We start from the raw sequence: 111,302 nt of genomic DNA on the forward strand, positions 1-111,302 counted from the left end.
TTGCCAATGATCAGGTCGTTACCCGAACCGCCGAACGCGTTCTCGATGGTGACGCCCTTGGCGATGGACACGTTGCCCACCAGGCCGCCTACATCAGAGAACGAAGTGGCAGTGAGGTTGATCTTCTGGTTCTGGGTGAAACCGGAGAAGTCCAGGGTGTCGTTGCCGCCACCGTCCCATACCGAGAACACCAGCTTGTCGGCATTGGACGTGGCGCTGAGGAAATCACGCCCGGTGTTGGAGTTGAACCCATAGGTGGTGTCAGTGGCACGGGTGTTGAGGTTGGCACCGTAGAGCTTCTGGATCGCGGCGATGTCGTCGATCAGCGGGCCGGAAGCGTAAGCCTCGACGCCGCCTTTGCTGAAGTTCTGGTTGGTGTTGCTCTCGCTCCAGTAACTCATGAGGCTATAGCCACGCGTGTCCTGTCCATAGGTTGCGTCGTTATAGGTCGGGTTGCCGTTCCCGGCGTTGTAGTCGCCAGGGTGAGCCAGGCCCAGGGTGTGGCCGATTTCGTGGGTCAGGGTCTGCCGGCCATAGTTGTTCAGGTCCGGGGTCTTGTTCGGCGTGTAGCTGCTGTTGGTCAGGTACCACGAAGTGCCGTCGTAGCCTGCACCGGTACCGGGCAGGTAGGCGAAGGCCGCGGCGCCGTCCTGGCCGCTGCTGTAGTTGCCGAAGGTCATGTGGCCGTCACCGCCGGAAGCCTTTTCGGTAAAGGTCACGTTGGCAACATCCGCCCAGGATTGCATGGCCAGTGCGGCCTGTGCTTTCTGCTGGGTGTTGAATTGGCTGAACCCCGAGATGCCATGTTTGTTCATGGTGCTCTGGGTAGCCGAGGTGAGGAAGGTGTAGGTCAGATCGATCTTGCCGTTGCCATCAAAGTCCCGGTACGCAGCACCATCCCGCAGCAGCTGGGTCGCTGCCTGGTCCACGGTGTAGGACGGTTTGCCATTGACCGTGAGGTTACCGCCACGGTCATACAAATGGCTGAAGCTATCGATTTGCGAGTAAGCAGTGCTGGCTTGCGCGGCAGATACAATAGCCTTGTCTTTTACTTTTGACATAAACGTACTTCCTTGTTTGCAAGTGCATCAGTCTTTGTTCGATAGGAACCTCGCGGGCGAGGATAGTCCTATCACTCACCTCTTTTGAAGGCGTAAGAAAACTGACACAACTTGAAATCTTTCGTCTACATCTATTTCCATCGCACAATTGTGACGCAGGTTCAAGTTGCAGAAGTCGAGCGCAGTGTTTATTGGGGGCCGTTGCGTTTGTGTGGCCGAATCGGCACAGAGCACTATTTAAATATTAAATACAAGTAAAGCCGCTCTAAGCGAACGGCCCACTTAATTAATGGATCCAATATATTGTCACGGTGTCATTAGCAACATTAAAGAGCCACTATTCGCACTAATAAAGTGCGCTGTCCCCCATTACCGGGACATACTCCAGCCACACTGTTGCAGGGCTGCCAAGAGGGTTTCGCCAGCCAGGCCCGGCACCTTGACGCCGTCTTGGGTGGTCATGTCTTCACCTGCCAGAATGGCGTTGATGATCGCCTCCTCCACCGCCTCTGCCGCCGCGCTGAACAGCGGCGAAATATGATCGTTGTTGACCATCTGCAACCCGGTGCTGAGCGGCAGGTCCTTGCGCCCATAGTCCGCTGGTGGCAAATCACGGTTACCGGTGGCAAACGCCAGGAACAGGTCGCCGCTGGAATCCTCGGTGCCGCCACCGGTGCGCGCGATGCCGATGGACGCGCGTTGTGCCAGGCGCTGGCATTGGTGGGGCAGCAAGGGTGCGTCCGTGGCGATGATCACCACGATGGAGCCCATGCCGGGCGTGCCACGCTCGGCAAAGGGCGAAGCAATGTCCATCAAGTGACGGCCCACAGGGTAGCCATCGACCCGCAGCTCCTGGCGCTTGCCATGGTTGGCCTGCACCAATACCCCGACAGTCCAGCCGCCCTGCTCTGCTGGCAACCGCCGTGACGCGGTGCCGATGCCGCCCTTGAACTCGTGGCAAATCATGCCGGTGCCACCGCCTACCGCGCCTTCCTGCACCGGGCCGCTTTCAGCCTGGTCCAGGGCCTGGCGCACATGCTCTGGGCGCACATGTTGGCCCCAGATATCGTTGAGCAGGCCATCGTAGGTTTCCATGACCACCGGCATGCACCAGTACACCGCAGGGTCCGCCAGGCGCTCGCGCTCCAGGGCGATCAGGCTGTCGCGCACCACCCCGATACTGTGGGTGTTGGTGATGGCCATCGGCGTGGTCAACAGCCCCGCCTCGCTGATCCATTCAAGGCCCGTGGCGTCGCCGTTACCGTTGAGCACGTGGTAGCCAGCAAAACACGGTTGCTGGCGCGCTTCCCCGGCTCGCGGCTGGATCAGCGTGACGCCGGTGCGCACCTGCTTGCCGTCGACATGCGCCTTGAGCGTGGCATGGCCGACGCGAACCCCGGGAACATCGGTGATGGCATTGAGTTCGCCGGGCATGCCCAGCCCCAACGTAATGCCCAATTGACGTGCACGCATACCCACTCCTTACAATTTCTGAAACGCCGGACTCAACCGGCCACTGATGCAATACAAAATCACCGACAGGGCCAGCAAGCCGATGATGATCATGATGTCGCGTACCGAGGCCTCCAGGATCAAGGTGACCAGCAGGTAACCGGCACCCAGTACCGCCAGCAATGCCGGCAGCGGCCATAACGGCATGCGATAGGGATGTTCGCGATCACGCAGCAGCACCCGGCTCATCAGCGCGCTCAGCGCCACCACCAGGTACACCAGCATGATCAGCAATACGCTGAACGACGTCAGGTCGGCCAGGTTCGAGCTGAAACTCAACAACGCCGAGGGTATCGCCAGGAACAGCGTCGCCAGCCACGGCGAGTCCCAGCGCGGGTGAATACGCGTGAACAGCTTGTTGATACTCGGCGTCCACAGCGCATCGCGACCGCTGCTGAACACCACCCGGCCAATCTGGATCACGATGGCAACGATGGCGTTGAACACCGACAGGAAAATCCCGGCACTCACCAGCCGCGACAAGGTTTCGTTGCCATGACTGGTCAACAGATAGCCGATCGGGTCGGGGCTGCTGATCATTGCGCTCAGGGAAGGCGCGCCGATCAACAGCGCGGTGATTGGCACCAACTCGATGACCACCACCAACCCCAACGACCACAGCACCGCCTTGTGCACGCCCTTGCCGCCGCACTTCATGTCTTCGGCCAGCAACACCGCCGGGCCGTAGCCATTGAACGAGAACAGGCCGATGCCGACGGCGCCGATCACCAAGGCCCAGGGCGCCAGGTGCAACGCACCGTTTTCGACGATCTGCGGGTACAACAACACACTGGCCGGCTGCACCGGGTTACCGAAGCCGATCACCACAATCACCAGCAACGCCGCCACTTCCAATAGCAGACAGGTGCCGGTAATCCAGGCGTTGAGCTTGATATTGAGGATGCCCAGGGCGTAGCTGCACACCACGATCACCAGGGCGACCGTTTGAGCATCGAATGTCGTGCCCAGGGCGTTATTCAGATAAGTCGCTGCACCGGTCGCCAATACCGGCGGGATAAACAACAACATCACCAGCACTGTCAGGAAGGTGGCATAACCGGCCATGCCACCAAACACACGCTTGGCATACACATACTCGCCGCCGGCGCTGTTATGGGCGCGGCCGAGTTCGGCGTAACAGAAGGCGAACATCAACGCGAGCAACGCCGCCATCACAAACGCCAGGAACACGCCACTGCCCGCCTGCTGGATGGCAAACGGGGCGATCACGAAGACGGAACTGGCCGGCGTTACCGCTGAAACGGTAATCGCCACGACATCAAAGACGCTCAGGGTGGGCTTGAGCACGCCATCGGGCGCGGGGGTGGCACTCATATCGTTATCCTCTGTCGTTGTTTTTGGTGTGAGGCAGAAACGAAAAATGATTGTTCCTCGGGATATGCTTCCCGTTGGACAGTGTCGACGTTATCGGCTGGCGGGGCTGCCGGCCAATTCCCCTATTGGCGTACTCCCCTTGACGGTGCCCGGCAGAAGCCTAACCCTTGGCCGATCATTTGAGGGTGGGGATGTTGAGATGAGCCTGTTCCGGGAAATCGGTATGCACGCGGGGTTGGGCCGCACCCTGTCACAGATCGGCACCGAGCGGTTCTGGAAGCAACTGGTGTTGTTATTGCACCAGTGCCTGCCCTTCGATAATGCCCTGGCGATTTTCTACCCGCTGGATGGCCCGCCCCAGGCCCTGGAGGAGTACGACGCCCAACCCAGCAGCAAGCCGGCGTCGATGCTGGTGTACCTCAACGGCCTGTACCTGCTCGACCCGTTTTACCAGGCGTGCCGCGAAAACTATGCCAGCGGCGTATACCGCCTGGAGGAAGTGGCGCCGGACCATTTTCGCCAGAGTGAGTACTTCCTCAATTACTTCCACGACAATGTGCTGGAAGACGAAGTGCAATTGATCCTGCAACTGCCCGGCGTGGGCACGCTGTCGCTGTCGTTGGGCATGCAGCGGCGCTTCAGTTTCGAAGAAACCGGGCTGTTGACCACGCTATCGGCGTGGGTGTTGCCGCTCATGCACCAGCATTGGCAGCAAAGCACCCAGCGGGCACCGGCCATGGACAGCCAGATTCGCGATGCCCTGAGTCATTTCGGCAGCGGTGTGCTGTCGGACCGCGAGCTGGAAGTCGCCCGGCTGGTGTTGCGTGGGTTCTCCTCCAAGGCCATGGCCGAACGCTTGAAGATCTCGCCGGACACCGTAAAAGTGCACCGCAGGCATTTGTACGCCAAGCTGGACATTTCGTCGCAGCCCGAGTTGTTTTCACTATTCATCCAGTCATTGGGGCATGACCTGGAGAACCCATAAACCTCATTCGAGCCAAAAGCGGGGTTGGCGCCTGTCAACGCCCCGTGCGTATGGTATTCCACACCCGAGTACGCACCCGGTCGATATTCAACGGCATGGCTTGCAGTGCAAAGAGCTTGTCCATCATTTCCGGGCTCGGATACACCTTGGTGTCGGCCTTGATCGCCGGGTCTACCAGGCTGTCGGCCGCCGCGTTGCCGTTAGCGTAGTGCACGTAGTTGGTGACACTCGCCATCACGTCGGGGCGCAGCAGATAGTTCATGAACGCATAGCCGGCTTTTTCATCCGGCGCGTCGGCGGGCATGGCGACCATGTCGAACCAGATCGCCGCGCCTTCCTTGGGAATGTTGTAGCCGATATTCACGCCGTTCCTGGCTTCCTTGGCGCGGCTTTCGGCCTGCAGGATGTCGCCGGAGAAACCGACGGCCACGCAGATATCACCATTGGCCAGGTCAGCGGTGTATTTGGATGAGTGGAAATACGCCACGTAAGGCCGCACTTGCATCAGCAGGGCTTCGGCCTTCTTGTAGTCCTCGGCTTTTTTGCTGTGGTGCGGCAAACCCAGGTAATTCAGCGCGGCTGGCAGCAGTTCGGGGCCGTTGTCGAGGATGGCAACCCCGCATTTCTGCAGCTTGGCCATGTTTTCCGGCTTGAAGATCAAGTCCCATGAATCCACCGGGGCGTTGTCTCCGAGCACCGCCTTGACCTTGTCGATGTTGTAGCCAATGCCGGTGCTGCCCCACAGGTACGGAAAGCCGTGGGCATTTCCAGGGTCATTGTTTTCCACGGCCTTGAGCAGCACCGGGTTGAGGTTTTTCCAGTTGGGCAACTGGCTCTTGTCGAGCTTTTTAAGGGCGCCGCCCTGGATCTGCCGAGCCATGAAATGGTTGGAGGGAAACACCACGTCGTAACCCGATTTACCGGTCATCAGCTTGCCATCGAGGGTTTCGTTGCTGTCGTACAGGTCATAGGTGAAACCGATGCCGGTGTCTTTCTGGAAATTCCTGGTGGTATCCGGTGCGATGTAGTCCGACCAGTTATAGATCTTCACGGTCTCGGCGGCCTGGCTGGTAGTGGCCAGCAACATCATGGGCAACAGGGCAATGGCTTTCATGGTTCGATTTCCTGGCGGTTTTAGGGCTGTTTTTATGGCAGGCGATCAAGGATCAAAGCGTTACAGAATCAGGACGTAGGTCTTGCGCACGGTTTCCTGGATATCCCAGATACCGGTGCTATTGGCTGGCAACATCAGTGCGTCACCGGCTTGTATGTGCAGGGTTTCCCCGTTGTCGGGCGTGAAGGTGCAGCGCCCTTGGATGAAATGGCAAAACTCCTGGGACTTGATCTGCCGACGCCAGCGCCCCGGGGTGCAGGCCCAGATGCCGGTCTCGACCCCGTCGTTGCGCTCCACGCTCAGGGTCGAGGCCACGGCGATGGGCTCGCCCAGGGGCGCCGCCACCGGTGATGAATCTGGCAGAGCGGTGTTCAGCGTGTCTTTGAACTGGGTGATGCTCATGGGTTTTCCCCTGTGGGTGGAACGAGTCAGTGCATGAAGCCTTCCATGAAACCGGCAACGCCGGTTGCCAGCTTGCGGCGCCAGGGCGGGGTGTTGGGGTTGGCCAACACCTGGTCTTCATGGACAAAGCTACGAATGATCGCGTTGTAACCCAGCCAGCGGCACGGCTCGGGCTCCCAGGCCTTGAGCGCCTGGAGGCCGCCTTCGCGAATCACCCAGGGTTGTCGGGTCAGCGGGGTGTCGCGGCCCAGGATCAAGTCCGCCAGGGTGCGGCCGCCGAGGTTGGTGGCGCCCACGCCCTCCCCGCCATAACCGCCGGACAGTGCGATGCCAGTGGCGTGGTCACAGAGCATGTGCGGACGAAAACGGCGCGACATGCCCAGGTTGCCACCCCAGGAGTGGGTAATCCTGGCCTTTTTCAGTTGTGGGAAAAGCTCGCCAAACAGGTAGCGACGCAACTCCACTTCGCTGTCCGTCAGGTCGAAGTTGTGCCGTAACTTGCCGGCAAATTGATAGCCACCACGGGCGCCGAACACCAGGCGATTGTCGGCCGTACGCTGGCCGTAGGTGACTTGTCGGCTGCTCTCGCCAAAAGCCTGGCCCTGGCTGAGCCCGATTTCCTCCCAGGTGCTGGCAGGCAGCGGTTCGGTGGCGACGATCAAACTCTGCACCGGTAACTGGTAGCGGCCCAACGGCGGCAAGGTATTGGCATAACCCTCGACAGCTGGCACTACCCAGGCGGCGCGCACGCAGGCCTTGGCAGTACGCAGGCTGCCGGACTGCCAATGGGTCACTGGGCTGTTTTCGTAAATGGTCACGCCCAGGTTCTCAACCGCCCGGGCCAGGCCACGCACCAGTTTCGCCGGGTTGATGGTCGCGACATGAGGGGCATAGATGCCGCCATAAGGCTTGGCAATGCGGACCTGCTCGGCCAATTGCTGCGGGCTGAGCCAGCGGTAGTCGTCTTCGGTGAGGCCCTGGGCGTACAGCTTGTCCAGATAGCGGCGCAGGCTGCCTTCCTGCTCGGGGTAGCGTGCGGCGCAATACAAGGCGCCGCCTTTGCGGTAATCGCAGTCAATGCCTTCGCGCGCCAGCACCTGGGCTACTTCATCGGGAATGCCATGCAAGAGGTCAAACGAAGCGCGACGCTGCTGGGAGGCAAGTCCAGCCAGCAGACGGTCCTCTCCCAAGAGGTTGCCCATCAACCAGCCACCATTGCGCCCGGATGCGCCGAAACCGGCTGTTTGCGCCTCGATGATTGCAATTTTCAGCTCGGGAGCCTGGCGCTTCAGGTAATAGGCGGTCCACAGGCCGGTGTAGCCCGCGCCAATAATCGCCACATTGACGTCCAGGTCGTGTTCCAGCGACGGGCGCGCTACCAGCGGGTCGTCCAACTGGTCCATCCATAAACTGATACTGCGCCATGCTGGCATGCCAGGTTCCCCCTACCTCGGTTCGATAGGGCCGATCCTAGAGCGCAGCGTCAGGGGTTGTCTTGCGCGCGTGCACGCACAGAAATTTGTTTGAGGTACGCCTTGGGCGATTGCCCGGTGTGCTGGCGAAAAGCGCTGTAGAACGCCGAGAGTGAATTGAAACCGGCGGCAAAGGCCAACTCATCGACTTTGACCGGCGCGGTGGCGTGGTCCAGCGCGGCCAGTACATGCTGGAGTCGCGCCTGATTGACGTAGCGATAGAAGCTCTGCCCCAGCACCTGGTTCAACAGATAGGACATCTGGTTGCGACTGTAGCCACAGGCCTTGGCGACCCGTTGCAGGTCCAGCTCCGGATCCAGATACGGCTGCTGACGCTCGAAATATTGTTGCAGGTCATTGGCCATATAACCCAACTGCTGGGGCGACAAACCCAGGCGGCTGACCGTGGGACGCAGCGCCTGGGTCGGTTGCTCGTGCACCAGAGATGCATATTCATTCACCCGCCAGATCAACCCGTCGCGCACCGTAATGGCCTCACTGGTACGAAACGACACCAGGCCCTGGCCGCCACGCAAGGTAATGCGGTACTGGATAAACGCGGTATCGCCATCGACGCGGATGCGATCAGTGTGTTCAATCGCCTCATCTGCCTCACGAGGCATGCTGGCCTGCAAGTACTCGCGCAACTCGGCATAGCCCACCACACGGTTCTGGAAGAAATCGTGGTACAGGATCTCGGGGTGGTAGTAAGCCATCACCCCGTCCAGATCGCGATGTCGCCAGCACAGGTGATGGCGCAGCACCAGCGCGCCGGTAGCGTGGGAATTGTGACACTCATCGTCTGGAGCGATGTCGGACATATCGGGCTCTACGGCGGGGAAAATGCTCGAGGATGCCGAAGTTTACCCTTCCCTTCAATGGTCAGATCGAGCGTCTGACTAATGGCCTTTTGCCTATTCCTCTGTAGGACATGATCCATATCAAAACTCGGCGAAAGAACCGCCGAACGGGCCGAAAAAAGTCACCTCGCAGTTGCGAACGAATGCTATTTTTAAGCCCTTAGCTGTCATGACCAACGACGGTCCTGACCCCTGCCGCGAGCTAAAGGAAGCGCTCAATGAACAAGGTGGGCAACATGAACAAAGTGACATTCCCCAACGCCTGCCAGCTGATGCGCTGGCATTTTCACCCGATGGGCTTCGAGGGCAGCATGGACGCCCCCGGCAGCATGATCGCCCGCCTGTTCGACCGGGCCAGCGGCGAGACATTGATCGCCATCGCGGGGATCCCATGTGCAACGGTGATGAACGCGGCTGATGTGGAGCGCATCATCGAGGCAGTGGAAGATGAATTGGAGAGTTTCGTGCCGCCGGTTTCGTTGCGGGCCTGAATAGTATTGAAGGGGCCAGCCCCAGCGCCTGTAGGAGCGAGCTTGCTCGCGAAAAGCGTCAACGATAACGCGTGTTTCCTGGATAAACGCGGCGCTTATGGTTTTTCGCGAGCAAGCTCGCTCCTACAGATATTGGGGCAAGCCCCCTGCCACATTCAGCTGTGTGTCAGCTGAAGGTCAGCGCTGATCATCAAAAAACGCTTTCCTGCCGTCCACCCGCTCAGACGCCCGGGGCACATTCACACCCTGGCCTTCCGGCTTTTCCACATACCAATAACAATGGCTGACCGCTCGAGTAATCCCCACATAGGCCAGTCGCAAGACTTCGTCTCTCTGCGCGTTGTCATAAGGCTCGCTGTCGCCATCCTTACCCAGGCCCGCCATGCGATACACCTGGTTCTTGTACGGCGAGCTGGTGACATGCTGACAATCGCCCAGCAAAAACACCGCATCCGCCTGCAACCCCTTGGCACTGTGATACGTGAGCTGTTTCAACCTGCGCGCCTGAGGCGGCAAGCTAGAATCCACATTAACCACTGACTGAATATGTTCTTGAATCAATAACTTATCACTGCTTTTTCGATAAAGCATCAGGATCGAATCGCCCCGCTGATAATGCTCCAGCAACCGCTGCCCCAGTGCCGCGTCGTCACGTTCCAACACCGTGACGGGCGCCAGCGCCTTGGGCTCGCCACTGGCCCTGGCCTTCTTGCCCGGGATGGCCGGCGCGCTGCGGACGATATGTTCGGCAGCGTCGATGATGTGCTGGTGGCTGCGGTAGTTCTCCCCCAGCATCACGCGGGTGGTGCTGGGCGAAACGAACTCCTTGTTGAACTCCATGAAGTACTTGGGCGAACTGCCGCGCCAGCCATAGATGGATTGCCAGTCGTCTCCCACGCACAGCAACGATGAGCGTTGCGCACCTCGTCCGACGTGCATGGCCGGCCCACGGGTGCGGATTTCCCGCAGGCTGGCGCGGATCCAGGACACGATCTGCGGCGATACGTCCTGGAATTCATCGATCATCAGGTGCGACATCGGCCGCAACAACGGATCACTCAGCAGCTTGAGGTTCTCAGGGGTGTTTTCACCAAACAGGGAAAACATCCGGTTGTAGGTCATGATCGGCGGTGATTGTTCCAGTAGGTGATCTTCCAGCGCCTTCCAGAAAATGCTCAGGGCCTCGAAGAACAGCCGGTCCGGGTCGTCCTTGGCGAAGCTCATCTGGCCAACCGCCGTAGGTACATCCAAACCGAGGTTCTCGATAAACCCGGCCGCCATGACAAAACTGTCCAACAGGGGGGCTGAAGCGAGTTCACCTTTGACCTTGTAATCAAAGCCCGGCCCGGCCGTGGCATCGCCACCCAGGCTGCTCAAAAGGCGCTTTGAAGATTCGTAATTATCCAGCCATATCAGCGGCTTATTGCAGAAAGCTTGAAACAGCGTGCGCTTCACCGCCCATTCAGCGCGCACCGAGAGTTTCGAGTTCGGCCGACTGATCTGAGGGTTTTCGCGCCCATCGAACCCCAGCACCACCCAGGCATCCAGCTCCGGGATGTAGCCGTGGCAATGAAATTGCGCGCCGTTGATTTCAAAGGTCTGACGGCTGGGTTCGATGCCCTTGATCGGCCAGGCACCGGCGCGAAACCATAGGTCTTCGATCGCATCACAGAGTTCTTCATCGCGCTTGGCCGCCAACTCAGTCACGGCCATGCGCTTTTGCACATCCGGGTGATCGCGCTCCAGCTCCTTGAGCTGAAGGCCATGGCGGGCCAAGGGCGCAATCAACTCGCGAAAACGCTGATGGCGGCCATACAAGCGGTGATAACAAGCGTTCATCTGCTGCCGCTGGGCATCGCTGATACGCAGATCGAAGGCATTACTGTCGGCGTCGTCAAGACCACCACTGAGGTTCTCAAAGGCTTGCAGCCGTTCAAAGCCCGGCAGGCTGCGCACCATGGGCAGGATGCGCGAGTGAAAGGTGCGCACCACCGCCTGGGCTTCCTTGCTGCCAAGGGGTTGGCCCCACAAGCTGAGAATTTCCATGAGCTTGTTGATGAAGTCCTTGCGCGACTCGCGGGTGAACGTCACCACCGTCATGGAACTCAGTTCAAAGCCCAGGTAATGGCTGAGCAGCAGGATGCGCAGGACCAAGGACGTCGACTTGCCGGCGCCGGCACCCGCAATCACCGAGGTCGAGGGGGTGTCGCTGAAGATCATCTTCCATTGCGCCGCGCTTGGCTGCGCATGGGCTGGCAGCAGGCGCGCTACATCGGCCTTCATGCGCTTCTTCACCTCTGCGCTGAGCGGCAATCGCCAATCGTCGAACAGGCTGTCATCTATGCCTGGTGCGCGGTGCTCATCAGGGCGAAAGTCACGAATCAGCAGGACCTGGCGGCCCTCCTCGATGCCATCGGCCTTGCCCTCGCGGTAACCGTATTCAACGCCCGCCTCATGCCCACTGCGAAAGCCGTCGGCCTGGCCATGCAACCAGGAAAACCTGTGCTGCGCGCGCAAACGGGTGAGGCCATGGCCGAACAGGCGCGCGGCGAGCCGCTTCAACAGTGGCATTTCAGCCAAGGGGCGCAGTTCAGGGGGCAATTCAGGCTGTTGTTGCGACACGCGGACTCCTGCGGTGAGCTTGTTTTGACCAGGTTGCCATGGTCGCCGGAAACGCCGCTCAGTTCCAGCCAAATGCTTTGCTGTCATGCAGTTAGGCGATGAAGTGAAAGTGAACACCAGGGTTAACCATCGAATAAATGGATAATAAACCGGCAGTTTTTACGCTTTTTCTCGATCATGCGCTGCCGGATGATGGGCCCATCAACAGGAGACGATCATGCTTGAACTTCGACCTTTCACCAGTCTGGGCGGCGCCCACCATGGCTGGCTTGACGCTCATCACCACTTTTCCTTTGCCGAATACCACGACCCCCAGCGCATGCACTGGGGCAACCTGCGGGTGTGGAACGACGACATCATCGCCCCCGGCAGCGGCTTTCCCCAGCACCCTCATCGCGATATGGAAATCATCACCTACGTGCGCGAGGGGGCGATCAGCCATGCCGACAACCTGGGCAATAAAGGCCGCACCGAAGCCGGCGATGTGCAGGTAATGAGCGCGGGCACCGGCATTGCCCACAGCGAATACAACCTGGAGGCCACGCCGACCAAGATCTTCCAGATCTGGATCATCCCCAATGAAGCCGGCTTGCCACCGTCCTGGGGCGCCAAGCCGTTTCCGCAAGGCAACCGCGAGGGCTTTGTGACGCTGGCCAGCGGCAAGGCTGGCGACACTGAAAGCTTGCGGATTCGTGCGGATGCACGTTTGGTGGCAGCTAACCTGAAAGCTGGAGAAAGCGCGGAGTACCGGCTGGACAGCGGCCGCCGGGCGTACCTGGTGCCAGCAACCGGCGTAATTGAGGTCAATGGTGTGCGGGCACAGGCGCGAGACGGTGTGGCGGTTGAGGATGAACAGGTATTGCGCGTGACCGCGATTGAGGACAGCGAGATCGTGCTGGTCGACCTGGCCTGATCTCACACTCTAACGTGCCATGTAGGAGCGAGCTTGCTCGCGAAGAACTCACCGGCGCCGCGTTCATTCAGGAAGCCCGCGTTATCGTTGACGTTTTTCGCGAGCAAGCTCGCTCCTACAGGGTCAGTTATTGGCTGATCGCGCCGTCTACCAACACCTGCGCCTCTTCCACCAGTTGCTTGAGGTGTTCTTCGCCAATAAAGCTCTCGGCGTAGATCTTGTAGATGTCTTCGGTGCCCGAGGGCCGTGCGGCAAACCAGCCGTTTTCGGTCATGACTTTCAAACCGCCAATCGCCTGGTTGTTGCCCGGCGCATGGCTGAGGATCTGTTGAATGCTCTCCCCGGCCAATTGCGTGGACGTCACCTGCTCCGGTGACAGTTTGCCCAGCAGGGCTTTTTGCGCTGGAGTGGCCTTGGCATCGACGCGAATGGCGAACGGCTCACCCAAGGCATCGGTCAAGCCGCCGTAGATCTGGCTAGGGTCCTGGCCTTTGCGCGAGGTCATTTCGGCGGCCAGCAAGGCCGGGATCAGGCCGTCCTTGTCGGTGCTCCACACGCTGCCGTCCTTGCGCAGGAACGAGGCACCGGCACTTTCTTCGCCGCCAAACCCCAGCGAACCGTCGAACAAGCCATCGGCAAACCATTTGAAGCCCACCGGCACTTCGTACAGGCGACGGCCGATGCGCGCCGCGACGCGGTCGATCAGGCCGCTGCTGACCACGGTCTTGCCCACGGCCGCATCGGCACGCCAGTCCGGGCGGTTCTGGAACAGATAGTCGATGGACACCGCCAGGTAGTTGTTGGGCGCCAGCAAACCACCGGAAGGCGTGACGATGCCGTGGCGGTCGTGGTCCGGGTCGCAGGAAAACGCAACGTCGAAACGTTCCTTGAGACCGATCAGGCTTTGCATGGCATAGCTGGAGGACGGGTCCATGCGAATCTGGCCGTCCCAGTCGACGCTCATGAAACGGAAGGTGGCGTCGACCTCGGTATTCACCACGTCCAGGTTCAAGCGGTAGTGCTCGGCAATCGCCGACCAGTAGCGCACCCCTGCTCCGCCCAGCGGATCCACGCCCAAGCGCAGGTCGGCGCTGCGGATCGCGTCCATGTCGATCACATTGATCAGGTCGGCCACATAGCTGTTGAGGTAGTCATGACGATGGGTGGTGTCTGCCTTGAGCGCCTGGCCGTGAGTGATGCGCTTGACCCCGGCCAGCTTGTTGGCGAGCAGTTCGTTGGCCTTGGCTTCGATCCACTTGGTGACGTGAGTATCGGCTGGGCCACCGTTAGGCGGGTTGTACTTGTAGCCGCCACTTTGCGGCGGGTTGTGGGACGGTGTAATCACAATACCGTCCGCCAGGCCGCTGGTACGGCCACGGTTGTAGCAGATGATGGCGTGGGAAATCGCCGGCGTCGGCGTGTACTCGTCGCCTTCGGCCAGCATCACGTGTACGCCGTTGGCCGCCAGTACTTCCAAGGCACTGGCGCCGGCTGGCGTCGACAATGCATGGGTATCCAGGCCGACAAACAATGGCCCGGTGATGCCCTGTGCTTCGCGGTACAGGCAGATCGCCTGGCTGATAGCCAGCACATGCCACTCGTTGAAACTCAGTTCGAACGAACTGCCACGATGCCCCGAGGTACCAAAAGCCACGCGCTGAGTGGAGATCGCTGCATCAGGCTGGCCGGTGTAATAGGCCGTGACCAGTCGCGGGATATCCACCAGCAACTGGGCTGGTGCCGGCTTGCCCGCAAAAGGACTGATAGTCATGCATAAACCTCGAAAAGAAGGACTCGGAAAAATGACAGTTTACTGAGACTTGGACTACTGCGCGACGGTATCGATCCGACGGCCTGAAGAGAAATTTCACGCATTAATCAGTCTGCGCCTCCAGCAGCGACTGCGCCAGCGTATCCAGGGCTATGTCCAGGTTGGGATGGCCGCTGAAGGTATGGCTCAAGCGCATATGTTGGTGATGCAAACCACTGAGGCTGAACAGTTCGCCTGGGGCAATCACCACCTGCTGGGCAAGCATGCGCTGAAACACCAGGCGCATGTCCACCGGCGCCGTCGACTGCAACCAGAAACTCGCCCCGGCCACTGGCATGCGGTAATGCACAAGCCCTTGCATACGCGCATCCAAGCGGTGACTCATGGCGTGCGCCTGCTCATAGAGGCGCTGGCGCAGCGTCTGCAGGTGCTGGTCGAACCGACCGCTTTCGTACAGCCGCGCAATGGCGCGTTGACGAATGGCGGACAGTCGAAACGAACGCAGCAAGAATTGGCGCTGCAATTCACTGCTCATCTGCCGCGCCAGCAGGTAACCAAAGGGCGCCTCCGGGCCCAAAACCTTTTCGAACGAAGAAAACACGATCAGCCGCTCTGGGTTGACCAGGCTGCGCAAGGCCGATCCGGGCGGCGCAAAGCTCAGGTCACCAAAGGTATCGTTCTCCAGCAACCAGCAGCCGTGCTGGCCGAGCAGACGCGCTACGTGCAGCCGCTCGGGGTCGGTCATGGCGTTACCCGAGGGCATGCTGACCACGGATGAGAGCAGCACGAGGTGCACCGGTTCATGGCGCAGCAAGTGCTCCAATGTGGCCAAGTCCGGGCGACCGTCGGCACGCCAGGGCCATTCAATGATCCGCACGCCAGCGGCCTGTAGCAGGCGCAAGACCAGGTAATCGCAGGGCGATTCAACTACCACCACCGTGCCTTTAAGGCCCAGAGCGTCAATGAGGATCTCCAGGACGCCCTGAAGGTCGGCACCGATATACACCTCATCAGCTTGCCAACAATGGGTAGGCGACGCGGTATAACGGGCTGCCAATGCAGCACGCAACTCCCACACGCCACAAGGTTGCGACGGTTGCAGATGATGGGGATACCGGCGTACCAGTTGGCGCTCCAGCGCCAGCAACGCGCCATCGAGCGACCCCAACAGAGCCGGTTCATCATTGCTGAGCACAACCATCGCCGGGCGCCGGGCGGCTGTATACAACCGCTCAAGCAGGTCCGTACCCGCCATGATGGGCATAGTTGCGGCCACGGGCCAGGCGAAGTAGCCGGATTTGGCCACCGAGTACACTCGCCCTTCTTTTTCCAACAGCGAGTAAGCGTACTGAATCGTCGAGATCGACACGTTCAACCGCGTCGCCAACTGGCGCAGGGACGGTAGCTTGACCGGTGCTTCCCGGCTGACTTCATTGATCAGGTTGATCATGTAGCGATACACCGCCTGATAGGCAAAGTCTGCCTGTCGCTCTCCCCTCAGGTTCATCGCTGATCACCCGCTTGCATAGGTGAATACACGCGACTAGCGTCCCGACACTTGAGTGATACGAGCCTTGGACCGCGTGAAACGAGGTTGGCATACACGCGCACTGCGTTTGCCCGGCTGCGGGCATTTGCGGTACAGGTGCTGCAACAACGGCAGCGACAACCCACTGATATCCACCAGCCACTGGTGCAGCATGTCCGCGACGGGCTTGCCCTGCAGGGCCTTATGGAGCTCGGGGAGCGCAACCAGCATGCCGGGATGGCATTGACGCAAGTAACCCTCCAGACGTTCGCCATGCTGGACGAAGGGCGCGAACACCAGGCAGGTCAATTGGCTTTCGTCCAGGCCAGAGAACTCCTGAGCACAAGCTGTAGACAATAGCTGGCCCTGCAGAGCACACGCTTCGGTGATCAACGCAACAGGCATCTGTCTTCGATGCAGGTAGTCCGCCGCCTGACGCAAGAACCCTTCGACGCCATGTTCGTAGGAGAGCTCGCGCAGGCACTGGGCCTGCAATCCCTGCAAATGCGCCATGAGCAAAGGGTTGGGGTAAGCAGGATGGCTGAAGTGGAACTCGAATGGGTCCCGCTTGTGGGCGAGAAATTGAGTGAGCAGTGGCGCTTGGGCAACGTCCACGTCGTCAAGCAAGTCGGCAATGCCGATATACGCCACATGACGGTGCCCGCCCCGGCCAGGACTCTCGGCGCCTGCGTAGTGCTCGCCATACAGGTGGCGGTAGCAACCGACACTCCATTCCTCCATGCGTGCAAACCATGCACTGAGCGACGATGGGTTACCGGGTGCAAATGTCAGGCCGGTTGCCAGGGCGCTTTTTTTCAGCCACGCGATATATTGGCTTTGCTTGCGCACCGAGTCGCCGCTGACCAGGGCATGCACACCGCCGTTCCAGGTGGCGACCCGCTGGTAGAAATCGCCGAGGGCCAAAAAAGTGTCGTTGCACAGGGTGGCGCGAATGTCGCCGGACGTCAGGTGCCCGATCATCAGCTTGTTGCGCCGGCTCACTTCACGCCCGGCACTGGCCGCAGGCCGTTGATGATTGAAGGGCAGCACTTCCTGGTTTTCCACCATCAACAGTTCCACCCGTGGGTCATCGTGGAAAAATAGCGCGCCGTAGCCGTGGTGCAGCGAATCGAGCGTGGTCTGAGTCATGCCCGCGTGCCGCAACGTGGCCACGCGCAAATGAAAAGACTTGGGTGCGCGCCCAGCGATGGTCAGTTGCGCAGCGCGCAGCATTGCCAAGGTGTAGCTGCTGACTGCGCCGCCGCCGTGCCCGATCAGTACTTTGTAATTCCCCACTTGCTCCATGCCACCGGCGGCCACCACGATTCGCTGGATCAGCAATTGAAGCACCGTACGTTCAGCACGGGTAAAGTGCCCCACTAAACGTTGCAAAACTTGCTGGTAAACATAGCTCATGGCTTGTTCGTGAATAGTGCTCATCGTTCTACTACCTGAGTTGAAATATTAGTTTCGAGCAACTACCACACAGGAGCGCTCGACCTATTACACTTGTAGGCTTGTCATCCGTTGCGCAGCACAACATGGATTCAACATTAGCACTCTGCAACAAAAGTGCAGGTACAACCAAAAGAACAGTCGATGACTATCCCAGGACAGAACCACGTAGCTGCGCGCCTTACAGCGCCAAAGACCGCCAGCCTTAGGAAGGCTCTGACAACGTCCTACACTGCTTTAACTAAGAAATTAGAGAAGCATCCGACAAATATTAATCATCCGCTCATCCTGGCCTCTTGCAAAACAACGGGGTGCACACTTTGTACTTTTCGAAAAAAAATCAGACCATCGTTAGTTCCGCAAGCGCGAGATGTTAATGCCCGGCATTCAATCATGGCTCAATCCTTGAGATGACAAAGAAGGCTCAATTATCGGCACTCAAACAATGATTAACAGATACAGAACAGCGTCGAAAAGCAGTTCAGATGGCCCGCCAACCCAACTTGAATGACGCCCACACAGCAGCGCCGCACTGGATTTCAGGGCGGCGTAGGGCAATAACGGTATTGTTTACGGGGCGCAGCGCTCCCGCGGCGGCTCAACCCCGGTGCGGGTTAAGCCCTGTCAAATGGCGCATTTGCCTCATCAGCTCAGGCGCCGGAGTATTCATTTGCGAATACTCCTACAGCTCAAACAGCTTCAACCTGCAACGCCACCCGTTCGCGGCAAGGGCATTCATCCATGTATCGGTGCGCTTCGACGAACTGACTGAACGGAAATACCGTAGTTTTCAGTGGGACAAGCACGCGGTCGGCTGTCAGCTGGTTGATATCGCGCAACGCACGCTGCAACGCCATATGGTCCTGAATAATGCCCAGCTCCGGCTTGCCGGTGAAGTTGCCGATACAGTGCACAAAGAACTGAATGTTCTTCTGGAACGCCGCACAGGCCGGAAATGGCGTCTGGTTGCCACCTTGCAGGCCATACAGCACCAGGCTGCCACGCGGCGCCAGGACGTCACCGAGCAGCGACATCTGCGGGCCACCCAGGCCATCGAACACCACGTCGACGCCACGGTTGTCCGTGAACTTGTTGATCTGCATCAGCAGGTCTTGTTCTTCGGTAACGATGACCTTTTCCGCCCCGAGGGACAGCAGGTATTCGCGCTCAGCACTGTCTTTGGTGGCGGCAATCACCCGCACACCCAGGGCCTTGCCCAGTTGCACAAACGAAGGGCCGGAACAGTGGCTGGCGTCGGTGACCAAGGCAAACTGGCCGGGTTTGACCCGCGCCAGGTCCATGTAGGCAAAGTACGCGATGAGCAACGGCGTGTAGTGCACGCTGGCTTCAATCGGGCTCAAGACATCCGGGTAGCGGGTCAGGGCCGAACGGGGCAAGACGATCTGCTCGCCATACACCGGGTAATCATTGGGGCTCTCGGCCGGGAAACTGGCGACTTTATCGCCGACCGCCAAGTCATCCACGCCATCGCCTAAGGCAACCACAACCCCGGCCATTTCATGGCCCAGGCCAGAAGGCAGCCGTGCATGGGAAGACGCCAGGTTCTGGCGCCACAGAATGTCGTACCAACTGATGCCGATCGCGTCGACACGCACCTGCACTTCGCCCGGTGCGGGCTGCGCGGCCGCATGCTCTTCGCACTTGAGCACCTCGGCCGGACCAAACTTGTGAAAACGGATCGTGCGGGACATCGCAAACCTCGTCAAAGTAACCTCTAATGCCATGAACTTTATCTGGGCTTTGGGGGTAAGACCACCGGTCACCATTAATAGTCGACATGCCTGTCATTGATTCCGCGAGTGAGGAACACACCTCAACTATCGTAGGAAAAATCAATTAGCCGGTGCAGAGTACCAGCCTTTCCCCGTAAGATTCATGCCGGTCATCCTTCTGAATCGAACCTCAGGGGGTTGCTACGTGACCGCTCACATCAAGTTTGCTGACTCTTCCAGGACACAAGATGAACCGTAACGACCTGCGTCGTGTCGACCTTAACCTCTTGATCGTATTCGAAACCTTGATGCATGAGCGCAGTGTGACCCGCGCCGCCGAGAAATTGTTCCTCGGCCAGCCGGCCATCAGCGCGGCGTTGTCGCGCCTGCGCGGGCTGTTCGATGACCCCCTGTTCGTGCGCACCGGGCGCAGCATGGAGCCCTCGGCCCGCGCTGTGGAAATCTTCGCCCTGCTCTCCCCGGCCCTGGACTCGATCTCCACCGCCGTCAGCCGCGCCGCCGAATTCGACCCGGCCACCAGCACCGCCGTGTTTCGCATTGGCCTGTCCGACGACGTGGAATTCGCCCTGCTCCCGCAGCTGCTTAAACGCCTGCGCTCCGAAGCCCCCGGCATCGTGCTGGTGGTACGCCGCGTCAATTACATCCTGATGCCCAGCCTGCTTGCCTCCGGCGAAATCTCCATCGGCGTCAGCTACACCGCCGACCTGCCCGCCAACGCCAAGCGCAAGGTATTGCGCCGCAGCCTGCCCAAACTGCTGCGCGCCGACAGCGTGCCGGGCTCGCTGAGCCTGGATGACTTTTGCTCACGGCCCCATGCGCTTGTATCCTTTGCCGGTGACTTGAGCGGGTTTATCGATGAAGAGCTGGAAAAACTCGGCCGCAAGCGCCACGTTGTGCTCGCGGTGCCGCAGTTCAACGGCCTGGGTACGTTGCTGGCCGGTACGGACATTCTGGCCACCGTGCCGGATTATGCAGCTGAGGCGTTGACCTCGGCGGGTGGGTTGCGTGCAGAAGACCCGCCGTTGCCGGTGCGCTCGTTTGAGCTGCATATGGCGTGGCGGGGTTCGCAGGATAATGACCCGGGGGAGCGGTGGTTGAGGTCGCGGATTCAGATGTTTTTTGGGGACCCTGAGAGTCTTTAGGTATCGTCGAGCAGACTGTTCATCTGATCATTTCTGCCTTCTCATAGACCATGGAGATCCATCCACTTTCAGTGGATTGGGCAGTCGTTTTACCAGGCTACTGAAGGCGAAGACGGCCGGGTGATTAACGTTGTTGAGCCGATTGCTGGGGAACGAGGCGTGCCTATGGCGCAAGTTGCATTGGCATGGGTGTTAGCCAAGCGTGGCGCCTCAGCACCTATCGTTAGCGCTTCTAAGGCGCCCCAACCTGACGACGCAATCGCTGCGCTGGAGTTGGCATTGAGCGGCAAGGAAGTCAAACGCCTTGAAGCCCCATATGCACCCCATGCGGTGACTGGATTCTCCTTACACGGCGGTAAAAATAATCCCGCGGACCGAAAACTGACCCAGTAACGGCTGTTCGGCTCCAGCGACCGGACAAAAAAAGCGCCCTGAGGGGGCGCTAAAAGTTCATCTCTTTCCAAAGGAGCTCACAAAAAAGCTTCAGAGATGAATGCTGCTCGGTGCCTATGGATCAGATAGCCTTCGTCAGCAAATTTAACCTGCGCCAGAACTGGCTCTTGAATGCGAAGCGAGCCCCTCGTACACCTCCGAAGGTCGGCACGACGACGCGCTCAGGCGAGATCACACCCAGTAGATAGTGCAGACTGTCGCCACTGATCCAGGGCATGTCATCGAGAAAGATCGCAGCTGATGCCGCCTCCGCATGCTCGATCGCCTGTATGCTGCCTGCCAAGACAGGACCTATTTCCCGTACAGAAGCGATATGACGTATCACCCTTATTCGGGGTGGTGGTTCGGTTTCAGGAATCATGACGTTTTACCCACCGATGACTTTCATGATCATGACGTCACCCGTGAAATGAGTCGTTTGTTTATCTATTAGGGCACGTCTCGACAATTCACGAATACGTGTCAACGCGAGGTCGCGCGGAAGTTCGAGGATGTCGCCCAAATAGTGGCTTTGGCTGGAGGAAAGACATCCATGCAGCCATCCGCTGGGACTCAGGCGCACGCGGTTACAGCTGCCGCAGAAGGGAGCGCTCGCGTTGGCGATCACGCCGAAGTAACCTCGTCCCGTTATATCGAATCGCATTGCCGTAGCGCTGGGTGCACTCGGTGCTGCATTGAACGAATGGTGCTGACCGATAAGCTCAAGAATCTCGGCCAAACCATAAAATTGCCGGCGAAAAGTTTCATCGTCACGCGCCAGGTGCCCCATGCGCATCAATTCGATGAAGCGCAATTCCATCCCCCGCGCCAGACAGTACTCAAGCAGGGGCAGGATCTGATCATGATTGTGCCCACGAAGCGGAACCATGTTGATCTTCACCTGCAAACCGGCCGCCAAGGCCCGGTCAATGCCTTCCAGAACCGTGGCTAGATCCCCGCCGCGGGCGATGCGCAGGAAAGCCTCAGCATCCAGGGTGTCAAGTGAGATATTGATGCGCTTAACGCCGGCTTCCAGTATTAGCGGGAGCTTGCGCGACAGCAATTGTCCGTTGCTGGTCAGCGACACATCTTCGAAGCCGAGCCGTCGTACTGCCTTCATGAAACCATCGAACAGAGGGCTGAGCAGAGGCTCGCCACCGGTAATCCTTAGACGCTCTAGTGGGTTTACCGTTTTCAGGTATTCCACTGCCAGTAGTAACTTGTCTAGCGGCAAGCTGTCGTCGCGAGCCTGCAGGCGTTTGCCATCAGCCACGCAATAGATGCAAGCGTAGTTGCATGCACTGGTCAGGCTAACGCGTAATTTGCCCAGACGACGTCCCTGCGCATCAACGATCGATTCAGAGGGCATCGCGCGACCGCCCACGCTGGACTCGGATAATATCTGCCATCACTGCCAGAGCGATCTCAGCAGGCGTCTTGCTGCCCAAAGACAGACCTATCGGCATGTGCAGTCGAGCAATTTGCTCGTCGCTTAATCCCCCGATGCGGCGCAGACGCTCCGCGCGCAGTTTAGAGGTTTGCAACGAACCCATGACGCCGATGTAAAAGGCCGAAGTGCATACAGCCTCCATCATTGCCAAGTCGTCGATACGCGGATCATGAGTAAGGGCGACAACGGCGGTGGCTGCATGACATCCGCCAGCACTGATGAACAACGACGGCAAAATAGGTTTAACCTCTATACCTGGTAGCTCAACACCCTCAAAGACTTCCTCCCTGGGGTCGCAGAGGACGACTTCGAAACCAAGTGTGCGGGCAAATTCTGCGCATGCCACCGATACCGGCGACATGCCTGCGATGATCAGGCGTGCAGCCGGACCGATTCGCAGTTGTACGATTTCACGCTCAGTCAACTCGACCACCCGAGGACCTAGGCCATCATCGACCTCGAAGCGGGCTTCACCGCTGCTCAGGTTGACGCATCGCAGTAAATGGCGCTGCCCACGCAATATCGATTGCATGATCTCCAGCTGATCCAGTGTCGTCGAGTTGGCCGGCAGACGCTCGATCAGCACTTTCAATATGCCACCGCAAGGCAGCGTGATTCGCGAATCTTGTGGCCCGTCCTGCGCATCGCCGTAACGCACGATCTGAATACGGTCCTCGAATTGGCCGTCCTGCAGGCGTTCGAGGAAGTTCTCCTCGACGCAGCCACCGGACAGCGAACCGACATGGCGTCCGTCGCTGCGGGCAGCCAGCCAGGAGCCGGGCCCCCGCGGCGATGATCCGAACGTGGCGAGCACTGTGCACAGCCAAACAGTTTCCCCATTCCGGGACCAGGTCAGTGCTTGCTCAATGACCTGCAAATCCAAGTGTTGCATGGTCAAACCGACAATTGATTGCTGATAGGCAGGCGCCGGATACGCTTGCCGGTTGCCGCTGCCAGTGCATTCACCAACGCTGGAGCGAGTGGCGCTACAGGCGGCTCACCGATACCGGTTGGAGGGTTTGCCGAAGGCACTATATGGACCTCAACCTTAGGCATGTCATAGATGCGCAATGGCTCGTTATTGTGAAAGTTGGATTGATCAATCTTGCCTTCGGTGAAGGTAATTGCTTCGTGCATGGCCGCTGAAAGAGCAAAGCCAATTGACCCCTCGACCTGTGCACGTATTACATCCGGATTGACCGCAATGCCGCACTCAACTGAGCAGACCACACGGTCCACTTTGAATTGACCATCGCTTTGCACCGTGACCTCGGCCACTTGGGCGACCACCGAACCAAAGGCTTCGTGAAGAGCGACACCGCGACCTCGGCGCTCACCCTGCTTGCCGGCTGCCAACGGCTTGTCCCAACCTGCCTTCAGTGCCACCAACTTAAGGGTTTCTATATGACGTGAATGCCCTTCAAGCATTGCAAGCCGCCAGGCCACTGGATCCTGCCCAGCCATCTGCGCGAGCTCGTCGAAGAAACACTCAGTGGAAAAGGCGTTATGGGAATGCCCTACTACCCGCCACCACTGTATGGGTACCGGGATATCGCTAGGGGTATGCAGGTCAACGCGCAGATTGGGGATTCGGTAAGGAAGCGTCGATCCTCCCTCCACTGAGGTGGAATCGATTCCATCCTTGATGAAGGCAGCAAATGGTGATCCCGTGAACACGGATTGACCAACCAATCGGTGCTGCCAGGCGACCAGTTTACCTTGGTCATCCAGCCCTGCAGTCAGGCGATGATGGTACATAGGTCTGTAGTGGCCGGCCTGCATGTCGTCTTCGCGCAACCACACCAGTTTTACCGGGGCTTTTCCACCGATAGCTTTGACGATATGCGCATTTTCAACGATGTAATCAGCATCTTTACTAGCCCGCCTGCCGAAACTGCCACCGGCGTAAAGGGTGTGGACCCGGACCTGCTCCGGCTCCAGGCCGAACACCTGCGCCAACACTGACTGGATTTGTGTCTGCATCTGCGCGCCATGCCAGGTTTCGCAACCGTACTTAGTCAGGGCGACCACGCAGTTCATCGGTTCCATGGCCGAATGGGCAAGAAAGGGAAAGTCGTACTCCGCTTCCAGCGTACGTATGGCGCTCGCAAGACCGGTATCAACATCACCGTCGTTGCGCACGACCGTGCCCTCAGTTTTGGCTAACTCGCGGTAGCGTTGGAACAACTGCTCCGAACTCTGCTTGAAGGCGCTGCTCTCATCCCACTGGATCGTTACTGCGTCCCGCCCCTTCTTTGCGCTCCAGGTGTCTTTCGCCACAACAGCCACGCCGCTGGGGATCTGCACCACATGCACCACTCCGGGGATGGCCAGCGCCGCCTTGGCATCAAACGATTTCACCTTGGCGCCAATGCGCGGCGGATGAGCAACCACAGCCGTAAGCATGCCTGGCAAGTGAATGTCCTGGGTGTAGATCGCCTTGCCATTGACCTTGTCAGCCGAATCTTTGCGAGCAAGATGCTGCCGACCAATCAATTTGAAATCACTGGGATCCTTGAGATTGACGTCTGTCGGCACCGGCTGCTCGGAGGCTAGTTTGGCCAGTTGACCAAATGTTGCCTGCTTACCTGACGCAGCATGCCGCACTACGCCCTCGTCCACTTCTATTTCCTGTGCCGGTACCTTCCACAGCCAAGCCGCGGCCGATACCAGCATGGCACGAGCAGTTGCGCCGGCCTTACGAAGCTGTTCCCAAGAGTTTGCGATAGAGCTGCTGCCACCGGTGCCTTGAATACCCAGTAGCGAATTGTTGTAGCGCGACTCAGCCGGGGCGCTTTCAACACGAACTTGCGCCCAGTCCGCATCCAACTCCTCTGCGACCAGAGTGGCCAGACCAGTGTAGGCACCTTGTCCCATCTCCAAGTGTTTGGAGATAACGGTGACGACATTGTCTTCGCCGATGCGCAGGAAGGCGTTGGGCTCGAACGTTCCCTCCTTGCCTGCGCGCGCGGTGCCCTCAGCCAGCGACCAAGGCAAATAGACGGCCAAAGTTAGGCCTGCCGTACCCTGGAGGAAACGGCGGCGACTTTCGTTCTCGATAGACCGGATCATATTTATTACCTCGGTGCTCAAGCCAGGGACTTGGCAGCATCATGGATGGCCGCGCGAATGCGTACATAGGTTGCGCAGCGACAGACGTTGCCACCCATTGTTCGATCAATGTCGGTATCTGAAGGCGAACGATTGGTTTGTAGCAACGCCACCGCACTCATGATCTGACCTGACTGGCAGTAACCACACTGCACTACGTCAAGCCGTTGCCAGGCTTCCTGGACCACCTTGCCTGTAGGCGTTTCGCCGACACCTTCGATAGTGACGATCTTGGCCTCGACTGCAGCCGAAACAGGGGTGACGCAAGAGCGCACGGGCTGGCCATTGAGGTGAACAGTGCAGGCCCCACACAGCGACATGCCGCAACCGAACTTGGTACCCGTAAGCTGCAAACTATCGCGTAGCACCCACAGCAGAGGCGTATCGGGAGCAACGTCGACACGCAGGTCCTTGTTATTGATATTAAGCGTGATCATGAAATCCTCCGACTCGTAGGCGTTCTGTTGGCTGGCGCTCTGCCAGCCTTGCGAAGCGTTTGCCCAAAGGCTGTTTAAAAGGCGAACGCTTGGCGCTCGCAAATTGCTCACCCAACACTGCGTGGCAGTACATCGATAAGTTCTTCATTCGGGACAAGGCTGACCTGCCGCGCCCCAAACGGTCATATCCTGCACGTGCGTCTCGAAGTTGCCAGGTGGTGTGGAGCGACCTGGCCCAGGGACCCAGGCCCACGGAATAAAGCCCTTTATCTTGGCGTCATGGTGCAGGTGCTCGACTAAGCCCGCGGCATCACGGCCCCCATTACGTTTGGGGTCACGCAGCTGTGTACAGATCTCGGCGCCGGTCTTTTCGAACCACTCGAACGCAACTGGGGCGAGCTGCCAGGGAAGCCCTACGTGCGGCGGCATATGGGGAGCAACGTTTGGTGTGTCCGAGCTCGCGTGACACGCCACGCAAGACACTGTTTCAGCGCCTATTCGCGAGTCCCCTGCGTGGATATTCATTCCGTGCGGGCGCGTCTTGTTCTCCCCGGAAATGGTCCACATTGGAATGTTGTTGGGGCCGACATGACAGTTGGCACAACGGGGGTGAGTCACAACAGCTTCTATGCGCTGCCAGGCCTTCAGGCCCTCAGCCTTGCTGACACTGCCTGCGGGGGGCATAGCGCTGCCCGTGCTGTCGGCCAGCACAGTGCCCGCTATGGGCAAAGACAGTAATAATGCAATCAGTCCTATTTTCATTATAAAGGTCCTTCAGGCGAACTCACGGTGTTGGACAGGCGGCTGGTGGATGTCTTTATTCAAAACATTCCAGGTTATCAGGGCGGTATCTTTGTGCCGCTCGCGTTTTGTCTGGTGAAAAGCAATAGCTAATACACAGCTCGAAATTTCTAATGGCGCAGTCACCAATGGGATGTCCAAGCAGATGCTTCAGAGTAGGTGAGCAACGAATTGACCGTTTGCACAAAAGACATGATTACTTGCCTGAATAAACAGATTCGGCAAATAGGGAAGCGGGGAATGAACTATCTTGCGATGCTGGACGTACACACGACACCAGTCGCGGCATGGCTGGCATCTTGTGGGCTGGGCTACAATTGAGAGCTTCTTGCCTGATTCTTGGATTTTCTTTCCTAAAAAGATGGAAATTTCAGGGGGCTACAACTTCCGACGGCACGTGCTGCTACCCTTTCCCTTTTAGCTAGCTCAGGAAATAACGAATGCAGGGCGAACAGGGATCTAAAAACACAAATGTCCCTCAGACAGCGGAGTTGTCCGCCGCAATTCAGCGTTTTGCCAGCACTGACGGCGATTTCAGTACTGAACTTCCCGCGCTCACGATGCATCGTCGTCATGGCGTTAGCGAGCCGATGCCTTGCATCTATAACTTAGGGATAGGCGTCATTACCCAGGGCTATAAACAAATCATGATCGGCGACAAGGTGCACAATTACGGGCCCGGCCAATTGATGCTGTCGACCTTCGACATGCCAGTGACTGCCCATGTCACGCGGGCATCTCGCAGCGAACCACTGCTGGGTATGATGCTGAAGCTGGACATTCGCCAGATCGCGCAAGTGGCCTATGAGATGGAGTTGCCATCTTCGCCCGAGACCGCCTATGAGCCGATCTCTGTCCACAAGCTGGAGCCTGCTTTGCTCGATGCATTTTTGCGATTAGTACGGCTACTGGATGAGCCGCAATTGGTAAGCCCACTTGCACCACTGCTTCAGCAAGAAATCATCGTCCGTTTGTTAGCTGGCCCCCAAGGATCCCAACTTCGCCACATCATTGCCGATGGCACTCCGCGCCAGCGAATGGCCCAAACGCTCTCCTGGCTTAGGAAAAATTTTAAACAAGCCTTGAATCTAGATGACCTTGCTGCACACGCGCACATGACGCCGTCGACGTTTCGACAGCATTTTCGCGACATCACCGGCATGAGTCCTCTACAGTTCCAAAAGCAAATGCGCTTGCAAGAGGCTCGGCAATTGATGCTGAACCAGGCTTTCGACGCAGGCGAGGCCAGTAATCTTGTCGGTTACGAAAGCGCCTCCCAATTCAGCCGTGAATATAAGCGACTGTTTGGTGCCCCCCCTTCACGTGATATTCGTCGGATGCGTCTTGAGACGGATGCGTCTGAGTAAAGAATTCCTTGTACCCACCTATACGCGGCGAACGAAAACGCCTATGTGGGTCGCTGAGAACATAACTTTTGAAACCACCTTTGATACATGGCGCTTGTCAACGAGGGATCACGCATGAGCACATCGGCGTCTGTTACCAAGGCTCTTCACCATCATCTGCGACGGATGTCTGGTCGCGATCCGCAGGAAGCGCACCGTGTTGCTTCGTCTCTCGAATTACTATTCGACCTGACCTTCGCGACCTGCTTCGCGTTCGCGGCTACCCAGCTTGCACATGCTTTAGCAGGGGGCCACTACTCCACCGCATTAATCGGATTCGGGTTCGCGAGCTTTTGTATCTGTTGGGCATGGACCAATTTCTCGTGGTTTGCATCAGCCTACGATACTGATGATTGGATTTTCCGCATTGCGACTATGGTGCAAATGGCTGGTGTGCTGGTACTTGCGATCGGTTTGCCACGTCTGTTCTCTTCGTTAGAGGAGGGCCAGTATTTGGATGCTTCAGTCATGGTACTGGGCTACGTGATCATGCGCGTTGCGATGATATTCCAGTGGTTGCGCGCAGCGAAACAGGACCCTTCAAGGCGCCGCGCCTGCATCACTTATGCTGTCTCAATCGCGGTTGCGCAACTCGGCTGGATGGCACTTTTCTTTTTTCCTCTTTCAATCGACGTCACTATCACGCTGTTTTTTTTGTGGTTTCTAGTGGAGTTTGCCGGTCCGATATTCGCGGAACGCAGGGACGGCGGTACACCTTGGCACGCAGAGCATATTTCAGAGCGCTACAGCCTGTTCGCAATTATCGCGCTGGGCGAAGGATTGGTGGGGACAGTGGCGGCCCTGTCTGCCGAGATGGAGCATGTGGGCTGGACGTGGGCAACGGCACTGGCCTGCATTGCAGGTGTCGGGATCACGTTTGGAATGTGGTGGGTATATTCCATTCTGCCGTCGGCTAACGTGTTGCATGCGTATCGCTCACGCGCTTTCGTATGGAGTTATGGGCAAATACTGATTATTGCCGCGATTGTTGCGACCGGGGCGGGACTGCACGTCGCGGCGAATTTTATCGAGAACAAAGCCCACATTGGAGTGCTACCGGCTCTGCTCGCCACAGCTATTCCGCTGGCGATGTTTCTTGGGTTGATCTACGCGCTTCATTATTTTCTGGTGCGCCGCTTCGACCTGCTGCATGTATGGCTTTTACTAGCGACCGTCGCGGTCATCGCGATTGCGATCGGCTCGGCTATGTTGGGCATGAGTATCGTAGTGTGCCTGGTCGTACTCATGTTTGCGCCGATCATTACAGTAGTGGGTTACGAGGTTCTAGGGCATCGTCATCAGGGAGAAATGCTCAGTGTCCGTTGAGCGACCAGCGCCACCATCACGAGCAAGCTCCCACTTCAGACTGCGGTGAAGGTTATTACGCCGTCAACTCAATCACGCCTCGGATCCGCTGCTGCATATTGATCAAATGCAACCGCATCGAAGCCCGCGCCGCTTCCGCATCGCGCCGCGCCAACGCCGCGTAGATCTGCTCCCGCTCACGCATCACCAACGCCCGGTTTTCACCCGTCACAGCCGGCCCGGCCCTTTGCACTACCGCGATCAACGTATTGCCCACATGGGCCATGGCGTCGATGAAGAAACTGTTGCCGGTGCACTGGGCGATCTGCAGATGGAATTCGAAATCGACCCGAGCGCGTTGGTCTTCTGTTGCGTCACGCGCATTCGCCGTGTCGAGCGCTTCACGCATCGCCAGCAACTGCTCTGGCGTGGCGCGCTGCGCGGCGATGCCGGCCGCTTCCACTTCCAGGCTCAGGCGCAGCTCGATGACGGCCAGAGCGTCGTAGGCGCCGCCCTTGACGTGCTTGCTGCCCTGGAAATCACCTGGGCGGGCGGTGTCGACCACGAAGGTGCCGATGCCGTGACGGGTTTCGACCAAGCCTTCGGCCTGGAGCCGCGACATGGCTTCGCGCACGACTGTTCGGCTGACGCCGCGTTCCTTGATGATAACTTGCTCGGTGGGTAACTTGCTGCCTGCGGGCAACTCGCCGGCCAGTATCTGCTGCGTCAGGTCGACCACCATCTGCTGCGTCATGCTCAGGCGTCGATCGGGTGTGACACGGTCCATTGCACCTATCCATTAAAGCCAGACGATCACGGCATTATAGCCGCGACCTTGCGCTAAAACTCACTATAATGCCCGTTGATCACACTAGAGCACGACGATGACGGATCAAGCGTTATCTCCACTGAACAAGCCACGCCGCCTCGCTGAAACACTGGTCGACCGCTTTGCCCAGCGCATGCGCGACGGCATCCTCAAGCGCGGCGAAAAGCTCCCCGCCGAAGTGCATATCATGGAGGCCGAAGGTGTCAGTCGTTCGGTGGTGCGTGAAGCGCTGTCGCGTTTGCAAGCGGCAGGGCTGGTGGAGACGCGCCATGGCGTCGGCACTTTTGTGCTGGACATGCCGGCGCCGGAAGGTTTTACCCTCGGGCCGGCGACCATTGCCACGTTGTCGGATGTGCTCAATCTGTTGGAGTTTCGCCTGAGCCTGGAAGTCCAGGCAGCGGGCATGGCGGCCCAACACGCAACGCCTGTAGCCCTGGCCGAGCTGGCCCAGGCGCTGGAGGCGCTGCTGCAAGGGCCGGAAAAATCCGGCACCACCATCAATGCCGATTTCCAGTTCCATCTGAAAATCGCCAAGGCCGCCGGCAATTACTACCTGATCGACATCATGAAGCACTTGGGCACGAAGCTGATCCCGCGTACCCGCATGAACTCCGCCTATTCCGGGCAAAGTGACCGCAGTGCTTACTTGCAGGGGATTAATGCCGAACACCAGCAGATCTTCGACGCCATCGCCAGCGGCAATGTCGACGCGGCGCGGGCGGCCATGTACCTGCATTTGAGCAATAGCCGCATGCGCCTGTGTGAAACGCAACAACGCCAGGCGTTCTACAACGAGTAGGGCTTAGAAGAAGCTGTATTTAACACCGATCCGCAGCCGCAACTGGCGATCACTGTCGACCGAATTGACTTTAATATCACCGACTTCAAAGAATGGCGCCCAGCGTTTATCCCACTGGTATTTGACCACGGCATTCTGTTCATAGTCGTCGGTACCGCCGTCATAGCGAATATAGTCGGCATCAAAGTAAGTCAGTTGATATTCATAGGCCCACGGTCCTTGAGGACCATAGTTGATATAAACATCGTAACGGTTGACCGCTTGGTCGTCTTGACCATTATGCGGCACGTCACGGTCGATCTTGTCGCGGTCCAGCTTGGCTGAATCATGACGGTAGCGACCGGCGATGCTCAAATCTTTGGTCACGCGGTAACCCAGGCGCAGGCCCATTTTATACGTGGTGGACTCCTCATCGCTGTCCAGGGCCAGCGAAGGCGTCAGCGTCCAGCGGTCATTGATCTTGTGCTGGTAGTTGATGGTGAATTCATGACCGCTGCCGACAGTATTGTCGAAGGCAACGTCTTGCCGGTCACCGGCGGTCTTGTATTTGAGTTCACCTTCCAGGCCCACACCGTTGTCCAGGCGAATACCAAACTTGGCACGGTCGGCGTGCATGCGAGATTTTTCCGCATATTGATGGCGTACGTTGATATAGCCCGTATCAGCCTGGGCAACAACCGATGTTAACAACCAAGCGACAGAAAGTACCACGAGTGTCTTTTTCATGTTTTTATTCTTGTTAGTTGAATGGTTAGTTGGGTTAAACGCCAAATCACAGGCGAGCGCGTGCGCGGCATTGAAACCTGTGGTTCAACGTCTCCTACGGATTAAAACAAGTGCAACGAATGAGTGATCTCAGACAGCGATAGGTATTCGTTGTATGTCCCGGCTGGCCTGCACCAGCAAACGGGTGTACGCATGGGTGGCGCCGTCGTTCGCCAAGAGATGACTGTCGAGCGTCTCCACCACCCTGCCCTGCTGCATCACCGCCAGCCGATCGCACAGATGCGCAACCACCGCCAGGTCGTGGGTGACCATCAGGTAGGTCAACCCCTCTTGACGGCGCAAGTCGGCCAGCAGGTTGAGGATTTCCGCCTGCACCGAGACGTCCAGTGCCGAGGTCGGCTCGTCCAGCAACAGCACCCGGGGGCGCAGGATCAGCGCGCGGGCAATCGCCACGCGCTGGCGTTGGCCCCCAGACAATTGATGCGGATAACGAAAGCGAAAGCTGTCGTTCAAGCCGACCTTGCGCAGGATCTCGCTGACCTTCTGCCCACGCCCGTCGATGCCGTGGATGCGCAGTGGCTCCTGCAACGCAGCGTCGATGGTGTAGCGCGGATGCAGCGAGGCATACGGGTCCTGGAAAACCATCTGCACGGTGCGGTAGTGGTCCAGCGGCAGCTTGCGCGTCACCGCCTGACCCGCGACGTGCAACCGTCCCGTCCAGTGCTGGTACTGCCCCGCCAGGCAACGCAGCACGGTGGTCTTGCCCGAGCCGGACTCCCCCACCAGGCCAAATGCCTCGCCTTCGCCGACGCTCAAGTCGACGTCGTGCAGTACCGCGTTCAGTGCCGCGCCAGTGCCAAAGCTGAGGTTCAGCCCGGCGATTTCGATCATGCTCATGACAGGCTCCTCAAGCATTCAACCAATGGGGGTCACGCTGCAACACCGGCAGCGTGGCGCGCGGATGGTCCAGGCTCGGCAATGCGGCCAGCAGCCCTTGGGTGTAAGGATGAACGGCGTTGTCCAGGTCGCCGGCGGCTATCGACTCGACCACACGGCCGGCGTACATCACCAGCACGCGGTCGCAGAAATGCCGCACCAGGTTCAGATCGTGACTGATGAAAATCAGCCCTAGATCACGCTCGCTGACCAGCTCTTCGAGCACGTTGAGCACCTGCCGGCGCACCGACACGTCCAGCGCCGAGGTAGGCTCGTCGGCGATGATCACCTGGGGATCGGTGATGACCATCATGGCGATCATGATGCGCTGGCCCATGCCGCCCGAGACTTCGTGGGGGTACAGGTCATAGACCCGCCGGGGGTCGCGAATGTGGACCTTGGCGAGCATGTCCAGCGCACGCTCGCGGGCCTCGCGATGGGGCACCTTGTGATGGGCCAGGTACGCCTCGGCAATTTGTTCACCCACGCGCACCACCGGGTTCAGCGAGTATTTCGGGTCTTGCATGATCATCGACATGCGCGCGCCGCGAATCGCCTGGATCTGCTTTTCGCTCGCCTTTAGCAAGTCGATGTCGGCGAAGCGCAGGGTCTTGGCGGTGACCGTCGCCGTCGATGGGTGCAGACGTAGCAGGCTGCGCCCGACGGTGGATTTGCCCGAGCCGGACTCGCCGACAATAGCGAGTTTTTCCCGCCCCAGGGTGAACGACACATCACGCACCGCCAGGGAAGTTTTGCCGGCATTGCGAAACGCCACGCACAGGTCCTGTACCGCAAGTTTGATATCAGTCATGGGCTGCTCCTCAGGATTGGCTGCGTGGGTCGAGGACGTCGCGCAAGCCGTCGCCCAACAGGTTGAAGGCCAGGCTGACCAGCATGATCGCCGCCCCCGGCGCTGCCACCAGCCACCAGCTTTCGAGCATGTAGCGCCGTCCGGTGGAGATCATCGCGCCCCATTCCGGCAGCGGCGCCTGGGCGCCAAGACCGAGAAAGCCCAGGGCGGCAGCAGTGAGGATGATGCTCGCCATGTTCATGGTCAGGCGGATGATCACCGACGACAGGCACATCGGGATGATGTGGCGCAGGATGATGCGGGTACTCGACGCGCCCTGGAGCTGCACCGCGACGACGAAGTCAGCGTTGCGCAGCGGTAGGGTTTCGGCGCGGGCAAGCCGGGCAATCGGCGGCCAGGCCGTCAGCGCAATGGCGATTACCGCGTGTTCCAGGCCCGGGCCGAGGGCGGCGATGAAGGCCAGCGCCAACACCAGGCTGGGGAACGAGATGAAGATGTCGGTGATGCGCATGAACAGGCTGTCGACCCAGCCGCCGAAGTAGCCGGAGACGGTCCCGACCAACAGGCCGATGGGCCCGACAATCACCGTCACCAGCAGGACGATGTACAGCGTGATCCGCGAGCCATACACCAGCCGGGCGAAGACATCGCGACCGTATTCGTCCGTGCCGAACCAATGCGCGCCGCTCGGCGCCTGCAACGCGCCAGCAAGGTTTTGCAGCAGCGGGTCGTGACCGGCGATCCACGGTGCAAAGATTGCGACCAACATCAGGGTCACGACGACGATCAAGCCGGCGAACGTCATCGGGTTGCGCAACAGGAAACGCAGCAGGCGCAGGGTGCTGGCCGTCATCGCCGCGAAACTTGAATCAGGCAGCGCAGCGGCGCCGGCCGCGTTGGAAGCCAGGGGCAGGGTCATTAGCGAGTCCTCGGGTCGAAGATCTTGTACAACGCATCGCTGATCAGGTTCAGCGTCACGAAGATAAGGCCGATCAGCAGCACGCAAGCCATCACCGCGTTCATGTCGCCAAGCAACAGACTGCTCGTCAGGTATTGGCCGAAGCCGGGCCAGGCGAACACGGTTTCAATCAGCACCGCGCCTTCCAGTAACCCGCCGTAGGCCAGCGCGACGATGGTCAGCAATTGCACGCGGATGTTGCCGAAGGCGTGGCCCCAGACAATCTTGCGTTGGGACAGGCCCTTGACCCGGGCGGTGATGATGTACTCCTGGGACAGTTGTTCGAGCATGAAGCTGCGGGTCATGCGACTGATGTAGGCGACCGAGTTGAAACTGAGGATCACCGCCGGCAGCAGGATGTGGCGCAGCGCGCTGCGAAAGGCTTGCCAATCGCCGGACCAGGCGGTATCGATCAACAGCAGGCCAGTGTGGCTCGGGATCAGCCCGTCATAGGCCAGGCCGATCCGTCCGACGCCGCCGGCCCAGCCCAGCCAGGCGTAGAACACCAGGAAGGCCATCATGCCTATCCAGAAAATCGGCGTGGAGTAACCGAACAAGGTGATCAGCCGCGCGACATGATCACCGGCACGGCCCTGATGCGTCGCCGCGTAGACACCGAGCGGCAAGCCCGCCAGCACGCCGAACAGAATGGCCAGTGTGGCCAGTTCCAAGGTAGCCGGAAAGACTCGGGCAATGTCGGTGATGACCGGGTTGCCGGTCAACAACGCCATGCCGAAATCACCGTGCAACAGGTCGCCGAGGTAGATCGCAAACTGTATCCACAGCGGTTTGTCCAGGCCCAACTCTGTGTACACCTGGGCGTAGGCCGAGGCGTCGGCGTCCGGGCCGACGATGGCCAGCACCGGGTCCAGGGGCATGACTCGCCCGATGAAAAACGTCAGCAGCAACAACCCCAGCAGCGTCACCGCCACCGAACCGCTGCGCCGGGTCGCCGAAGCGGCCCGGTTGGTCCAGATTGAAAAAGATGCAGTCGACATGTTCATTCCTGCCTTGGCCGGATGGCCGTCGATTTCAGCGCTGCTTGTAGACGTCGCGAAGACGCGTGGTAGCGGCGGTATGCCCGATGTAGTTGCGCACGTCGGCGTGGATCACTACTTCGTCCACCATCTGTGAGACCGGCATGATCGCCCCGGCCTGTTGGTCGTAGAGGGTCTGGATTTGCGCGTAGATTTCCCGCTGGCGCTCGGGGTCACGCTCGCGCTCGGCTTGCTCGATCAGCTGATTGAGCTGCGGGTTGAAGAACGAGGTGCGCCAGCCCTGGAAATTGCTCAGCTTGGCCTCGGTGCGGTTGTCCGGGTTGTACACCAGGGCGCGCAGGCTCGAATGCGGATGACGCTCCGCCCCGCCGCCGCCACGACCGACGAGGATGTCGAATTGACGGTCGCGCATCGCCCCGTAGATCTGGTTGCCGGTGCCGGTGATGATCGTTGCCTGTATCCCCGCCTGGGCCAGCGTCGCTTGCAGGCTGGTGGCGATGTTGATAAACGGCGGATCGGTCAAGGAACGGATGGTCACCTTGAAGCCTTCGGCATGTCCGGCCGCCGCCAGCAGGCGCTTGGCCTCGGCCACATCCAGGCGATAGCCCGGATCGTCCAGGCGTGCTGGCAGCCCCAGCTGCAAGGGCCGTTGGTTGATCACGCCATAGTGCGGCATCACCACGTCGTTGATGCCCTGGTAGTCGATCAGCAAACGGATGGCCTGGCGCACGCGAATGTCTTGGAACAGCGGCTGCTGCATGCTCATCGCCACGTAGTACAGCGTGCCGCGGGCGATGCTCTGGATCCGCACCTCTTCGACCTTGCCCAGCGCCTTGATGTCAGTGGCAGCCATGCCGCGAGCGACGTCCAGGTCGCCGCGCTCGACCATCAGCCGCAGTGCCTGGGACTCGGTCATGTTGCGCATGATCACCCGGCGCAACTTCGGCGCGCCGCGCCAATAGTCGTCGTTGCGACTCATAAGAATCACGTCGTTGGCGCGCCAGATGTCGAGCTTGAAGGCACCGGATCCAGCGGTATGCGTCGCCAGCCACGCCGCGCCCTGATCGTCGCCGACCTGATGCTGCAGGGCCACCGAACGATCAACGATGAAAGCACTGGGCGAGGTTGCCAGGGTGTTGAGCACCAGCAGCGGGTCGGTGCTGCGCGGCAACTCCATGACAAAGGTGTGCGGCCCTTCGGCGCGCATCAGTTTGACGACATTGTCGGCGGTAAAACCGTAGGCTTTCCAGGTGGAAGCCAGGGCGCGGTTGAGCGTGACCACGCGCTGCAACGACCAAGCGACATCTTGCGCGGTCAGTGGCGCGCCGGAATGAAAACGGACGTCGTCGCGCAATTGGAAGGTCAGGCGCATCCGGTCGGGGCTGACGTCCCAGCTTTTGGCAAGGGCGGGAACCAGCGTGTCCGGCTGCGCCGCGTCCTGCTCAAGGAGCATGTCGTAGACGTTGGCGTTGACTTCGGCAACCTCCAGCCCCGTCGCAGCGGCCGGGTCCAGGGACAACAGGTTGATCATGCTCATGCCCACCACCAATTGGTCGGCGGGCGTTTCGCCTTGAGCCAGGCTGACGGGCACCTGCACTGCGCACAGGGCCACGATGACACACAGCCGCCTGGTCAGGCGCTTGGGCCAGAAATTCATGGTTCAGTCCTTTCTTATATTTATAAAGACTTGTCGCCTGGGCAATCACCCGCCTCAGGCGTGGAACAGGATCAATGTCGCGACAGAATGTTGGCCTCGATATACGCGAAGTTGATGTCCTCGCCCAACCCCGGCCGATCGGACAGGTGCACATAACCGTCGGCGTCCATGGGGTCGACGATACTGTTGAGGTGCGCGGGCACTTCTTCATAGTCGAGGAACGGGTGCAGCAAGCCGCGCTCATACCAGCGGCAATTGCTGATCGCCCCGACCACCGCCAGGTTCGCCGCGCCATTGCCATGCACCTCGCAATCCATGCCGAACGACTCGGCCAGGTGCGCCACTTTCAGGCACGGCCCGATGCCGCCGACCCCGGCCACACCCGCGCGCAGGATGTCACAGGACTTCTGCGTCACCCAACTGGCGCGGCTATGAAACTTACCGGCGATGCTCTCCGGGCCCAGCACCGGAATGTCCAGGTTGGCGGCCAGCCAGGCATACGACTCCGCCGAATCTTCCATCATGGGTTCTTCGAACCAGGCGAAATTCAGCTTCTGCAGCGCCTTGCCAATGGTCAGCGCGTCCATGCGGCTGTACCAGTGATAACCGTCGAGCATCAGCGCGATATCCGGCCCCACCGCCTCACGCACGGCGGCGCAGGCGTGGATGTCCATTTGCGGATTTGGGGCGAAGGGGATCGGCGGCATCCAGGTGTGCAACTTGATGGCCTTGTAGCCGCGCTGCACCAGCTTTTCGGCGAACTGGCCGTACTCATCCGGCGTCGACAACCCACCCGGCAAATCATCGCCGCACATCGTCGAGCCATACGCAGGGACCTTGTCGCGATAACCGCCAATCAATTTATGCACCGGCAAGTTGAACTTGCGCCCGGCCAGGTCCCACAAGGCTTGCTCCACCAGCGCCAGCGCCCGATCAGTGAACTGCCCGGCGCTGCCGCGCTGCCAGTGCGCAAGGTCTTGCCAGATGCTTTCACGGTCCATCGGGTTGCGGCCGATCAGGACCTTGCGAACGAACGATTCGATGATGTGTGGACGAATCAATTCAGGCGTACCGAAGGCATAACCCTCGGAGCCATCGTCGCAGCTGATTCGCAGCAGGGCCATCTTGATCATGACCTCATCGCCCGGATGGGCGTGACCGGCGCTGTCTTGGGCACGGCGCGAAGGTGTGGAAAAAACTTCGACGTGAACGCCTGTGATTCTCATAGAGGGAGGACCTTGTTGTTATTTATTTGTATGTCGTCATACAACGTAGAGGATTATTCTGACGTTTGGCGCTGGCTGTCAACCAGAAAATTCAATAAAAATGAGAGGAATCGGGATTTACTTTAAGCACGGCTCAATTTTCTTGATCAGGCCTTAGAATGTCGTCATACCACTCATGTGAAAAGTAATACGACTGCCCGCAGGAAGGCCGAGCCGGCAGACTGATCGACAAAACGGTTCGCCTGGCTCAGTGTGCCGGCAGCGATGCTGCCGACATGTCAACAGGTTCCGCGCAGGGTGCGCGTGTTCGTTGAGCACCTGGGAAAAGTGCTCAACAATAAACCCAGCTAACCAGACGACCTTATGCGCCAACACCCCCATAACGAATCCAGGTGCAACATGATCAGAGAGTTGAAAACATTTATCTGCGTTACGCAGCGGGGCACGTTTGCAGCGGCTGGCCAGCAGGTTGGGCTGACGCAGTCTGCCGTCAGCGCCCAGATCAAAAGCCTTGAGGACACATTGGGCGTCAAACTGTTTGATCGTACCGGACGCTCAGCCACGCTTAACTCAGCAGGGCAACGTGCCATTCCCCTGGCCGAGGAAATCCTGCGGCTTTTCGGTCGAATGGGTGCCGCAGACAGCGGTAATGATTTCCACGGAACCCTGCGAATCGGCGCGATTGGCACGGTTCAGACCGGGATCCTGCCGCAGGCGCTGGTGGCCTTGAAATCACAGGCGCCTTTCATCGAAACAAACCTTGTACCAGGTGTGTCTTTGAACCTGCTCAGCCAAGTGGACGCTGGCGAGTTGGACCTGGCCATCATGATCAAGCCACCGTTTTCCCTACCCAAGGATCTGCATGCCGAAGTCATCGCGCGCGAGGCTTTCGTATTGATCACGTCCAAAGAGGTGGTGGGTGACGACCCGCTGGCGATTCTGGCGGAACACCCCTTTGTGCGGTATGACCGAGTCTCATTTGGCGGGCGATTGGTCACCCAGTTTCTCAAGCAGCAAAAAATCCATGTACACCAGGCACTGGAGCTGGATGAACTGGATGCCATTGTAAAAATGGTACGCAGTGGCCTGGGTGTTTCACTGGTGCCCAAGGCGGGTCTATGGCTTGAACATGCGGAGGACGTCAGGGTGATGGAGTTGCGCAAGCTTACGTTTTTCAGGGAAATCGTACTGGTCTCAAAATATCGGCAAAAGCATTCGCCTCTGTTCAACATCTTCCGGACCTGCGTCCTTAATGCGGTGTGATGCCTTCTAAAGCATGCCGGCAATGGAGAAATCAATCGCGATACCGCCAGCTTTTCAGCCTCCATACGAACCAACGTGGTGCAGCGCGAACGACAATGGTGCAAAAGCCTGTGTGACCACCTTAATCATCGAAATTATTCATGCTCAGGACACAGGATTTCCGCTTTTCCCCACCGTATTTCCGGATAAGAATTGACTCAGGTCAAAACAAATCAATAGGAAACCACCCGTGAGCCTCTCCCCTTTCCATCTGGCAATTCCCGTCTACGATCTGGCTACCACACGTCACTTCTACGGTGAAGTGTTCGGTCTTTCCGAAGGTCGCTCAAGCGAGCAGTGGGTAGACTTCGATTTCTACGGCCATCAACTGGTCATCCACGAACATCCCAAGACTGCTTCGCAGGAAAGCGTGCACAGCAACCCGGTAGACGGCCACGACGTACCGGTTCCGCACTTCGGCATCATCCTGGAATGGGCGCAATGGGAAGCCCTGGCCGAGCGCTTGAAAGCGCGCGCAACCAAGTTTGTGATCGAACCCTACATCCGCTTTAAAGGCCAGGTCGGCGAGCAGGCCACCATGTTTCTGTTCGATCCGTGCGGCAATGCGCTGGAGTTCAAGGCGTTCAAGGATATGAGTCAGCTGTTCGCCAAGTAATACGATGTTAATGCGACCGTCGCCATTAGAGCGGCGGCGCACTATCAAGCCGTGAAGCCTTGCTGTGTTGCGCCGGATACCTGTGAAAGCCCGCGCTTTCTCTGTCGCGCTGCACGCGTCTGGCCGATGCTTAGCCTGCCGCATGAGGATAGAGAACACTATGTCCGACCTCAGTCGCATTTTGGATGAGCCGCCAAGAGCGTCTCTCTCCAGCGTTAAATGGCACTTCGAGCCGTGCGGTGATCGCTGCGTGATCCTGATATTTGGCAGCGTATTTTCCATTGACCTCAACCGCCAGGCCGCCTCGGTCGGCAGCCAATTACGTGCCCTGGGCGCTCTAGGCCAACTGCCGGGCGTCACAGATGTTGTATCCGCGATGGTGACAGTCGGCGTTCATTACTCTCCTGAGTCAGTTGCCAGCCTTTTCCCAGGTGTGTCCCCTTACGAATCGATCTGCACACTTGTGACCGAACGTCTTGGGGATTCGCACAGCGCAGTCACAACGATCAGCACCCGCCTCGACATTCCGGTGTGCTACGACCTTGAATTCGCCCCGGACCTTGAAGACATCGCGAAGGCCTGCGGCATGACCGCCAACGAGGTCATCGCCGCACACACAGCAGACTGGCTGGATGTGTTGATGGTTGGCTTCGCGCCGGGCCATCCCTACATCGGCATGCATGACAGCGCCCTGTCGCTGCCGCGTCGCGCGACACCACGCACGCTTGTCAAGCAAGGCAGCATCGGCATCGCCAACCGACAAAGTGTGATTTACCCGGCTGACCTTCCCGGCGGTTGGAACTTGATAGGGCGTACACCGCTGCCCATGTTTTCCCCCTCGAGTGAGCCGCCGTGTCTTTTACAGGGCGGCGACCAGATTCGATTTGTCCCCGTTACCCGCCATGAGTTTGTTCTGTTGGCTCGGGAGAACACGAAGTGACCATCAAGGTAATCAAACCCGGCATGCTTTCAACCTTCCAGGACACCGGGCGGCATGGGTTCCAGCATTGGGGCGTACCCGTGACCGGCGCGATGGATGAGGATGCGCACGCCCTGTGCAACCTCCTGGTCGGCAATCCTCGTACCTTCAGCACCTTGGAAATGACCCTCCAAGGCCCGACGCTGTACTTTCAGGCCAAAGCGGTGATTGCGCTCGCCGGCGCGGACCTCGGCGCCGAGCTGGATGCGATTGCGCTCAAGCCCGGCGTGGCAGCCCTGGTGTCTCCAGGCAGTACCTTGAGTTTCGGCAAACGGCGACAGGGCGCCCGCAGTTACCTCGCGGTGGGCGGCGGTTTTTTGCTGCAACCACTGATGAACAGCACCAGCACTTATTCCCGAGGCGGGTTCGGTGGGCTGCGCGGCCGCGCGCTGCAAACCGGGGATTTGATCCCCATCTGCTCATCGTTTGCCAACCCGCCACGCTTGAGCCCCCGCTCCAACTTTGGGCTGTATGAAGCAGTTGCCTGCGAACCGATCAGAGTGATCGCGGGACGGGAATGGAAGGACTTTTGCGCGGAGTCCCAAGAGCACTTCTTGAACCATGACTACACCTTGAGCGGTGACTCGGACCGTATGGGTTACCGGCTGGACGGCACGCCCCTGACGCTGTCTTCGCCCAAAGAGCTGCTATCGGAAAGTGTCACGTTCGGCACCGTCCAGGTGCCCTCCAGCGGCAAGCCGTTGATCTTGATGGCCGACCGACAAACGACCGGTGGCTACCCACGGATTGCCCAAGTGGCCAGTGTCGATCTACCCAGGCTGGCGCAATTGCTGCCGGGCGATCAGTTGCGATTCTCTCTGATAGATTTGAGCGCCGCCGAAGCCTTGCTGCTCACCCGCGCTCGCACGCTCAAAGCGATGGAGGCCTTCAATGCCTGAAATAGATTTCAACAGCGACCTTGGCGAAGGCTTCAGCATTTATCGCGCGGGCGACGATGCGGCGATTCTTCCACACCTCACCTCAGCCAATATCGCCTGCGGGTTTCACGCTGGGGATTCGCGCTCCATGCGCTCGACCGTGGCGTTGGCCGCACAGTTGGGTGTGGCAATCGGCGCCCATCCTGGCTTTGACGACCTGCAAGGTTTCGGCCGTCGGATGATGATGCTGTCCGAAGATGAAGTGTATGAACTCATCGTTTACCAAGTCGGTGCGTTGCTGGGCTTTACCAAAGCGGCCAATGTCGAACTGCGCCACGTCAAACCCCATGGTGCGCTTTACAATTTCGCGGCGGTGCATCGCCCCACTGCCGATGCAATCTGCCGAGCAGTAAAAGACATTGATCCGAGCCTGATTCTTTTCGGCTTGTCGGGAAGTGCCCTGGTAACCGCCGCCCAAGCCTGTGGTTTGACCGTAGCACAGGAAGTGTTTGCCGATCGCAGCTACCAGGAGGATGGAACACTGACGCCACGCAGCCAGCCTGGCGCAATGATCGAAAACCTCCACGAGGCCATCGACCAAGTCATGAACATGCTGCATTTAGGCGAAGTGCGCACCACCCAAGGGAACTGGGTACCGGTGACGGCACACACGCTTTGCCTACACGGCGACCAGCCCGGCGCTGCAGCGTTTGCCAGTGCGATCAGGCAAGCCCTGCTCAACGAAGGCATCACCATTCAAAAACCCGCACGTGCGCGTACTTAATGACACCCACAACGTTTACTCATAATAAAAAGGAAACAACCATGCCTCGTGAATCAACCCCCTCGTTTAACTGCCGAGCTTAAAACCTCGTCTGAGAGCTGAATAGTCAATGACGGATGCGTCTGGGCGCCTGAATGCCCGGATGAACTGTGCACTGTCGGTTTTCGGTACGTCACTTTCAAGGCAGGACCCTCTGCCACTTAACTCTTTTGGCCATTGGCCAGAGTGGAAGGTATTTATGTCTCGTGTTCTCTCTGAAAATACGCACTCGTCGCACATCGACGTCGAGGCACACACCACCGGAGGCACAACGCAGTCAGCCGTGATTGCCAAGCGCGCAGCCATGGCATCGGCTACCGGCACCGCTGTTGAATACTATGAGTTCAGTATCTACGGCTATATGGCGACCATCATCGCGCCTTTGTTCTTTCCCGGTGATAACCCTGCCGCCGCCCTCCTCGCTACGTTGGCGGTGTTCGGTATTGCCTTTGTCATCCGCCCGATAGGCGGCGTGCTGCTCGGCCGCCTTGCTGATCGTATCGGTCGACGTCGAGTGCTGCTCAGCACCGTGATCGGGATGGGAACCGCCACCGCTCTCATAGGGGTGCTTCCGACCACCGCCCAGATCGGCCTGGCCGCGCCTATCCTGCTGGTACTGTTGCGACTGTCCCAAGGCTTCTTCGCCGGTGGCGAAGTGGTAGGCGCCGCGGCATTTGTGGCTGAGTCATCTCCAAACGGCCGACGGGGGTTCTTTGGTTCATTCACACCGCTGGGCGTTGCCGTGGGTGGCGCCACCGGCGCGATTGTCTGCGGTATCACCACCGGGTTGCTCAGTGCCGAGCAATTGCAGGCATGGGGCTGGCGTATCCCGTTCTTCCTGTCCATCCCGCTGGTTATATTTTCGTTTTACATGCGGCATAACGTTGAAGAAACGCCGGAATTCAAAGCCTTCCTGGAGAAGGAAAAGCCACCTGCAGCACCGGTCAAAGAGGTGTTCAGCAAAAACCTTCCGGCGCTGCTCAGGGTCATCGTATTCGCGTCTGCGCAGAATGCGGGTTACTTCATCGGGATGGTGTTCATGAACATCTATCTCACCACCTACCTGCACTTCGACAAATCCAAAGTCTACTGGGTGATTGCAGTGATCAGCCTGTGCATGGCGGCGATGATGCCCTTCTGGGGTGGTTTGTCAGACCGTATCGGTCGCAGGAAGGCGCTGAGCATCGGCTTCCTGGGCTACGCCATTCTGGTGATTCCCATGATGATCCTGATGGACAGCGGCAGTCTCTGGATCGCTGCACTGGCGATGTTTGTCGCCACCTTGCCCATGCCAATCGTGCAATCGGTGGGCTACCCCACTTATGCCGAGCAATTTCCGACACGTGTGCGCTACACGGCCATGGCGATCAGCATCAACCTGGGCGCCATCCTGGGCGGCGGGGTCACCCCCTACGTGGTCACCTCGATTATCACCAAGACCGGCAATTTACTGGTACCGGGCTATTTCATGGCGGGTGCTGCGGTGTGCGCATTGCTAGCGATTCTCACGCTGCGTGAAACGTCCAAGGGCAACCTCCTTAGATAGGTCGACGCTACGTTAAGCCCCCAACCCAGGCATAAGGTTGCAGCAGCATGGACATTGAAAAAGTAAAAGAACTGGCCAAGTTGATCGAAGGAGCGGGCCTGGCGGAGATCGATCTCAAAGAAGGCAACAATCGGGTTCGCCTTCGTCGTGACCGTAAACCTGCCGCACAAGCTCCTGCGGGGGTACCGCATAAGTGGGCGTCTGGTTAACTACGGAAAATAAGTGATGTAGGCGTAAATGAAAACGGGCGCCTTAATAGGCGCCCGTTTAGTCTAGGGTTACGTGCTGCGAGTTAAGCTGATCAGTGCGATTTCTTTGATACTGCTGTCCCTGCATTGCTCAACCCTTTGGAGTTGTGCTCCCCTGGTGTCGAGGCCGAAATTGCAGTGGCTTTGGACACGCCGCGAGTATCTTTGGAGTGGGCGATGCCTGACGTCGTTGCGCCATGACCGCGCTCACCATTGCGATCATTGCCGTAGTGGTTTGCGCTTTCCCCACGGTCGCGAACAGCCTTCCCGGCATGATCGCTGTTCAGCCCATTACCGCGGCCGTTACTGTTAGCACTGCCGTGATCTGAACCGCTGTGACCACCACCTGTACCGCCGCCGTGGCCGCCGCCATTACCACCTCCGTTACCACCACCACCACCACCACCACCACCGTCCTTCGCATAGGCGGAGTTCATGATAGAGACGTCAGCAGGAAGTAATGGGGCCGCTGCAAGCATCAGGGCGCATGACATGACAGCAACAAGATTTTTGTTCTTTAAAAGCATGATTGCTTCCGTAAGGTTAATATCACACAGGTTAGGACGCATTTTCCCCCAGACAGTTCAAGCCTTGCGACAGACGGAATGCGGTGCGCACAGACCCAATTAACACACCGCCAGAAAAAACCGCAGTCGCCATTCAGGCATTAACCAAAAACCCCGTTGAGCACTTCGTAAATGAGCCCGGCTGCTAGCGCGACGAGTATCAAGTCGGTACCCGCCTGCTGCCATTCGTATCCATCATAATGCGGCAGCCTGCCGATCAATCGACCATCCAGCTTTTTCGCGATGCACATCTTGCACCAGCCCGTTTGGGTGCGGAGTCAGCCTACGAGCGAAGGTTAGTGCGCTGTGAACCAGTTGGGGTGTAGCACAGGAAAATCTTCCTTCAGCCAATCCACAAATGCGTCGACCTGAGGCGCAAGATGCGTTCTGCTTGGATAAAGCACGGAAACCAGGCGAGGCTTTGGACGAAATGCTCTGAGCACTTCAACCAGTTCTCCACTTGCGAGGAATGTCTCAACGGTAATTCCAGGAGCTTGAACAATGCCGAAGCCTGCAACACCGCATTGAACGTAGGCATTGGACTCATTCACGGTGATTCCACCATGAGGCGCATGTGGACGATCTTCGCCGTCTACGGAGAAGTGCCAAGGCAGCGGTCTGTTATTTTGGCCGGAAAGGAAGCTGACACATCGGTGGTCTATTAGATCTTGTAGGGTTATGGGTGCCCCGCAGGCTTGGAGATAACCTGGAGACGCACAGGTCACCATGGTGGCGGTGCCAATTTCTCTAGCCACCATGCTTGAATCCGGGAGGTCACCAATTCGCAATACACAGTCGATGCCCTCGGCTACAAGATCTACCGTACGGTCGGTCACGCCTAGCGCAAGTTCGATGTCGGGAAATGCCTCGGTAAATCTCCTAAGGCTTCCCATGAAGCTGTGCTGGGAAAATGCAGTGGGGATGTCAATTCGAAGCCGCCCTCGCAACGTCGATCCACTACGGTCGAACATGGAAGTGGTTTCTGCGATGGTTGCCAAAATCTCTTTGACACGTTCGTAAAACCGCTCGCCCTCAGCAGTCAGTTTTACTTTACGCGTAGTGCGTTGGAACAGACGGACACCCAGCGAGGCTTCCAAATCCTGAATGGTGCGTGTGACGTGCGGGCGTCCGGCCTGCATTGCCTCAGCGACTTTGGTGAAGCTCCCCAACTCAGCTAGCTTGGCGAATACTTGCATCGACTGTAGAAGCTCCATAAGTACCTTCTCGGGAAGCGTGTTAACTGAATGATTGTTGCTGATCAGGATAACAATCTTGTTGGCTTCTGCACATTTATCTAGAGGCGCGAAACCTCAACAATGTCCTCAGCGTAAACAGAGGAGCTTTCCTCCCCTGCACATTCAAAATTGTTGGAGACAGAAAATGAAAGCGTGGCTTCTGAAAGATTTCGGCTTGGATAATCTGGTGCAGGGCGAAACGGAAACCCCCGTGCCTCAAGCTGGTGAACTGCTGGTTAAAGTAGGCGCTGTATCACTCAATTTCCGGGACAAGGCCATCGTTGACGGCATCTATGAGCCTCACATGGTGCCCAAGCCGCTGATCCCCGTCAGCGATGCGGCGGGGACTGTCGTGGCAGTGGGCGATGGTGTCAGCCGCTTTGCTATCGGAGATCGGGTCAACTCACACCTCTACTCACGCTGGTTGGACGGCATGCCTGGGCCAGATGAACCCAACTACTGCTTCGGCTCGCCATTGCCTGGCGGTCTGGCGCAATACATGATCATCCATGAAGACAGCGCAGTACGTGCCCCCGACAATATGTCAGATGAGGAAGCAGCGACACTTCCAATTGCTGCTCTGACGGCGTGGTATGCGCTTGTCGATTATGGCCAGATCGAGGCCGGCCAAACCGTTTTGGTTCAGGGATCTGGAGGGGTTTCTGTTTTTGCAGCGCAAATTGCTACGGCTTTGGGAGCCCAGGTTATCGTCACCTCCAGCCGTGATGACAATCTGGAAGCTGTAAAAAAGCTGGGCGCTGTTGCTGGCGTGAATTATCGCACTACCCCTGAGTGGGCAGAGGAAGTTCTGAAGCTCACTGACGGCAAGGGAGTGGATCTCCTGCTGGATGTGGCAGGCGGTGACGGCATCAATCAATCGATTGCTGCAACAAAAGCGGGTGGGCGTATCGCACAGATCGGCTTTCTGACAGGCCAAACCTCCGCTCTGAACCTGATGCCTATGATTTTCCGACAAACAACGATTCGCGGCATAGCCGTTGCTCCACGCTCGTCATTTGACCGAATGAACGAATTCTTGAATGAGCACAAGATTCGCCCGGTAATCGACCACGTGTATCCATTCGATCAAGCACGCCAAGCGTACGAACATTTGGCCAGAGGCGCCTTTGGTAAGGTAGTAATCAAAATCGCGCAGGATTAAGCCACTTGGAGTTACGCCGCAAATTTGCGCATTGAAATATGCGCGGTCAGATGTCCACCCAATTCAGGGCGGCAGGGTTCACCCGGTAAGGCAGCTCGCCTGGAAATCGGCAATCTGTTGCCACATCACGATGGGGTTGGAATACATTGGGAAATGTCCGCAATCAGGAATGGGCGCTAGGCGGACCCCCTCCGCCTGGATATGCGAGAGATAGGACAATGAAGCGTTCTGTTCGCCGTACATGAACATCCTTGGGCATTTCAACCCGAGGAATTTGCCCATCAGATCGGCGTTATCGGAGAGATCGACCATCGACTGAAAAATCCCCCGCACCGCACCGGCACGCACCTTGTGCCGCAAGCTCTCGCAATACAGCGCGCTGGCATAGGCCGGGGCGTGTCGGACACGTTCGATGAAGGCCGAAAAAAACGCCTCGGGATCGCTGCTCGGATAGTCGACGACCTGCCGGCTGAGGAAGCAGTCTTCCGGAGCGATATTGCCCTCGATATCGACGAAGCTGAGCACCCGATCCGGAAACTGATGGGCCAGCATCAATGCAGTCAGTCCGCCCATGGAATGGCCGACCAGATGAAAGCGCTCGATGCCGAAATGCGCCAGTACCTGTAATGCCGTCTGCAGCAGAAAGGCAATGGAGATCCTGGAAAGATCATCGCACTGGCTTTCACCACAACCCGGTGCGTCGAACGCCACAAAAGGGTGACCGGAGAATGCGGGCTGCTGCACGATGTCGGCATAATCCTCCTTGGTCGAACCAAAACCGTGCAGGAACACGATCGGCGCAAAGACGCCATCGCGATGGATGGCGGCCACGTTCAGTTGGACACCCTCCACTGTCAGAGGGAGTTGCACATGAGTGAACGTTTCTGGAGAAGACACGTTGTTGACTCCTTGAACGCAAAGGTAGCGCCGAACCTGGGTTGCCGGCAGCCGGGCTCGCAATTTCAAGGAAATCGAGCCTTCTGTAAATTCCTAATGCGGGAAGGCTTTCATACGCCAAACCTATCACTCCTGTTCACGCACAGGGCCTTGGTCGACTCACACACGGGACTGGAGCCGGGTGACCAGTTCCTGCACCAGCGGGTTGGGCCGATCAGCATTCCAGGCCACCGCTGTGGTCACGACATTGACCTTCTGGCTCAGCGCTCGAAATACCACATTGTCCGGCGCCAGTTTTTTCAGCGACACCGGTACCAGTGCGATACCCTGGCCGCAGCTGACAAAGGCAATTTGCGAGGCGACCGAGCGCACTTCATGCAGCACGCGCGGGGAAAAACCGCTGGCGCGGCAGGTCGCGATCAGATTGTCAAAGTAGACCGGGCTGACCTTTCGGGAAAACATCACTAAGGGTTCAGTGGCCAGGCTGGACAGGCTGATTCGCCTGCGCGCAGCCAAGGAGTGATCGCTGGGCAGGGCCACAACCAGGCGGTCCTGAGTCAGCGGCAGTGATTTGATCGAGCCCCCCAGATCACCGTCCAGCCGGGCTAAGGCCAGATCGATATCTCCGGCTTCCAGCGCCGGGACGGCTTCGACGCTATCAATCTCCCGCACGGACACAGTGAGGTGCGGGTAATCACTTTTCAATTGCTCGATCAAATCGGGCAAGACATCAAACATGGCCGTAGAAATCGCGCCGATGGTCAACATCCCGGACTGCCCCGCCACCGCCTCCTCCACGGCGAGTTCCAGCCGCTCCAATTGGTCCGCGAACTTGCGCACGGCCGGCAGAATCGCCGCCCCCACCGGGGTCAGCTTCGCACCACGTCGCGAGCGATCAAACAGCTTGACCTTGAGCGCCTGCTCCAGCACCTGGATCTGCTCGCTCAGCGGTGGCTGGGACATGCCCAGACGCTTGGCCGCTCGGCCGAAATTCTGTTCTTCGGCCACCGCCAGGAACAACCAGAGATGACGAATCAGTCGAAAATTGATCATGATTAATCCATAGGCTTAGCGTATCTAACGCATCTGTGATTAGTAATATACCTATCAAACCGTCTCACTGACACTGGGCGCCTTCGTCACCACCTGGGCTTTCCCATGATCAATAAGAGTTTGCTGGATCGCTTGGCGGCGCTGGATACCAACACGGTCTCCGATGCGCTCGACTTCCTCGGCTTGCCGGGTGCCACCGTTGGGTTGCGCCCGTTGTGGAACTGCCCAAAGATTGTCGGCCGCGCCAGCACCGTACTGCTGGCTCCTAAATCCGACAACGTCCCCACTGTGCACCTGATTACCCCCGTGGTGGAACAGATCGACAGCGATGATCGTGTGCTGGTGATCGCCGGTGGAATTGAAGGCATCTCCTGCTGGGGCGACATCCTCGCCAATGCAGCAGCCAGCAAGAAAGTACGCGGCACGGTAATCGACGGTTTCAGCCGCGACATCGACGGCAGCGAGTCGATTGACTACCCGGTTTATGGCCGCGGCGTGACCATGATCAGTGCCCGCAATCGGGTGGTGCAGATCGATGCCGCCGTAACCATCAACGTGGCAGGCGTCGACGTCAGCGAGAACGACTATGTCATCGCCGATACCTGCGGCACCGTGTTCGTGCCCTCAGCCTATATCGAGAAAGTGCTCGACCTTGGCGAGCGTATTGCCCACCGCCAGGACGGCATGGTCGAGGCTGTTCGCAGCGGTCGCTCAGTCGCCGAAGTGATGCATGACGCCCAATTCGAAGCGATCCACGTGGAGCTCGCGCCCTGATCAGCCAAGGCAAAACCCTTAAAGAAGCCCGGGCCGCACTGGGTTACCACAACCTGCAGAGGAAAGTCTGATGACCACGCTCCCCCTCCCACTGGATGTTCATGCGCGGGTAACTGAGTGGAGAACCCGCGCATGAGCGCCGATATCCAGCGCCTGAACCAGCGTCTGGCCAGTGCGCAGCCGTCCGCGACTTACCGAATCATGGATCGGGTAGCAGAGCGCCGGGCGCAAGGCGCGAAGATTATTTCGCTATGCGCCGGCGAGCCCGATTTCGATACGCCCAAGCATGTACGCGAAGCGGCCATTATTGCCATTGAACACGGGCACACCCGCTACACCCAGGTCGCCGGTGCACGTTCACTGCGAGAAGCGGTGGCGGCCAAGTTCCGCCGTGAAAACGGCCTGGACGTTGCCTGGCAAGACACCGTCATCTGCAACGGTGGCAAGCAGGTGATCTACAACGCCTTGGCCGCGACCCTCAATGAGGGCGACGAAGTCATCGTGCCGGCGCCGTACTGGGTCAGCTACCCGGAGATGGTGGAACTGTGTGGTGGTGAAGCCCGAATCGTTACCTGCGAGGCCGACACCGGTTTCAAGTTGACGCCCTCGGTTCTGGCCGCAGCGATCACACCGCAGACCCGCTGGTTGATCCTCAATTCGCCGGCCAACCCGACCGGCGCGGTGTACAGCCAGGAAGAACTACACGCCCTGGCTGAGGTGTTGCTGGCTCACCCTCACGTGTTGATTTTGGCCGACGACATCTACGAGCACCTGATCTTCGACGATCAAGCGTTCTACACCCTGGCCCAGGTTGAACCACGACTGGCCCCGCGCACCCTGACCATGAACGGCGTTTCCAAAGCCTACGCCATGACCGGCTGGCGCATCGGTTTCGCCACCGGGCCGCGCTGGCTGCTGGACGCTATGGAGAAGCTCCAGGGCCAGCAAACTTCAGGAGCCTGCTCCATCTCCCAACAAGCAGCACTGGCCGCGCTGACCGGCCCGAAGGATTTCATTCACCTAAGCCGCGCCGCGTTCCAGGGGCGCCGCGACATGATGGTCGCGTTGCTCAATGCCACGCCGGGTCTGGCATGTGCCAGCCCCGGCGGCGCGTTTTACGCGTTTGCCTCCTGCGCCGGCCTGATGGGGCGCAGCTCGCCTGCAGGACGGCGGTTGCTCACCGATGAGGACGTCGCCCACGCCTTGCTCGACGAAGCGAACGTTGCGGTGGTCCACGGCAGCGCGTTCGGCCTCGGCCCTTACCTTCGCATCGCCTACGCCCTGGATGATGCTTCCTTGCGCCAGGCCTGCGAGGCAATCCGGCGTTTTTGTGAGGCCTTGCGCTGACCGGGCCGGACGAACAGACTCGGCGAATCGGCATCCAATCACTTCCAACGGTTCTGACTGCACATGATTACCTTCAAACAACTGGAAGCGATCTATTGGATCGTCGAACTGGGCAATTTCGAGTCGGCGGCCATGAAGCTGAACATGTCCCAGTCAGCCATCTCCAAGCGTATCCAGGAACTGGAGGAAGTGTTCGACATGCCCATCTTCGACCGTTCCAGGCGCAGCGCCCGGCTCACCGAGAAAGGCGCCGAGCTGTTCGAGGAAGCGTCGCAGATCCTGCGCCAGCGCGACTATCTGCTTGAGCGCATCAGCGCCAAGGAAGTGCTGGTCAGGCGCTTTCGTATCGGCGTGACCGAACTGACCGCCATCACCTGGTTGCCGGCGCTGATCGAAGCCATTCGCAGCGCCTACCCGAAAGTGGTGCTGGAACCTTCGGTGGAGCTCAGCACTGAACTGGTGGCCAAGCTGGAGAACGATCAGCTCGACCTGATCATCGTGCCCGACATTTTCGCCGACGCACGTTTTGTCAGCACCGCACTCAGTTCGGTGGAGAACGCCTGGATGTGCGCGCCCTCGCTGTATCAGGGCGGCGCCAGCGTGAACATGCAGACCCTGTCGTCGTACACCGTGCTCACCCAGGGCGGCAGTTCCGGGACGGGCTTGATTTACGATCGCTGGCTCGCCCAGAACGACGTACGCCTTAACCGTACCCTCAAGAGCAACTACCTGATCGCCCAACTGGGCCTGACCCTCTCCGGCGTGGGCATCAGCTATTTGCCGCGCCAATGCCTCTCGCCGCTGGTCGACCAGGGGCGGTTGCAGGTGATCGAAACCGAACCTGCGTTGCCGCCGATCCACTACATCGCCGCACACCGTGCCGATCGGCTTCAGGGCTTGAGCGTCGAGGTCGCGCGCCTGGCCGCCGAGCTGTGTGATTTCAGCAAGATGGTCTGGTGATCCCGCGCTCAAAAGAAGAAAAAAAGTGATGGGATTGCATAGATAAATATCGCTAATCCTGGTCAACGACCTTTCTTAAGATGCGCTTATCGCCCGCCAGGGTTATTTGTAAGTGAGGTCGCCATGTCATTGCCCGGTTCACGCATCCACCCTTCTCCACCCCAAGCCCCGAGCTCGCTGCTGGATGCATTCCGGTCCGTGGTCACGCCCCATATCAGCGACAACCTGGGACGCCACATCGGGGCCCGGGGCCTGACGCGCTACAACCTCACCGGCAAGCTGGTAGGCACTGCGCTCACGGTAAAAACCCGCCCTGGCGACAACCTGTACATCTACAAGGCATTGACCCTGATCGAACCGGGCCATGTGCTGGTGATCGACGCCCAGGGAGATGACACCAACGCCGTGATCGGCGAACTGATCAAGCTCTACGCGCAGCAACGCGGCTGTGTCGGCTTCGTCGTCGACGGCGCCATTCGCGACGTCGCCAGCTTCCAGGACACCCCCTGCTATGCGCGCAGCGTGGTGCATTGCGGCCCCTACAAGAGCGGCCCCGGCGAGATCAACGTGCCGGTCTCGATCGGCGGGATGATCGTCAACCCCGGCGACATCCTGGTCGGCGACGAAGATGGCCTGGTGGCGTTCGCTCCAGACGTCGCCGAGGAGCTCCTGCGCAAGGCCCACGAACACGACGCCCATGAACAGGAAGTCAAAGCCGAAATCGCCACCGGGGCGATCGATCAGTCCTGGTTGGACAGGGTGCTGGAAAAAGCCGGGCTGGCGAACTGACGCCCGGTTTACCGGTGCGCTGGCAATGCCCCCATCCGCACCACGAAACGCTTGACCAGACAACCGATAAAAACAAGGTCCGCTTCCATGTCCATGCCCGAAGTCTTGAAGCCTGCGGTGCGCAGCAGATACCGCTGGGTCGTTGCCACGCTGATTTTCCTGATCTACACCATTGCCGCCGCCGATCGCGCCAACCTTGGCGTGGCGCTGCCTTTCATCCGTAAAGAATTCGAGATGAGCAACGCCGAAGCGGGTGGCTTGATGAGCCTGTTCCTGCTGGCTTATGCCATGGCGCAGATTCCCTCCGGTTTTGCCTTTGGACGGTTTGGCGTCAGCAAGATTCTTCCGGGGGCGATGATCCTGACCTCCGCGATGACCGGACTGGTCGGCACCGCCGGCTCGTTGCTGGCGTTGAAACTGTATCGCCTGGGCCTCGGCCTGGCCGAAGGTCCGTTGCCGATCAGCATGACGACCACCATCAACAACTGGTTCCCACCACGGGAAAAAGGCACGGCGTCGGGCATCTTCCTGTCTGCCGTCAAATTCGGCCCGGTGATCGTGCCGCCACTCTGCGCGGTGATCATTTCGGTCTGGGGCTGGCGAGAGATTTTCTACTTCTTCGCCATACCGGGCATCGTCCTCGCCGTGGTCTGGTACTTCATGGTGGCGGACCATCCGTCGCGCAGTCGCTTCGTCAACGAAGCCGAACTCAACTACATCGCCGACGACCAACCCGTCGCCCAGGCCGCCGAGGCCGCCGAGGCTGTACGACCAGCGGAACCGCCGGCGTGGGTCAAGAAACTCGATCGGTTCATTCGCTCCCGTGAAGTGGTTGCCCTTGAAACCAACCGGCAAGTGTTCAAGTCGTGGAATATCTGGGGCTGCGCCACCAGCTATTGCTTCCAGCTCGGTGTCTCGAGCGTGCTGCTGGCCTGGATTCCGACCTACCTGATGACCGTCAAACAGTTCTCGATCATGAACATGGGGCTGGTGTCTGCCGCGCCGTGGGTGGGCGCCGTGCTGGGCAACCTGCTCGGCGGCCTCTGCTCGGACCGGTTGATGGGCGGTCGGCGCAAACCCGGCATGCTCCTGTCGGCCCTGGGTACCTCGGTGATGATGTACCTGCTGATCAACTCCCCCGCAGAGCCCCTGCCCTATGGGCTGCTGCTGATGCTGACCGGGGTGGTCCTCAGCCTCGGGTTTTCCTCCTACATGGTTTACCCGATGGGCCTCACCACCAAGAAAACGTTCCCCATTTCCAACGCCGTGGTGAACATGATCGGGCAGCTGGGCGCGGCCGCGACGCCGTTCATTACCGGCCTGTTGCTGGACAACTATGGCTGGAACTACGTGTTCGCCTGGCTGGCGATCGGCTCGTTCATCAGCTTCATCATCCTGCTGACCATCGCCGAGCCAAGGCCCGCTGCCCGTGCCGATTGACTCTGCCAAAAACCACCCGTGCGCAGCGCCTTGAGCTGCGCTGATCTGAAGAACAAGAGGAATATCTATGTCACCCGAAGACCAGGAACTGGTTGCCCTGTTTGAAGGCCTGGATACGCCTGGCGTGTCCGACGCGCTGGACAAACTCGATCTGCCCGGGCAATGCCTGGGGGTCATGCCGCTGGATAACTACCGTCAGGTGGTGGTCGGCCCGGCGTTCACCGTGCGCTACGTCAGTGCCAGTTGCCCACCGGGAACGGTCGGTGACTTCATTGATGATGTTGCCGAAGGCGATGTCGTGGTCATCGACAATGACGGGCGCACCGACTGCACGGTCTGGGGCGACATCATGACCCAATATGCCGGCAGCAAACGCATCGCCGCGACGGTGATCGATGGCGTGTGCCGGGACGTCAGCAAGGCATTGGGCGACGGGTATCCGCTGTTCAGCAAAGGCCGGTTCATGCGCACCGGCAAAGACCGGGTCGAAGTCGCCTCGGTCAATCAACCGGTCTCCATCGGCCAGGCCCGGGTCTGCGCCAGGGACATCGTGGTCGCCGACGCCAATGGCGTGGTGATCGTTCCTCGAGACAGGGCCCGCGAGGTGGCAGCATGTGCCCGCTCGATTGAAACGGTGGAAAGCCGTATTCGTGAACTGATCGCCGAGGGCAATTCCCTCAGGGAAGCCAGGGATCTGTTGGGCTACCACACCCTGCAACGCAAACCCTGATCGTCCCGTGCGCTGATAGCCGTTTCTCTTGCCCTCACAGCCTGCCCACGACAGTGCAATGTGATGATGTTAGTGCCAAAAACGCGCGGCCCCTGGTCGAAAATGGCCTGAGGCATCTGACAATGCTTGCCGCAGGCCGTACCTGTTTGGCTACATTGCCAAACAGGTGATTGGGCTTAGCGAGTGGTTCAGAAGTTGTACCGGAACGACGTCATGAAGTTGCGCGGGGCGCCATACATGCCGTCGTAGTAGACCATCGAGTAGTATTCACGATCGAACAGGTTGTTGACGTTGAGCGAGGCGCTGAGGTTTTTGGTGATGTCGTAACGGGCCATCAGGTTGGTGACCGCGTAGCTGCCCTGCTCGTAGTAGCGCAGGTCTTCGCCTATCTTCGACTGCCAGTTCACGCCACCGCCGACGGTGATCTTGTCCAGCACGCCGGGCAGGCGATACGAGGTGAAGGTCTTGAGCATGTGGCGCGGCGCGTTGGTGACAATGCGCGCGTCTTCGGCGTTGGTGGTGACGCTGTAGGCGTAGCCCGCAGACGCTTGCCAGCCTTGCGCCAGTTCGCCGTTCAGCTCCAGCTCGACGCCCTTGGTCTCGGTGCTTTGCTCCAGGCGATAGGCTTGGGTGTCAGACATCCATACCGCGAGGTTGTCCTGCTCAAGCTTGAACAGGGCCAGGCTGGTGTTGAGTTTCTCGTCGAAAAATGTGCCTTTGACCCCCACCTCGTAGCCTTTGCCTTCGGTCGGTGCGAGCGACTTGTTGTTGATGTCGCGAACGTAGGACGCCTGCGGGTTGAAGATCTTGGTGTAACTGGCGTACAGCGACCAGTTGTCATCCAGGTCGTAAACCACACCGGCGTAGGGCGTGAAAATACCGGTTTCCCGTTCCTTCACAGTGCTCGCTTCACCGCCGTAGGGTTTGGTGTCGGTGTCACGCTTCCAGTCGGTCAGGCGACCGCCGAGGGTGAAGGTCAGGTCATCGGTGACGTGAAAGCGCGAGGTCAGGTAAGTGCCCAGCTGCTTCTCTTCCATGCGGCCCTTGCTCACGACCGGCGTGGCCGGTTTCGGCGAGTTGCCGTCCCAGTGGTTGATGTCCGGAACGTTGAAGCTGTAGTCGCGCAGCCAGTCGCCGTAGCTCGGCGTGGACTCTTTGTAGTGGGTCGCGGTCACACCGAGGATCAACTCATGCTCGCGACCGAACAACGAAAACGGACCGGTGAGGTAGGCGTCGATGTTGTCCTGGCGCGGCGTGCCGGACCAGCGTACGGGCAGCAGGCCGGTGCCGGAACCGGTGGCCTGGTCGAGGGTGCCGGTGGCCACGGCATAGAGTTGGTCGAACTTGTTCTCGGTGTGGCCGTATTCGATCTTGCCGCTCCAGCCGTTATCGAACTGATGTTCGACGGAGGTGAAGAAGTTGGTTTGATCGTGGTCGTTATAAGACCAGTCCGGCGAGGTGTTGAGCGAGCGACGTACGTGGGATTTTTCGCCGTTGCTGAAGTACGACGGATAGCCGCCCCGCATGGGCGAGTCGACCTGGGTTTTCTGATAGCTGAAACCGACGGTCAGCAGGGTGGCCTCGCTGAGGTCGAATTCTGTGATGCCGTAGACCAGTTGCGAGTCCTGCTTGAAGCGATCAACCCACGAACCTTGGGTCTTGTAATCGACGACCAACCGGCCACGCACGTTGCCGGATTCGGTCAGCGGGCCGGAAACGTCCATGCCGGTGCCGTAGCGATTCCAGTTGCCGGCCTCGCCAGTCACGCTGGCCTGGGCTTGGGCGGTCGGACGCTTGCGGATCAGGTTGATGGTCGCCGATGGATTGCCCAGGCCGCTGATCAGGCCGGTGGCACCCCGCACGACTTCCACGCGGTCGTACATCGCGGTGCTTTGGGTATAGTTGTCCAGACGCGTCGAGGTGGGTACGCCGTCGACTTCGAAGTTCTGGATCTGCGAGCCGCGCGACCAGTAAGTGTCGTTCTCGGTGCCCATGCCGTTGCGGGTCACGGTGATACCGGCGGTGGCGTCGAGCACGTCGGTCAGGTTGGTCAGCTTCTGGTCATCCAGACGCTGACGGGTCAATACGGTGACCGACTGCGGCGTTTCCCGCGGCGTCAGGTTCAGACGCGTCGAGCTGCTGGACGAGTAAGTGGTGTACAGCCCGGTACCTTCGGTCTGCGAGCCCGGCGCCTTGCCGGAAATCGATATCGCGCCCAACTCCAGTGCGCTTGCCGCGCCTGGCTGCAACTGATAGCTCCGCTCGCCGGTCTGCACCACCGTCAACTCACTGCCGGCCAACAAGGTCTGCAGTGCCTGGTCCACGGTATAGCTACCGTGCAGCGCCGGGCCTGTCTTGCCGGCGATCAGTGCGGCATTGCCCGCCAGGTAGATCCCGGCTTGGACCGAAAGCTGGTTGAGTTGGTCGGCCAGGGCGCCGGCGGGCAGGTCGAAGCGCTGCTCGCTCGTCTGTGCAGCGGCTGTCGCGAACGACGCTACGCTCAGGCTAGCCGGTAGGGCCAGGGCCAGGGTGATGGTCAACGCCAAGGAGTGTGGTGAGTTACGCAGGCATGAAGGCATAAACAGTTCCGGTCGAAGGAGGCATTAAGCCGTTGTCCTTCTCTAATTCGAATGAACATGCAAAACCGGAAGCACGGGAGTGAAAAAATATCAGCGCGCAACCACCGTGACCCACCAGGCAAATCGCCGCTCGATGCGCACGGGCAGCACGCGCTCGAGCATGGCCAGTACCTGGTCGGTATCCGCCAACGGGAAGATACCCATCACCCGCAGATTGGCAACCTGCGGGTCGATCCCCAGATGGCCATGGCGATAGCTGGCCAACTCATCGATAAAATCTGCCAAGCGCATATCGTCCGCCATCAACACCCCTTTCATCCAGGCTTCGCGCCCAGGCTGGGCGCGTTGCGTAGAGGACAGGCTCTGGCGGTCGAAGGTAAGCCCCTGCCCTGCTGGCACGATGCGGGCTTCATGGGTGTCGCCACAGCTCGCCTGCACGCTGCCTTCGTACACGTTGAGTAACGTGCGACCACCCTGCTCTCGTACGCTGAAGCGCGTGCCGATGGGGCGTAGACGTCCTTGCGGGGTGTCGACCACGAAAGGCCGCCGGTCGTTGCCGGTACTGATCAGGATTTCGCCGCTGTAAAGTTTCAACTCGCGTTGATCGACGCTGAAATTCACATCCAGCGCCGTGCCGCTGTTGAGCCAAAGGCGCGTGCCATCGGCCAAACGCTGCTCACCCAGTGGCGTGGTACCGGTGTAAAAATCGGTGGTCCAGCGCTCTGGCAACCAACGCTGTTGCCAACTGCCCCAGCCCAGGAGTGCGCCCCCCATCAGCACCGACAAGCCGCGCAAGGCCTGGCGGCGCGAGCGCTGGGAATGGCGCAGGGTCTCCAGCGTTTGGTTGGCGCCCGCAACATCGTCCTGCAACGGTGCAAAGCGCTGCCCCACCCGTGCGACATAGCTCCAGGCCAGGCGATTGAGTTCACTGTGGGCATGCCATTGACGCCAGGCCTCCTGCAGCGGCAAGGCATTGGGCTCGGCGCTCAGGCGGGCGAACCAGTCGGCGGCTTGTTGCAAGGTGGCATGGTCCAGGCCGCCAGGGCGGGTGCTCATGACAGCACTCCGTCCAGCTCGGCTTCCAGTACCAGGCACTTGAACATCGCCTGTTGGATGTATTTGGTGACGGTGCGCTCGCTCACGCCAATGCGCAGCGCAATCTCGCGATAGCTCAAACCTTCGATCTGGGCCAGACAAAACGCCTCTGACACCTTGATCGGCAGGCCATCTAGCATTGCCTGCAAGTGCACGAGCGCTTCAAGCACCAAGGCGCGGTGTTCTTCAGACGGTGCGCACGCCTCAGGCCGACTCGCCAATACCTCAAGCCAGGCTTGCTCCACCTGCTTGCGCCGAAAGAAGTCCACACACACGTTGCGAGAAAGCGTGCTCAGGTACGCGCGCGCATGCATCTCGCTGTCAAACTCACGCGGGTGGCCCAACAAGCGCACAAACACATCATGGGCCAGTTCGGCGGCATCACTGACATTGCCGAGTTTTCTCGCCAGCCAACGCTGTATCCAGCCGTGATGGGCGACATACAAGCTGCCAACGCTATACGGCGCAACAGTGGGCTCAGGTAGATAAGGCATCGAAAATGCTTACGAATAGGAATTGTTACCAATAGTAATAGGGAAAGATTCACACCACAACAGGAGCCGGATGGCGCCAGGCTTGAATCCGGACCTGCACAGGCCTACCCTGCACGCGTCGAACAATCACCCAGTACGTCAAGGACGACTTCAAATGTGGGATGGCAGCGTTACCTTTGGCGATTCATGGGCCGGCTACATTGGCCGCGCGGATCAAAACACTGCTCACTCCCATGTCGCCATCCAGCTGTGCATCGGCGTAGGCCAACCTGCCAGCGTGGAGCTGCCCGGAAGGGTACTCCGTGCGGCCGGTGTGATCATCGGCCCCAACGTCGAACACCGTGCCGTGGCCGAGAGTCATCCGGTCGCATTCCTGTATGTCAGCCCCGACACGGTACTGGGCCGCGCGCTCAATGCCTTGCTGCAAGACGATGGCATCGCCCTGGCCAGTGAAGAACTGCTGGAATGCTTTCGCCGCAGCACCTCCCTGTCGCACTTTGTCGACGCCCTCTCACGTGTGCTGGCCATTACCCCGCCAATCGACCATAGGCTTCACAAAGCCTTGAATATTTTGCGCCTGGACCGCGACGGCCCAGGTTGCGTCAGTCGCGCTGCCCAGGCGGTGGGGTTGTCCAGCCCGCGCTTGCGCTGCGTCGCCACCCACCAGATGGGTGTTTCCCTCTCACAGTGGATCATCTGGAACAAATTGGAACGGGCCTCCAAATCCCTCGCCGGGGGGGCGACGTTATCGGACGCCGCCGCCGACGGCGGTTTCTCCGACCAGGCGCACCTGGCCCGCATGATGCGCCGCATGATTGGCATGACGCCGCGCACCGCGGCCGAGGTTTTGCGCAAGGCAAGCGTTTCGTTCAAGACGCGCCGATATCAAAACGCCAATATCGATCGCATCTGATTCGCGACAACGTCAAGCCTCTCCAGCAGACCACCTCAGTGCCACCGAAAGTGAATGAAAAGTGTTCGCCCGGGCGCCCGTGTCTGCGAATCGGCAAGCTGGTCGAAAGTGCCCAGCCCACGGTGGGTCGCCCTGTGCGGGAGGTTCACAGCGTTTCTGGGCCTGCTTGACCTCAACGCGCATCGACAGGGAGTACCACATGACCAAAGGCAAGTTGATAAAACTGACGCTGTGCGGCGTCGTGGTCGGCGGGTTGCTGATACTGGGCTGGCAGCGCTGGCAGTATTCCAGCACCTACGTAAGTACCGACAACGCCGAACTCGACGGAGTGATCATCCCGGTACGGGCCAAGCTTTCGGGCGTGGTGAGCAGTGTGCCGGTGGTAGACAACGTCACGGTACAAAGCGGCGACCTGCTGTTTCAGATCCGCGACAACGAGTACCGCTACCAGTTGCAGCAGCGCGAAGCACAGTGGCATGCGCTGCTCGCCGCCGCCGGGCGCGCAGGCGTTCCGGGGGCGCTGGACAGCCAGGTGCTCGGCGCGGTGGCCATGCGCGAGGCTGCGAAAGCGGCCCTGGCGCAATCGAGTGCCAACCTTGAGCAAGCGCGCAACGACTATCAGCGTGCCCGTCGCCTCGGCGCCCAAGGCGTGCTGAGCACCCAGGACCTGGAAGTGGCCAAGGCGCGTTTCGACGCCCTCAGCCATGCCCAGGAGGCGGCACGCAGCAACGCCCAGGCCGCCGCCCAAAGCACCTTGGCCAACAAGGCCGAACTCAAGGTACAGGACTATCGGATCGCGGCTGCGCAAGCTGAGCTGGAACAATCCAGGATCCAGCTCGACGACACCCGCCAGACCGCGCCGGTGCGCAGCATTGTCTCGAAAAAAGAGGTGGAGCCCGGCCAGTTTGTGGTCGCCGGCCAAAAGCTCATGAGCCTGATCGCCACCGAGCCGCTGTGGATTACCGCCAACTTCAAGGAGACCCAGGTGGGCCGCGTGCGTGTCGGCCAGAACGCCCGCGTCACCGTGGATGCCTTCCCCGGGCACGCCTTTGACGGCGTCGTCGAAAGCCTGGCACCGGCCACCGGGGCGAAGTTCTCATTGCTGCCCCAGGAGAATGCCACGGGCAACTTCACCAAGGTGGTGCAGCGCGTGCAGGTGCGCATCGCGCTCAACGATGTGCCGGATGACTACAAGTCGCTGTTGAGGCCGGGCATGAGTGCGTTTGTCGAAGTGGCCGCACCTGACGACGCCGGCCAGACGCTATGAGGTCGCCCTACCTGATCGCGTTTACCGTCACGCTGGTCTCGATGATGGAGTTGCTCGATGTCACCATCGTCAACGTAGCGATTCCCAGCCTGATGGGCACCTACGGTGCGTCGGTCGATGAAATCTCCTGGGTCTCCACCGGTTATGTGGTGGCCAACGTGGTGATTCTGCCGGTCAGTGGCTGGCTGTCGGCGTGGTTCGGCCGGCGGACTTATTACCTGGTCTCTACTGCGCTGTTCGTACTGGCCTCGTTGGGTTGCGCGATGTCTGCCGAGCTCTGGCAACTGGTCGCGTTCCGGGTGCTGCAAGGTCTGGCGGGCGGCGGTTTGCTGGGGATTTCCCAGGCAATCATCTACGACGTGTTCCCCAAGGAAAAAGTCAGCAGCGGCATGGCGCTGTACGGCGTGGGCGTGATGATGGGGCCGACCCTGGGCCCGACGGTCGGCGGCTACCTGATCGACACGTTGTCGTGGCATTGGATCTTCTTGATCAACGTGCCGATCGGTGCCGTGGCCTTGTTGCTGTGTTGGCTGTGTATCAATGACTCGCCCAACGAACAAAAGCCTTCCAGCGTCGACTACAGCGGCTTCTGCTTGCTGGCCCTGGGCGTGGGCAGCCTGCAGATCCTGCTGGAGCGCGGTGAACACTGGGACTGGATGGCGTCCAACTGGACCGTGGCCTGCCTGTTGCTCAGCAGCTTCAGCCTGGTGGGGTTCTTCTGGTGGGAGCGGCGTGTGGCCAACCCGATCGTCAACGTCGCTTTGTTCCAGAACCGCGAGTTCCTGATGGGGTGCATCTGTGCGTTTTGCGTGGGCTTCGGGCTGTACAGCACCTTGTTCATGGTGCCGCTGTTCTTGCAGACCTTGCTGGCGCAGAGCGCTTACCAGAGCGGGCTGGTGATATTCCCTGGGGCCGTGGCCAGCGCCATCAGCACCTTGGTGATCGGCAAGCTGTCCCAGGAAAACAAGATCGACGAGCGCGTGTTCGTCACCCTGGGCATCGTCATGTACTGCTATGCGATGTTCCTGCACACCCAGTTCACCCTCGACAGTAACCCGGACACGCTGTACTGGCCCTTGGTGATCCGCGGCCTGGGCCTGGGCATGATCTTCGTGCCGCTGACCAACCTGGCAATGCGCCGCCTGCCGCTGACCTTGATCTCCGGTGCTTCGGGCGTACTCAACCTGATGCGCCAGTTGGGGGGCAGCGTTGGCATCGCCATCGCAGCCACCCTGCTCACACGGTTCTCTTGGGAACGCTACCGCCTGCTTTGCGAACATGTCACCGAATCGGGCCTGGTCGCCAGCGGCTGGGGCGGTGTGGAAACCGACCCGCTGTTTCTTTCCCTGGGCCTGGCAAGCCATCAGCAGGCCCTGGCCCTGATGCCTTATCTGCAAGCGCGCGAGCAAGGGCAAATGCTGGCGTTCAGCATGTTGTTCGGCACCTTGGGAGCGGTAATGGCCATCGGTATTCCCATGGTGCTGATGATGCGCAGAAGCCACGTCAGTCGATAAATATTTCAGTGGAGCACACCCCTTGCGTATTCCAGGCCCGCATCTAGACACCACCACCCTGCTCATGCCCCTGTATTGGCTGGCACTCGCCTGCGCGCCCACCCAGGTATCGGCAGATGACTTGTATCACCTGTACCAGAAGGCGCTGACCCACGACATGCAGTTCGCCGCCGCACAGGCCCAGCAATTAGCCACGGCGGAAAAGGAACCGCAAAGCCGTGCCAACCTGTTGCCGGACCTGTCTGTCACCGGCGGCGCGGCCTGGGTCGATGCCGACGACTCTTCGGACTATCATCGCAATCGCAATAACACCAATGCCTACGCCGTGGTCCTCACACAGCCGCTGCTGCGTTGGCAGAATGTGATCGCCCACGACCAAAGCAAACTGTTGATCAGCGCCAGTGAACTGCACACCGAGCAAGCCCGCCAAACGCTGATGCTGCGCGTCGCCCGTGCTTATTTCGACGTGCTGCTCAACCAGGAACTGTTGAACACCCGCACGCAACAGCTGCAAACCCTGCGCGAGAGCCAGGCACGCAGCCAGCGACTGCTGGCCGACGGCGCCACCACCGCTAACGCGCTCGCCCAGGTACAGGCCAAGTACGACCAGGCATTCGCCGAACAGGTGGCCGCCCGTGGTGCACTGGACATTGCCAACGAAACACTCACCCAATTGACGGCCGCACAGGCGGGCTCGTGGTCCGGCAAAGAGCCGCAGTTCAGTGCCCCGGTACCTGCGGCCATCGATGAATGGGCCACGACCGCGCAACAAGGCAACCTCGCCGTGCAGGCGGCGCAGATTGCCCAGCGCCTGGCCGAAATGGACATCGACAAGGAACGGGCCGGGCATTTGCCGACCCTTGATCTGATCGCCGCCCATGGCCGCTTCGCCTCTGTCGGCGGTGATGTCTACGACGTGACGTTGCCGGAAAATCGCTATAACCAGACCGTGGTCGGAGTCAAACTGAGCGTTCCACTCTACAGCGGTGGCCGCACCAGCAGTCGCGTGCGCCAAGCCCATGCACTGCAAAGCAAGGCGGCGGACGAAGTCGAGGATGCACGCCGCACCGCCGGGCTGAAGGCACGTCAGGCCTACCTGCAAGTCACCAACGGCATGAGCCAATACCAGGCCCTCAAGCAGGCCTTGAACTCCAGCCAGATCAACCTTGCCGCCGTGACCCACGGCTTCGAAGCCGGCTCGCGTATCAACACTGATGTACTGGACGCCCAACAGAAAGTCACTGATACCCAGCAACGCCTGGCCCAACAGCGCTATGCGATCCTGATGGCGCAGTTGAACCTGCTGGCATCGACCGGCAACCTGAGCGACGCGCGCCTGCGTGATGTCAGCCGTGCACTGAACTGAGGCGCGGATCAAAGCGCTGACATTCACCCAACAGAGGGGCTAAGTTGGATTAAGCTTGGGCATCTCAAAAATGGAACACTGCCCATGTTCGACCTCAACGAACTCTTCCTGTACGCCAAGGTGGTCGAGCACGGCGGCTTTGCGGCGGCGGGTCGCGCGCTGAACCTGCCAAAATCGACCTTGAGCCGCAGAGTCAGCCAGCTTGAAGCCAGGCTGGGGGCACGGCTGATACAGCGCTCGACGCGCCAGTTCCAGGTCACCGATATCGGCCAGGCCTATTACCGACATTGCGTGGCGATGATTGCCGAAGCCGAGTCGGCCGAAGATGTGATTGCCTTCAACAAATCAGAGCCGCGCGGCGTGATCCGCTTGAGCTGCACCACCGCACTGCTCAACTACTGGGTGGCGCCGATGCTCGCCCAATTCATGGCGCAATGCACCAGCGTCGAACTGAATGTGAAAAGCTTCAACCGCAAGGTCGACATCATCAGCGAAGGCTATGACATGGCCTTGAACCTGTGTTTTCCGCCGCTGGAAAGCAGTGAACTGGTCATGAAGGTGCTGGCTAAAAGTCCTCAGGTGCTGGTAGCAAGCGCGGCTTTTGTGCAGGACGCGCCCCTGCCCCTGCTACCTGCCGACCTTGCAGGGCTGGCGACGATCCATTGGGGCAACCCGTTGCTTCAGTACCTGTGGGATCTGACCGGGCCGGACGGCGCGACGGCCCAGGTCACGCACACGCCACGCCTGGTCAGCGATGACATGTCCACCCTGAAAAACGCGGCACTGGCGGGCGTGGGCATCGCCAACCTGCCGCGGATGGTGGTGCAAGATGAGCTGGCCGATGGACGCCTGATCGTCTTGTTGCCCGAATGGCAACCCACTGAAGGCGTGATCACCGCCGTGTTCCCCTCCAGACGCGGGCTCATGCCGTCGGTGCGCTCCTTGATCGACTTTCTGGGCGATGCGTTTGATGCGCCGTGATTCCCCACGCCGTGCTGTTAGAGCATAGGTATCTACACAACTCTGTAGCGTTCAACGGTAACCACGATGCGAAGCGAGCGGCTCTTGATCTTGATCTTAGGCGCCCCGTTAAACCACGCTGGCCGGAATTCGACAGGGATTTGGGGGGTAAACCGGCAGGGATGCCGGTTTAGCCGCCCCGCGCCATGGATGGCGCGTGGCGGCGGCCCCCCAAATCACTGGCGGATTACGGGCACACCGAGCCTAAGCGAGGTGCCGAGTGGTGGGGCAAGAGCGTTTTGCTTACTTTTGCGCTGTTCAAAAGTGAGCCGCCGTCAGGGCGGAACCCTAAGTGGCCGTTACCGCAGGAATGGATATGTACTCGGTATAACCGTGTCGGCTGTCAGGCCGCCATCGCAGCGATGCGGCGACCCGACAAGCCAGCTCCCACAGTTTGATCGTGGCGTGTCAGGTAGATAAGCGTTGGCCGTCGGGGCCGTCGCGGGAGCAAGCTCCCTCGCCACAAGTTCGGCGTCATACCAAAGTTGTGTAGATACCTATGCTGCTAGAGGTCCTTGCACCCTCAGCAACAGTCTTTTGTCATCACTCCCATTGATAGCTCCCTAACAAAACCCCCATGCTAGAGGGCTGACTCCGCGCTTATATCATTCCGAATGATAGTTACCTTTGCTTCATTCGATTCGTGACCTAGCACCTCCCCGCGCATGATCCGCCCATCTCAAATACATTGGCGGATGCACTTCATGGAACAGTCACTCAAACATTTGCGCTTCCCTTTGGCGATATTGGCCGTGGTGGTGATGAGCGCGTGCGGCAAGACCCCGGAACAAGCGGCCGCCATGCCTCCTGCCAAGGTCAGCGTGGCCAAGGTGCTGGAACAACCGGTCAACGAGTGGGACGAGTTCACCGGGCGCCTTGAAGCGCCTGAAACCGTGCAGATTCGTCCGCGGGTGTCCGGGCAGATTGACCAGGTGGCGTTCACCGAAGGCGCGCTGGTGAAGAAAGGCGACCTGCTGTTCCAGATCGACCCTCGCCCATTCCAGGCCGAAGTGCGTCGCCTCGAAGCCCAACTTGCCCAGACCAAAGCCGCTGCCACCCGCAGTGAAAACGAAGCGCAACGTGGCGAGCGTCTGCGCCAGAGCAACGCGATATCCGCCGAACTGGCCGACTCGCGCACCACCGCCGCCCAGGAAGCCCGTGCTGCCATGGCCGGGATCCAGGCGCAGTTGGACCTGGCCAGGCTGAACCTGAGTTTCACCCGCGTGACGTCGCCCATCAGTGGCCGCGTCAGCCGTGCCGAAATCACCGCCGGCAACCTGGTGACCGCCGATACCACTGCGCTCACCAGCGTGGTCTCCACCGACAAGGTCTACGCCTACTTCGACGCCGATGAGCGTGTATTCCTCAAGTACACCGCTCTGGCCCGGGAAGGCCGCCGTGGCGCAACCACCCCGGTATACCTGGGCCTGTCCAACGAAACCGGCAACCCGCACCTGGGCCAGATGAACTTCGTCGACAACCAGGTCAACCCGGCCACCGGCACCATCCGTGGCCGTGCGGTGTTCGACAACAGCAAAGGCGAATACACCCCTGGCCTGTATGCGCGCTTGAAGCTGGTCGGCAGCGGTACCTATTCCGCCGTGTTGATCAACGACGAAGCCGTCGGCACCGACCTGGGCAAGAAATTCGTGCTGGTGATGGACGGCGACAAGCCGGCTTATCGCGCGGTGGAACTGGGGCCCAAAATCGAAGGCTTGCGTATCGTGCGCAGCGGCCTGACCAAGGACGACACCGTGATCGTCAAGGGCCTGCAGCGAGCACGCCCAGGCTCACCGGTCGCGCCGGAAACCATCCCGATGGCCAGCAAGGAAACCCTCGCCGCCTTGGCCCAACAACGACAAGCGCTTGAAGCCAGCAACCTGGAGCAAGTGGCGCCGGAAAAACCCGCGCCCAAGCTCGCAAGCGTCGCGACTCCACGCGGTTAAGGGATACGACTCAAGATGAATTTTTCCAAGTTCTTCATTTCACGGCCGATCTTCGCAGCGGTGCTGTCGCTGTTGATCCTGATCGCCGGCGCAATCTCGCTGTTCCAACTGCCGATCAGCGAATACCCGGAAGTGGTGCCGCCGACCGTGGTAGTGCGCGCCAACTTCCCGGGCGCCAACCCCAAAGTCATCGGTGAAACCGTGGCCGCGCCGCTGGAGCAAGCCATCACCGGTGTCGAGAACATGCTGTACATGTCCTCGCAGTCCACCGCCGACGGCAAGCTGACCCTTACCATCACCTTCGCCCTGGGCACCGACCTGGACAACGCGCAGGTGCAGGTGCAAAACCGTGTGACACGCACCCAGCCCAAGCTGCCGGAGGAAGTGACGCGCATCGGTATTACCGTGGACAAGGCCTCCCCCGACCTGACCATGGTGGTGCACTTGACCTCCCCGGATCAGCGCTACGACATGTTGTACCTGTCCAACTACGCGATCCTCAATATCAAGGATGAGCTGGCCCGCCTTGGCGGCGTTGGTGACGTGCAGCTGTTCGGCATGGGCGACTACTCGTTGCGGGTCTGGCTCGACCCGAACAAAACCGCTTCGCGCAACCTAACGGCGACCGATGTGGTCACGGCGATCCGCGAGCAGAACCGCCAGGTGGCAGCCGGTGCCCTGGGCGCCCAACCTGCGCCGAGTGACACCAGCTTCCAGTTGTCGGTCAATACCCAAGGCCGCCTGGTCACCGAGGAAGAGTTCGAGAACATTGTGGTTCGCGCCGGTGCCAACGGTGAAATCACGCGCCTCAAAGACATCGCTCGGGTCGAGCTGGGCTCCAGCCAATACGCGCTGCGCTCGCTGATCGATAACCAGCCTGCCGTTGCGATTCCGATTTTCCAGCGTCCCGGCTCCAATGCCATCGACATCTCCAACGATGTGCGCAGCAAGATGGCCGAGCTGAAAAAGAGCTTCCCAGCGGGCATGGATTACCGCATCGCCTATGACCCGACCATCTTTGTACGCGGTTCCATCGAAGCGGTGGTGCACACGCTGTTCGAAGCACTGATCCTCGTGGTGCTGGTGGTGATCCTGTTCCTGCAGACCTGGCGCGCCTCGATCATCCCCTTGGTGGCGGTGCCGGTATCGTTGATCGGTACATTTGCGGTGATGCACCTGTTCGGGTTCTCACTCAATGCCCTGTCATTGTTCGGCCTGGTGTTGGCCATCGGTATCGTCGTGGACGACGCCATCGTGGTGGTGGAGAACGTCGAGCGTAATATCGAGCTGGGCCTGGAACCCTTCCCGGCGACCGAAAAAGCCATGAGTGAGGTGACCGGCCCGATCATCGCCACGGCGCTGGTGCTGTGTGCGGTGTTCATTCCGGCCGCCTTCATCAGCGGCTTGACCGGGCAGTTCTATAAGCAGTTCGCCTTGACCATCGCGATTTCAACCGTGATCTCGGCGTTCAACTCCCTGACCCTGTCCCCTGCCCTGGCCGCTGTGTTGCTGCGCGGTCACGACGCGCCGAAGGACCGTTTCTCGAAGTTCCTCGACAAGATCTTCGGTGGCTGGCTGTTCCGTCCCTTCAACCGCTTTTTCGAAAAAGCCAGCCATGGCTATGTAGGCACCGTACGCCGAGTGATTCGCGGCAGCGGTATCGCCTTGTTCGTATACGCTGGCTTGATGGTGCTGACGTTCTTCGGCTTTGCCCACACGCCGACCGGTTTCGTACCGGCCCAGGACAAGCAATACCTGGTGGCCTTCGCTCAACTGCCCGACGCCGCGAGCCTGGACCGCACCGAAAACGTGATGAAGCGCATGTCGGAGATCGCCCTGAAACAACCCGGCGTGGAAGCTGCGATTGCCTTCCCGGGCCTGTCGATCAACGGGTTCACCAACAGCCCGAACAGCGGCATCGTGTTCGTGACCTTGAAGCCCTTTGACGAGCGTAAAGACCCGAGCATGTCCGCCGGGGCAATTGCCGGTGCACTGAACGGCCAATACGCCAATATCGAAGAAGCCTACATGGCGATCTTCCCGCCGCCGCCGGTACAAGGCCTGGGCACCATCGGCGGCTTCCGACTGCAGATCGAAGACCGTGGCAACCTCGGCTATGACGAGCTGTATAAAGAAGTGCAGAACGTGATTGCCAAGAGTCACAGCGTGCCTGAACTGTTCGGCCTGTTCACCAGCTACACCGTGAACGTGCCGCAAGTCGACGCCGCCATCGACCGCGAAAAAGCCAAGACCCACGGCGTGGCGATCAGCGACATCTTCGACACCCTGCAGGTCTACCTGGGCTCGTTGTATGCCAACGACTTCAACCGCTTCGGGCGTACCTACCAGGTCAACGTGCAGGCCGAGCAACAGTTCCGCCAGGACTCCGACCAGATCGGCCAGTTGAAAGTACGCAACAACAAAGGCGAGATGATCCCGCTGGCGACCTTTATCAAGGTCAGCGACACCTCGGGCCCGGATCGCGTGATGCACTACAACGGCTTCATCACCGCAGAAATCAACGGCAACGCCGCACCGGGCTACAGCTCTGGCCAGGCCCAGGCCGCGATTGAAAAACTGCTCAAGGATGAACTGCCCAACGGCATGACCTACGAGTGGACCGACCTGACGTATCAGCAAATCCTCTCGGGCAATACCGCGCTGTTCGTGTTCCCGCTCTGCGTGCTGCTGGCGTTCCTGGTACTCGCCGCCCAATACGAAAGCTGGAGCCTGCCACTGGCGGTAATCCTGATCGTACCGATGACGCTGCTGTCAGCCATTACCGGGGTGATCATCTCGGGCGGCGACAACAACATCTTCACCCAGATCGGCCTGATCGTACTGGTGGGCCTGGCGTGCAAGAACGCGATTCTGATCGTCGAGTTCGCCAAGGATAAACAGCAGGAAGGCCTCGACCCGCTCGCCGCGGTACTGGAAGCCTGCCGCCTGCGTCTGCGGCCGATCCTGATGACCTCCTTCGCGTTCATCATGGGTGTGGTGCCACTGGTGCTCTCCAGCGGTGCCGGTGCCGAGATGCGCCATGCCATGGGCGTGGCGGTGTTCTCCGGGATGATCGGTGTGACCTTCTTCGGTCTGTTGCTGACACCAGTGTTCTACGTACTGATCCGTCGCTATGTCGAGCGCAGTGAAGCGCGCAAAGCGGCCAAGGCCTTGAAGCTGGAGACACAGCAATGAGTGTGAAAGTATTCCTGCCGAGCCTGTTGGTGCTGGCGCTCGCCGCCTGCGCCGTAGGCCCGGACTACAAGACCCAGCAACTGGAGGCGGCCAATATCACGGCCGCCGCCGACACCAAGAGCTACGACCATGCCAAATACGAAGGTATCTGGTGGCAGCAGTTCGAGGATCCGACCCTCAACCAACTGGTCACCCAGTCCCTGAGCGGCAACCGTGACCTGCGCGTAGCCTTTGCCCGCCTGCGGGCGGCACGGGCCATCCGTGATGATGCGGCCAACGACATCATGCCGGTGGTCACCTCCCGCGCCAGCAGCGATGTGGGCAAGGGCCAGATTCCCGGCCAGACCACCAGACGCGTCAACAGCGAGCGCTACGACCTGGGCCTGGACATGGCCTGGGAAGTGGATTTGTTCGGGCGCATCCGCCGCAACCTGGAAGCCAGCGACGCCGACCAACAGGTGGCCGAAGCCGACCTGTACCAACTGCAAGTCACCATGATTGCCGAGTTGGTAGATGCCTACGGCCAACTGCGCGGGGCGCAACTGCGTGAACGCATCGCCCTCGACAACCTGAAGAACCAGCAGGAATCTCGCACCATCACCGTCAGCCTGCGCGATGCCGGCGTGGGCGATCAGCTCGACGTGGAACGTGCCGACGCGCGCCTGGCGGCGGTGGAAGCCAGCGTGCCGCAACTGCAGGCCGAACAAGTGCGCGAGCGCAACCGCATCGCCACCCTCCTCGGCCAGCGCCCGGACAAGCTGAGCGTTGACCTGAGCCCCAAAGACCTGCCGGCAATCGCCAAGGCGTTGCCGATTGGCGACCCGGGCCAACTGCTGCAACGACGCCCGGACATCCTCAGCGCCGAACGCAAACTGGCCGCCGCCACCGCACGTATCGGCGTGGCCAAGGCCGACCTGTTCCCACGGGTGAGCCTCAGCGGTTTCCTCGGCTTCACCGCCGGGCGCGGCTCGCAGATCGGCTCGGCCGCAGCGAATGCCTGGTCCCTGGGCCCGAGCATTACCTGGGCCGCGTTCGATCTGGGCAGCGTGCGTGCGCGGTTGCGCGGTGCGAATGCCGAGGCCGACGGCGCCCTGGCAACCTACGAGCAGCAAGTGCTGCTGGCCCTGGAAGAGTCCGAGAATGCCTTCAGCGACTACGGCAAGCGCCAGCAACGTTTGGTCTCGCTGATCCGCCAAAGCGAATCCAGCCGCGCCGCCGCCGACCTCGCGGCGATCCGCTACCGCGAAGGCACCGTGGACTTCCTGGTGCTGCTCGACGCCCAGCGCGAACGCCTGGCCGCCGAAGATTCCCAGGCGCAGGCCGAAGTGGACCTGTATCGCGGGATAGTGGCGATCTACAAGGCGCTGGGTGGTGGCTGGCAGCCGGATACGGTGGTTGCCAGCAGCAAGTGAGGTAAAGAGCTCCTTTGGTTGGTCGCATCCAGCCAATTTTTAGCCCTGCGGTCCATTCGGTCGCGGGGCTTTTTTTGCCCTGCCATTAGCGGATCAATCAATGGTGCCGCCCTTGTGGTTCATTCAAACAGAACTTTTTTCATAACACCAAGTGCTCTTGCACATAGGCCTTGAACGCCTGGTCACGTGCCGCCTGATGCGTGGGCGCTCGCTCGGGAAGCACGGTACCGGGAGGCTGCTGCATTAATCGATAAACTCCGATCAGCTTCCTGGAGCCCTGCTCCATCGCGTAGATCAACCCTGGCGCGGGGGCGCGCGCAGAGCGTTTGCTGACGATTTTTATGGGTACCTGATCGGTGATCGGTGATGCCCCAAAAGCCGCCTGCGCGGCTTCAATCATCGCGCGGTTCTGCTTGAACAAGTTGGGGTCCGTCTTGAGCTGAGACAGCAGGGCAACACTGGTCATCGTGGATTCCGCGTTGAGACTGCCGGCGCGCGAGCCAAACATGTTGACGCCCGTCTTGCTCACCAGGTCTGGCGCATCGTCACCTGGATGGACCAACACTTCAGGGTCGGTATGCCCTTTGGCCAGGTTCAGCAGGCCTGCCGCATTTTCTTCGTTTTTTCTCAACCGCGTGAGGTAGGCGAAATCAAGCGTACCTTGGCTCACAGGGCCTGGCAGGTGGTCCAGTTCATGAATCAATGCGTTGCTCATAGCGCCTTCGTGGGAGCCGAAATGCTGGTAATAGCGCTTGGCACCATCGATGTTGACCTCCATGAATTTCCCCGTCTTATCGACCTTGAAATCTTCAGGGATGACCTGCGCAACCCATCGATGGTCCTGGGAGCGCATGAACTTTACGTTTCTGGCAGTCAGCGCTTGAGCGTTGGTCTTGAGCCGTGAAAGGCGGGAGGTCATCAGTTTTCGTGCCTGAACAGGTGACATGCCCTGAAAGCTCTTGAGCACAAAGTCCACGTCTTCAGTCAGCGCAGGGTCTGCTATCGCTTTAAGTGCATCGTCCACCTTGGACACCATCAGCGGCTGCGAACGCTCGATGAGCTCCTTGACCTCTGCGCGTGTGGCTCTCGGCCCAGGCTTGACCTTGCCTTCGTTCGGTTGCGTCGCCACCGGGCGCTCTTCCTGCGGCCTTTCTGTGCTTTTGAGCGAGTCGCGGCGCATTTGCCGAACGCGCCCGACCCGTTGTTCTTCGAGTTGCGCTTTCCAAGCGTCGCGCACCACGCCTTGGGACTTTCCAAGCCGAAACAGGCGGCCGCTTCCTACCCACTTGGCGGCTTTGAGCAGAGGTTCAGAGAGGCCGGCGAATGGATTGAGCAAACTGTTGGTCATTGTCCCCACCGCCCGGGTAGCCGCCGCCAATCTGGAAAAGCCGGTTTGCGCCTGATTGAACGCTGCCGCCCCCTCTGCTGCAGCGCCTGCGACGACAGCAATGGCTGCCGCAACGTCGGTGGCGCACCCTGTCAACGCCCCCAGGTCTTTTTTGACGTGCCCGGACACAATGTCGTCGTAGCAAGCCTTGAAGGGAATCAGTGTATTTATAAGGGTTTTACTGACCCGTTTGACCCGATCATAGAAACGCTCCGAGGCCGTTTGCCCCATCGCGGTAGTGAGGAGTTGTTCGGGATCCAGCACCAGATTGCGTCGTGCTACGTAGTCAGCAATCGCATTGGCCCGCTCCGAAAAAAAACCAAGTGGTGCTAGCGTTTGTGAAGATGTCGCCGCCGGCAGTGTTTCGCGCAATGCCCTGATCTGTACCTCGGATGCCCCCGCCCGTGGACCGTCCACGTGGGACTTCATACGGGTCACCCACAACCGCGGGACCATTGCCTCGCCGTTGGCCAGCATCGCCATGAAGTCGTGCCGTTCGACATAGGTCCCGCTCATGGGGAAAAACTCATAACACTTGGCATCTTTGCCCTGCCCGACGCTGATCAGGAAGCCATAACGCCCCCTCACCGCTTGGAGTTGCTCATCCGCTTCCGTTATGCGAGTGCCTGCGCCATTAATGGACTCGGTCTCGACTTGATAAAAGGTCAGCTCCTGAGTGGCCAGTGCCTGCCTGTCCGCGTAGGGCATTTTGCTGAGAATGTCTTTCAGGCCCGTGGAGACGGCCTTTTGAAAACGCTCGGTATCACCTTTGACAGCCTGGGCAAGGGACTGCCCGGCATGTTTCAACCTCGTGAAGTGCACCCGCAGGGAAGCCAGCCTGGGATCATATTCATCTTTGAACAGCGTGGCGCCAGTCACGCCCTCAAGCCTGGTCGAGCCAAATTCACCGTACTTGAGATTGCCGCTCATGTGCAGGTCAACCAGGCTTTCCTTGAAGCCGATAGTGCGCTGTACCCGGGGTAACCCGGGCCCCAAGCTGATATTGGGCAGCAGCCAGGGCAACCGGTACTTCACGGTATGCTTCGGTTCGTTCAGATCGTGCCCGGGAAGCACGCGTTCGAGGTCAGACTGCGACCGCGCTCGCCGGTCTTTTATCGGGGTGCTCAGTGTTACAAGGGCCTGATGAGAGCTCTCGATATAATCGTTGTATTTTGTCGCCGCGACTTGCAGGTCTTGGGGGGTGTACTGATCGTCAGATCGCCGAGCAATGACCCCGTGCATCGTTGCCCAATCAAGCAGCGGTTCTGTTTCGATAGCATGAAACAACACCGCTTGCTCCGGCGTCTGGGCCTGGAGGATGGCACGCTCCAGCACCTGGTCATAGGTGAGGGTGCGGCTGGAGCCCTCTGCTGACTCCTCCAGCAATGCGACAGTTTTCCTGAGTACCACCCAGGCAGGAGAGCCGATGCGCAACGTATCCGGCGTGTCTGGCAGCACAAACTCTGGAGCGACACTGGCCAGCATGATATGCACAGTGGCATCCACCGCCTCGGGCCGCACGCCCCTATTGCGAACCAGATGTGCCTTCAAGTCACCCTTGACGTCTGCCAGGGTACGCCCGGCGTTAGCCAGTGAGTACAGGTCATAACCTGCGATATGGTTTCTACGCTGCCCCAGCTCGGGGTCAATGCTCAACATCAGGGCAGTCAGCAGCAGCTGGTTGCGCTGGTCATTTGAAAACCCGGCAGGATCACGCCCAATCGCAGCCAGCAATGTGTTCTGCCGATAGCGATTGAGCGGTGCATGGTTACTCAGATGCCGAGTGATCTGATCATCCATGTTTTGCGTGGTCACGTTCATGCTGGTGAGGATGCCGTCGCCGACATACGTTCTTAACGCCTCGACCAAGCGTTGGCGTTCGTCAAGACTCAGGCCTGGGTGGCCTGGCTTCGGTGCCTGCGCAGATGCCCAGGTGTAGTTGCCCAAGGCGGGGCTCGATGGCAGCGCAAGACGTTGCCAATTGATCAGGTTACGCACCTGTGCGGCCGTTCGCGGCAGGTTTTCACCACTCAGTCCTGGAAAACCGCGTTGCAGAAACGCTAGCGCGGTGGTGTCTTTTTCGACGGCGCCAGTGCGGGGTGCCAGGTTAAACCGCAGGTTCGCCAGGTCGACGAAGGCATAGTCAGCCTTATCGAGCACACTGCGCTCCAACACGGTCAACCAGGCTTGCCGGTCAATCGCGTCCGCCTCGCGATGGGTGAATCTGTTTTGCACGGGATCCGACCCGGCAACCCACGATGACGAGACCTCAGGGGTAACAAAAGGTGGGGGACCGAAACGCGCTAAAGAGGGAGGAGGTATTGCTGCAGGAACTTTTGATAACACGTCCATGACCCAGCGTTCAATAAGGGTTTCCAGACTGAGAGAAGGTCTGCGCTGGCTCCATAGGAAAAAGACGAGGCGCAAGCAGGACCTTTCGCTACGCTAAATGCCGCCGACTCAGCTCGCGTCGCGCAGAATCAGGCTGCGCAAGTGCCCCGGATTGGACCCGGACCACTTGCGGAATGCCTTGTAGAACGAACTGGTATCGGCAAACCCCAACCGCGACGCAATCTCGGCAAAACTGATCTGCGGTTCAGCCAGCCACACAATCGCCAGCTCCTTGCGTACACCGTCCTTGAGGCCCTGATAAGTCTGCCCCTCCTCTGCCAGGCGGCGGCGCAGTGTGGACGCGGAAATGCACAAGCTGGCCGCAAGGCCCTCGGTTTCAGGCCAGGTATCGGGCGGCATCTGGCGCAGATCGTGCTTGATGCGGGTGGCCAGGCTTTCGGGATCGCGGTATTTGACCAGGATGTTGGCCGGCGCATGGGCAAGGAAGCGCTTGAGTTCTTCAGGGCTGCGTTTGATCGGCAGATCGAGGCAGTCGGCTGAAAAGATCATGCGAGTGCGTGGTCGATCAAAGCGCAGGTTGTCAGAAAACATCACCCGGTAATCGTCACAGAAGTCCGGCTGCGCGCAACGCAGTTCAATGGCGAGGATCGGAATGCGCCGCCCCGCCAGCCAGCAGGCGACGCCGTGGACGATCATCCAATAGGTGAAATAGGTAAACGCGCGTTTTGGCTCATCGGGTTCGAGCAGGACGATCTCCGCCAGGCTCTGTTGGCGGACCAGTTGGGCCGGCAGATGCTCCAGCATCAACGAGAGAAACCCCAAGCCGGTTTCCAGGCCGGCCGCCAGGCTGGGTTGCGCCATGGAGGCGCGACACAGGAACGCCAGGCTACCGGACTTGAGTGTGCGTGGGTCCATGCCAAAAAATTCATCGTCCCTGCGCCGCGCCAGCAAGCGCCACAGGCGTGCATAGGCCGTGGCCGCCACGCGAGCGTCGGGCTGCTCAAGCAACGCCGGGTCAATCCCGACTTTGCTCAGTGCCTCAACGGTGGCCGCTCCCGGCGCGCAACTGTGCAACAGCGCTTCGCGCACAAGGTGGATGGAGATGGTGTCTTTTTCCGACATGGGGCGTTGAACTATCCGGCTGCAGTCTGGGTGGTCTGCATCATAAAGGCGGTTGCGCTTCGCCACCACCGTTCAGCCCACGTTCAGCAAAGGTCAATATTTCTTGTTTGGCAATGAGTATCATTATGTTACAACTTAGCTCCCTAACTAGTTGTGCCCGGGTGCCCGATGCTCGTTCCTTTTTTAATCATGCTGCGCGAAGGCATTGAAGCGGCATTAATCGTTGGCATTATCGCCAGTTACCTGCAACAGACCGGGCGTGGCCAGTGGATGCCTGCGGTGTGGATCGGCGTCTTCCTTGCGGCAGCGCTGGCGCTGCTGGTGGGCGGCGGCCTGGAGTTGGTCAGTGCGGAGTTCCCGCAAAAGCAGCAGGAATTGTTTGAAGGTGTCGTCGGGCTGGTGGCCGTGGGCATCCTCAGTTCCATGGTGTTCTGGATGCGCAAAGTGGCACGCTCGATTAAACACTCGCTGCATGAGTCCCTCGATCATGCGCTGGCCGGCTCCAGGCATCAGGTGTTCGCCTTGATCGCCATGGTGTTTTTCGCCGTGGCCCGCGAAGGGCTGGAGACGGTGTTCTTCCTGTTGGCCGTGTTCCAGCAAAGCGAAGGCCCGGGCGCGCCGGTGGGCGCCCTGCTCGGCCTGGTCCTGGCCATTGTCGTGGGCTTGCTGATTTATTCCGGCAGTATGCGCCTGAACCTCAGCGCGTTTTTCCGCTGGACCGGCCTGTTCATCCTGGTGGTCGCGGCCGGCATTCTCGCCAATTCGGTGCAAGCCCTGCATGAAGCCGGCGTGTGGAACCACTGGCAGACCGTGCTATTCGACTTCAGCGCCGCGTTGCCCATGGACAGCCCGCTCGGCTCGGTACTGGCCGGTATGTTCGGTTACCAGGAGGCGCCGACCGTGAGCACCCTGGGTGCCTATCTGATTTACCTGGTGGCGGCCCTGGTGATGTTCTTCCTGCCCTCGGCCCCTACCCAGCCCGTTGCCAATACCTCTTCCGTTTCCAGCCAGTAAGGACCGTCTCTTGTCCAACCCAACCCCTCAATCGGCCCCGCCGTCCCGCGCCCTGCGCTGGGGCGTGGCCGGCTCGGTGGTGGTGATGATCACCGCCGGAGGCCTGTTCTACTACGCCTCGCAATTGGCCGCCGGCAAGCGCCAGACCAACCACAATGAAATCGCGGTGACCATCCACGGCCACGCCTGCGAACCCAACGCCCTGACGGTACCGGCCGGGCATACCAGCTTTCGCATCATCAACCGCTCCGACCGCGCGGTGGAGTGGGAAATCCTCGACGGCGTGCTGGTGGTCGAAGAGCGGGAAAACATCGCCCCTGGCCTGAGCCAGGTGATCAACACCAACCTGCTGCCCGGCGACTACGCCATTACCTGTGGCCTGCTGAGCAACCCTCGCGGCATTTTGCATGTCACGCCCACGGCAGAGTCTGACGCGCAGGCCAAGGCCAAGCCGTCGATGGTGGCCTTTATCGGCCCGTTGTCGGAGTTTCGCGTGTACCTGAGCGGCCAAGGCGGTGCTCTGGTCAAAGCCGTAACGGCCCTGCAACAGGCCATCGCTGCCGGCGACCTGGCCCAGGCCCAGGCGCTGTATGTACCGGCCCGCGAGGCGTATCAGCGCCTGGCGCCGGCGTCCCAGCGTCTGGCCGAATTGGATAACGCGATCAATGCCCGCGCCGATTATTTTGAACAGCGCGAGCAGGACCCCGCCTTCAGCGGCTTCCACCGCCTCGAATACAGCCTGTTCCAGCAACACAGCCTTGATGGCCTCGCGCCGGCCGCCCAACGCCTGGTTACCGACGTCACCACGCTCAAACAACAGTTACTGGCCCAGTCCCTGCCCCCGGAGCAACTGGTGAGCATCGTGGTCCGCAACCTCAACAGCCTGGCGGACGTGCGGGCGGCGAGCGGTGAAGAGGAACGCTACAGCCACATCGACTTGAACGGCTTTGCCGCCAATCTGCAGGTCGCGCGCAAGGTGGTCCACCTGATGCGCCCGTTGCTAGTCAAGTCCGCCGCCGACCTGTTGCCCGCTATCGACAGCGCGCTCAACGCCCTCGACACAGAACTCGACGGGCTCAAGGTGAATGACCGCTACCCCAGCTACGACAAGGTTACAGCTGATCAGCGCAAGCAGATCGCCGACAAGGCCAAGGCTCTGGCCGTTGCACTCGATGGAATCGACCCCGCCCTTGGCCTTTCCGGCCTGCAGTGAAGACGACCGCATACATGAGTGATACAGAACAGTTTGACCTCCAACGTCGCCGCGTCCTGTTGGGCATGGCGGCCACCGGCGCTGCGATTGCCGGCAGCAGCCTGACCTGCCCAGCGATGGCGGCAGCGGCTGAGCAAGTCACCACCGCACCGCGCAGTGACAAGACCCAGGACCACCAGGCGTTTTTCGGCAAGCACCAAAGCGGCATCGTCACCCCGCGCCCGGCCTGCGGCATGGTCGTGGCGTTCGATGTACTGGCCAGCGACCGCGAAGACCTGCAACGTCTGTTCCGCACCCTCAACGAGCGCATCGCATTCCTGATGACCGGCGGCAGCGTGCCCCAGGTCGACCCGAAATTGCCGCCTACCGACTCCGGCATCCTTGGCCCTGTGGTCACGCCGGATAACCTGACCATCACCGTATCGGTCGGTGAGTCGTTGTTCGACGAACGCTTCGGCCTTGCCGCCGCCAAGCCCAAACGCCTGAGTCGCATGGTCGGCTTTCCCAACGATGCACTGGAACCGGCGCAGTGTCACGGCGACCTGAGCCTGCAGTTCAGCTCCAACACGCCAGACACCAATATCCACGCGCTGCGCGACATTGTGAAAAACCTGCCCGACCTGCTGCTGGTGCGCTGGAAGCAAGAAGGCAGCGTGCCGCCCCAGGCACCGACCAAGCCCGGCGAACCGGCGCAGAGTGCGCGCAATTTCCTGGGCTTTCGCGATGGCTCGGCCAACCCCAACTCCAACGATGACAAGGCCATGGACCAAATCGTCTGGGTACAGCCCACCAGCGACGAGCCGGCCTGGGCCGCCCATGGCAGTTACCAGGCCGTGCGCATCATCCGTAACTTTGTCGAGCGCTGGGATCGCACCCCGCTGCAAGAACAGGAAAGCATCATCGGCCGTGTCAAACCCACGGGCGCGCCCATGGACGGCCAGCATGAAACCCAGGTCCCGGACTACAGCAAGGACCCGCAAGGCAAGTTGACCAAGCTCGATGCCCACATCCGCCTGGCCAACCCGCGCACTCCGCAGACCCAGGCCAACCTGATCCTGCGGCGGCCGTTCAACTACTCCAACGGCGTCAACAAAAACGGTCAACTGGACATGGGCTTGTTGTTCATCTGCTACCAGGCTGATCTGGAGAAAGGCTTTATCAGCGTGCAAACCCGGCTCAACGGCGAACCGCTGGAGGAGTACCTCAAGCCAGTGGGTGGCGGGTATTTCTTCACCTTGCCGGGGGTCACCGAGCCCAAGGATTTCATCGGACGCACGCTGCTCGCCGCAACGCACCCTCACACCCCTGCCAAAACCTAAAACACACCAGAGCGGAATGTCTCCCATGAAGAAGTCGTCTATCGCGTTGTTGTTGATCAGCCTTTGGCCACTGGCAAGCTTCGCCGCTACTGCGCCGTTGGACCTGGTGGGCCCGGTGTCGGATTACAAGATCTACGTCACTGAAGAAATCGGTGAACTGGTCACACAGACCCAGGCGTTTACCGACGCCATCAATCAAGACGACCTGGCCACCGCCAAGAAGCTCTATGCGCCGACCCGCGTACACTATGAGTCCATCGAGCCGATCGCCGAGCTGTTCAGCGACCTCGACGCGTCCATCGACTCACGCGTGGACGATCACGAGAAAGGCGTGAAGGCCGAAGACTTCACCGGTTTCCACCGCATCGAGTACAGCCTGTTCTCCGAGAACACCACCCAGGGCCTCGCCGCCCTGGCCAATAAACTCAATCATGACGTACTGGACCTGAAAACCCGGGTTGACGGCCTGACCTTCCCGCCGGAAAAAGTCGTCGGCGGCGCCGCAGCGCTGCTTGAAGAAGTCGCCGCCACCAAGATTTCCGGCGAGGAAGACCGCTACAGCCATACCGACCTGTACGACTTCCAAGGCAACATCGACGGTGCGAAGAAAATCGTCGACCTGTTCCGTGGCCAGATCGACCACCAAGACAAGGTCTTCCTGGCCAAGGTCGATAAAAACTTCGCCGCCGTGGACAAGATCCTGGCCAAGTACAAGACCCAGGATGGCGGCTTCGAGACCTACGACAAAGTCAAGGAAAACGACCGTAAGGCTTTGGTGGGCCCGGTCAATACACTGGCGGAAGATTTGTCCACTCTGCGTGGGAAGTTGGGACTCAACTGATCGAAAGCGCCCCCCCTTACGTGACACGGCGAGGGCGCTGCCTGAAGTGTTTCAGGCCGTCATGCGGGCAGTGCTTCAAACCCGTCCAGCGGCGTGCCGGTCGGCAACCCAGTTTTTTGATGGGTCGCGTACCAACGTCCATCTGTCCGTACTGCGTGCACCGGTACCGAATGATTGTGCCCGTTGTGAATAACAGGCTTAACCGCCTGCTCTTGGACATTGTGCGGTGCCTTCAACTGGTTTGATACACTCAGGTAAGTGCGCAGTTTTTCTTCCACCACGCCCAGCTTGAAAAGCGTTGAGGGGTTCGGTGCCCTGCCTAACGCTTTGGGCAGCGCGACAAGCCCTTTCCCGCCGGCGACCATTAGGTCTGCCGTGCCATCCAGTGGGTTCAAGAAACCACTGACCACGGTAATCCCCTTTTCCAACACGCGAAATGCCTTGACGCCGAAGGGAGCAACAGCTTTTGTGGACTTGACGAGCGGTTTCAAGGTTCCAAATGCCCCACCTACGAAAGCCCCCGCGGTGTCGATGATCAGCCCGCGCATCCCTTCGACGATGTTGCCTTTGGCCAGGTCAATGACGGCCCCGACAAAAGGGATCATGCTCAGCAAAATACTGTCGTTGCGTCGCAATATTTCGCGCTGTTGTTCCAGCGGCAACATGCCCTGCGCGACCTTCAGCACGTTGGCACGATGATGGATAAAATTGCCCTGCATGATCCGATCGACAATTGACTGTGTGCGGGGCGACGAAAAACTGTTGGGCACCTGGGTGGATGCCTCGCCCTGCGCAGGGACCGGCGTAGCGTGCAGGGTCTCACCCAGCTTCTCAATAATGACACCCGGCGACGTCACACCCGACCTGGGCAAGGCATTGGAGCTGTAAGCGGTGAAATCAAATGGTTCCACCGCACCGTGCTGCACCGGGACGTTTGTCACCGCCCAAGGCCCATACGTCTTCGGCACCGTTTCAAAAGTTCCTCCCTGGGCCAAGTTACGCGGCAGGTCTTCGCGTTTGACGATCAGCATCTTGTCGGGGAACACCTCGAAGTAGCTGATTACCCCGTTGTAATTGCAGCGTATCAGCGTGCCCTTACGCCCTCTGCGCTCCTCCACCTGCTCCGGTGTTACCTCTATCGTAGTCACACTATCGGTTGCCTCGCGCAAGGCAAACAGTTCCACTTCCCCCCACTCCAAGGCTTGTCGATCAGCCAACGGAAGTTGGGCGATCATGCGTCGTGTGGTGATGCTCAAACCCTGCTTGAGTTTGTCCAGGTAGGCATCGACTTCACCGGGCAACTGGGCTTGCACATCCGGCAAATGGGCGATCCTCGCATTCAACGCCTGTACGTTGGCATCAACGGCTGCCTGGTCGGATTCGCTCAGCCGAGGTGTGACAAATGGAGATGTGCGCCTAGCCGGTTGTGGCGGCTGCTCCCCGGGCGCCAGCAGCATCCAACGGTCCTTTGTAAGGTCGCCGGTCATGTACGCCTCGATCAGCGCACGCGTTCTCGGCTCGGATATCTTCATATTGCGGCGCTCATCCGGGTCTGCGATGTATACCCGCATGGCTTTCAACTGCTCCACGCTCAGGCCTGGAAATACTGTCTGCAAGTTCCTGATCGCCGAGTCTTCTCGTATAGGCAGCGGCAGGTTGAACTGTTCCAACGCATAAACGAGTTGCTCGCACTCCTCATTGAAAGCCGTGATGGCCTGCAGATGATGTTGCTGTGTGTAGCGGCCATCCACCGGCTTGGCAAAGAGCCCGCGCATCAAGCCCCAATCCAATAACACGTCGATCCCATAATTATCCATCACCGCCGCTTCGTCCGGCGTAGTGGCGCTCAGCCGGCTAAGCCCCATGATTTCGGTGTAGCTCATGGCCCGCGAACAACCGGCCCCACCTTGACGCTCGGCAAGCGTGACGCCCAGGCGAAAGTCGGCCCATTCCACCGAGCCTATGCGCAACGTGGAAGGGATATCCCGCACCAGAAATTCGGGCGCGCTATTGGCCAACAACAGATGCGCGGCCAGCGGTACAGTCTTTGGATCGAGCAAGGCTTTCTGAGCCAGTTGGGTCTCGATTTCAGCGCGTACCGACGCCATCGTCCGTCCACTGTTGGCGGGCTGATAGATGTCATAACCGGCAACGTTTCCAGGGCGCCGCGGCATCTCGGGGTCAATCTGCAGCAGGGCCGCCGTGAGTTCCCACTGCTTGGCTTCGAGGGTCGATAAGTCATAGGTACCGGACGCGCCCTGAAAATACAGACTGCGAGCAGCGGCCTTGCCCCAGTCCAGGGCTGACGGGTGGTTGAGGATCCGCTCCAGAATCTTATCGGCGTTGGCACGCACCTCTTGCGGGGTGTTCTCATCGAGTACGCCGCGAAAATCCAAGGCGCGCAAAACACTCGGTTCGCTACGGCTAATGGCATCGTCGCTCATGAATTGCGCTACCAAGCGTTTGTCATTTTCAGACAACATGCCCGGTACCCATGGTCGCGCAAGCAATTGCGCGTAATTACCCAGCGCGGGGGCCGGCGCCACCGCCGCTTGCAACCAGCGAATCACATTGCGCACTTCCTTCGCGGTCTTGGGCACGGGTAAGCCGTGGGAAATCAGTACATCGCGCAGGGCGGCCTTGTCGGCACCGTTTGTGGCAAGCACTGAAGTTGCGCTGATCGGCGTCTGCGCATTGGCCAGCGACACCTCTTCGTCGTCGGGTCGGTTGCGAACCAGATCAGTCAGGCAACCTGCCAGGTATTGACGCTCGTCCAACCGGTCGATGATTTTTCTTGCCGCAAGGCTGCTGCCCTGCAGCCGGTTTTTTGTCTCGGTTGACCAACCGGACCATTCCTCCGCCAACAGATGTCCACGCACCAACGCCAACTCATCGTCGCTCTTTGGCGGGGTGATTTCATGCCACTGCAAGACAGCATTGCGAGAAAACCGGTCGGACTGTTCCGACACATAAACCAGGCCATTACCCGCGCTATCCAGCGCCGCGGCAGCGGCGTGCAATCGGCCCCCGACCTGCCACCAGCCCGAATCGTCGTTCAGGGTGAAGGTCTTTCGCGTTCCCACGCGACCGTTGAAGACCCACCCGGTGATCGAATCCGGCTTTACCACCACGGTATCCAGGGCTATGCCCTTGTTCATAAGCCACGCCTTGACTTCATCGGTATTGAACGCGCTGCGCAAAGCGGCAAAGCCTGCGTAGAAAGTGCTGTCGGTGGGGATCTGGACAAGGGAGTCCGACACTTGGCGCGTTGCTGATGTCGCCAGCTCATTACGCAGGCGGTGATCACCCTCGCTCGACACCAAGGGCGCAGGCTGCAGCGTCCATCGTGGCGGGCTATCAATAGCAGGATTTGAGACTACTTCGCGCTTGCTGCGAACAACGTGTTCGGGGAGGGAGTTTTCCGCCGGGCTCACCGAATGTAGCGGCGGCGTAAACGCAAGGGTGTGGCGACTAGGGCTGATACTCGACATGTCTGTTTCCTCTGAACCAATCAAGGGCAGAGTTCTCGTCCCTAAGAACCGTCGAGAAGCAACGTAGCAGCCAGCGCAAGCTATGCGAGTAGGTAAACTCCTAAGGCGTTGAAAACAGTTCTACAGAATACGGTACAGCAACCGCTCGATGCGCACTCGACTGACCCGGCGCAGGAACTTGCCCACCGCCGGTGGGTAATCCACCAGCGTCTGCAGCTGTTGGTAGCCCTCGATACGGGTCGTGTGTTGGAAGATCTGGGCCAACTCGGTACGCCGCGGCTCCAGCCATTGGCCTTGAGGGTCGTCGATCAACAAGCCGTTTTCCAGGTCGAGGCGAAACGCCCGAGGGTTGAGGTTGTTGCCGGTGAGCAAGGTGTAGCGCTCATCCACCCACATGCCCTTGAGATGGTAGGTGTTATCACCGTCGCGCCATAAGTGCAGGTTCAATTGGCCGCTGTTGATCATCGGCTGATGCCGCTTGGCAAAACGCCGCAGGCTGATCTCGTACAGGTACGGCAACGCCTCAATCACCTTGAAAGGTTCGGTGGGCGGAATGTAGAAGTCGTTGGCGGTCTTGTCGCCCACTACGATGTCGATCTTCACACCGCGTGCCAGGGCGCGATTGATCTCACGGGTGACCGGCAATGGCAGGTTGAAGTACGGCGTGCAGATGGTCAGTTGTTGCTGGGCACTGGCGATCAGTTCGAGGATCACCCGGCTCAACGGGTTGTTCTTGCCGACGCCCAGCAATGGGCTGACCGACAGGTGGCCGTTGGGTAACTGCCCGGCCGTGGTGTCGTAGGTCGCATGCTTGAGACGGCTGCGCAAGTCGCCGATATCGTTGCGCAGGCTGCGAGTGGTGGGCGGGTTCGGCAGGTCGAGGCGATGCACGGCCTTGGACGCCACCAGGCCGTGTTCCACCAGGTGCTGCATCGAATCGGCCAAGGGTTGGCTATGGATCAGGTGGTAACGGTCGAAGCGGTATTTATCGAACTTGTGCAGGTACACATTGTTCAGGCTGGCGCCGCTGTACAGCACGCTGTCATCGATCACGAAACCTTTGAGGTGCAACACGCCGAACAACTCGCGGGTTTGCACCGGCACGCCGTACACCGGTACTTCGGTGGCGTGGCGCTGGGTCATCGCCTGGTACCAGGCGCTGTTGCCCGGTTGCTTGCCCGCGCCGATCAACCCGCGCTGGGCGCGCAGCCAATCAACCATCACCACGATGTCCAGTTCGGGCCGTGCGGCCTTGGCGGCGTGTAGCGCGTCGTAGATTTCCTGCCCCGCCTCATCCTGCTGCAAGTACAAGGCAACGATATAGATACGCCGCGTGGCCTGGGCAATTTTCTCCAACAGGCAGCGACGGTAGGCGTCGGCGCTGGGCAGCACCTCAATGGCCTCGTTGGACAACGGGAAACCGCGCAGCTTGGGCAACAGGGAGCGTTTGAAGAACGACGGCATAGGGCTCGCAATGGGTCGAATCCGAAGAGGCCCAAAGCTTACACCATGAGGCTGTCCAGGTCTCGCAGTGGACAATCCAAAAAAACGGTTGACCATGAAGAACGATCGTTCTACTGTCCGCAACATGAACGATATCACTCAGAGTGAAACCCGCGACATCATCCTCGACGTCACCGAGAAGTTGATCTATCGCCATGGCATTGCTGCCACCGGCATGGACTTATTGGTGAAAACAGCCGGTGTGTCGAGAAAAAGTATCTACCGTTACTTCGCCAACAAAGATGAGTTGGTGGTGGCCGCCCTGCAACGCCGTGACGAGCGCTGGATGCAGTGGCTGCGCAGCGAAGTGGAACGCCGCGACAACAGCGGCGAGCGCCTGCTGGAGCTGTTCAGCGCGCTCAAGCGCTGGTTCGGCTCGGCGGACTTTCGCGGCTGCGCCTTTATCAACACCAGCGGTGAAACCGGCGACGCCCAGGACCCGGTGCGCCTGTTGGCCAAGGCCCATAAAGGCAAACTGTTCGAGTACGCACTTGAACTTTGCCAAGCACATGGCACCCCCGCCCCGGAACAGCAGGCCGCGCAACTGCTGATCCTGATCGACGGCGCCATTACCGTTGCCCTGGTCATGGGTGATTCAACAGCTGCCGATAATGCGCAATGCATGGCGCGGACCTTACTGCAACTTTGAACCTACCACCCCGGCAACTTCGACCCAACCTTAATTGCTTTGAGGAGCCATCCATGTCAGCCCAAGCAGAAGCCCGCCCGCCCCTGCCACCGTTTACCCGCACGTCTGCCATCGAAAAAGTCCGCCTGGCCGAAGACGGCTGGAACTCCCGCGACCCACAACGCGTGTCTCTGGCCTACACCCTGGATACGAACTGGCGTAACCGCGCCGAATTTGCCCATAACCGCGAAGAAGCCAAGCAGTTCCTGAGCCGCAAATGGGCCAAGGAGCTGGATTATCGACTGATCAAGGAATTGTGGGCCTTTACTGATAACCGCATCGCCGTGCGCTACGCCTATGAATGGCACGATGATTCGGGTAACTGGTTTCGCTCGTACGGCAATGAGAACTGGGAGTTCGATGAGAACGGCTTGATGGCCAACCGCTTTGCCTGCATCAACGATATGCCAATCAAGGAAAGTGAACGCAAGTTCCATTGGCCGCTGGGGCGGCGCCCGGATGAGCATCCGGGACTGTCTGAGCTGGGGCTATAACCCCGATTCTGCAGGTACAGTGAGATCCAATGTGGGAGCTGGCTTGCCTGCGAAAGCGGAGTGTCAGTCGCTGAATCTTTAACTGAACCACCGCCATCGCAGGCAAGCCAGCTCCCACATTTGGATCGCGGCGCATCAATTAGATCTGCGTCTGCTGTCATCCCCCTCCCACACGTTTAGTCCTGATTCAGCCCAACCCGGTACAACACGCCGTCATCCTCATCGGTCAGCACATAGAGAAAGCCATCCGGCCCCTGCCGCACATCGCGAATCCGTGCTTTCAATTCGCCCAACAAGCGTTCCTCGTGGATCACCTTATCCCCCTCGAACTGAAGCCGAATCAGCTCCTGACTCACCAGCGCACCGACAAACAGGTTGTGCTGCCATGGCTTGAACCGGTCGCCGTCATAGAACGCCATGCCACTGACGCCCGGCGACTTCTCCCACACATGATGGGGCGCCACTGTGCCCTCTGCCGTTTTGCCCTTGGCTTCGGGAATCGGCAGCAGGGAATAGTTGATGCCATGGGTTGCCAACGGCCAGCCGTAATTCTTGCCGCGCTCGATGATATTGACTTCGTCACCGCCACGGGGCCCGTGTTCATGTTCCCAGATCGTGCCGCTCCAGGGGTTCAGGGCCAGCCCTTGGGGGTTACGGTGCCCGTAGGACCAGATTTCCGGGCGCACGCCGGGTTGACCGACAAAAGGGTTGTCGTCCGGCACGCGACCATCCGGGTAGATGCGCACCACTTTACCTTGCAGCTTGTCCAGGTCCTGGGCCGTGGGGCGGTCGTTGTTCTCCCCCAGGGTCACGAACAGGTAGCCATCACGGTCGAAGGCCAGGCGCGAGCCGAAGTGGTTGCCGGTAGACAGCTTGGGTTCCTGGCGCAGTATCACCTTGAAGTCCTCCAAGCCGCTCAAGTCGGCCGTCAAACGCCCACGCCCTACGGCTGTGCCGGCCTTGCCACCCTCGCCACCGCCTTCGGCGTACGACAGGTACACCAGGCGGTCCTGCTTGAAGTCTGGCGACAGCACCACATCCAGCAACCCACCCTGCCCTTTGGCCCATACCTGCGGCACGCCCTTCAAGGGCGCAGACAGCTTGCCGTCCGGGCTGACAAACCGCAGGTTTCCAGGCAGTTCGGTCACCAGGAAACCTTGCTGGTCCGGCAAAAACGCCAGCGCCCACGGATGGTCCAGGCCCCTGGCAACCGGCGTGGCGGTGATGCTGCCTTGCTCGCTGGGGAACTGTTGGCTATCGGCGGCATACACCGCGCTCAACGGCAGTAACGCGCTGGCGCACAGGACGGCTAACAGGGTTTTACGTACAAACATAAGGCGAAATCCTTAGCGGCGATTGCCGTTGGCATCATAGGTGGGCGCTTTGGGTGCGGTGGCCGGTCGGCTGGGGGCCGCCTCCTGCTTGGGGTAGCGGTTGCCGATGCCGCCGTTTTCCAGCGTCGGCCGCGGGTTTGCCGGGACAGGCTGGATACTGCGAACTGCCGGTGCATTGGGCTGGGTACCCTGCATGCTATTGGGGTTGGCCCGGTGAATAGGGCCGTGGTCGCTACGCCCTGGCAAGTTTTGCGCCTGGGCCAATGGCGCAAGGGCCAGGCCCAGCGCCAGTGCTGCAAGATGACGTACACAACGGTTCATGGCCAAACCTCTCTATGCCAAGTACTACGTGCTTTCGATAACACGCTACGCCGTGGGTTCGCGTTGTGACACTAAATAGTTTCTCATCAGGTGTAACACGATCTGTCCGAGCATCTATCCGCCGAAACTTTTGCCCTGCGCTGCGAGTCACCAGCACACAGGCTCATTGTTAAGGAATCACACCTATGCCTCGGGCAATCTGGAAAGGCGCCATCAGTTTCGGCTTGGTTCACATCCCGGTATCGCTGGTCTCGGCGACCTCTTCACAAGGCGTCGACTTTGACTGGCTGGACAAGCGCAGCATGGACCCGGTGGGCTACAAGCGCATCAACAAAACCACCGGCAAGGAGGTCACCAAGGACAATATCGTCAAGGGCGTGGCCTTTGAAAAAGGCCGCTACGTGGTGCTCAGCGAAGACGAAATTCGCTCGGCCCACCCCAAGTCCACCCAGACCATCGAAATCATCGCCTTCGTCGCCAGCGACCAGATACCCCTGCAAAACATCGACACCCCCTACTTCCTCGCCCCGGATAAACGCGGCGGCAAGGTCTATGCACTGCTGCGCGAAGCGCTGAAAAAAACCGGCAAGGTCGCCCTGGCCAATGTGGTGCTGCACACCAAGCAACACCTGGCCGCGTTGATGCCGCTGGAGTCGGCCCTGGTGCTGGTCATGCTGCGCTGGCCCGCCGAAGTGCGCAGCCTGGATGAGTTGGAACTGGGCAGCGATGTGACAAAGCCGACCCTGGCCAAAGGTGAATTGGACATGGCCAAGCGCCTGGTGGAAGACATGAGCGCCGATTGGCAGCCCGATGAATACCGTGACAGCTTCCAGGACAAGATCAGGGCGCTGGTGGCGAAGAAAGCCAAGGCCGGCAAGATCGAAGATGTGGAAACGGTCGAAGGCGGCGAAGAGCGAAAATCCGCGGATGTCATCGACCTGACCGAACTGCTCAAACGCAGCCTGGCGGGTAAACCTGCGGCGAAAAAGAGCGCCGCGAAAAAGTCCAATAACAAGGCCTCTTGAGCCTGCCATTGAAGGGAGAACGACATGGCAAAGCCCCTGAGCGAGTACAACCGCAAGCGCGATTTCAAGATCACCGCCGAACCCGCCGGCAGTTCCCCCGCCAGCAAACGTAACGCTTCGGCCCTAAGCTTTGTGATTCAAAAGCATGATGCGCGCAACCTGCACTACGACTTTCGCCTGGAACTCGATGGCGTGCTGCTGAGCTGGGCGGTGCCCAAGGGCCCGAGCCTGGACCCGAGCCAGAAACGCCTGGCGGTGCATGTTGAAGACCACCCACTGAGCTATGGCAGTTTCGAGGGCAGCATTCCCGCTGGCCAATACGGTGCGGGGGATGTGATCGTGTGGGACCGAGGCATCTGGCAGCCCCACGATGACCCGCGCAAGGCCTACGCGGCGGGCAAACTGAAATTCACTCTGGTCGGTGAAAAACTCTCCGGAGACTGGGCCTTGGTACGTACCCGGCTCAAGGGCAGCGGCGACAAGGAACAATGGCTGTTGATCAAGGAAAACGATCAGCAGGCGCGCCCGGCCTCTGAGTTCGATATTGTCGAGGCCGAGCCCGCCAGCGTGCTCAGTGATGCGGTCGTGGGCAAGCCAAAAGCCAAGGCCAAGGCCGCGCCAAAAGCCAAAGCGCCCAAGCGCAACGCTACCCTGCCTGACGAGTTCGTCCCCCAATTGGCAACCTTGGTCGACCGGGCGCCCGAAGGTGATTGGCGCTACGAGATCAAGTTCGACGGCTACCGCATCATGGCGCGCATTCGCGATGGTGAAGTGCGCCTGTTCACCCGCAACGGCCACGACTGGACCGAACGCCTGCCGCGTCAGTGCAAAGCCTTGCAAGCCCTCAAGCTCAAGGACAGTTGGCTGGATGGCGAAGTGGTCAGCCTCAATGGCGACGGGCTGCCAGATTTCCAGGCGCTGCAAAACGCATTCGATATCGGCCGCAGCCTGGACATCGTCTATTACCTGTTCGACGCACCCTTTTTGAATGGCCGCGACCAACGCGAAGACCCGGTCGAAGAGCGCCGGGCTGCGCTTAAATCCGCACTGTCCGCCAGCCGAAGCAAACTGCTGCGCTTCTCCGAAGCCTTTGCCGCCAGCCAGCGCGATATTTTCGAAAGCGCCTGTGACCTGGCGCTGGAAGGCGTGATCGGCAAGCGTGCCGGCAGCCCCTATGTGTCGCGACGCAGTGCCGACTGGATCAAGCTCAAATGCCGCCTGCGCCAAGAGTTCGTGATTGTCGGCTACACCCGCCCACAAGGTTCGCGCAGCGGCTTTGGGGCGCTGCTGTTGGCGGTCAACGATGACACCGGCCTGGTATATGCCGGGCGCGTGGGCACGGGCTTTGATCAGGCGGCGCTGAAAACTATCTATGCCAAGCTCACCCCGCTCGAGCGCAAGGACTCGCCACTGCAAAAGCCATTGACCAATGCCCAGGCCCGTGGCGTGCATTGGGTTGAGCCGAGTCTGGTAGGCGAAGTGCAATTTGCCGAATGGACCCGTGAAGGCGTGGTGCGCCAGGCCGCGTTTGTGAGCCTGCGCACCGACAAGCCAGCCTCGCAGATCGTTCATGAACAGCCGCGCGCGGCCAAGTCGGTCAAGGCACCCGAGGCATCGAAAGCCGGTAAAGCGCAGGCAACGGTGAAGAACGTGAAAATCACTCACCCCGATCGCATTATCGACAAGCACAGCGGCACGCAAAAACAGCAACTGGCGCAGTTCTACACCGATATCAGCGAATGGATCCTGCCCTTTCTGCGCACACGTGCCGTGTCACTGCTGCGGGCGCCAGAAGGGATCGAAGGTGAGCAGTTCTTCCAGAAACACTCAGAGCGCATGGCAATCCCACACATCAAGCAACTGGACCAGGCGCTGGACCCAGGCCATGCGCGCCTGATGGAAATAGACAGCGTGGACGCACTGGTCGGTGCCGTGCAAATGGGCACGGTCGAGTTTCACACCTGGGGCGCTACCGCCGACAAGATTGAAACGCCCGACCTGTTCGTTCTCGATCTCGACCCTGACCCGGCCTTGCCCTGGAAAGCCATGCTGGAAGCGGCCCAACTGACCCTGTCGGTACTTGATGAGCTGGGCTTGCAAGCTTTCGTCAAAACCAGCGGCGGCAAGGGTCTGCACTTGATCGTGCCATTGGCCCGGCGCGATAACTGGGACACCGTCAAGGCATTCGCCAAAGCCATTGCCCGATTCATGACCCGCCAACTGCCTGAACGCTTTACCGCCACCAGTGGCCCCAAGAACCGCGTGGGCAAGATCTTTATCGATTACCTGCGTAACGCCCGCGGCGCCAGTACCGTCGCGGCGTATTCAGTGCGGGCACGCCCGGGCCTGCCAGTGTCGGTGCCGGTGAGTCGAGAGGAATTGAAAGGGTTGCGCGGCGCCCAACAGTGGACAGTGGCAAACCTGCACCAGCGGTTGCAGGCGTTGAAGGACGACCCGTGGGCGGGGTATGCCAATCGGCAGAAGATCAGCAAAAAGATGTGGGACAAGTTGGGCGCGCAACCCCCTGGGTGATCCGCGCCCTGAGCCAGGTCAGATAAGAATGAAGATCAGCGCCAGACCGGCAAAGATCGCCCACTTTTCCAGGTAGTAGCGTGTGCGATTGCGCTTTTTGAGCTCCTTGCCACGCAGGCGAATCTTGTACAGCCGGGTGAAGGCACGGTTGAGGCCGCCGGTCTTGTCGCCCTCATCGTTGGGCGAACCTGCGGCCGCCATCACATTGCGGCTGAACCAACGGTTGAACGCCGCCGCCCAGCGGTACTTCATCGGCCGTTCGATATCACAGAACAGAATGATGCGGTTCTGTTGGGTGGTGTTTTGCGCGTAGTGAATGTAGGTCTCGTCGAACATCACCGGCTCGCCGTCGCGCCAGTAATAACTTTCGCCGTCCACATTGATGTAGCAGCCTGGATCGTTAGGCGTATCCAGCCCCAGGTGATAGCGGTACGAGCCCGCATACGGGTCGCGGTGACGCACCAGCTTGGAGCCCGGTGGCAGTTCGGCGAACATCGCGGCCTTGATCGAGCCGATGCTTTGCACCAGCTCGGTGGTGCGTGGGCACAGCTTCATCGCCGAAGGGTGACTGTCGCCGTACCACTTGAGGTAGAAACGCTTCCAGCCGGTCTTGAAAAACGAGTTGAAACCTACGTCGTTGTATTGCTCCGAGCGCTTGATCTCACCCGCCCGCATCAGATTCTGGCCTTCTTCGCGGATCTCTTCCCAGTGCTCCTGCAATGGGCTCAGGTCCGGAAAGTCGCTGGGCGAGAGGTAGGGACGGCTGGGCTGCTTGGAGAACAGGTACAGGAAACAGTTGATCGGCGCCAGGAACGTCGAGTGATCGCTAAGCTGGCGACCCAGCTTGTGCCGCACCCGACCACGCAGGTGTACATACGCAATGGAAGCAACGTAGAGAGCAACAATGATGAGTTTCAAGGGATTCGTCACACGTCAGGGAGAGAACAGGCTGCTCCTGCGGGCCCACAACGGCCGAGGATGAATAAGCAGCACCTGAAATCACAATTCACATACAGGTGACACGGCCGGCGGGATAACCGCCTGCGTGTGACCATTGGCAGTTATTTAGCCACACTTTGTAACCAAAGGTTAACTAAGAATTGTGAAAAGCTGTCTACTGAGTGTGCTGGGGGTAGGAGCAGGCAGGCCCTTGAGCCTGCCTGTTTGAGGGCGTTTGAAGGGTTACAGCGGTGTGTCTTTACCCTCGCGGCGATCCCCTAATGCCGAATAGGGTACGACCTGAGTGCGGCTGCGAACGAAGTAGCGGATCAGCGCAATCATCAGGCCCAGCAACAGGCCGCCAACGAGGCTCAACGCGATAACCAGCGGCTTCTTAGGTTTGATCGGCGACAGAGGCTCCTGGGCGCGGCGGTCAATCGTTACCAGCTTGAGGTTGCTCATGTCGATGTTCAAACCACGCAACCTGGCGACTTCAGCGCGAAGCGGCTCGACGTCCTGCAAAAAGATGTCTTCATTGCCGCGCTTGCGCAGCACCTCGACTTCGCGGTTGCTTTCCAGCAGTTGCAGGTCTTTGCCGATCTCGGCAATGCGCGGGTTGGTGAAATCGTCGCTGGTACGCTGCTGCAATGCAGCGCGCTCTGCTTCCAGCGCCTCGGTCCCCATGAAATACAGCGGGATCTTCTGGTTGTTCACCTCGGTCCGCATGACCTGGCTCGAACCCGTGCGGGTGGAGTCGGCCATAGAGGACGGCGTTGTCGGTGTACGAATGCCCATGGACTTGGCAATGCTGATGGCTTCGGCCAACTCGGCGAGGCGGTTGGTGCGTTCCATCTTCATCTGCAGGCGCAGGGCGCTGAGTTCATCCTGCAGTTGGGCACGCTTGAGCCGGTCAGCTTCCAGCAGCTTGGCGATTTTCGATTCTTTATCGGTATCGTAGTTGGCGCGGGCGGCGTCGATCTTGCCCTTGAGCTCGCTCAGGCGGTTATTGACGATCACCTTGAGGTCTGCACCCACTTGCTGACGCTCGGCGGCAATGGCGTAGTCCACAAAACCGTTGAGGATCGCGACACCATCGACGTCGGTGGGGTATTGCAGCTCCAGACGAATATAACTGCTCAACGAATCGGATTTCTTGGGGTCGGGCAGAATCAGGTTGACGGAATTGCGGTTGAACGCCTCAAAGCTCTGCTCAAGGGTTTGCCCCGGTTTCTTGAACGCCTTGAACAACTCCTCATGATCCTTGAAGAACCCCAGGCGCGCATCATAAGAGTCCAACTGCGCGCCCACTTTGAGCAGCGCATCGGCAGGCGGCAACTTATACACTTCCGAACGGTTCAAGGCGTCCAGCTCGTTGATAGCCGCAGGCCGTAACACACTGCTGACTTCATAGGTCTTGGGTGCCAGGAAGGCATAACCTGCGCCTAATACCCCGGCCAGAAGCGTACACCCCACCACCAGCTTTTTTTGTCGCCAGATGGCGTGAAACAATTCAAATAAATCAATTTCATCAGACGCTGCGGAAGGCGGAAGCGGGGAAGTACGATTCAAAATAAGAACACCTTAAAATAATACTAAAAGGCCATCATTCTCAGAAGTCTGGATGACTTCAAAAATCAGGGACAGCGCCCTGGATACGGCAGACCGATGGCGATGTGACCACTCAGTCCTCTGAAATATCCCACAGACTTAGGGATTATTTCGGTTTCATTTCGGTGAGTAAGCCAAATCACATAGCCATGTCAGACTGATCTGGTTGCAAGCGTAGTCAATACAACATGAAAAAGCTGTCAAATACCTGTCTTATAAAGAAAAAAATTTCGCCTACATGTGGGACAGTGTCAGTCTCAATACAATTGAACATTTTTTTGAACAGCAATAGGGAGTTTGCATGTCACCGCTTTCAGCCTCGGACTTTCGTGCACTGCAAGGCACTTGGGAGCAAACAGCCCTTGAAGACAATGGCGTGCTGAACCCTGTGGATGCCCACAGCGCGCCAGGAGCGATGACGACAATTGTGGGGGACAGATTCGACGTGATCACGGTCAGTGGCGAAATATTGCTGGCGGGTCGGTTCGAGCTGGACGCCAGTACTACGCCCAAAAGCATCACCTGGACGGACGCCATCGGCGAAGATGCAGGCAAGCAACTCCCCGCCAGTTACAGGCTCGACGGCGATGATTTTGTATTTATCGCAGCAGATGAGGGCATGCCCAGGCCCACTGTATTCAGCACTGGCCCGGGGCAAACCATGCGCACCTTCGTGCGGCGGTCATAAATGCCCTTCTTTTGTAGGAGCGAGCTTGCTCGCGAAAAACTCACAGGCGCTGCATTCATTCAGGCAACACGCGTGATCGTTGACGTTCTTCGCGAGCAAGCTCGCTCCTACCCGGACAGGCATTAAACGTGGCTATCCGATTTGATCACGGCATTTTCACAAGGTCTTCACTTTTCCACCTATAGGGTGAAGCCTACCTACTCCAGTGAATCACTTGGCCCGCCCTCTCCTCGCGGGCCTTTTTTTTGACGTTGGCGGCGGTTGCAGCCGTTACCATCCTTCGCTCGCCATACAACTGTCGCCTGACATATGCGACAATGCGCGCCAAATTCCAACACACATCCCAGATTTTGTGCTCAGCGACCGGGTTTCGCGCCTTGATGTCGCTGTTGACGCATGCCTGAAGGCACCTGCCGTCACGCTCGCAACCCATTGATAGGTAAAGTAATTGATCTCCACAGCTAACATCACCATGCAGTTCGGCGCCAAGCCGCTCTTCGAGAACGTCTCGGTCAAGTTCGGCGCCGGCAACCGCTATGGTCTGATCGGTGCCAACGGTTGCGGCAAGTCGACCTTCATGAAAATCCTCGGTGGTGACCTCGATCCGTCCGGCGGCCAGGTCATGCTGGAGCCGAATGTGCGCCTGGGTAAACTGCGCCAGGACCAGTTCGCCTACGAAGAATTCACCGTACTCGACACCGTGATCATGGGCCACGAAGAGCTGTGGAAGGTCAAGGCCGAGCGCGACCGCATCTACTCGCTGCCGGAAATGAGTGAAGAAGACGGCATGGCCGTGGCCGAGCTGGAAACCGAGTTCGCCGAGATGGACGGCTACACCGCCGAGTCCCGCGCCGGCGAGCTGCTGCTGGGCCTGGGTATTCCCCTGGAACAGCATTTCGGCCCGATGAGCGAAGTATCCCCAGGCTGGAAGCTGCGCGTATTGCTGGCCCAGGCGCTGTTCTCCGACCCGGAAGTGCTGTTGCTCGACGAACCGACCAACCACTTGGACATCAACACCATCCGCTGGCTGGAGAACATCCTGACCCAGCGCTCCAGCCTGATGATCATCATCTCTCACGACCGTCACTTCCTGAACAGCGTGTGCACGCACATGGCTGACCTGGACTACGGCGAGCTGCGCCTGTTCCCGGGCAACTATGACGAGTACATGACCGTGGCGACCCAGTCCCGCGAGCAATTGCTGTCGGACAACGCCAAGAAGAAAGCGCAGATATCCGAACTGCAATCCTTCGTCAGCCGCTTCTCGGCCAACGCCTCGAAAGCCAAGCAGGCCACATCCCGTGCCAAGGCGATCGACAAGATCCAACTGGCCGAGGTCAAGCCGTCGAGCCGTGTGAGCCCGTTCATCCGTTTCGAGCAGAACAAAAAGCTGCACCGCCAGGCGGTCATGGTCGAAAAGATGGCCAAGGGTTTTGACGGCAAGCCGCTGTTCAAGGACTTCAGCTTCCAGGTTGAAGCTGGCGAGCGCGTGGCGATCATTGGCCCGAACGGTATCGGCAAGACCACCCTGCTGCGCACCCTGGTCAACGAACTGACCCCGGATGCCGGCAGCATCAAGTGGACCGACGCCGCCGAACTGGGCTACTACGCCCAGGACCACGCCCACGACTTCGAAGACGACGTGAGCCTGTTCGACTGGATGGGCCAGTGGACCCAAGGCGAGCAAATGATTCGTGGCACCCTGGGCCGCATGTTGTTCTCCAACGACGAAATCCAGAAGTCGGTCAAAGTGATCTCCGGTGGTGAACAAGGTCGCATGCTGTTCGGCAAGCTGATCCTGCAAAAGCCGAACGTGCTGATCATGGACGAACCGACCAACCACTTGGACATGGAATCCATCGAAGCGCTGAACCTGGCGCTGGAGAACTACCCGGGCACGCTGATCTTCGTCAGCCACGACCGTGAGTTCGTATCGTCCCTGGCCACCCGCATTATCGAGTTGAGCCCTAGCGGCGTGATCGACTTCAGCGGTACCTATGACGACTACCTGCGCAGCCAGGGTGTAGTGTTCTAAGAACAGCACTGAGCTGCAAGCTGCAAAAAAAGCCCTGTCCCTGTGACGGGGCTTTTTGCATGCACACTACTGTAGGAGCGAGCTTGCTCGCGAAAAACCTGAGAGCACCGCGCGGAATCAGGCAGTCCGCGTTATCGTTGACGTTCTTCGCGAGCAAGCTCGCTCCTACAGGGAGGCGGGATATGCCATGATACTTTTACCGCCCGCCAGCGATCGAGTCCTCATGCCTGCCGCCCCCTCCTCCCTGTCGATCACCCTGCAGATCGTCTCCATCGTCTTCTACACCTTCATTGCCTTTATCTGCATCGGCCTGCCGATCGCGGTGATTCCAGGCTATGTGCACGAGCAACTGGGCTTCAGCGCCGTGGTGGCCGGGGTCACCATCGGTTCGCAGTACCTGGCCACGCTGCTCAGTCGTCCGATGGCTGGGCGGATGTCGGATAACGTCGGCACCAAACGCGCAATCGTGCTGGGCCTGGTCGGTATTCTGATCAGCGGTGTGCTGACCTTTATTGCCACACTGGTGCAAAGCCTGCCGAGCCTGAGCCTGGGTATTCTGATCGCCGGTCGCCTGCTGCTCGGCGTGGCCCAGGGCCTGATTGGCGTGGGGACCATCAGTTGGTGCATGGGCGCGGTGGGCACTCAACACACCGCGCGCTCGATCTCCTGGAATGGCATTGCCTCCTACGGCGCCATTGCCATTGGTGCGCCACTCGGCGTGGTAATGGTGGCGGAATATGGCTATACCAGCCTGGGAATTGCCCTGTCAGTGTTGGCGGGGTTGGGGCTGGTGCTGATCCGCAATAAACCTTCGGTGCCGGTGGTGCGCGGTGAGCGGCTGCCGTTTTGGGCAGTGTTCGGGCGCATCGCGCCGTTTGGCACCAGCTTGTGCCTGGCATCGATTGGCTACGGCACGCTGACAACCTTCATTACCCTGTATTACCTCAATCGTGGCTGGAGCGGCGCGGCGTATTGCCTCACGGTATTTGGCGTGTGTTTTATTCTGTCGCGCCTGCTGTTCATTTCTGCCATCAGCCGGTTTGGCGGGTTCACCGCCGCCATCGCCTGCATGATCATCGAAACCCTGGGCCTGGCGCTGTTGTGGCTGGCACCGTCTACCGGCGTGGCCTTGATCGGCGCCGGGTTGACCGGTTTTGGTTTGTCACTGGTGTACCCGGCGCTGGGGGTGGAGGCCATCAAGCAAGTGCCGGACAGCAGCCGCGGTGCGGGGCTGAGTGCCTATGCGGTGTTTTTCGACCTGGCCCTGGCGATTGCCGGGCCGTTGATGGGCGCCGTGGCGTTGAACCTCGGCTACGGCTGGATCTTCTTCTGCGCCGCGTTGCTGTCGGTCAGCGCGCTCGGCCTGACCGTACTGCTCAGGCGCCGTGCCTACTGATCAGCGGTCTGCAAGCCCGCGCGTGTCGCCTCACCGAGGGTGCGACTGAAAAAACGCCCGGCCTCGGAGACCATATCGCGGTGAATACCTTCGCGGTCGACGCCATCGGCATCGGTGCAGATGCCCGGCATCATCGCCAGTTGCTCGCTGTCGCACGGGGCCATGAATACAAAGTGCCCTGCCCCGACCAACAGCTTGAAATCCGGTGGCTCTGGCAGCTTGCGCGCCAGGGCGGCGGCGTTTTTGTCTACTGCTACCAGTTGGTCGCCATCGCCACTGTAAAGCAGCACCGGCACATGCACGTCCGCCAGAGTGTGGCGGCCGAACATCAAGCTCAGCGGCGCCATCAGCATCAAGGCATGGATGCGCGGGTCAGCCTGGGGTTGCAAGTCGTCGCGATCGATCACCAACTCGCCCTTGGTGGTGCACGCGTCGCGGTCTTCGGGGCGTTCCTGGCAGTAGCGGCGCAGACGTTCGAAATCCGGCTTGGCGCCCGCCAGGATTAATGCCGTTTCGCCACCGGCGGAATAACCGATGACGCCGATCTGATCGACATCGACAAAGGGCGACAGCATCGGATCGGCCAGGGTCGCGGTGATCGCCTGGGATATCTGGATCGGCCGGCCATATAGATTACTCACCGTGCCCAGGCGGCTGTGGTCCTTATAGTTGTCGCCGGGATGCAGGACCGCCACCACTACGAATCCCTTACGCACCAGTGACGTAGCCAGATCGTGCAGGGCCAGGGGCGTGCCGGTATTGCCGTGGGACAACATCAGCATCGGGAAGCGCCCGATCGCCACCTTGGCATCTTCGCCGGCCGCGACATGGTAGGCGCCCAACGCGGTGGTGCGCTCGGCATCGGTAGAGGGGTAGAACGCAATGGCTTTCATCGGCTGCGCATCCAGCGGGTCGAGAAAACTCATGCGATGAAACCCCACACTCCAATGGGGGTGCGGTGCCGGCGCGGCGTGCACTGAAACCAGGCCGCCCAACAGCGAAAGAACCAAAACAGCACAAAGACGCATCATGGGGATGTCCACCTTTGCTGCATAAAAACCGGCCGTCGAATAAAAAGTCCAGGGTATCGAGTGGATGTCTGCATAACCTGGGCCACAACGAAAAAACTCCGTACTCCGCTCGCGCTCAGGCGATCAGAATACAGAGTTTAGGCGCTCGGTTTCAGAATGAAACCGAGGACACGGCAAATTTACATAAGCCTTACGCTGCGGCGAACAGCTGCTCGTTGATGCGCACGTTGGCGTCGCTCATGGCTTTGCTGCGCACTTCATCACCGTAGGCCAGGCCTTCAGCGCGAACAATCTCGATGTCGGTGATACCGAGGAAACCGAACAGCAGCTTCAAGTAGCCTTCGTGTGCAGCGCCCGAGGCTTGGTCGGCATGCAGGCCACCGGCGGTGGAGACAATAATGACTTTCTTGTTGCCGCACAGGCCTTCAGGGCCAGCTTCGGTATAGCGAAAGGTCTGGCCGGCCACCGCGATGCGGTCGATCCAGGCTTTCAACTGGGTGGGAATGGTGAAGTTGTACATCGGCGCACCCACCACCACAGCATCGGCGGCGAGGAATTCAGCCAGCGACGATGCACTCAGTTCAGCCTCGTGCTTTTGCGCTGCATCACGCAGTTCAGCGGCAGTGCCCAATGCACCCAGGGTAGCGCCGGAGAAATGGTTGATGCCTTCGCTGGCGAGGTCGCGGTAGGTCACTTCCACACCCGGCTGGGCGGCTTGCCACGCCTTGACCACACCGGCGCTGAGCTGACGGGAGGCCGAGTGGTCGCCGAGGATGCTGGAATCGATGTGCAACAGTTTCATGATGGATCTCCGAGGTGGGATCGACAGTGGCGATCAGATGGTGGTGATGCTACGCATGAAACCAATGGTCGATAAGCCAGCTGAAATGCGATAGTTTGTCCCACTGACAGGACAATAGGCCCACCATGCAAGACCTCAACGACCTCTACTATTTCGCCAAAGTCGTCGAAGCCGGCGGTTTTGCTGCGGCTGGCCGGCTACTCGGGATTCCCAAATCCAGGCTGTCACGGCGCATTGCCGAGCTGGAAGACCGCCTGGGTGCACGTTTGCTGCAGCGCACCACTCGGCAACTGACCCTCACTGCCGTCGGCGAACGCTACCTGCGCCACTGCCAGGCCATGCTGCTTGAAGCGGAAATGGCCGACGAGGCCGTGGCCAGCATGTCCAGCGAGCCGCGTGGGCGGCTGCGGGTCAGTTGCCCGGTGGGGCTGGCCCAGCACATCCTGCCGGAACTGGTGGCTGGGTTTCTTGCCGCGCACCCGTTGGTGCAGCTGGATATGAACCTGGTCAACCGTCGCGTTGACCTGGTAGCCGAAGGTATTGACGTGGCACTGCGCGTGCGAGAACTAGGGGATGAGGACCCGTTGCTGGTGACCAAACGTCTGCGCCAGGCACATACCGTGCTGGTGGCCAGCCCCGCGTTCATGCGTGAGCGGCGGGTCGAAACCCTGGAGGACCTCAAACAGCTGCCCATACTCGGCGCGCTCGAGGCAGACCGCATGGTGCATCAACGCATCATCGATCCCCAGGGCAACACGCATGAGCTGGTCATGGAAGCCCGCCTTGGCATCGAAGACTTTATCGTGCGCAAGGCCAGCGCCATCATGGGCGTGGGCTTTACGATGCTACCGATGATGTACTGCGAGGAGGAGCTGGCCAGCGGCCGGCTGGTGCAGCTGCTACCGCAATGGTCATTACCGGGCGGCTGGCTGCAGGCGGTCTACCCGCACCGGCGCGGCGTGCTGCCCGCCATCCGGGCCTGGATCGACTACCTGGAAGAAGGCTTCAAAGGCTGTGGAGATCGGCTGTTATGAGCATGACGGAAGAACAAGTCGCACGTTTCTGCCTGGGCCTGCCAGGCGCACGGGAAGACTACAAATGGGGTGGCGTGCGCGTGTTTTCGATTGCCGGCAACAAGATGTTCGCCTTGCAGAACCTGCGCGGTGAGTCGCTGGCCTTCAAGGTCGACAAGGAGCTGTTCCTGGGTCACGTCGACCGCCCGGGCATTCACCCGGCGCCTTACCTGGCGAGGGCGCAGTGGGTCATCATGAACACACCCTACCCTTTGGGCGCAGAGGAACTGCGCGGCCTGTTGCAGCGCTCCCACCAGTTGGTGGTCAGCAAGCTGCCCAAGCGCACGCAGATTGGCTTGCGGCTAGAGGATTGACAGCAAGGTGCCGCCGAGGAACAGCTGGTCCAGCCAGAACACCTGGTGCAACAGCACGATCACCCAGAACAGCACCTGGTAAGACACCTTGCGCGTCTTGTGCCGGAATACCTGCTGGGCGATCAACGCCCCAGGCCAACCGCCGGCCAGCTCCACCGCGTGCAGGATGTTTTCCGGGGTGCGCCAGCCTTCGGTCTGCGCCTTGCGTTTATCGCTCCAGTACAGGAAGAACGCCACCAGGCTGACCACGCCGTAAGCCATCAACGGGATCACCGTTTCGCCGCGATACCACAGCAACGCCGAACCCAGCAGCGGCGCGGCACACAGCAGCACAAAGAGCAGCGCCTTCAGGCGTGGGTGCTGGATAGTCATGGCTTGACCGCAGTCCAGTCGATCCAGCCGAACTGCCAGGTCGCCAGGATCACCAGGCCAAAGGCGATCCGGTACCAGGCAAACGCCGCATAGCTGTGGCTGGCGATGAATTTGAGCAGGCCCTTGACCGCGATCATCGCGAAGATGAACGAGGTGACAAAGCCAATGGCGAACACCGGCAGGTCGCCGGGCTGGAACAGGTCACGGTATTTATAGCCCGAGTACACCGCCGCACCGACCATGGTCGGCATCGCCAGAAAGAACGAGAACTCAGTGGCCGTCTTGCGCGACAGGCCGAACAACAGGCCGCCGATGATCGTCGCACCGGAACGCGAAGTGCCGGGGATCATCGCCAGGCACTGGGCCAGGCCGACTTTCAAGGCGTCTTTCCAGGTGATGTCGTCGACGGTTTCAGCCCGCACCGCATGCTGGCGGCGTTCAGCCCACAACATGACCACGCCCCCCACCACCAACGCCGCGGCTACGGTGATCGGGTTGAACAGGTAGTGCTTGATCAGGTCGGCGAAGATTACCCCGAGTACCACTGCCGGCAATACGGCAATGATCAGGTTGACCGTGAAGCGGCGGGCTTGGGGCTGGGTCGGCAGGCCAACGACCACATCGAAGATCTTGCGCCGAAACTCCCAGACCACGGCCAGGATCGCGCCGAGCTGGATGATGATGTTGAAGGCTTCGAAACGCTCGCCGCCAAAGTTGATCAGGTCGGCGACGATGATCTGGTGGCCGGTGCTGGAGATCGGCAAGAACTCCGTAAGCCCCTCTACGATGCCGAGAATCAATGCCTGTATGGCGATCCAAAAATCCATGCTGTCTCCAAAGGTCATGCGCGTGGCATGCCTCTTAGTCTTTTTAAGTTCACTGACGACGAGCGCACTCAAGCGCCCGAGGTTGATGCGGGGCGCCGGTCTGCAAAAATTTCGTGAAAAATCAGGCAGTACTCAGGTTTTCCGTTTCCGGGCCGAAAGCCTATCAGACACGCCGGAAATCTCGAAGCAGCACCACAATTATAAAAAGTAGGGAGTGACAGGACGATGAACAGTTTGCGCAGCATGTCGATCAGCCGCCGCCTTTGGCTGATCCTGATAGTCGCCGTGTTGATGCTGCTGGCCTTGGGGCTGTTGATGCTCAACCAGATCCACGGCGACCTCTACCAGGCCAAGCGCCAGCAGACCCAGCACGTGGTACAGACCGCCAGCGGCGTACTCAGCTATTACCAGAACCTGGAGAAAACCGGCGTACTGACCCGCGACGCCGCGCAACAACAGGCCCTGAGCGCGGTGCGCGGCCTGCGTTATGACCACGATGATTACTTCTGGATCAACGACCTCACCCCCGTAATGATCATGCACGCGGCCAACCCCAAGCTCGACGGCCAGAACCTCTCGGCGATTCGCGACCCGGACGGTTTCGCCGTGTTCAACGAATTCGTGAGCCTGGCCAAGGCCAAGGGCGCCGGCATCGTCAACTACCGCTGGCCGAAGCCCGGCGCCGAAGCGCCGGTAGAGAAAACCTCGTACATCCAACTGTTCGAACCCTGGGGCTGGATTATCGGCTCCGGCGTCTACGTGGACGATGTACAGGCTGAATTCAGGGGCCAGGTGTGGAAAGCCTCGGCCATTGGCCTGGGCATTGCGCTGATGATGGCCGTGCTGGTGGTGTTGATCGCTCGCAGCATCGTGCAGCCGTTGCAGGCGGCGGTGAATGCCATGGGCAATATCGCCAGCGGCGAAAGCGACCTGACCCACAGCCTCGACACCCACGGTCGTGACGAACTGACCGAACTGGCCCAGCACTTCAACAGCTTCACCGCCAAGCTGCGCCAGGTGGTCGGCCAGTTGCAGGTGTGCGCGAACGCCCTGGGCCAGTCGTCCACCGAGCTGGGCCACAACGCCAGCCAGGCCCATGACCGCAGCCAGCAGCAGTCGCAGCAGATGGAGCTGGTGGCCACCGCCATCAATGAAGTCACTTACGGCGTGCAGGACGTAGCGAAGAATGCCGAACACGCCGCGAGTGAAATGCGCGATGCCCAGGCCCAGGCACAACAGGGCCAGGTCAACATCGACGGCAGCTTGCAGCAGATCGACCAGCTCTCCACCACCATCAGCCAGGCTGTGGAGGTGATCCGCACACTCTCCAGCGAAAGCACGCAGATCGGCGGGGTACTGGAGGTGATCCGCTCCATCGCCGACCAGACCAACCTGCTCGCCCTCAACGCCGCCATCGAAGCCGCCCGCGCCGGCGATCAAGGCCGGGGGTTTGCGGTGGTCGCCGATGAGGTGCGCCTGCTGGCCCAGCGCACACAGAAATCCACTGCCGAGATCCAGGTGATGATCGAGCGCCTGCAAGGTCACTCGGAAGCGGCGGTCAAGGTCATCAGCGACAGTCACAGCGCCTCGCAACTGACCATCGAGCAAGCCGGCCAGGCCGGTGCAAGCCTCACCGCCATCGGCCAGGCACTGCACAACCTCAACGGCCTGAACGCCTCGATTGCCAGCGCCACCCTGCAGCAGGCCCATGTGGTGGAAGACATCAACCAGAACGTCACCCAGGCCGCCGGGCTGTCCCACAGCACGGCGTTGGCGGCGGAGCAATCGAGCGTGGCGAGTGCGCAGTTGCGTGGCTTGAGTGAGCAGCTTGATGGGTTGCTGCGCCAATTCCGAATCTAGCGCTGATTAGCCTTTTGTAGGAGCGAGCTTGCTCGCGAAAACCCATAGGCACCGCGGTTATTCAGACAATACGCGGTAACCTTGACGATCTTCGCGAGCAAGCTCGCTCCTACAGAGGGCAATGACGCATTGCTGTGTTTGAGGATCGGTGAGCTCTGGGTACAATCACCGCCCTCTCCCACTCTCCCAAGGATCCGCCATGTCCGGGCTTGAACTGTTCGCCGCCGCCCTGGGGGTGATCGCTGTCTGGCTGACGGTCAAACAAAACCCCTGGTGCTGGCCCATCGGCCTGGTGATGGTGTTGCTCTACACCTGGGTGTTTTTCGAGGTCAAGCTCTACTCGGACATGCTGCTGCAAGTGGTCTACGCGGCGCTGCAAGTTTACGGTTGGTGGCAGTGGACCCGCGCTGGCGAGGTCAAGCAAGGCCGCCAGGTCACCAGCCTGAAGGCGCCGGCAATCATGGCCAGCCTGGCTGTGGGCGCCGTCGGCAGTCTGCTGCTGGGCGCCGCCATGGCCCACTGGACTGACGCCGCCCAGCCCTGGCTCGACGCCGCCCTCACCGGCTTCAGCCTGGTGGCGCAGATGTGGATGGCGCAAAAACGCGTACAGTGCTGGCCGTTGTGGATTGTGGTGGACGTGATCTTCGTCGGCCTGTTCCTCTACAAAGGCCTCTACCTCACCGCCGCGCTCTACGCCCTGTTTACCGCGATTGCCGTGCAAGGCTGGCGCGAGTGGCGCGCCGACCCGGCGTTGCGCGCATGAAAGTGGTGGTATTGGCGGGCCCCGAATCCAGCGGCAAGAGCTGGCTGGCGGCGCAGTTGCACGCGCGCTTCGGCGGGTTGATGGTGGGGGAATATGTGCGGCACTTCATCGATCAGCATCAGCGCGACACCACCCTGGCGGATATCCCGACCATCGCCCAGGGCCAGTTGGCCTGGGAGGACGCCGCCCGCGCCAAACGCCCCGCGTTGCTGATCCTCGACACCCACCTGCTGACCAACAAGCTCTGGAGCCAGACCCTGTTCGGCGACTATCCCGGCTGGCTTGATGACGAACTACTGGCGCGGCATTACGACCTGCACCTGCTGCTCTCACCCGAGGATGTGGAATGGAGTGCCGACGGCCAGCGCTGCCAGCCGGAACTGGCGGATCGCCGGGCATTTTTCCAGGCCAGCCTGGAGTGGATGCAGGAGCATCGACAGCCGCTGGTGGTGATTCGTGGGGATTGGGCGCAGCGCCGTCAGGCGGCATTTACCGCCGTAAAGCAGCTGCTCGCGCTCCCTCTGTAGGAGCGAGCTTGCTCGCGAAAAACCGGAGTGCGCCGCTGTGAATCAGGCACCCCGCGTTATCGTTAACGACCTTCGCGAGCAAGCTCGCTCCTACACAAAGGGTGAAACCCTTAGTAACCCAACGATAAGCCGGTATTACGCCGCGGATCGTTGGCCCCATAGAAGCGGTTGTTACCCACCGGCTTGCCATCCAGAGAAGGCGCACCGACCAGGATCGCCGCCAAATGGTTGGCATCTTGCGGACCGGCAAACTTATGGCCCCAGCTCTCGAGAATCTTCTGGGTATCCGGGCTCACGGCAAACGTCTCAAGGTTGGTGGCCTCAGGCATCCACTGCTGGTGGAAACGCGGCGCGTCCACGGCTTCCTGGATATTCATCTTGTAGTCGATGACATTCAGGATGGTCAGCAAGGTCGCAGTGATGATGCGACTGCCCCCCGGTGTACCGACAACCATCACCGCCTTGCCGTCCTTGGTGACGATGGTCGGGCTCATCGACGACAGCGGCGCCTTGCCCGGTGCGATGGCGTTGGCTTCGCCTTGCACCAGCCCGTACATGTTCGGCACGCCGACCTTGACGGTGAAGTCATCCATTTCATCGTTGAGAATCACCCCGGTCTTGCTCGCCATCACCCCGGCGCCAAACCAGTCGTTGAGGGTATAGGTCACCGAAACCGCGTTGCCCCACTGGTCGACGATGGAATAGTGGGTGGTGTTATTGCCTTCATGGGGCGACACACCCGGTTTGATGGCCTGGGAATCACCGGCCTTTTGCGGCTCGATGGCAGCGCGCAGTTTGGTGGCGTAGTTCTTGTCCAGCAGATGCTCGATGGGGTTCTTCACGAAGTCCGGGTCACCGAGGTAGCTGTTGCGGTCCACGTAGGCGTGGCGCATCGCTTCGATCTGGTAGTGCAGGCCCTGGGCCGAGTGATAGCCCAGGTCGGCCATCGGGTAGCCTTCGAGGATGTTCATGATCTGGCAGATCACCACACCACCCGAGCTGGGTGGCGGCGCAGAGACCACGTGATAGCCACGGTAGTCGCACTCGATGGGTGCCAGCTCGCGGGTTTTGTACGCATCGAGGTCGGCCTGGGTGATGATGCCTTTGCCGGCCTGGCTGGAATCGACCACCGCCTTGGCAACCCAGCCTTTATAGAAACCGTCGGTGCCTTTGGCCGAGATCTCCTTGAGGGTCTTGGCCAGGTCCTTCTGCACCAGCTTCTGGCCCACCTGCATAGGCTCGCCGTTATGCAGGAAAATGCCGCGCATATCCTGGTCTTTTTCGAACTCACCGGTGGCGCTGTGCAACAGGTCGATATCGCCCTGCTCCAGCTCAAAACCGTTTTCCGCCAGCTTGATGGCCGGGGCAATCACTTGGGCGCGCTTGAGGGTGCCGTATTTGCTCAGGGCCAGCTCCATGCCGGAAACCGTGCCCGGTACGCCGACCGCCAAATGGCCTTTGGCGCTGAGGCCTTCGACCACGTTGCCGGCCTTGTCGAGGTACATATCGGCTGTCGCCGCCAGCGGGGCTTTTTCACGGAAGTCGAGGAAGGTCTTGCGTCCGTCAGCCAGTTGCACCGTCATGAAACCGCCACCGCCCAGGTTGCCCGCCGCCGGGTACACCACCGCCAGTGCGTAACCCACCGCCACCGCCGCATCGACCGCGTTGCCGCCGGCCTTGAGCACATCGACACCCACATGGGTTGCCAGGTGCTGGGCCGTCACCACCATGCCATTTTCACCCGCAACCGGGGCTTGGGAAGCTGCATGCACCCCGTGGATCGTTAATACCAGCGCGGTAGCAATCAAGGTGTGACTCAAGGGTTGGTATTTCATCCATGGCTACTCTGATTATTGAGATGCACCAAAATAGCCCCTCGCTGATTCAATCCCCAGCGCAATGGCGTTTTTATTACAGAACTTGTCGGTCATGGAACGCACACCGCTGTGCGAGGCGGTAATCAGCTCTGGCCTATAAAATTAATAGCGCTAGAATCGGCGCCATTCTTTCGCCGCCGCCCTGATACGAGCCTGTCCATGAGCTTTGATTTCGACACGATCCACCCTCGCTTCGATACCGGCAGTACCAAGTGGAGCCGTTACCCGCAAGACGTTCTGCCGATGTGGATCGCCGATATGGACATCGCCGCGCCGCCCGCCATTTTGCGAGCCCTGCACGCGCGCCTCGACCAGCAGATTCTCGGCTACAGCGTGGCCGGCCCGGACGTGCGCGACGCCATCGTCGCTGACCTGTGGGCCAAGTACGCCTGGCGCGTGCAGCCCGAAGAACTGCTGTTCCTGCCCGGCGTCGAGCCTGGTTTCAATATGGCCCTGCATGCATTCGTCCAGCCCGGCCAGGCGGTGGTGCTGCAAACCCCCAACTATCGGCCGATTCGTCTGGCGCCGGGCAACTGGAACCTGCCACGTATCGAAGTGCCGTTCGAGCTGATCAACGACGAATACGTCACGCCTATGCCTGCGATGCGCCAGGCATTGAGCGGTGCCGGTGCGTTGCTGCTGAGTAATCCGCACAACCCCATCGGCAAGGTATTTCCCCGGCAGGAACTGACGGTGGTAGCCAATGCCTGCCTGGAAACCGGCGCATTGATCATCAGCGACGAAATCCACGCCGAACTGTGCTTCGACGGCCGTAGCCACATCCCCACCGCCAGCCTCAGCCCCGAGATTGCCCAGCGCACCATCACCCTGATGTCGGCGAGCAAGGCGTATAACGTGGCCGGCCTGAAGACCTGCTTTGCCGTGGTCCAGAACGCCGAGGTGCGCGAGCGTTTCAATCAGGCGCGCTGCGGCATGGTCGACAGCGTCAGCCCCCTGGGCCTGGAAGCCACCCGCGCCGCCTACAGCGAATGCACCGACTGGCTCAGCGCGCTGGTGCAGTACCTGCAAGCCAACCGCGACTACCTGCTCGACGCGGTAAAAACCCGCCTGCCCGGCGTGGTGATGCATGCGCCACAGGGCACCTTCCTGGCGTGGCTCGATTGCAGCGCATTGGGCTTGGATGACCCACAGCAATTCTTTCTGGAACAGGCCAAGGTGGGCCTGAGCGCGGGGCTCGAATTTGGCGATGACTGCCAGCAATTCGTGCGCCTGAACTTCGGTTGCCCACGGGCAATGCTGGAGGAAGGTGTGCTGCGCATGGAGCGTGCCTTGCGACAGCGCTAACCTGCCCGACGAAGCATTCGTGGGAGGGGTAAGCAATCCCCGCCCACATTATTCATTCACAACTTGGCGATGGACACTTCCGTCGACTTCACAAAGGCAATCACCTCACTGCCCACCTTCAATTCCAGATCACGTACCGAACGCGTGGTAATCACCGACGTCACAATGCCCGACGCGGTCTGCACGTCGATTTCCGACACCACTTCCCCCAGCAGAATCTCCTTGATTACGCCTTTGAACTGGTTGCGCACGTTGATCGCTTTGATGGTCATGTCGGCTTTCCTTTTGGCTGTTGGGTCAATCCGCACGAATGCGCAGGCCCTCAACATGCGCTGCATGAGAGAATATCAAAAGGAATAAATACCTATTTGTTTATTCGATAAAGACATATGCGCAGTTATGCTTCCCGATCAGTTGATTGCTGAATCTGTGTATGGCAGCGACCTATGACCGCACATCTTGTGCGTTGACCAGTTTTGTTACACCCCATATAGTGTGCCAATAAACAGATCAGACCACTACATAGTGTGCAGCATCGATATTTACCGACCACACTACGCGCAGTATTTCAATGCCTTGTAGCCTGCAAAAACTTTTATTTTTCGAGTACCAGGAAGGAGTATTTCCATGCTGAGTTGGGATGAAGTCGACAACGAAGACACCGGTGCAGCGGTGATCAAAGGCGCCAACGCCGGCCACGCCACCGAAGCCAACATGGACCGCCTCGACGGTGCCGGCGCTGCCGCCGCCGTGGAAGCCCGCGCCGTCACTGCCAACGACTCCGCCGCCATCGTGCGCGCCAAG

The 111,302-nt window shown here is 59.7% G+C and carries 92 protein-coding genes and 3 pseudogenes (1 of these 95 cut by a window edge); 48 read left to right on the forward strand and 47 right to left on the reverse strand.

Annotated elements, in window-relative coordinates:
* The 3 genes from BUE92_RS05555 to BUE92_RS05565 form a co-directional block, all read right to left on the reverse strand.
* A protein-coding gene (locus BUE92_RS05555; protein ID WP_073522417.1) for a serralysin family metalloprotease crosses the window boundary here: on the reverse strand, window positions 1–1,061 show its 5' portion. It extends 373 nt beyond the left edge of the window; only the first 1,061 of its 1,434 coding nucleotides appear in the window; the start codon lies at window positions 1,059–1,061; its stop codon lies beyond the left edge, outside the window.
* Window positions 1,062–1,430: 369 nt separating this feature from the next.
* Entirely contained in the window at window positions 1,431–2,534 is a 1,104-nt protein-coding gene (locus BUE92_RS05560; RefSeq protein ID WP_073522419.1) for a DmpA family aminopeptidase, read from the reverse strand.
* 9 nt (window positions 2,535–2,543) lie between these two features.
* The gene (locus tag BUE92_RS05565; RefSeq protein ID WP_073522422.1) at window positions 2,544–3,908 is read right to left on the reverse strand and encodes an APC family permease; all 1,365 of its coding nucleotides are present in this window, start codon (window positions 3,906–3,908) and stop codon (window positions 2,544–2,546) included.
* Between the two features lie 199 nt (window positions 3,909–4,107).
* Here BUE92_RS05565 and BUE92_RS05570 point away from each other — a divergent pair, with 199 nt between their 5' ends.
* Entirely contained in the window at window positions 4,108–4,893 is a 786-nt protein-coding gene (locus tag BUE92_RS05570) for a helix-turn-helix transcriptional regulator (RefSeq protein WP_073522423.1), read from the forward strand.
* A 34-nt stretch (window positions 4,894–4,927) separates the two neighbouring features.
* Here the strand turns inward: BUE92_RS05570 and BUE92_RS05575 are convergent, their stop codons facing one another.
* From BUE92_RS05575 to BUE92_RS05590, 4 genes are read right to left on the reverse strand one after another with little or no spacing between them, the layout of a single operon-like run.
* Entirely contained in the window at window positions 4,928–6,007 is a 1,080-nt protein-coding gene (locus BUE92_RS05575) for a polyamine ABC transporter substrate-binding protein (protein ID WP_073522424.1), read from the reverse strand.
* 60 nt (window positions 6,008–6,067) lie between these two features.
* Window positions 6,068–6,409 (reverse strand): cupin domain-containing protein, encoded by a 342-nt coding sequence (locus BUE92_RS05580; RefSeq protein WP_073522425.1) that lies wholly within the window; start codon window positions 6,407–6,409, stop codon window positions 6,068–6,070.
* A gap of 26 nt (window positions 6,410–6,435) precedes the next feature.
* Window positions 6,436–7,842 carry an NAD(P)/FAD-dependent oxidoreductase gene (locus BUE92_RS05585; RefSeq protein ID WP_073522426.1) on the reverse strand — a complete coding sequence of 469 codons (1,407 nt, stop codon included), beginning with the start codon at window positions 7,840–7,842 and terminating at the stop codon, window positions 6,436–6,438.
* Window positions 7,843–7,892: 50 nt separating this feature from the next.
* The gene (locus BUE92_RS05590; protein ID WP_073522427.1) at window positions 7,893–8,702 is read right to left on the reverse strand and encodes a helix-turn-helix transcriptional regulator; all 810 of its coding nucleotides are present in this window, start codon (window positions 8,700–8,702) and stop codon (window positions 7,893–7,895) included.
* Between the two features lie 257 nt (window positions 8,703–8,959).
* On the opposite strand from BUE92_RS05590, the gene BUE92_RS05595 reads away from it, so the two are divergent.
* Window positions 8,960–9,232 carry a DUF1652 domain-containing protein gene (locus BUE92_RS05595; protein ID WP_014718395.1) on the forward strand — a complete coding sequence of 91 codons (273 nt, stop codon included), beginning with the start codon at window positions 8,960–8,962 and terminating at the stop codon, window positions 9,230–9,232.
* Window positions 9,233–9,409: 177 nt separating this feature from the next.
* On the opposite strand, the gene BUE92_RS05600 is transcribed toward BUE92_RS05595, so the two are convergent.
* The gene (locus BUE92_RS05600) at window positions 9,410–11,854 is read right to left on the reverse strand and encodes a UvrD-helicase domain-containing protein (RefSeq protein WP_073522428.1); all 2,445 of its coding nucleotides are present in this window, start codon (window positions 11,852–11,854) and stop codon (window positions 9,410–9,412) included.
* Window positions 11,855–12,071: 217 nt separating this feature from the next.
* Here BUE92_RS05600 and BUE92_RS05605 point away from each other — a divergent pair, with 217 nt between their 5' ends.
* Window positions 12,072–12,767 carry a pirin family protein gene (locus BUE92_RS05605; protein ID WP_073522429.1) on the forward strand — a complete coding sequence of 232 codons (696 nt, stop codon included), beginning with the start codon at window positions 12,072–12,074 and terminating at the stop codon, window positions 12,765–12,767.
* A 127-nt stretch (window positions 12,768–12,894) separates the two neighbouring features.
* Here BUE92_RS05605 and pgm read toward each other — a convergent pair whose 3' ends face one another.
* The 4 genes from pgm to BUE92_RS05625 form a co-directional block, all read right to left on the reverse strand.
* Window positions 12,895–14,538, reverse strand: a complete 1,644-nt coding sequence (pgm, locus tag BUE92_RS05610; protein WP_073522430.1) for a phosphoglucomutase (alpha-D-glucose-1,6-bisphosphate-dependent) — start codon at window positions 14,536–14,538, stop codon at window positions 12,895–12,897.
* 103 nt (window positions 14,539–14,641) lie between these two features.
* On the reverse strand, window positions 14,642–16,045 hold the full coding sequence (locus tag BUE92_RS05615; protein WP_073522432.1) for an aminotransferase-like domain-containing protein: 1,404 nt from the start codon (window positions 16,043–16,045) through the stop codon (window positions 14,642–14,644).
* Between the two features lie 36 nt (window positions 16,046–16,081).
* Entirely contained in the window at window positions 16,082–17,506 is a 1,425-nt protein-coding gene (locus tag BUE92_RS05620) for a hypothetical protein (RefSeq protein ID WP_178380687.1), read from the reverse strand.
* A 704-nt stretch (window positions 17,507–18,210) separates the two neighbouring features.
* Window positions 18,211–19,233 (reverse strand): zinc-dependent alcohol dehydrogenase family protein, encoded by a 1,023-nt coding sequence (locus BUE92_RS05625; RefSeq protein WP_073522433.1) that lies wholly within the window; start codon window positions 19,231–19,233, stop codon window positions 18,211–18,213.
* Between the two features lie 269 nt (window positions 19,234–19,502).
* On the opposite strand from BUE92_RS05625, the gene BUE92_RS05630 reads away from it, so the two are divergent.
* Together BUE92_RS05630 and BUE92_RS05635 are read left to right on the forward strand one after the other, a co-directional pair.
* Window positions 19,503–20,417 (forward strand): LysR family transcriptional regulator, encoded by a 915-nt coding sequence (locus tag BUE92_RS05630; protein ID WP_020301481.1) that lies wholly within the window; start codon window positions 19,503–19,505, stop codon window positions 20,415–20,417.
* Between the two features lie 78 nt (window positions 20,418–20,495).
* A pseudogene (locus tag BUE92_RS05635) lies at window positions 20,496–20,810 on the forward strand (aldo/keto reductase); the annotation flags it as partial.
* A gap of 121 nt (window positions 20,811–20,931) precedes the next feature.
* Here BUE92_RS05635 and BUE92_RS05640 read toward each other — a convergent pair.
* From BUE92_RS05640 to BUE92_RS05660, 5 genes are read right to left on the reverse strand one after another with little or no spacing between them, the layout of a single operon-like run.
* Window positions 20,932–21,231 (reverse strand): NTP transferase domain-containing protein, encoded by a 300-nt coding sequence (locus BUE92_RS05640; RefSeq protein ID WP_143169949.1) that lies wholly within the window; start codon window positions 21,229–21,231, stop codon window positions 20,932–20,934.
* A gap of 6 nt (window positions 21,232–21,237) precedes the next feature.
* A complete protein-coding gene (locus tag BUE92_RS05645; RefSeq protein ID WP_073522435.1) occupies window positions 21,238–22,218 on the reverse strand; it encodes a GTP 3',8-cyclase MoaA in 981 nt (326 codons plus the stop codon).
* The gene (locus BUE92_RS05650; protein ID WP_073522436.1) at window positions 22,208–23,191 is read right to left on the reverse strand and encodes an XdhC family protein; all 984 of its coding nucleotides are present in this window, start codon (window positions 23,189–23,191) and stop codon (window positions 22,208–22,210) included. Before BUE92_RS05650 ends, BUE92_RS05645 begins: the two co-directional genes overlap by 11 nt.
* A 2-nt stretch (window positions 23,192–23,193) precedes the next feature.
* Window positions 23,194–25,371, reverse strand: a complete 2,178-nt coding sequence (locus BUE92_RS05655) for a xanthine dehydrogenase family protein molybdopterin-binding subunit (RefSeq protein WP_073522437.1) — start codon at window positions 25,369–25,371, stop codon at window positions 23,194–23,196.
* Between the two features lie 17 nt (window positions 25,372–25,388).
* Complete coding sequence (locus tag BUE92_RS05660; RefSeq protein ID WP_029290699.1) at window positions 25,389–25,847, reverse strand: (2Fe-2S)-binding protein; 459 nt, start codon at window positions 25,845–25,847, stop codon at window positions 25,389–25,391.
* Window positions 25,848–27,088: 1,241 nt separating this feature from the next.
* Between BUE92_RS05660 and BUE92_RS05670 the strand changes: the two genes are divergently transcribed.
* Together BUE92_RS05670 and BUE92_RS05675 are read left to right on the forward strand one after the other, a co-directional pair.
* Window positions 27,089–28,015 (forward strand): AraC family transcriptional regulator, encoded by a 927-nt coding sequence (locus BUE92_RS05670; RefSeq protein WP_073522439.1) that lies wholly within the window; start codon window positions 27,089–27,091, stop codon window positions 28,013–28,015.
* A gap of 114 nt (window positions 28,016–28,129) precedes the next feature.
* Complete coding sequence (locus BUE92_RS05675; RefSeq protein WP_218599066.1) at window positions 28,130–29,380, forward strand: low temperature requirement protein A; 1,251 nt, start codon at window positions 28,130–28,132, stop codon at window positions 29,378–29,380.
* Between the two features lie 55 nt (window positions 29,381–29,435).
* Here BUE92_RS05675 and BUE92_RS05680 read toward each other — a convergent pair whose 3' ends face one another.
* Entirely contained in the window at window positions 29,436–30,146 is a 711-nt protein-coding gene (locus BUE92_RS05680) for a FadR/GntR family transcriptional regulator (RefSeq protein WP_073522440.1), read from the reverse strand.
* A gap of 97 nt (window positions 30,147–30,243) precedes the next feature.
* Between BUE92_RS05680 and BUE92_RS05685 the strand changes: the two genes are divergently transcribed.
* On the forward strand, window positions 30,244–30,987 hold the full coding sequence (locus tag BUE92_RS05685; protein ID WP_073522441.1) for a FadR/GntR family transcriptional regulator: 744 nt from the start codon (window positions 30,244–30,246) through the stop codon (window positions 30,985–30,987).
* 3 nt (window positions 30,988–30,990) lie between these two features.
* Here the strand turns inward: BUE92_RS05685 and BUE92_RS05690 are convergent, their stop codons facing one another.
* From BUE92_RS05690 to BUE92_RS05720, 7 genes are all read right to left on the reverse strand, one after another.
* Window positions 30,991–31,713, reverse strand: a complete 723-nt coding sequence (locus BUE92_RS05690; protein ID WP_073522442.1) for an oligogalacturonate-specific porin KdgM family protein — start codon at window positions 31,711–31,713, stop codon at window positions 30,991–30,993.
* A gap of 129 nt (window positions 31,714–31,842) precedes the next feature.
* Window positions 31,843–32,610, reverse strand: coding sequence for an ABC transporter ATP-binding protein (locus BUE92_RS05695; RefSeq protein ID WP_073522443.1), 768 nt, complete (start codon window positions 32,608–32,610; stop codon window positions 31,843–31,845).
* Between the two features lie 10 nt (window positions 32,611–32,620).
* Window positions 32,621–33,460: an ABC transporter ATP-binding protein gene (locus BUE92_RS05700; RefSeq protein ID WP_073522444.1), complete on the reverse strand. Its 840-nt coding sequence runs from the start codon at window positions 33,458–33,460 to the stop codon at window positions 32,621–32,623.
* 10 nt (window positions 33,461–33,470) lie between these two features.
* On the reverse strand, window positions 33,471–34,379 hold the full coding sequence (locus BUE92_RS05705) for an ABC transporter permease (RefSeq protein ID WP_073522445.1): 909 nt from the start codon (window positions 34,377–34,379) through the stop codon (window positions 33,471–33,473).
* A complete protein-coding gene (locus tag BUE92_RS05710; RefSeq protein ID WP_073522446.1) occupies window positions 34,379–35,416 on the reverse strand; it encodes an ABC transporter permease in 1,038 nt (345 codons plus the stop codon). Before BUE92_RS05710 ends, BUE92_RS05705 begins: the two co-directional genes overlap by 1 nt.
* Before the next feature lie 34 nt (window positions 35,417–35,450).
* Complete coding sequence (locus BUE92_RS05715; RefSeq protein ID WP_073522447.1) at window positions 35,451–37,073, reverse strand: ABC transporter substrate-binding protein; 1,623 nt, start codon at window positions 37,071–37,073, stop codon at window positions 35,451–35,453.
* Between the two features lie 71 nt (window positions 37,074–37,144).
* Window positions 37,145–38,299, reverse strand: coding sequence for a mandelate racemase family protein (locus tag BUE92_RS05720; RefSeq protein WP_073522448.1), 1,155 nt, complete (start codon window positions 38,297–38,299; stop codon window positions 37,145–37,147).
* Window positions 38,300–38,698: 399 nt separating this feature from the next.
* Here BUE92_RS05720 and BUE92_RS05725 point away from each other — a divergent pair, with 399 nt between their 5' ends.
* The 7 genes from BUE92_RS05725 to BUE92_RS28445 all read left to right on the forward strand — a co-directional run bounded on the left by BUE92_RS05725 (window position 38,699) and on the right by BUE92_RS28445 (window position 44,652).
* Window positions 38,699–39,562: a LysR family transcriptional regulator gene (locus BUE92_RS05725; protein ID WP_073522450.1), complete on the forward strand. Its 864-nt coding sequence runs from the start codon at window positions 38,699–38,701 to the stop codon at window positions 39,560–39,562.
* Between the two features lie 229 nt (window positions 39,563–39,791).
* Window positions 39,792–40,217 (forward strand): VOC family protein, encoded by a 426-nt coding sequence (locus BUE92_RS05730; protein WP_073522452.1) that lies wholly within the window; start codon window positions 39,792–39,794, stop codon window positions 40,215–40,217.
* A gap of 160 nt (window positions 40,218–40,377) precedes the next feature.
* Window positions 40,378–41,157, forward strand: a complete 780-nt coding sequence (gene pxpB / locus BUE92_RS05735) for a 5-oxoprolinase subunit PxpB (protein ID WP_073522454.1) — start codon at window positions 40,378–40,380, stop codon at window positions 41,155–41,157.
* Window positions 41,154–42,095: a biotin-dependent carboxyltransferase family protein gene (locus tag BUE92_RS05740; protein WP_073522456.1), complete on the forward strand. Its 942-nt coding sequence runs from the start codon at window positions 41,154–41,156 to the stop codon at window positions 42,093–42,095. Before pxpB ends, BUE92_RS05740 begins: the two co-directional genes overlap by 4 nt.
* The gene (locus BUE92_RS05745; protein ID WP_073522457.1) at window positions 42,088–42,858 is read left to right on the forward strand and encodes a LamB/YcsF family protein; all 771 of its coding nucleotides are present in this window, start codon (window positions 42,088–42,090) and stop codon (window positions 42,856–42,858) included. Before BUE92_RS05740 ends, BUE92_RS05745 begins: the two co-directional genes overlap by 8 nt.
* 238 nt (window positions 42,859–43,096) lie before the next feature.
* Complete coding sequence (locus BUE92_RS05750; RefSeq protein WP_073522458.1) at window positions 43,097–44,443, forward strand: MFS transporter; 1,347 nt, start codon at window positions 43,097–43,099, stop codon at window positions 44,441–44,443.
* Window positions 44,444–44,490: 47 nt separating this feature from the next.
* On the forward strand, window positions 44,491–44,652 hold the full coding sequence (locus BUE92_RS28445) for a hypothetical protein (RefSeq protein WP_178380688.1): 162 nt from the start codon (window positions 44,491–44,493) through the stop codon (window positions 44,650–44,652).
* 92 nt (window positions 44,653–44,744) lie between these two features.
* Here BUE92_RS28445 and BUE92_RS27710 read toward each other — a convergent pair whose 3' ends face one another.
* The 3 genes and pseudogenes from BUE92_RS27710 to BUE92_RS05755 form a co-directional block, all read right to left on the reverse strand.
* The gene (locus BUE92_RS27710) at window positions 44,745–45,218 is read right to left on the reverse strand and encodes a hypothetical protein (protein ID WP_143169950.1); all 474 of its coding nucleotides are present in this window, start codon (window positions 45,216–45,218) and stop codon (window positions 44,745–44,747) included.
* Between the two features lie 140 nt (window positions 45,219–45,358).
* Window positions 45,359–45,502, reverse strand: a pseudogene (locus tag BUE92_RS28600) (anti-virulence regulator CigR family protein); the annotation flags it as partial.
* 51 nt (window positions 45,503–45,553) lie between these two features.
* On the reverse strand, window positions 45,554–46,453 hold the full coding sequence (locus tag BUE92_RS05755; RefSeq protein WP_073522528.1) for a LysR family transcriptional regulator: 900 nt from the start codon (window positions 46,451–46,453) through the stop codon (window positions 45,554–45,556).
* A 184-nt stretch (window positions 46,454–46,637) separates the two neighbouring features.
* On the opposite strand from BUE92_RS05755, the gene BUE92_RS05760 reads away from it, so the two are divergent.
* Window positions 46,638–47,654, forward strand: a complete 1,017-nt coding sequence (locus BUE92_RS05760; protein WP_073522459.1) for a zinc-dependent alcohol dehydrogenase family protein — start codon at window positions 46,638–46,640, stop codon at window positions 47,652–47,654.
* A 78-nt stretch (window positions 47,655–47,732) separates the two neighbouring features.
* Here BUE92_RS05760 and BUE92_RS05765 read toward each other — a convergent pair whose 3' ends face one another.
* Window positions 47,733–48,551 carry an alpha/beta fold hydrolase gene (locus BUE92_RS05765; RefSeq protein WP_073522460.1) on the reverse strand — a complete coding sequence of 273 codons (819 nt, stop codon included), beginning with the start codon at window positions 48,549–48,551 and terminating at the stop codon, window positions 47,733–47,735.
* A gap of 159 nt (window positions 48,552–48,710) precedes the next feature.
* Window positions 48,711–49,604: a LysR family transcriptional regulator gene (locus BUE92_RS05770; protein WP_073522461.1), complete on the reverse strand. Its 894-nt coding sequence runs from the start codon at window positions 49,602–49,604 to the stop codon at window positions 48,711–48,713.
* Between the two features lie 105 nt (window positions 49,605–49,709).
* Here BUE92_RS05770 and BUE92_RS05775 point away from each other — a divergent pair, with 105 nt between their 5' ends.
* The 6 genes from BUE92_RS05775 (at window position 49,710) to BUE92_RS05800 (ending at window position 55,644) form a co-directional block, all read left to right on the forward strand.
* Window positions 49,710–50,378: an RraA family protein gene (locus BUE92_RS05775; RefSeq protein ID WP_073522462.1), complete on the forward strand. Its 669-nt coding sequence runs from the start codon at window positions 49,710–49,712 to the stop codon at window positions 50,376–50,378.
* A gap of 132 nt (window positions 50,379–50,510) precedes the next feature.
* Window positions 50,511–51,725, forward strand: coding sequence for a pyridoxal phosphate-dependent aminotransferase (locus BUE92_RS05780; RefSeq protein WP_073522463.1), 1,215 nt, complete (start codon window positions 50,511–50,513; stop codon window positions 51,723–51,725).
* A 63-nt stretch (window positions 51,726–51,788) separates the two neighbouring features.
* A complete protein-coding gene (locus BUE92_RS05785; protein ID WP_073522465.1) occupies window positions 51,789–52,685 on the forward strand; it encodes a LysR family transcriptional regulator in 897 nt (298 codons plus the stop codon).
* 123 nt (window positions 52,686–52,808) lie between these two features.
* Window positions 52,809–53,474, forward strand: coding sequence for an RraA family protein (locus tag BUE92_RS05790; RefSeq protein ID WP_073522466.1), 666 nt, complete (start codon window positions 52,809–52,811; stop codon window positions 53,472–53,474).
* An 87-nt stretch (window positions 53,475–53,561) separates the two neighbouring features.
* Window positions 53,562–54,914, forward strand: a complete 1,353-nt coding sequence (locus BUE92_RS05795) for an MFS transporter (protein ID WP_256673938.1) — start codon at window positions 53,562–53,564, stop codon at window positions 54,912–54,914.
* 67 nt (window positions 54,915–54,981) lie between these two features.
* A complete protein-coding gene (locus BUE92_RS05800) occupies window positions 54,982–55,644 on the forward strand; it encodes an RraA family protein (RefSeq protein ID WP_073522467.1) in 663 nt (220 codons plus the stop codon).
* A 188-nt stretch (window positions 55,645–55,832) separates the two neighbouring features.
* Here BUE92_RS05800 and BUE92_RS05805 read toward each other — a convergent pair whose 3' ends face one another.
* The 3 genes from BUE92_RS05805 to BUE92_RS05815 form a co-directional block, all read right to left on the reverse strand.
* Window positions 55,833–58,223 (reverse strand): TonB-dependent siderophore receptor, encoded by a 2,391-nt coding sequence (locus BUE92_RS05805; RefSeq protein WP_073522468.1) that lies wholly within the window; start codon window positions 58,221–58,223, stop codon window positions 55,833–55,835.
* A gap of 90 nt (window positions 58,224–58,313) precedes the next feature.
* Window positions 58,314–59,279 (reverse strand): FecR domain-containing protein, encoded by a 966-nt coding sequence (locus BUE92_RS05810; protein WP_081372171.1) that lies wholly within the window; start codon window positions 59,277–59,279, stop codon window positions 58,314–58,316.
* Entirely contained in the window at window positions 59,276–59,812 is a 537-nt protein-coding gene (locus BUE92_RS05815) for a sigma-70 family RNA polymerase sigma factor (protein WP_073522469.1), read from the reverse strand. The genes BUE92_RS05810 and BUE92_RS05815 overlap by 4 nt, the downstream gene beginning before the upstream one ends.
* A 154-nt stretch (window positions 59,813–59,966) precedes the next feature.
* Here BUE92_RS05815 and BUE92_RS05820 point away from each other — a divergent pair, with 154 nt between their 5' ends.
* The 8 genes from BUE92_RS05820 to BUE92_RS05860 all read left to right on the forward strand — a co-directional run bounded on the left by BUE92_RS05820 (window position 59,967) and on the right by BUE92_RS05860 (window position 72,445).
* Entirely contained in the window at window positions 59,967–60,725 is a 759-nt protein-coding gene (locus BUE92_RS05820) for an AraC family transcriptional regulator (RefSeq protein WP_073522470.1), read from the forward strand.
* Window positions 60,726–60,924: 199 nt separating this feature from the next.
* On the forward strand, window positions 60,925–61,992 hold the full coding sequence (locus BUE92_RS05825; protein ID WP_073522471.1) for an HlyD family secretion protein: 1,068 nt from the start codon (window positions 60,925–60,927) through the stop codon (window positions 61,990–61,992).
* Window positions 61,989–63,506, forward strand: coding sequence for a DHA2 family efflux MFS transporter permease subunit (locus tag BUE92_RS05830; protein WP_073522472.1), 1,518 nt, complete (start codon window positions 61,989–61,991; stop codon window positions 63,504–63,506). Before BUE92_RS05825 ends, BUE92_RS05830 begins: the two co-directional genes overlap by 4 nt.
* 22 nt (window positions 63,507–63,528) lie before the next feature.
* The gene (locus tag BUE92_RS05835) at window positions 63,529–64,872 is read left to right on the forward strand and encodes a TolC family outer membrane protein (protein ID WP_073522473.1); all 1,344 of its coding nucleotides are present in this window, start codon (window positions 63,529–63,531) and stop codon (window positions 64,870–64,872) included.
* An 84-nt stretch (window positions 64,873–64,956) separates the two neighbouring features.
* The gene (locus BUE92_RS05840) at window positions 64,957–65,853 is read left to right on the forward strand and encodes a LysR substrate-binding domain-containing protein (protein ID WP_073522476.1); all 897 of its coding nucleotides are present in this window, start codon (window positions 64,957–64,959) and stop codon (window positions 65,851–65,853) included.
* A gap of 743 nt (window positions 65,854–66,596) precedes the next feature.
* Window positions 66,597–67,838, forward strand: coding sequence for a multidrug efflux RND transporter periplasmic adaptor subunit MexE (gene mexE / locus BUE92_RS05850; RefSeq protein ID WP_073522533.1), 1,242 nt, complete (start codon window positions 66,597–66,599; stop codon window positions 67,836–67,838).
* A gap of 15 nt (window positions 67,839–67,853) precedes the next feature.
* The gene (locus BUE92_RS05855; protein ID WP_073522479.1) at window positions 67,854–71,033 is read left to right on the forward strand and encodes an efflux RND transporter permease subunit; all 3,180 of its coding nucleotides are present in this window, start codon (window positions 67,854–67,856) and stop codon (window positions 71,031–71,033) included.
* On the forward strand, window positions 71,030–72,445 hold the full coding sequence (locus BUE92_RS05860; RefSeq protein WP_073522480.1) for an efflux transporter outer membrane subunit: 1,416 nt from the start codon (window positions 71,030–71,032) through the stop codon (window positions 72,443–72,445). Before BUE92_RS05855 ends, BUE92_RS05860 begins: the two co-directional genes overlap by 4 nt.
* Before the next feature lie 139 nt (window positions 72,446–72,584).
* Here BUE92_RS05860 and BUE92_RS05865 read toward each other — a convergent pair whose 3' ends face one another.
* Together BUE92_RS05865 and BUE92_RS05870 are read right to left on the reverse strand one after the other, a co-directional pair.
* Complete coding sequence (locus BUE92_RS05865) at window positions 72,585–76,067, reverse strand: hypothetical protein (protein WP_073522481.1); 3,483 nt, start codon at window positions 76,065–76,067, stop codon at window positions 72,585–72,587.
* 225 nt (window positions 76,068–76,292) lie between these two features.
* A complete protein-coding gene (locus tag BUE92_RS05870) occupies window positions 76,293–77,306 on the reverse strand; it encodes an AraC family transcriptional regulator (protein ID WP_073522482.1) in 1,014 nt (337 codons plus the stop codon).
* 168 nt (window positions 77,307–77,474) lie between these two features.
* On the opposite strand from BUE92_RS05870, the gene efeU reads away from it, so the two are divergent.
* From efeU to efeO (BUE92_RS05890), 4 genes are read left to right on the forward strand one after another with little or no spacing between them, the layout of a single operon-like run.
* Complete coding sequence (gene efeU / locus BUE92_RS05875; RefSeq protein WP_073522483.1) at window positions 77,475–78,320, forward strand: iron uptake transporter permease EfeU; 846 nt, start codon at window positions 77,475–77,477, stop codon at window positions 78,318–78,320.
* A 10-nt stretch (window positions 78,321–78,330) separates the two neighbouring features.
* On the forward strand, window positions 78,331–79,533 hold the full coding sequence (efeO, locus tag BUE92_RS05880; RefSeq protein ID WP_073522484.1) for an iron uptake system protein EfeO: 1,203 nt from the start codon (window positions 78,331–78,333) through the stop codon (window positions 79,531–79,533).
* Window positions 79,534–79,547: 14 nt separating this feature from the next.
* Window positions 79,548–80,852 (forward strand): iron uptake transporter deferrochelatase/peroxidase subunit, encoded by a 1,305-nt coding sequence (efeB, locus tag BUE92_RS05885; RefSeq protein WP_073522534.1) that lies wholly within the window; start codon window positions 79,548–79,550, stop codon window positions 80,850–80,852.
* A gap of 25 nt (window positions 80,853–80,877) precedes the next feature.
* Complete coding sequence (gene efeO / locus BUE92_RS05890; protein ID WP_073522485.1) at window positions 80,878–81,693, forward strand: iron uptake system protein EfeO; 816 nt, start codon at window positions 80,878–80,880, stop codon at window positions 81,691–81,693.
* Between the two features lie 59 nt (window positions 81,694–81,752).
* Here efeO (BUE92_RS05890) and BUE92_RS05895 read toward each other — a convergent pair whose 3' ends face one another.
* Window positions 81,753–85,184 carry a hypothetical protein gene (locus BUE92_RS05895; RefSeq protein WP_143169951.1) on the reverse strand — a complete coding sequence of 1,144 codons (3,432 nt, stop codon included), beginning with the start codon at window positions 85,182–85,184 and terminating at the stop codon, window positions 81,753–81,755.
* A gap of 120 nt (window positions 85,185–85,304) precedes the next feature.
* Window positions 85,305–86,648 (reverse strand): CDP-diacylglycerol--serine O-phosphatidyltransferase, encoded by a 1,344-nt coding sequence (pssA, locus tag BUE92_RS05900; RefSeq protein ID WP_073522487.1) that lies wholly within the window; start codon window positions 86,646–86,648, stop codon window positions 85,305–85,307.
* Between the two features lie 124 nt (window positions 86,649–86,772).
* Between pssA and BUE92_RS05905 the strand changes: the two genes are divergently transcribed.
* Entirely contained in the window at window positions 86,773–87,336 is a 564-nt protein-coding gene (locus BUE92_RS05905) for a TetR/AcrR family transcriptional regulator (protein ID WP_073522488.1), read from the forward strand.
* Between the two features lie 53 nt (window positions 87,337–87,389).
* On the forward strand, window positions 87,390–87,869 hold the full coding sequence (locus BUE92_RS05910; RefSeq protein ID WP_073522489.1) for a nuclear transport factor 2 family protein: 480 nt from the start codon (window positions 87,390–87,392) through the stop codon (window positions 87,867–87,869).
* Between the two features lie 176 nt (window positions 87,870–88,045).
* Here BUE92_RS05910 and BUE92_RS05915 read toward each other — a convergent pair whose 3' ends face one another.
* Window positions 88,046–89,203, reverse strand: a complete 1,158-nt coding sequence (locus BUE92_RS05915) for a PQQ-dependent sugar dehydrogenase (protein WP_073522490.1) — start codon at window positions 89,201–89,203, stop codon at window positions 88,046–88,048.
* A 12-nt stretch (window positions 89,204–89,215) separates the two neighbouring features.
* Window positions 89,216–89,524 carry a hypothetical protein gene (locus tag BUE92_RS05920; RefSeq protein WP_014718365.1) on the reverse strand — a complete coding sequence of 103 codons (309 nt, stop codon included), beginning with the start codon at window positions 89,522–89,524 and terminating at the stop codon, window positions 89,216–89,218.
* A 185-nt stretch (window positions 89,525–89,709) separates the two neighbouring features.
* On the opposite strand from BUE92_RS05920, the gene ku reads away from it, so the two are divergent.
* Both ku and ligD read left to right on the forward strand, forming a co-directional pair.
* The gene (ku, locus tag BUE92_RS05925) at window positions 89,710–90,549 is read left to right on the forward strand and encodes a non-homologous end joining protein Ku (protein ID WP_073522491.1); all 840 of its coding nucleotides are present in this window, start codon (window positions 89,710–89,712) and stop codon (window positions 90,547–90,549) included.
* A gap of 24 nt (window positions 90,550–90,573) precedes the next feature.
* Window positions 90,574–93,081, forward strand: coding sequence for a DNA ligase D (gene ligD / locus BUE92_RS05930; protein WP_073522492.1), 2,508 nt, complete (start codon window positions 90,574–90,576; stop codon window positions 93,079–93,081).
* Window positions 93,082–93,099: 18 nt separating this feature from the next.
* Here ligD and lpxO read toward each other — a convergent pair whose 3' ends face one another.
* Window positions 93,100–93,999 (reverse strand): lipid A hydroxylase LpxO, encoded by a 900-nt coding sequence (gene lpxO, locus BUE92_RS05935; RefSeq protein ID WP_073522494.1) that lies wholly within the window; start codon window positions 93,997–93,999, stop codon window positions 93,100–93,102.
* Between the two features lie 264 nt (window positions 94,000–94,263).
* Window positions 94,264–95,589: a Wzz/FepE/Etk N-terminal domain-containing protein gene (locus tag BUE92_RS05940; RefSeq protein ID WP_073522495.1), complete on the reverse strand. Its 1,326-nt coding sequence runs from the start codon at window positions 95,587–95,589 to the stop codon at window positions 94,264–94,266.
* Between the two features lie 340 nt (window positions 95,590–95,929).
* Here BUE92_RS05940 and BUE92_RS05945 point away from each other — a divergent pair, with 340 nt between their 5' ends.
* From BUE92_RS05945 to BUE92_RS05965, 3 genes are all read left to right on the forward strand, one after another.
* Window positions 95,930–96,316 (forward strand): TIGR03067 domain-containing protein, encoded by a 387-nt coding sequence (locus tag BUE92_RS05945; RefSeq protein WP_073522497.1) that lies wholly within the window; start codon window positions 95,930–95,932, stop codon window positions 96,314–96,316.
* 448 nt (window positions 96,317–96,764) lie between these two features.
* A complete protein-coding gene (locus BUE92_RS05955; RefSeq protein ID WP_003191057.1) occupies window positions 96,765–98,351 on the forward strand; it encodes an ABC-F family ATPase in 1,587 nt (528 codons plus the stop codon).
* A 223-nt stretch (window positions 98,352–98,574) separates the two neighbouring features.
* Window positions 98,575–99,747 (forward strand): MFS transporter, encoded by a 1,173-nt coding sequence (locus tag BUE92_RS05965; protein WP_073522500.1) that lies wholly within the window; start codon window positions 98,575–98,577, stop codon window positions 99,745–99,747.
* On the opposite strand, the gene BUE92_RS05970 is transcribed toward BUE92_RS05965, so the two are convergent.
* Window positions 99,741–100,778: an alpha/beta hydrolase family protein gene (locus BUE92_RS05970; protein WP_073522501.1), complete on the reverse strand. Its 1,038-nt coding sequence runs from the start codon at window positions 100,776–100,778 to the stop codon at window positions 99,741–99,743. The genes BUE92_RS05965 and BUE92_RS05970 overlap by 7 nt on opposite strands.
* 190 nt (window positions 100,779–100,968) lie before the next feature.
* Entirely contained in the window at window positions 100,969–101,580 is a 612-nt protein-coding gene (locus BUE92_RS05975) for an FMN-dependent NADH-azoreductase (RefSeq protein WP_073522502.1), read from the reverse strand.
* Window positions 101,581–101,705: 125 nt separating this feature from the next.
* On the opposite strand from BUE92_RS05975, the gene BUE92_RS05980 reads away from it, so the two are divergent.
* Both BUE92_RS05980 and BUE92_RS05985 read left to right on the forward strand, forming a co-directional pair.
* Window positions 101,706–102,614 (forward strand): LysR substrate-binding domain-containing protein, encoded by a 909-nt coding sequence (locus BUE92_RS05980; RefSeq protein ID WP_073522503.1) that lies wholly within the window; start codon window positions 101,706–101,708, stop codon window positions 102,612–102,614.
* Window positions 102,611–102,967, forward strand: a complete 357-nt coding sequence (locus BUE92_RS05985; RefSeq protein WP_073522504.1) for an MmcQ/YjbR family DNA-binding protein — start codon at window positions 102,611–102,613, stop codon at window positions 102,965–102,967. Before BUE92_RS05980 ends, BUE92_RS05985 begins: the two co-directional genes overlap by 4 nt.
* Here BUE92_RS05985 and BUE92_RS05990 read toward each other — a convergent pair.
* Together BUE92_RS05990 and BUE92_RS05995 are read right to left on the reverse strand one after the other, a co-directional pair.
* Window positions 102,956–103,339 carry a DUF1294 domain-containing protein gene (locus BUE92_RS05990; protein WP_073522505.1) on the reverse strand — a complete coding sequence of 128 codons (384 nt, stop codon included), beginning with the start codon at window positions 103,337–103,339 and terminating at the stop codon, window positions 102,956–102,958. The genes BUE92_RS05985 and BUE92_RS05990 overlap by 12 nt on opposite strands.
* Entirely contained in the window at window positions 103,336–104,166 is an 831-nt protein-coding gene (locus tag BUE92_RS05995; RefSeq protein ID WP_073522507.1) for an undecaprenyl-diphosphate phosphatase, read from the reverse strand. Before BUE92_RS05995 ends, BUE92_RS05990 begins: the two co-directional genes overlap by 4 nt.
* A gap of 225 nt (window positions 104,167–104,391) precedes the next feature.
* Here BUE92_RS05995 and BUE92_RS06000 point away from each other — a divergent pair, with 225 nt between their 5' ends.
* The 3 genes from BUE92_RS06000 (at window position 104,392) to BUE92_RS06010 (ending at window position 107,316) form a co-directional block, all read left to right on the forward strand.
* A complete protein-coding gene (locus BUE92_RS06000; RefSeq protein ID WP_073522509.1) occupies window positions 104,392–106,026 on the forward strand; it encodes a methyl-accepting chemotaxis protein in 1,635 nt (544 codons plus the stop codon).
* 199 nt (window positions 106,027–106,225) lie between these two features.
* A complete protein-coding gene (gene pnuC, locus BUE92_RS06005; RefSeq protein ID WP_073522511.1) occupies window positions 106,226–106,789 on the forward strand; it encodes a nicotinamide riboside transporter PnuC in 564 nt (187 codons plus the stop codon).
* Complete coding sequence (locus BUE92_RS06010) at window positions 106,786–107,316, forward strand: AAA family ATPase (protein ID WP_073522513.1); 531 nt, start codon at window positions 106,786–106,788, stop codon at window positions 107,314–107,316. The genes pnuC and BUE92_RS06010 overlap by 4 nt, the downstream gene beginning before the upstream one ends.
* Window positions 107,317–107,426: 110 nt before the next feature.
* Here the strand turns inward: BUE92_RS06010 and ggt are convergent, their stop codons facing one another.
* Window positions 107,427–109,151 (reverse strand): gamma-glutamyltransferase, encoded by a 1,725-nt coding sequence (gene ggt / locus BUE92_RS06020; RefSeq protein WP_073522516.1) that lies wholly within the window; start codon window positions 109,149–109,151, stop codon window positions 107,427–107,429.
* A gap of 201 nt (window positions 109,152–109,352) precedes the next feature.
* Here ggt and BUE92_RS06025 point away from each other — a divergent pair, with 201 nt between their 5' ends.
* Window positions 109,353–110,498: a MalY/PatB family protein gene (locus BUE92_RS06025; protein ID WP_073522518.1), complete on the forward strand. Its 1,146-nt coding sequence runs from the start codon at window positions 109,353–109,355 to the stop codon at window positions 110,496–110,498.
* Between the two features lie 56 nt (window positions 110,499–110,554).
* On the opposite strand, the gene BUE92_RS06030 is transcribed toward BUE92_RS06025, so the two are convergent.
* A complete protein-coding gene (locus BUE92_RS06030) occupies window positions 110,555–110,770 on the reverse strand; it encodes a TOBE domain-containing protein (RefSeq protein WP_003173733.1) in 216 nt (71 codons plus the stop codon).
* A 355-nt stretch (window positions 110,771–111,125) separates the two neighbouring features.
* Between BUE92_RS06030 and BUE92_RS27730 the strand changes: the two are divergent.
* A pseudogene (locus BUE92_RS27730) lies at window positions 111,126–111,302 on the forward strand (ribonucleotide-diphosphate reductase subunit beta); the annotation flags it as partial.

Source organism: Pseudomonas fluorescens (assembly GCF_001902145.1).
Taxonomy (GTDB): Bacteria; Pseudomonadota; Gammaproteobacteria; order Pseudomonadales; family Pseudomonadaceae; genus Aquipseudomonas; species Aquipseudomonas fluorescens_BV.

What these genes read in the sequence shown, in the direction of transcription:
- BUE92_RS05815 (WP_073522469.1), bottom strand. Translation starts at nt 59,812, where the DNA reads ATGCCTTATCTACCTGAGCCCACTGTTGCGCCGTATAGCGTTGGCAGC.
- BUE92_RS05715 (WP_073522447.1), bottom strand. Translation starts at nt 37,073, where the DNA reads ATGAATTTCTGGCCCAAGCGCCTGACCAGGCGGCTGTGTGTCATCGTG.
- BUE92_RS05590 (WP_073522427.1), bottom strand. Translation starts at nt 8,702, where the DNA reads ATGTCCGACATCGCTCCAGACGATGAGTGTCACAATTCCCACGCTACC.
- BUE92_RS05795 (WP_256673938.1), top strand. Translation starts at nt 53,562, where the DNA reads ATGTCCATGCCCGAAGTCTTGAAGCCTGCGGTGCGCAGCAGATACCGC.
- BUE92_RS05700 (WP_073522444.1), bottom strand. Translation starts at nt 33,460, where the DNA reads ATGACTGATATCAAACTTGCGGTACAGGACCTGTGCGTGGCGTTTCGC.
- BUE92_RS06010 (WP_073522513.1), top strand. Translation starts at nt 106,786, where the DNA reads ATGAAAGTGGTGGTATTGGCGGGCCCCGAATCCAGCGGCAAGAGCTGG.
- BUE92_RS05675 (WP_218599066.1), top strand. Translation starts at nt 28,130, where the DNA reads ATGAGCACATCGGCGTCTGTTACCAAGGCTCTTCACCATCATCTGCGA.
- BUE92_RS06030 (WP_003173733.1), bottom strand. Translation starts at nt 110,770, where the DNA reads ATGACCATCAAAGCGATCAACGTGCGCAACCAGTTCAAAGGCGTAATC.
- BUE92_RS05780 (WP_073522463.1), top strand. Translation starts at nt 50,511, where the DNA reads ATGAGCGCCGATATCCAGCGCCTGAACCAGCGTCTGGCCAGTGCGCAG.
- BUE92_RS28445 (WP_178380688.1), top strand. Translation starts at nt 44,491, where the DNA reads ATGGACATTGAAAAAGTAAAAGAACTGGCCAAGTTGATCGAAGGAGCG.
- BUE92_RS06000 (WP_073522509.1), top strand. Translation starts at nt 104,392, where the DNA reads ATGAACAGTTTGCGCAGCATGTCGATCAGCCGCCGCCTTTGGCTGATC.
- BUE92_RS05630 (WP_020301481.1), top strand. Translation starts at nt 19,503, where the DNA reads ATGAACCGTAACGACCTGCGTCGTGTCGACCTTAACCTCTTGATCGTA.
- BUE92_RS05580 (WP_073522425.1), bottom strand. Translation starts at nt 6,409, where the DNA reads ATGAGCATCACCCAGTTCAAAGACACGCTGAACACCGCTCTGCCAGAT.
- BUE92_RS05985 (WP_073522504.1), top strand. Translation starts at nt 102,611, where the DNA reads ATGAGCATGACGGAAGAACAAGTCGCACGTTTCTGCCTGGGCCTGCCA.
- pgm (WP_073522430.1), bottom strand. Translation starts at nt 14,538, where the DNA reads ATGACTATCAGTCCTTTTGCGGGCAAGCCGGCACCAGCCCAGTTGCTG.
- BUE92_RS05620 (WP_178380687.1), bottom strand. Translation starts at nt 17,506, where the DNA reads ATGAGCACTATTCACGAACAAGCCATGAGCTATGTTTACCAGCAAGTT.
- BUE92_RS05595 (WP_014718395.1), top strand. Translation starts at nt 8,960, where the DNA reads ATGAACAAGGTGGGCAACATGAACAAAGTGACATTCCCCAACGCCTGC.
- BUE92_RS05725 (WP_073522450.1), top strand. Translation starts at nt 38,699, where the DNA reads ATGATCAGAGAGTTGAAAACATTTATCTGCGTTACGCAGCGGGGCACG.
- BUE92_RS05980 (WP_073522503.1), top strand. Translation starts at nt 101,706, where the DNA reads ATGCAAGACCTCAACGACCTCTACTATTTCGCCAAAGTCGTCGAAGCC.
- BUE92_RS05990 (WP_073522505.1), bottom strand. Translation starts at nt 103,339, where the DNA reads ATGACTATCCAGCACCCACGCCTGAAGGCGCTGCTCTTTGTGCTGCTG.
- BUE92_RS05825 (WP_073522471.1), top strand. Translation starts at nt 60,925, where the DNA reads ATGACCAAAGGCAAGTTGATAAAACTGACGCTGTGCGGCGTCGTGGTC.
- BUE92_RS05855 (WP_073522479.1), top strand. Translation starts at nt 67,854, where the DNA reads ATGAATTTTTCCAAGTTCTTCATTTCACGGCCGATCTTCGCAGCGGTG.
- BUE92_RS05605 (WP_073522429.1), top strand. Translation starts at nt 12,072, where the DNA reads ATGCTTGAACTTCGACCTTTCACCAGTCTGGGCGGCGCCCACCATGGC.
- BUE92_RS05685 (WP_073522441.1), top strand. Translation starts at nt 30,244, where the DNA reads ATGACGGATCAAGCGTTATCTCCACTGAACAAGCCACGCCGCCTCGCT.
- BUE92_RS05745 (WP_073522457.1), top strand. Translation starts at nt 42,088, where the DNA reads ATGCCTGAAATAGATTTCAACAGCGACCTTGGCGAAGGCTTCAGCATT.
- BUE92_RS05565 (WP_073522422.1), bottom strand. Translation starts at nt 3,908, where the DNA reads ATGAGTGCCACCCCCGCGCCCGATGGCGTGCTCAAGCCCACCCTGAGC.
- BUE92_RS05915 (WP_073522490.1), bottom strand. Translation starts at nt 89,203, where the DNA reads ATGTTTGTACGTAAAACCCTGTTAGCCGTCCTGTGCGCCAGCGCGTTA.
- BUE92_RS05785 (WP_073522465.1), top strand. Translation starts at nt 51,789, where the DNA reads ATGATTACCTTCAAACAACTGGAAGCGATCTATTGGATCGTCGAACTG.
- BUE92_RS05645 (WP_073522435.1), bottom strand. Translation starts at nt 22,218, where the DNA reads ATGCCCTCTGAATCGATCGTTGATGCGCAGGGACGTCGTCTGGGCAAA.
- BUE92_RS05575 (WP_073522424.1), bottom strand. Translation starts at nt 6,007, where the DNA reads ATGAAAGCCATTGCCCTGTTGCCCATGATGTTGCTGGCCACTACCAGC.
- BUE92_RS05625 (WP_073522433.1), bottom strand. Translation starts at nt 19,233, where the DNA reads ATGTCCCGCACGATCCGTTTTCACAAGTTTGGTCCGGCCGAGGTGCTC.
- BUE92_RS06025 (WP_073522518.1), top strand. Translation starts at nt 109,353, where the DNA reads ATGAGCTTTGATTTCGACACGATCCACCCTCGCTTCGATACCGGCAGT.
- BUE92_RS05615 (WP_073522432.1), bottom strand. Translation starts at nt 16,045, where the DNA reads ATGAACCTGAGGGGAGAGCGACAGGCAGACTTTGCCTATCAGGCGGTG.
- efeU (WP_073522483.1), top strand. Translation starts at nt 77,475, where the DNA reads ATGCTCGTTCCTTTTTTAATCATGCTGCGCGAAGGCATTGAAGCGGCA.
- BUE92_RS05755 (WP_073522528.1), bottom strand. Translation starts at nt 46,453, where the DNA reads ATGCAAGTATTCGCCAAGCTAGCTGAGTTGGGGAGCTTCACCAAAGTC.
- BUE92_RS05640 (WP_143169949.1), bottom strand. Translation starts at nt 21,231, where the DNA reads ATGATTCCTGAAACCGAACCACCACCCCGAATAAGGGTGATACGTCAT.
- BUE92_RS05775 (WP_073522462.1), top strand. Translation starts at nt 49,710, where the DNA reads ATGATCAATAAGAGTTTGCTGGATCGCTTGGCGGCGCTGGATACCAAC.
- BUE92_RS05790 (WP_073522466.1), top strand. Translation starts at nt 52,809, where the DNA reads ATGTCATTGCCCGGTTCACGCATCCACCCTTCTCCACCCCAAGCCCCG.
- BUE92_RS05805 (WP_073522468.1), bottom strand. Translation starts at nt 58,223, where the DNA reads ATGCCTTCATGCCTGCGTAACTCACCACACTCCTTGGCGTTGACCATC.
- BUE92_RS05690 (WP_073522442.1), bottom strand. Translation starts at nt 31,713, where the DNA reads ATGAAAAAGACACTCGTGGTACTTTCTGTCGCTTGGTTGTTAACATCG.
- BUE92_RS05830 (WP_073522472.1), top strand. Translation starts at nt 61,989, where the DNA reads ATGAGGTCGCCCTACCTGATCGCGTTTACCGTCACGCTGGTCTCGATG.
- BUE92_RS05680 (WP_073522440.1), bottom strand. Translation starts at nt 30,146, where the DNA reads ATGGACCGTGTCACACCCGATCGACGCCTGAGCATGACGCAGCAGATG.
- BUE92_RS05975 (WP_073522502.1), bottom strand. Translation starts at nt 101,580, where the DNA reads ATGAAACTGTTGCACATCGATTCCAGCATCCTCGGCGACCACTCGGCC.
- mexE (WP_073522533.1), top strand. Translation starts at nt 66,597, where the DNA reads ATGGAACAGTCACTCAAACATTTGCGCTTCCCTTTGGCGATATTGGCC.
- BUE92_RS05670 (WP_073522439.1), top strand. Translation starts at nt 27,089, where the DNA reads ATGCAGGGCGAACAGGGATCTAAAAACACAAATGTCCCTCAGACAGCG.
- BUE92_RS05660 (WP_029290699.1), bottom strand. Translation starts at nt 25,847, where the DNA reads ATGATCACGCTTAATATCAATAACAAGGACCTGCGTGTCGACGTTGCT.
- BUE92_RS05705 (WP_073522445.1), bottom strand. Translation starts at nt 34,379, where the DNA reads ATGACCCTGCCCCTGGCTTCCAACGCGGCCGGCGCCGCTGCGCTGCCT.
- BUE92_RS05870 (WP_073522482.1), bottom strand. Translation starts at nt 77,306, where the DNA reads ATGTCGGAAAAAGACACCATCTCCATCCACCTTGTGCGCGAAGCGCTG.
- BUE92_RS05570 (WP_073522423.1), top strand. Translation starts at nt 4,108, where the DNA reads ATGAGCCTGTTCCGGGAAATCGGTATGCACGCGGGGTTGGGCCGCACC.
- BUE92_RS05800 (WP_073522467.1), top strand. Translation starts at nt 54,982, where the DNA reads ATGTCACCCGAAGACCAGGAACTGGTTGCCCTGTTTGAAGGCCTGGAT.
- BUE92_RS05965 (WP_073522500.1), top strand. Translation starts at nt 98,575, where the DNA reads ATGCCTGCCGCCCCCTCCTCCCTGTCGATCACCCTGCAGATCGTCTCC.
- ggt (WP_073522516.1), bottom strand. Translation starts at nt 109,151, where the DNA reads ATGAAATACCAACCCTTGAGTCACACCTTGATTGCTACCGCGCTGGTA.
- efeB (WP_073522534.1), top strand. Translation starts at nt 79,548, where the DNA reads ATGAGTGATACAGAACAGTTTGACCTCCAACGTCGCCGCGTCCTGTTG.
- BUE92_RS05910 (WP_073522489.1), top strand. Translation starts at nt 87,390, where the DNA reads ATGTCAGCCCAAGCAGAAGCCCGCCCGCCCCTGCCACCGTTTACCCGC.
- BUE92_RS05695 (WP_073522443.1), bottom strand. Translation starts at nt 32,610, where the DNA reads ATGAGCATGATCGAAATCGCCGGGCTGAACCTCAGCTTTGGCACTGGC.
- BUE92_RS05720 (WP_073522448.1), bottom strand. Translation starts at nt 38,299, where the DNA reads ATGAGAATCACAGGCGTTCACGTCGAAGTTTTTTCCACACCTTCGCGC.
- pnuC (WP_073522511.1), top strand. Translation starts at nt 106,226, where the DNA reads ATGTCCGGGCTTGAACTGTTCGCCGCCGCCCTGGGGGTGATCGCTGTC.
- BUE92_RS05860 (WP_073522480.1), top strand. Translation starts at nt 71,030, where the DNA reads ATGAGTGTGAAAGTATTCCTGCCGAGCCTGTTGGTGCTGGCGCTCGCC.
- BUE92_RS05820 (WP_073522470.1), top strand. Translation starts at nt 59,967, where the DNA reads ATGTGGGATGGCAGCGTTACCTTTGGCGATTCATGGGCCGGCTACATT.
- BUE92_RS05920 (WP_014718365.1), bottom strand. Translation starts at nt 89,524, where the DNA reads ATGAACCGTTGTGTACGTCATCTTGCAGCACTGGCGCTGGGCCTGGCC.
- BUE92_RS05560 (WP_073522419.1), bottom strand. Translation starts at nt 2,534, where the DNA reads ATGCGTGCACGTCAATTGGGCATTACGTTGGGGCTGGGCATGCCCGGC.
- BUE92_RS05895 (WP_143169951.1), bottom strand. Translation starts at nt 85,184, where the DNA reads ATGTCGAGTATCAGCCCTAGTCGCCACACCCTTGCGTTTACGCCGCCG.
- BUE92_RS05770 (WP_073522461.1), bottom strand. Translation starts at nt 49,604, where the DNA reads ATGATCAATTTTCGACTGATTCGTCATCTCTGGTTGTTCCTGGCGGTG.
- ligD (WP_073522492.1), top strand. Translation starts at nt 90,574, where the DNA reads ATGGCAAAGCCCCTGAGCGAGTACAACCGCAAGCGCGATTTCAAGATC.
- BUE92_RS05970 (WP_073522501.1), bottom strand. Translation starts at nt 100,778, where the DNA reads ATGATGCGTCTTTGTGCTGTTTTGGTTCTTTCGCTGTTGGGCGGCCTG.
- BUE92_RS27710 (WP_143169950.1), bottom strand. Translation starts at nt 45,218, where the DNA reads ATGCTTTTAAAGAACAAAAATCTTGTTGCTGTCATGTCATGCGCCCTG.
- BUE92_RS05905 (WP_073522488.1), top strand. Translation starts at nt 86,773, where the DNA reads ATGAACGATATCACTCAGAGTGAAACCCGCGACATCATCCTCGACGTC.
- BUE92_RS05810 (WP_081372171.1), bottom strand. Translation starts at nt 59,279, where the DNA reads ATGAGCACCCGCCCTGGCGGCCTGGACCATGCCACCTTGCAACAAGCC.
- BUE92_RS05585 (WP_073522426.1), bottom strand. Translation starts at nt 7,842, where the DNA reads ATGCCAGCATGGCGCAGTATCAGTTTATGGATGGACCAGTTGGACGAC.
- BUE92_RS05760 (WP_073522459.1), top strand. Translation starts at nt 46,638, where the DNA reads ATGAAAGCGTGGCTTCTGAAAGATTTCGGCTTGGATAATCTGGTGCAG.
- BUE92_RS05650 (WP_073522436.1), bottom strand. Translation starts at nt 23,191, where the DNA reads ATGCAACACTTGGATTTGCAGGTCATTGAGCAAGCACTGACCTGGTCC.
- BUE92_RS05655 (WP_073522437.1), bottom strand. Translation starts at nt 25,371, where the DNA reads ATGATCCGGTCTATCGAGAACGAAAGTCGCCGCCGTTTCCTCCAGGGT.
- BUE92_RS05995 (WP_073522507.1), bottom strand. Translation starts at nt 104,166, where the DNA reads ATGGATTTTTGGATCGCCATACAGGCATTGATTCTCGGCATCGTAGAG.
- BUE92_RS05750 (WP_073522458.1), top strand. Translation starts at nt 43,097, where the DNA reads ATGTCTCGTGTTCTCTCTGAAAATACGCACTCGTCGCACATCGACGTC.
- pxpB (WP_073522454.1), top strand. Translation starts at nt 40,378, where the DNA reads ATGTCCGACCTCAGTCGCATTTTGGATGAGCCGCCAAGAGCGTCTCTC.
- BUE92_RS05710 (WP_073522446.1), bottom strand. Translation starts at nt 35,416, where the DNA reads ATGTCGACTGCATCTTTTTCAATCTGGACCAACCGGGCCGCTTCGGCG.
- efeO (WP_073522485.1), top strand. Translation starts at nt 80,878, where the DNA reads ATGAAGAAGTCGTCTATCGCGTTGTTGTTGATCAGCCTTTGGCCACTG.
- pssA (WP_073522487.1), bottom strand. Translation starts at nt 86,648, where the DNA reads ATGCCGTCGTTCTTCAAACGCTCCCTGTTGCCCAAGCTGCGCGGTTTC.
- ku (WP_073522491.1), top strand. Translation starts at nt 89,710, where the DNA reads ATGCCTCGGGCAATCTGGAAAGGCGCCATCAGTTTCGGCTTGGTTCAC.
- BUE92_RS05945 (WP_073522497.1), top strand. Translation starts at nt 95,930, where the DNA reads ATGTCACCGCTTTCAGCCTCGGACTTTCGTGCACTGCAAGGCACTTGG.
- BUE92_RS05840 (WP_073522476.1), top strand. Translation starts at nt 64,957, where the DNA reads ATGTTCGACCTCAACGAACTCTTCCTGTACGCCAAGGTGGTCGAGCAC.